This window comes from Actinomadura monticuli, from assembly GCF_041463655.1.
GTDB lineage: Bacteria > Actinomycetota > Actinomycetes > Streptosporangiales > Streptosporangiaceae > Spirillospora > Spirillospora monticuli.
The window spans coordinates 674,964-788,639 of sequence record NZ_JAXCEI010000001.1; the positions used below are offsets into that span (position 1 = coordinate 674,964).

General features: G+C 70.4%; 104 protein-coding genes, 3 tRNA genes and 2 pseudogenes (2 of these 109 running past the window's edge). 55 read left to right on the plus strand and 54 right to left on the minus strand.

All coding sequences use genetic code 11. The annotated features are described in order from the left end of the window. Both SM611_RS03295 and SM611_RS03300 read right to left on the minus strand, forming a co-directional pair. Positions 1-986: the 5' portion of an acyl-CoA dehydrogenase family protein gene (locus tag SM611_RS03295; RefSeq protein WP_371947270.1), read on the minus strand. Its footprint begins 247 nt before the window's first position; 986 of the gene's 1,233 nt are visible here — the first part of the coding sequence; its start codon is at positions 984-986; its stop codon lies beyond the left edge, outside the window. Continuing rightward, entirely contained in the window at positions 983-2,602 is a 1,620-nt protein-coding gene (locus SM611_RS03300) for an AMP-binding protein (RefSeq protein WP_371947271.1), read from the minus strand. Before SM611_RS03300 ends, SM611_RS03295 begins: the two co-directional genes overlap by 4 nt. Before the next feature lie 439 nt (positions 2,603-3,041). Here SM611_RS03300 and SM611_RS03305 point away from each other — a divergent pair, with 439 nt between their 5' ends. Then, positions 3,042-4,868 (plus strand): 5'-nucleotidase C-terminal domain-containing protein, encoded by a 1,827-nt coding sequence (locus SM611_RS03305; protein WP_371947272.1) that lies wholly within the window; start codon positions 3,042-3,044, stop codon positions 4,866-4,868. 41 nt (positions 4,869-4,909) lie between these two features. Here the strand turns inward: SM611_RS03305 and SM611_RS03310 are convergent, their stop codons facing one another. Then, the gene (locus SM611_RS03310) at positions 4,910-5,680 is read right to left on the minus strand and encodes a methyltransferase domain-containing protein (protein WP_371947273.1); all 771 of its coding nucleotides are present in this window, start codon (positions 5,678-5,680) and stop codon (positions 4,910-4,912) included. Between the two features lie 28 nt (positions 5,681-5,708). Here SM611_RS03310 and SM611_RS03315 point away from each other — a divergent pair, with 28 nt between their 5' ends. After that, complete coding sequence (locus SM611_RS03315) at positions 5,709-6,182, plus strand: MerR family transcriptional regulator (protein WP_371947274.1); 474 nt, start codon at positions 5,709-5,711, stop codon at positions 6,180-6,182. Between the two features lie 9 nt (positions 6,183-6,191). On the opposite strand, the gene SM611_RS03320 is transcribed toward SM611_RS03315, so the two are convergent. Next, the gene (locus tag SM611_RS03320) at positions 6,192-7,688 is read right to left on the minus strand and encodes an MFS transporter (protein ID WP_371947275.1); all 1,497 of its coding nucleotides are present in this window, start codon (positions 7,686-7,688) and stop codon (positions 6,192-6,194) included. 188 nt (positions 7,689-7,876) lie between these two features. Between SM611_RS03320 and SM611_RS03325 the strand changes: the two genes are divergently transcribed. Next, on the plus strand, positions 7,877-8,782 hold the full coding sequence (locus SM611_RS03325; protein ID WP_371947276.1) for an RNA polymerase sigma-70 factor: 906 nt from the start codon (positions 7,877-7,879) through the stop codon (positions 8,780-8,782). A gap of 36 nt (positions 8,783-8,818) precedes the next feature. On the opposite strand, the gene SM611_RS03330 is transcribed toward SM611_RS03325, so the two are convergent. Next, positions 8,819-9,052 (minus strand): helix-turn-helix domain-containing protein, encoded by a 234-nt coding sequence (locus SM611_RS03330; protein ID WP_371947277.1) that lies wholly within the window; start codon positions 9,050-9,052, stop codon positions 8,819-8,821. A gap of 173 nt (positions 9,053-9,225) precedes the next feature. On the opposite strand from SM611_RS03330, the gene SM611_RS03335 reads away from it, so the two are divergent. From SM611_RS03335 to SM611_RS03345, 3 genes are all read left to right on the plus strand, one after another. Beyond that, positions 9,226-10,656 (plus strand): pyridoxal phosphate-dependent decarboxylase family protein, encoded by a 1,431-nt coding sequence (locus tag SM611_RS03335; protein ID WP_371947278.1) that lies wholly within the window; start codon positions 9,226-9,228, stop codon positions 10,654-10,656. A gap of 84 nt (positions 10,657-10,740) precedes the next feature. Beyond that, a complete protein-coding gene (locus tag SM611_RS03340; RefSeq protein ID WP_371947279.1) occupies positions 10,741-12,462 on the plus strand; it encodes a BCCT family transporter in 1,722 nt (573 codons plus the stop codon). Positions 12,463-12,702: 240 nt separating this feature from the next. Continuing rightward, positions 12,703-13,626 carry a lipase family protein gene (locus SM611_RS03345; protein ID WP_371947280.1) on the plus strand — a complete coding sequence of 308 codons (924 nt, stop codon included), beginning with the start codon at positions 12,703-12,705 and terminating at the stop codon, positions 13,624-13,626. Here the strand turns inward: SM611_RS03345 and SM611_RS03350 are convergent. Further along, a complete protein-coding gene (locus tag SM611_RS03350) occupies positions 13,623-14,447 on the minus strand; it encodes an oxygenase MpaB family protein (RefSeq protein ID WP_371947281.1) in 825 nt (274 codons plus the stop codon). The two genes, SM611_RS03345 and SM611_RS03350, sit on opposite strands and share 4 nt — an antisense overlap. Before the next feature lie 101 nt (positions 14,448-14,548). Then, entirely contained in the window at positions 14,549-15,280 is a 732-nt protein-coding gene (locus SM611_RS03355; RefSeq protein ID WP_371947282.1) for an isocitrate lyase/PEP mutase family protein, read from the minus strand. Positions 15,281-15,399: 119 nt separating this feature from the next. Here SM611_RS03355 and SM611_RS03360 point away from each other — a divergent pair, with 119 nt between their 5' ends. The 4 genes from SM611_RS03360 (at position 15,400) to SM611_RS03375 (ending at position 21,272) form a co-directional block, all read left to right on the plus strand. Then, a complete protein-coding gene (locus SM611_RS03360; RefSeq protein ID WP_371947283.1) occupies positions 15,400-16,428 on the plus strand; it encodes an alpha/beta hydrolase in 1,029 nt (342 codons plus the stop codon). A gap of 321 nt (positions 16,429-16,749) precedes the next feature. Next, the gene (locus SM611_RS03365) at positions 16,750-19,167 is read left to right on the plus strand and encodes a M4 family metallopeptidase (RefSeq protein ID WP_371947284.1); all 2,418 of its coding nucleotides are present in this window, start codon (positions 16,750-16,752) and stop codon (positions 19,165-19,167) included. A gap of 74 nt (positions 19,168-19,241) precedes the next feature. After that, positions 19,242-20,756, plus strand: coding sequence for a M28 family peptidase (locus SM611_RS03370; protein WP_371947285.1), 1,515 nt, complete (start codon positions 19,242-19,244; stop codon positions 20,754-20,756). A gap of 297 nt (positions 20,757-21,053) precedes the next feature. Continuing rightward, positions 21,054-21,272, plus strand: a complete 219-nt coding sequence (locus SM611_RS03375) for a DUF2277 domain-containing protein (protein WP_371947286.1) — start codon at positions 21,054-21,056, stop codon at positions 21,270-21,272. Between the two features lie 23 nt (positions 21,273-21,295). On the opposite strand, the gene SM611_RS03380 is transcribed toward SM611_RS03375, so the two are convergent. Together SM611_RS03380 and SM611_RS03385 are read right to left on the minus strand one after the other, a co-directional pair. After that, complete coding sequence (locus SM611_RS03380) at positions 21,296-22,315, minus strand: aspartate-semialdehyde dehydrogenase (RefSeq protein WP_371947287.1); 1,020 nt, start codon at positions 22,313-22,315, stop codon at positions 21,296-21,298. 98 nt (positions 22,316-22,413) lie between these two features. After that, the gene (locus SM611_RS03385) at positions 22,414-23,661 is read right to left on the minus strand and encodes an acyl-CoA dehydrogenase family protein (RefSeq protein WP_371947288.1); all 1,248 of its coding nucleotides are present in this window, start codon (positions 23,659-23,661) and stop codon (positions 22,414-22,416) included. A gap of 136 nt (positions 23,662-23,797) precedes the next feature. Between SM611_RS03385 and SM611_RS03390 the strand changes: the two genes are divergently transcribed. After that, complete coding sequence (locus SM611_RS03390; protein ID WP_371947289.1) at positions 23,798-24,124, plus strand: PspC domain-containing protein; 327 nt, start codon at positions 23,798-23,800, stop codon at positions 24,122-24,124. Here SM611_RS03390 and SM611_RS03395 read toward each other — a convergent pair. Continuing rightward, entirely contained in the window at positions 24,121-25,452 is a 1,332-nt protein-coding gene (locus SM611_RS03395) for an MFS transporter (RefSeq protein ID WP_371947290.1), read from the minus strand. The genes SM611_RS03390 and SM611_RS03395 overlap by 4 nt on opposite strands. 95 nt (positions 25,453-25,547) lie before the next feature. Next, on the minus strand, positions 25,548-25,889 hold the full coding sequence (locus SM611_RS03400) for a metallopeptidase family protein (RefSeq protein ID WP_371947291.1): 342 nt from the start codon (positions 25,887-25,889) through the stop codon (positions 25,548-25,550). 32 nt (positions 25,890-25,921) lie between these two features. Here SM611_RS03400 and SM611_RS03405 point away from each other — a divergent pair, with 32 nt between their 5' ends. From SM611_RS03405 to SM611_RS03415, 3 genes are all read left to right on the plus strand, one after another. Beyond that, on the plus strand, positions 25,922-27,583 hold the full coding sequence (locus tag SM611_RS03405) for a metallophosphoesterase family protein (RefSeq protein ID WP_371947292.1): 1,662 nt from the start codon (positions 25,922-25,924) through the stop codon (positions 27,581-27,583). Between the two features lie 72 nt (positions 27,584-27,655). After that, a tRNA-Glu gene (locus tag SM611_RS03410) sits at positions 27,656-27,728 on the plus strand. A gap of 439 nt (positions 27,729-28,167) precedes the next feature. Continuing rightward, positions 28,168-28,590, plus strand: a complete 423-nt coding sequence (locus tag SM611_RS03415; protein WP_371947293.1) for a hypothetical protein — start codon at positions 28,168-28,170, stop codon at positions 28,588-28,590. 306 nt (positions 28,591-28,896) lie between these two features. On the opposite strand, the gene SM611_RS03420 is transcribed toward SM611_RS03415, so the two are convergent. After that, the gene (locus SM611_RS03420) at positions 28,897-29,121 is read right to left on the minus strand and encodes a DUF6411 family protein (protein WP_371947294.1); all 225 of its coding nucleotides are present in this window, start codon (positions 29,119-29,121) and stop codon (positions 28,897-28,899) included. 137 nt (positions 29,122-29,258) lie between these two features. Continuing rightward, positions 29,259-29,622, minus strand: a pseudogene (locus tag SM611_RS03425) (HNH endonuclease); the annotation flags it as partial. An 84-nt stretch (positions 29,623-29,706) separates the two neighbouring features. Between SM611_RS03425 and SM611_RS03430 the strand changes: the two are divergent. From SM611_RS03430 to SM611_RS03450, 5 genes are all read left to right on the plus strand, one after another. Next, entirely contained in the window at positions 29,707-29,838 is a 132-nt protein-coding gene (locus tag SM611_RS03430) for a hypothetical protein (protein WP_371947295.1), read from the plus strand. A gap of 241 nt (positions 29,839-30,079) precedes the next feature. Further along, complete coding sequence (locus SM611_RS03435; RefSeq protein ID WP_371947296.1) at positions 30,080-31,180, plus strand: zinc metalloprotease; 1,101 nt, start codon at positions 30,080-30,082, stop codon at positions 31,178-31,180. Between the two features lie 28 nt (positions 31,181-31,208). After that, positions 31,209-31,526 carry a hypothetical protein gene (locus tag SM611_RS03440; protein ID WP_371947297.1) on the plus strand — a complete coding sequence of 106 codons (318 nt, stop codon included), beginning with the start codon at positions 31,209-31,211 and terminating at the stop codon, positions 31,524-31,526. A 12-nt stretch (positions 31,527-31,538) separates the two neighbouring features. Further along, positions 31,539-32,771, plus strand: coding sequence for a M28 family metallopeptidase (locus tag SM611_RS03445; protein WP_371947298.1), 1,233 nt, complete (start codon positions 31,539-31,541; stop codon positions 32,769-32,771). Between the two features lie 199 nt (positions 32,772-32,970). Continuing rightward, positions 32,971-33,972 (plus strand): DUF2278 family protein, encoded by a 1,002-nt coding sequence (locus SM611_RS03450; RefSeq protein WP_371947299.1) that lies wholly within the window; start codon positions 32,971-32,973, stop codon positions 33,970-33,972. A gap of 15 nt (positions 33,973-33,987) precedes the next feature. Here SM611_RS03450 and SM611_RS03455 read toward each other — a convergent pair whose 3' ends face one another. The 3 genes from SM611_RS03455 to SM611_RS03465 all read right to left on the minus strand — a co-directional run bounded on the left by SM611_RS03455 (position 33,988) and on the right by SM611_RS03465 (position 36,813). Next, on the minus strand, positions 33,988-35,166 hold the full coding sequence (locus SM611_RS03455; RefSeq protein WP_371947300.1) for a hypothetical protein: 1,179 nt from the start codon (positions 35,164-35,166) through the stop codon (positions 33,988-33,990). A gap of 30 nt (positions 35,167-35,196) precedes the next feature. After that, complete coding sequence (locus SM611_RS03460; RefSeq protein WP_371947301.1) at positions 35,197-35,646, minus strand: peptidoglycan-binding domain-containing protein; 450 nt, start codon at positions 35,644-35,646, stop codon at positions 35,197-35,199. Positions 35,647-35,853: 207 nt separating this feature from the next. Then, positions 35,854-36,813, minus strand: a complete 960-nt coding sequence (locus SM611_RS03465; RefSeq protein ID WP_371947302.1) for a WD40/YVTN/BNR-like repeat-containing protein — start codon at positions 36,811-36,813, stop codon at positions 35,854-35,856. 364 nt (positions 36,814-37,177) lie between these two features. On the opposite strand from SM611_RS03465, the gene SM611_RS03470 reads away from it, so the two are divergent. Genes SM611_RS03470 through SM611_RS03480 form a run of 3 tightly spaced genes read left to right on the plus strand, consistent with a single transcriptional unit; the run spans position 37,178 to position 41,858 of the window. Beyond that, positions 37,178-37,852 (plus strand): hypothetical protein, encoded by a 675-nt coding sequence (locus SM611_RS03470; RefSeq protein ID WP_371947303.1) that lies wholly within the window; start codon positions 37,178-37,180, stop codon positions 37,850-37,852. Continuing rightward, positions 37,849-39,969: a bifunctional polysaccharide deacetylase/glycosyltransferase family 2 protein gene (locus SM611_RS03475; RefSeq protein ID WP_371947304.1), complete on the plus strand. Its 2,121-nt coding sequence runs from the start codon at positions 37,849-37,851 to the stop codon at positions 39,967-39,969. Before SM611_RS03470 ends, SM611_RS03475 begins: the two co-directional genes overlap by 4 nt. Then, the gene (locus tag SM611_RS03480) at positions 39,966-41,858 is read left to right on the plus strand and encodes a glycoside hydrolase family 9 protein (protein WP_371947305.1); all 1,893 of its coding nucleotides are present in this window, start codon (positions 39,966-39,968) and stop codon (positions 41,856-41,858) included. The genes SM611_RS03475 and SM611_RS03480 overlap by 4 nt, the downstream gene beginning before the upstream one ends. On the opposite strand, the gene yjfF is transcribed toward SM611_RS03480, so the two are convergent. The 4 genes from yjfF to SM611_RS03500 all read right to left on the minus strand — a co-directional run bounded on the left by yjfF (position 41,855) and on the right by SM611_RS03500 (position 46,595). Next, on the minus strand, positions 41,855-42,871 hold the full coding sequence (yjfF, locus tag SM611_RS03485; RefSeq protein ID WP_371947306.1) for a galactofuranose ABC transporter, permease protein YjfF: 1,017 nt from the start codon (positions 42,869-42,871) through the stop codon (positions 41,855-41,857). The genes SM611_RS03480 and yjfF overlap by 4 nt on opposite strands. A 50-nt stretch (positions 42,872-42,921) precedes the next feature. Continuing rightward, positions 42,922-43,977, minus strand: a complete 1,056-nt coding sequence (locus SM611_RS03490) for an ABC transporter permease (protein WP_371947307.1) — start codon at positions 43,975-43,977, stop codon at positions 42,922-42,924. Continuing rightward, on the minus strand, positions 43,974-45,485 hold the full coding sequence (locus SM611_RS03495) for a sugar ABC transporter ATP-binding protein (protein ID WP_371947308.1): 1,512 nt from the start codon (positions 45,483-45,485) through the stop codon (positions 43,974-43,976). Before SM611_RS03495 ends, SM611_RS03490 begins: the two co-directional genes overlap by 4 nt. Before the next feature lie 129 nt (positions 45,486-45,614). Next, positions 45,615-46,595, minus strand: a complete 981-nt coding sequence (locus SM611_RS03500; protein WP_371947309.1) for an ABC transporter substrate-binding protein — start codon at positions 46,593-46,595, stop codon at positions 45,615-45,617. A gap of 670 nt (positions 46,596-47,265) precedes the next feature. Between SM611_RS03500 and SM611_RS03505 the strand changes: the two genes are divergently transcribed. Both SM611_RS03505 and SM611_RS03510 read left to right on the plus strand, forming a co-directional pair. Then, the gene (locus tag SM611_RS03505) at positions 47,266-51,048 is read left to right on the plus strand and encodes a bifunctional glycosyltransferase/CDP-glycerol:glycerophosphate glycerophosphotransferase (protein WP_371947310.1); all 3,783 of its coding nucleotides are present in this window, start codon (positions 47,266-47,268) and stop codon (positions 51,046-51,048) included. A 52-nt stretch (positions 51,049-51,100) separates the two neighbouring features. Continuing rightward, positions 51,101-52,978 carry an arabinofuranosyltransferase gene (locus SM611_RS03510; RefSeq protein ID WP_371947411.1) on the plus strand — a complete coding sequence of 626 codons (1,878 nt, stop codon included), beginning with the start codon at positions 51,101-51,103 and terminating at the stop codon, positions 52,976-52,978. A 10-nt stretch (positions 52,979-52,988) separates the two neighbouring features. Here SM611_RS03510 and SM611_RS03515 read toward each other — a convergent pair whose 3' ends face one another. The 8 genes from SM611_RS03515 to SM611_RS03550 all read right to left on the minus strand — a co-directional run bounded on the left by SM611_RS03515 (position 52,989) and on the right by SM611_RS03550 (position 60,228). Continuing rightward, positions 52,989-53,774 (minus strand): class I SAM-dependent methyltransferase, encoded by a 786-nt coding sequence (locus SM611_RS03515; RefSeq protein WP_371947311.1) that lies wholly within the window; start codon positions 53,772-53,774, stop codon positions 52,989-52,991. Between the two features lie 158 nt (positions 53,775-53,932). Further along, entirely contained in the window at positions 53,933-54,370 is a 438-nt protein-coding gene (locus SM611_RS03520) for a BBE domain-containing protein (RefSeq protein WP_371947312.1), read from the minus strand. Between the two features lie 170 nt (positions 54,371-54,540). Next, on the minus strand, positions 54,541-55,701 hold the full coding sequence (locus tag SM611_RS03525; protein ID WP_371947313.1) for a sulfotransferase family protein: 1,161 nt from the start codon (positions 55,699-55,701) through the stop codon (positions 54,541-54,543). Between the two features lie 13 nt (positions 55,702-55,714). Continuing rightward, entirely contained in the window at positions 55,715-56,494 is a 780-nt protein-coding gene (locus SM611_RS03530) for an SDR family oxidoreductase (protein ID WP_371947314.1), read from the minus strand. After that, positions 56,494-57,714 carry a hypothetical protein gene (locus SM611_RS03535; protein WP_371947315.1) on the minus strand — a complete coding sequence of 407 codons (1,221 nt, stop codon included), beginning with the start codon at positions 57,712-57,714 and terminating at the stop codon, positions 56,494-56,496. The genes SM611_RS03530 and SM611_RS03535 overlap by 1 nt, the downstream gene beginning before the upstream one ends. A gap of 90 nt (positions 57,715-57,804) precedes the next feature. Next, positions 57,805-58,263 (minus strand): nuclear transport factor 2 family protein, encoded by a 459-nt coding sequence (locus SM611_RS03540; protein ID WP_371947316.1) that lies wholly within the window; start codon positions 58,261-58,263, stop codon positions 57,805-57,807. Positions 58,264-58,325: 62 nt separating this feature from the next. Beyond that, complete coding sequence (locus SM611_RS03545; RefSeq protein ID WP_371947317.1) at positions 58,326-59,147, minus strand: glycoside hydrolase family 26 protein; 822 nt, start codon at positions 59,145-59,147, stop codon at positions 58,326-58,328. Between the two features lie 325 nt (positions 59,148-59,472). Further along, complete coding sequence (locus SM611_RS03550) at positions 59,473-60,228, minus strand: SDR family oxidoreductase (RefSeq protein WP_371947318.1); 756 nt, start codon at positions 60,226-60,228, stop codon at positions 59,473-59,475. A gap of 73 nt (positions 60,229-60,301) precedes the next feature. On the opposite strand from SM611_RS03550, the gene SM611_RS03555 reads away from it, so the two are divergent. Together SM611_RS03555 and SM611_RS03560 are read left to right on the plus strand one after the other, a co-directional pair. Beyond that, positions 60,302-60,913, plus strand: a complete 612-nt coding sequence (locus SM611_RS03555; protein ID WP_371947319.1) for a TetR/AcrR family transcriptional regulator — start codon at positions 60,302-60,304, stop codon at positions 60,911-60,913. A 175-nt stretch (positions 60,914-61,088) separates the two neighbouring features. Beyond that, positions 61,089-62,006 carry an HNH endonuclease gene (locus SM611_RS03560; RefSeq protein ID WP_371947320.1) on the plus strand — a complete coding sequence of 306 codons (918 nt, stop codon included), beginning with the start codon at positions 61,089-61,091 and terminating at the stop codon, positions 62,004-62,006. A 145-nt stretch (positions 62,007-62,151) separates the two neighbouring features. Here the strand turns inward: SM611_RS03560 and SM611_RS03565 are convergent, their stop codons facing one another. Further along, positions 62,152-63,378, minus strand: coding sequence for a helix-turn-helix domain-containing protein (locus tag SM611_RS03565; RefSeq protein WP_371947321.1), 1,227 nt, complete (start codon positions 63,376-63,378; stop codon positions 62,152-62,154). A 794-nt stretch (positions 63,379-64,172) separates the two neighbouring features. Here SM611_RS03565 and SM611_RS03570 point away from each other — a divergent pair. Next, a complete protein-coding gene (locus SM611_RS03570) occupies positions 64,173-64,589 on the plus strand; it encodes an ATP-binding protein (protein ID WP_371947322.1) in 417 nt (138 codons plus the stop codon). A 265-nt stretch (positions 64,590-64,854) separates the two neighbouring features. Here SM611_RS03570 and SM611_RS03575 read toward each other — a convergent pair whose 3' ends face one another. Then, positions 64,855-65,118, minus strand: a complete 264-nt coding sequence (locus SM611_RS03575) for a hypothetical protein (RefSeq protein ID WP_371947323.1) — start codon at positions 65,116-65,118, stop codon at positions 64,855-64,857. Between the two features lie 5 nt (positions 65,119-65,123). Between SM611_RS03575 and SM611_RS03580 the strand changes: the two genes are divergently transcribed. From SM611_RS03580 to SM611_RS03610, 7 genes are all read left to right on the plus strand, one after another. Further along, positions 65,124-65,912, plus strand: a complete 789-nt coding sequence (locus tag SM611_RS03580) for a glutamate ABC transporter substrate-binding protein (RefSeq protein WP_371947324.1) — start codon at positions 65,124-65,126, stop codon at positions 65,910-65,912. A gap of 29 nt (positions 65,913-65,941) precedes the next feature. Continuing rightward, positions 65,942-66,592: a hypothetical protein gene (locus tag SM611_RS03585; protein WP_371947325.1), complete on the plus strand. Its 651-nt coding sequence runs from the start codon at positions 65,942-65,944 to the stop codon at positions 66,590-66,592. A 16-nt stretch (positions 66,593-66,608) separates the two neighbouring features. Continuing rightward, positions 66,609-67,646: a helix-turn-helix domain-containing protein gene (locus SM611_RS03590; protein ID WP_371947326.1), complete on the plus strand. Its 1,038-nt coding sequence runs from the start codon at positions 66,609-66,611 to the stop codon at positions 67,644-67,646. Between the two features lie 144 nt (positions 67,647-67,790). Beyond that, a complete protein-coding gene (locus SM611_RS03595; protein WP_371947327.1) occupies positions 67,791-68,663 on the plus strand; it encodes a Sco1979 family transcriptional regulator in 873 nt (290 codons plus the stop codon). A gap of 158 nt (positions 68,664-68,821) precedes the next feature. After that, positions 68,822-69,454: an alpha-ketoglutarate-dependent dioxygenase AlkB gene (locus tag SM611_RS03600; RefSeq protein ID WP_371947328.1), complete on the plus strand. Its 633-nt coding sequence runs from the start codon at positions 68,822-68,824 to the stop codon at positions 69,452-69,454. A 261-nt stretch (positions 69,455-69,715) separates the two neighbouring features. After that, the gene (locus tag SM611_RS03605) at positions 69,716-69,886 is read left to right on the plus strand and encodes a hypothetical protein (RefSeq protein ID WP_371947329.1); all 171 of its coding nucleotides are present in this window, start codon (positions 69,716-69,718) and stop codon (positions 69,884-69,886) included. Beyond that, the gene (locus SM611_RS03610; protein WP_371947330.1) at positions 69,883-70,566 is read left to right on the plus strand and encodes a maleylpyruvate isomerase family mycothiol-dependent enzyme; all 684 of its coding nucleotides are present in this window, start codon (positions 69,883-69,885) and stop codon (positions 70,564-70,566) included. The genes SM611_RS03605 and SM611_RS03610 overlap by 4 nt, the downstream gene beginning before the upstream one ends. A gap of 226 nt (positions 70,567-70,792) precedes the next feature. On the opposite strand, the gene SM611_RS03615 is transcribed toward SM611_RS03610, so the two are convergent. Both SM611_RS03615 and SM611_RS03620 read right to left on the minus strand, forming a co-directional pair. Next, positions 70,793-71,005: a DUF397 domain-containing protein gene (locus tag SM611_RS03615; RefSeq protein ID WP_371947331.1), complete on the minus strand. Its 213-nt coding sequence runs from the start codon at positions 71,003-71,005 to the stop codon at positions 70,793-70,795. Positions 71,006-71,260: 255 nt separating this feature from the next. After that, a complete protein-coding gene (locus tag SM611_RS03620) occupies positions 71,261-72,133 on the minus strand; it encodes a helix-turn-helix domain-containing protein (protein WP_371947332.1) in 873 nt (290 codons plus the stop codon). A gap of 869 nt (positions 72,134-73,002) precedes the next feature. Here SM611_RS03620 and SM611_RS03625 point away from each other — a divergent pair. After that, on the plus strand, positions 73,003-74,592 hold the full coding sequence (locus SM611_RS03625; protein WP_371947333.1) for a cyclic nucleotide-binding domain-containing protein: 1,590 nt from the start codon (positions 73,003-73,005) through the stop codon (positions 74,590-74,592). 110 nt (positions 74,593-74,702) lie between these two features. On the opposite strand, the gene SM611_RS03630 is transcribed toward SM611_RS03625, so the two are convergent. Continuing rightward, positions 74,703-76,034 carry a sensor histidine kinase gene (locus SM611_RS03630; protein WP_371947334.1) on the minus strand — a complete coding sequence of 444 codons (1,332 nt, stop codon included), beginning with the start codon at positions 76,032-76,034 and terminating at the stop codon, positions 74,703-74,705. 223 nt (positions 76,035-76,257) lie between these two features. Between SM611_RS03630 and SM611_RS03635 the strand changes: the two genes are divergently transcribed. Then, the gene (locus SM611_RS03635; RefSeq protein ID WP_371947335.1) at positions 76,258-77,139 is read left to right on the plus strand and encodes a LysR family transcriptional regulator; all 882 of its coding nucleotides are present in this window, start codon (positions 76,258-76,260) and stop codon (positions 77,137-77,139) included. On the opposite strand, the gene SM611_RS03640 is transcribed toward SM611_RS03635, so the two are convergent. The 3 genes from SM611_RS03640 to SM611_RS03650 all read right to left on the minus strand — a co-directional run bounded on the left by SM611_RS03640 (position 77,140) and on the right by SM611_RS03650 (position 81,383). After that, positions 77,140-78,096: a glycerophosphodiester phosphodiesterase gene (locus tag SM611_RS03640; protein ID WP_371947336.1), complete on the minus strand. Its 957-nt coding sequence runs from the start codon at positions 78,094-78,096 to the stop codon at positions 77,140-77,142. It lies immediately after the preceding gene. Positions 78,097-78,259: 163 nt separating this feature from the next. Then, entirely contained in the window at positions 78,260-79,918 is a 1,659-nt protein-coding gene (locus tag SM611_RS03645; protein ID WP_371947337.1) for an adenylate/guanylate cyclase domain-containing protein, read from the minus strand. A gap of 49 nt (positions 79,919-79,967) precedes the next feature. Then, on the minus strand, positions 79,968-81,383 hold the full coding sequence (locus tag SM611_RS03650; protein ID WP_371947338.1) for an amino acid permease: 1,416 nt from the start codon (positions 81,381-81,383) through the stop codon (positions 79,968-79,970). 262 nt (positions 81,384-81,645) lie between these two features. Here SM611_RS03650 and SM611_RS03655 point away from each other — a divergent pair. From SM611_RS03655 to SM611_RS03665, 3 genes are all read left to right on the plus strand, one after another. Continuing rightward, positions 81,646-81,723 (plus strand) — tRNA-Asp (locus tag SM611_RS03655). Positions 81,724-81,743: 20 nt separating this feature from the next. Then, positions 81,744-81,817: transfer RNA gene (locus tag SM611_RS03660), tRNA-Phe, on the plus strand. An 85-nt stretch (positions 81,818-81,902) separates the two neighbouring features. Then, positions 81,903-82,847: a tyrosine-type recombinase/integrase gene (locus tag SM611_RS03665; RefSeq protein WP_371947339.1), complete on the plus strand. Its 945-nt coding sequence runs from the start codon at positions 81,903-81,905 to the stop codon at positions 82,845-82,847. A 53-nt stretch (positions 82,848-82,900) separates the two neighbouring features. On the opposite strand, the gene SM611_RS03670 is transcribed toward SM611_RS03665, so the two are convergent. The 3 genes from SM611_RS03670 to SM611_RS03680 form a co-directional block, all read right to left on the minus strand. Continuing rightward, the gene (locus SM611_RS03670; RefSeq protein ID WP_371947340.1) at positions 82,901-83,149 is read right to left on the minus strand and encodes a hypothetical protein; all 249 of its coding nucleotides are present in this window, start codon (positions 83,147-83,149) and stop codon (positions 82,901-82,903) included. A gap of 456 nt (positions 83,150-83,605) precedes the next feature. Further along, a complete protein-coding gene (locus tag SM611_RS03675) occupies positions 83,606-84,583 on the minus strand; it encodes a C40 family peptidase (RefSeq protein ID WP_371947341.1) in 978 nt (325 codons plus the stop codon). Positions 84,584-84,613: 30 nt separating this feature from the next. Next, positions 84,614-84,898 carry a helix-turn-helix domain-containing protein gene (locus tag SM611_RS03680; protein WP_371947342.1) on the minus strand — a complete coding sequence of 95 codons (285 nt, stop codon included), beginning with the start codon at positions 84,896-84,898 and terminating at the stop codon, positions 84,614-84,616. A gap of 245 nt (positions 84,899-85,143) precedes the next feature. Here SM611_RS03680 and SM611_RS03685 point away from each other — a divergent pair, with 245 nt between their 5' ends. From SM611_RS03685 to SM611_RS03755, 15 genes are all read left to right on the plus strand, one after another. After that, the gene (locus SM611_RS03685; RefSeq protein ID WP_371947343.1) at positions 85,144-85,593 is read left to right on the plus strand and encodes a hypothetical protein; all 450 of its coding nucleotides are present in this window, start codon (positions 85,144-85,146) and stop codon (positions 85,591-85,593) included. Beyond that, positions 85,593-85,928 carry a hypothetical protein gene (locus tag SM611_RS03690; RefSeq protein WP_371947344.1) on the plus strand — a complete coding sequence of 112 codons (336 nt, stop codon included), beginning with the start codon at positions 85,593-85,595 and terminating at the stop codon, positions 85,926-85,928. Before SM611_RS03685 ends, SM611_RS03690 begins: the two co-directional genes overlap by 1 nt. Further along, on the plus strand, positions 85,925-86,665 hold the full coding sequence (locus tag SM611_RS03695) for a DUF8175 domain-containg protein (RefSeq protein ID WP_371947345.1): 741 nt from the start codon (positions 85,925-85,927) through the stop codon (positions 86,663-86,665). The genes SM611_RS03690 and SM611_RS03695 overlap by 4 nt, the downstream gene beginning before the upstream one ends. Then, on the plus strand, positions 86,665-88,065 hold the full coding sequence (locus tag SM611_RS03700; RefSeq protein WP_371947346.1) for a hypothetical protein: 1,401 nt from the start codon (positions 86,665-86,667) through the stop codon (positions 88,063-88,065). The genes SM611_RS03695 and SM611_RS03700 overlap by 1 nt, the downstream gene beginning before the upstream one ends. Further along, complete coding sequence (locus SM611_RS03705; protein WP_371947347.1) at positions 88,055-89,530, plus strand: SCO6880 family protein; 1,476 nt, start codon at positions 88,055-88,057, stop codon at positions 89,528-89,530. The genes SM611_RS03700 and SM611_RS03705 overlap by 11 nt, the downstream gene beginning before the upstream one ends. Positions 89,531-89,552: 22 nt before the next feature. Continuing rightward, on the plus strand, positions 89,553-90,998 hold the full coding sequence (locus SM611_RS03710) for a putative type IV secretion/conjugal transfer ATPase (protein ID WP_371947348.1): 1,446 nt from the start codon (positions 89,553-89,555) through the stop codon (positions 90,996-90,998). Continuing rightward, a complete protein-coding gene (locus tag SM611_RS03715; protein ID WP_371947349.1) occupies positions 90,995-92,800 on the plus strand; it encodes a type IV secretory system conjugative DNA transfer family protein in 1,806 nt (601 codons plus the stop codon). Before SM611_RS03710 ends, SM611_RS03715 begins: the two co-directional genes overlap by 4 nt. Positions 92,801-92,871: 71 nt before the next feature. Continuing rightward, positions 92,872-93,288, plus strand: a complete 417-nt coding sequence (locus tag SM611_RS03720; protein WP_371947350.1) for a DUF4913 domain-containing protein — start codon at positions 92,872-92,874, stop codon at positions 93,286-93,288. Beyond that, on the plus strand, positions 93,285-94,079 hold the full coding sequence (locus SM611_RS03725) for a hypothetical protein (protein WP_371947351.1): 795 nt from the start codon (positions 93,285-93,287) through the stop codon (positions 94,077-94,079). Before SM611_RS03720 ends, SM611_RS03725 begins: the two co-directional genes overlap by 4 nt. A gap of 47 nt (positions 94,080-94,126) precedes the next feature. After that, entirely contained in the window at positions 94,127-94,948 is an 822-nt protein-coding gene (locus SM611_RS03730) for a hypothetical protein (protein ID WP_371947352.1), read from the plus strand. Between the two features lie 50 nt (positions 94,949-94,998). Then, a complete protein-coding gene (locus SM611_RS03735; RefSeq protein ID WP_371947353.1) occupies positions 94,999-95,838 on the plus strand; it encodes a hypothetical protein in 840 nt (279 codons plus the stop codon). A gap of 77 nt (positions 95,839-95,915) precedes the next feature. Beyond that, complete coding sequence (locus SM611_RS03740; RefSeq protein ID WP_371947354.1) at positions 95,916-96,344, plus strand: hypothetical protein; 429 nt, start codon at positions 95,916-95,918, stop codon at positions 96,342-96,344. Positions 96,345-96,350: 6 nt separating this feature from the next. Beyond that, positions 96,351-97,112: a hypothetical protein gene (locus tag SM611_RS03745; protein WP_371947355.1), complete on the plus strand. Its 762-nt coding sequence runs from the start codon at positions 96,351-96,353 to the stop codon at positions 97,110-97,112. Positions 97,113-97,231: 119 nt separating this feature from the next. Beyond that, positions 97,232-97,615, plus strand: coding sequence for a hypothetical protein (locus tag SM611_RS03750; protein ID WP_371947356.1), 384 nt, complete (start codon positions 97,232-97,234; stop codon positions 97,613-97,615). A gap of 24 nt (positions 97,616-97,639) precedes the next feature. Then, complete coding sequence (locus tag SM611_RS03755) at positions 97,640-99,130, plus strand: hypothetical protein (protein WP_371947357.1); 1,491 nt, start codon at positions 97,640-97,642, stop codon at positions 99,128-99,130. Between the two features lie 128 nt (positions 99,131-99,258). Here the strand turns inward: SM611_RS03755 and SM611_RS03760 are convergent, their stop codons facing one another. Beyond that, positions 99,259-99,774: a hypothetical protein gene (locus SM611_RS03760; protein ID WP_371947358.1), complete on the minus strand. Its 516-nt coding sequence runs from the start codon at positions 99,772-99,774 to the stop codon at positions 99,259-99,261. 486 nt (positions 99,775-100,260) lie between these two features. Here SM611_RS03760 and SM611_RS03765 point away from each other — a divergent pair, with 486 nt between their 5' ends. Then, positions 100,261-101,055: an NUDIX domain-containing protein gene (locus SM611_RS03765; RefSeq protein ID WP_371947359.1), complete on the plus strand. Its 795-nt coding sequence runs from the start codon at positions 100,261-100,263 to the stop codon at positions 101,053-101,055. A gap of 223 nt (positions 101,056-101,278) precedes the next feature. Here the strand turns inward: SM611_RS03765 and SM611_RS03770 are convergent, their stop codons facing one another. From SM611_RS03770 to SM611_RS03835, 14 genes and pseudogenes are all read right to left on the minus strand, one after another. Continuing rightward, the gene (locus tag SM611_RS03770; RefSeq protein ID WP_371947360.1) at positions 101,279-102,157 is read right to left on the minus strand and encodes a carbon-nitrogen hydrolase family protein; all 879 of its coding nucleotides are present in this window, start codon (positions 102,155-102,157) and stop codon (positions 101,279-101,281) included. Continuing rightward, on the minus strand, positions 102,085-104,499 hold the full coding sequence (locus SM611_RS03775) for a hypothetical protein (protein ID WP_371947361.1): 2,415 nt from the start codon (positions 104,497-104,499) through the stop codon (positions 102,085-102,087). Before SM611_RS03775 ends, SM611_RS03770 begins: the two co-directional genes overlap by 73 nt. Then, positions 104,496-104,825 carry a helix-turn-helix domain-containing protein gene (locus SM611_RS03780; RefSeq protein WP_371947362.1) on the minus strand — a complete coding sequence of 110 codons (330 nt, stop codon included), beginning with the start codon at positions 104,823-104,825 and terminating at the stop codon, positions 104,496-104,498. Before SM611_RS03780 ends, SM611_RS03775 begins: the two co-directional genes overlap by 4 nt. Further along, positions 104,822-105,820: a tyrosine-type recombinase/integrase gene (locus SM611_RS03785; RefSeq protein ID WP_371947363.1), complete on the minus strand. Its 999-nt coding sequence runs from the start codon at positions 105,818-105,820 to the stop codon at positions 104,822-104,824. Before SM611_RS03785 ends, SM611_RS03780 begins: the two co-directional genes overlap by 4 nt. A gap of 302 nt (positions 105,821-106,122) precedes the next feature. Further along, positions 106,123-107,058 (minus strand): hypothetical protein, encoded by a 936-nt coding sequence (locus tag SM611_RS03790; protein ID WP_371947364.1) that lies wholly within the window; start codon positions 107,056-107,058, stop codon positions 106,123-106,125. Positions 107,059-107,158: 100 nt separating this feature from the next. Next, positions 107,159-108,286, minus strand: coding sequence for an SAM-dependent methyltransferase (locus SM611_RS03795; protein ID WP_371947412.1), 1,128 nt, complete (start codon positions 108,284-108,286; stop codon positions 107,159-107,161). A gap of 90 nt (positions 108,287-108,376) precedes the next feature. Further along, positions 108,377-108,535: pseudogene (locus tag SM611_RS03800) on the minus strand (BldC family transcriptional regulator); the annotation flags it as partial. Positions 108,536-108,626: 91 nt separating this feature from the next. Next, positions 108,627-109,865: an acyl-CoA dehydrogenase family protein gene (locus SM611_RS03805; protein ID WP_371947365.1), complete on the minus strand. Its 1,239-nt coding sequence runs from the start codon at positions 109,863-109,865 to the stop codon at positions 108,627-108,629. Between the two features lie 69 nt (positions 109,866-109,934). Further along, entirely contained in the window at positions 109,935-110,519 is a 585-nt protein-coding gene (locus SM611_RS03810) for a GAF domain-containing protein (protein WP_371947366.1), read from the minus strand. Continuing rightward, positions 110,516-111,118: a GTP-binding protein gene (locus SM611_RS03815; RefSeq protein ID WP_371947367.1), complete on the minus strand. Its 603-nt coding sequence runs from the start codon at positions 111,116-111,118 to the stop codon at positions 110,516-110,518. Before SM611_RS03815 ends, SM611_RS03810 begins: the two co-directional genes overlap by 4 nt. Continuing rightward, entirely contained in the window at positions 111,108-111,500 is a 393-nt protein-coding gene (locus SM611_RS03820) for a DUF742 domain-containing protein (RefSeq protein WP_371947368.1), read from the minus strand. The genes SM611_RS03815 and SM611_RS03820 overlap by 11 nt, the downstream gene beginning before the upstream one ends. A 1-nt stretch (position 111,501) precedes the next feature. Beyond that, a complete protein-coding gene (locus SM611_RS03825) occupies positions 111,502-111,987 on the minus strand; it encodes a roadblock/LC7 domain-containing protein (RefSeq protein WP_371947369.1) in 486 nt (161 codons plus the stop codon). 28 nt (positions 111,988-112,015) lie between these two features. Continuing rightward, complete coding sequence (locus SM611_RS03830; protein WP_371947370.1) at positions 112,016-113,578, minus strand: ATP-binding protein; 1,563 nt, start codon at positions 113,576-113,578, stop codon at positions 112,016-112,018. Beyond that, positions 113,575-113,676, minus strand: the 3' portion of a protein-coding gene (locus SM611_RS03835) for an SAM-dependent methyltransferase (RefSeq protein WP_371947371.1). It continues 729 nt past the right edge of the window; the window shows 102 of its 831 coding nt (coding positions 730-831); its start codon lies off the right edge, out of view; it ends in the stop codon at positions 113,575-113,577. The genes SM611_RS03830 and SM611_RS03835 overlap by 4 nt, the downstream gene beginning before the upstream one ends.

Consider the following 113,676-nt stretch of genomic DNA (forward strand, 5'->3'; position numbering starts at 1 on the left):
CCCGCCGCCTGCCGCGACACGGTGTAGCGGGCCAGGTTGTACAGGACGCGGACCTCCGTCCGCCGCCGCGCGATCTCCTGGCGGAGCGCGGGAGTGGTGCGCGCGAACCGCCGTCCGCCCGGGGAGCGCAGGTAGGCCGTCAGCTCGGCGAGCGCCTGCTCGTACTTGATCGTGGCGCCGATCCCGGCGCGCTCGAAGCCGAGCGCGGACATCGCGACGTACCAGCCGCGGTTCTCCTCGCCCACCCGGTCCGCCACCGGCACCCGGACGCCCTCGAAGAAGATCTCGCAGAACGGCGCCGCACCCCGGATGTCGGTGATGGGACGGATCGTCACACCGGGCGCGTCGGCCGGGACGAGCAGGAACGTGATGCCGCGGTGGGGCTTGTCCGCGTCGGGGTCGGTGCGGACCAGGACGAACAGCCAGTCGGCGTACTGACCGAGGGACGTCCACACCTTCTGGCCGTCCACCACGTAGTCGTCGCCGTCGCGGACCGCGCGGGTGCGCAGCGACGCCAGGTCCGAGCCCGAGCCGGGTTCGGAGAAGCCCTGCGCCCAGGCCGCCCGGCCGGCCGCGATCGGCGGCAGATGCCGCGCCTTCTGCTCCTCGGTGCCGTGCACCAGCAGCGTCGGGCCGAGGAGGAACGCGCCGATGCCGTTCACGACCGGCACCCGCGCCCGCATCATCTCCTCGTGCAGGACGAACTCCTCCAGCGGCGACAGCCCCGCGCCGCCGTACTCCGCCGGCCAGTGCGGCGCGATCCAGCCGCGCTCGGCCAGCGCCGCCGCCCACTCCCGCGCGCCCTCGCGCCGTCCCGGGTCGTCGGCGACCCGGTCGACGGGCCAGTTGTAGCCCGCGACGTCCTCCGGTTCGAGGCTCTGCTCCTCGTCCACCGCCGGACGGTACGACGCCGGGAACCGCTCCGCGACGAAGGCGCGCACCTCCTCGCGGAACGCGGCCTGCTCGGGCGTGTCGTCCCAGTTCACCGGCCGCCCGCCTTCCCGTCCCGCGGCTGCTCGCCGTCCGCCTCCCGGTCCCAGGTGGTGTCGGTGATCCCGGCCTCGCCCTGCGCGCGCAGCTTGTACTTGGCGACCTTGTCGGTGGGGGTGCGCGGCAGGGCGTCCACGAACTCGACGTAGCGCGGGACCATGGAGCGCGGCAGCCGCTCCTCGCAGTAGGCGACGAGCTCCTCCGGGTCGAGCCCGGTGTCGGGCTGCACCACGATCGACACCTTGATGTCCTCGTCCTCCAGTTCCGAGGGCACGCCGATCGCGGCGCACTCCAGCACCGCCGGATGCTGGTTGATCTCCGTCTCCAGGTCGAAGGCCGAGATGTTCTCCCCGCGCCGGCGGATGGCGTCCTTCATCCGGTCGAGGAAGAAGAAGTACCCGTCGTCATCGCGCCATACCCGGTCTCCGGTGTGGAACCACATGTTCCGGAAGCAGCGGGTCGTCGCCTCCCAGTCGCCGTAGTAGCCGGTCGTCAGGACGAACGGCTGCTTCGGCCGCAGCACCAGCTCGCCGGGCTCCCCCGGACCGAGCTCGCGGTCGTGCTCGTCCACGACCGCGACGTGGAACCGCTCGTCGTGGGCCTGGCCGCACGAGCCGACCCGCCATTCCCCGTACGGGCTGCCGGTCGCGATGCCCGCCTCGGTGCTGGTGTAGGTCTCCACGGACCGGACGCCGAACCGCTCCCGCAAGGGCTCGTCCAGGTTCGACTTGCCCATGTAGAACGTCTCCAGCCGGTGGTCGCGGTCCCGCGACGTCGGCGGCCGGTTCAGCAGGATCGGGATCATGGAGAACACGCTCATGCAGACCTGCGCGTCGAAGCGCCGCACGTCGTCCCAGAACCTGGACGCGCTGAACCGCTCGACGATCGCGATCGAGCCGCCGCCGAGGAGGGCCGAGAGCATGCCGTCCCAGAGCGCGGCGGCGTGGAAGAGCGGCAGCGGGCAGTAGATCGTCTTGCCCCACCGGTCGAGGAAGTCGAGCGAGTCGTAGGCGCAGGTCAGCGCGAGCGCGTGCGGGACCATGGCGCCCTTGGACGGCCCGGTCGTCCCGGACGTGTACATGATCGCCTGCATGTCCCCGAAGCCGACCTTCACCTCGACGGCGCCGCCCTCGTCCGGCAGGGAGTTCAGCTCCCTCGCGGGCTTGCCGAGCCGGTCGAGCGGTACCCCGGCCCCGGCGGCGTCCCGCACGAGGACGCCGCCGAGCTTCGGCAGCCGCCCGGCGACGTCCGCGACCCGCTCCGCGTAGGGGCCGTCGATGATCAGCCAGCCGGAGTCGGAGCTGTCCAGGACGTGCCGCAGCAGCTCGCCCCGGTACGCGATGTTGATCGGCACGGCGACCGCGCCCAGCCGGGCCAGCGCGAACACCAGATGGACGAAGTCGGCGCAGTTGGGCAGCATCAGGCCCACGTGGTCGCCGCGCCCGATGCCGGCGCCGGACAGCGCGCGCGCCAGCCGGTCGGCGGCGGCGTCCACCTCGCCGTAGGTGACCTCGCCGTCGCGGAACTTGAGAAACGTCTGCCTTCGATGAACCTGCGCCTGCGACCGGAGGACGTCCCCGAGGACGAAGCTCTCCAGCGTCTCCTTGCGCATCCGGACCCTCCGCTTTCGCTGCGTTGGCGTGCGTCGTCGGTGGCTTGGCCGACCGGCTTGGCGGCTAGATGGCGGGTGCTCGACGGGTGGTGCTCGATGCCTGGTGCTCGATGCGTGATGGGCGGAATCGGCCAGGAGCGATCCGCAATCGGACACTGTCGTAAATAGAGGAACACGAAATGCCAGACCCGGCAACAGTGCCAAAAGAGGAATAAAGGGGTTTTAAGGGGGATCTACTGGGACAGTACGCATCCACTGTGACCCAGGCCACATCCGTCCTGGCCGGTGATTCGGACGCGCGGCCCGCCGTCTTCCGGCCGGGCGGCATTGGCGTGGAGTGCCAACGTTCGGCCCCTAGGATCGGCGGATCTCGCCGGCATCGATCCCGGGCGACGGGCCTATCGTTCTGCCGTCCCCCTGCGGAAGGAACGGGTGCGTCATGCAGAATCCACAGCCCCGCTGGTGCTCGTGCCGGGTCCCGGACGGGATCGGCCGCAGGCAGGTCCTCGGCGGCCTGACCGCCGCGGGCGCCCTCGCCCTGGCGGGCTGGCCCGGCACCGCCTCCGCCTCCGCCACCGCGCCCGGCCGCGACAGGTCGGTGACCATCTCCGTGATGGGCACGTCCGACATCCACAGCCACGCGGTCAACTGGGACTACTACAAGGACGCCGAGTACGGCGACTCAGCCGGCAACGTGGTCGGGCTGGCACGCGTGTCGAGCGTGGTCAACGAGGTGCGCGCCTCCCGGGGACGCGACCGCACCCTGCTCTTCGACGCCGGCGACACCATCCAAGGCACTCCGCTGGGCTTCTACTACGCCACCGTCGAACCGATCACCGAGACCGGCGCGACGCACCCGATCGCCCTCCAGATGAACGCCATCGGATACGACGCCGTGGCGCTCGGCAACCACGAGTTCAACTACGGCATCCCGTTCCTGGACACGTGGATCGGGCAGATGGACGCGCCGGTGCTGGCCGCCAACGCCGTCCACGCGGGCACCCGCCGTCCCGCCTACCGGCCGTACATCATCAAGACGATGCACGTCCGGGGGTACCCGCCGATCCGGGTCGGGCTCCTGGGGCTGACGAACCCGGGCATCGCCATCTGGGACAAGGCCAACGTCTCCGGCAAGCTCGACTTCCTGGACCTGGTGGAGACCGCGCGGCGCTGGGTCCCCGTCATCCGCGCCCGGGGCGCCGACGTGGTGGTAGTCAGCGCGCACTCGGGCGACAGCGGCCTGTCGTCCTACGGCGACGGCCTGCCCGTCGAGAACGCGTCCGCGCTGGTGGCCGAGCAGGTTCCGGGCATCGACGCCATCCTCTTCGGGCACGCCCACCTGGAGATCCCGGAGCGGTTCGTCACCAACAAGGCCACCGGCCGGTCCGTGGTGATGAGCGAGCCGAAGTGCTGGGGCGAGCGCCTCTCGATCTTCGACCTGACGCTGCGCCACGAGCGCGGCCGCTGGACGGTCGCGGACAAGTCGGCGACGACGGTGAACACGAACACCGTCCAGGACGACCCGCACCTGGTCACGCTGGTCAAGAAGCAGCACGACGCGGTGATCACCTACGTGAACAAGGAGGTGGCCACCTCGACCGAGGAGATGTCGGCCGCGGAGTCCTGCTGGAAGGACACCGCGATCCTCGACTACATCCACCTCGTCCAGATCGAGACGGTGAAGGACGCGATCGCGGGCACCGGGCAGGCGTCCCTTCCGGTGGTGTCGATCGCGGCGCCCTTCAGCCGGGCCGCCACCTTCCCCGCCGGCAAGGTGACCATCAGGGACATCGCGGGCCTCTACATCTACGACAACACCCTCCTCGCGAGCGTCCTCACCGGTTCCCAGATCAAGGACTACCTGGAGTACTCCGCCCGGTACTTCAAGCAGACCGCCGCGGACGCCCCCGTCGACCCGGCGTCCTGGACGAACGCCAACAACCGGCCGGACTACAACTACGACCAGCTCTCCGGCGTCACCTACGACGTGGACATCGCCGAACCGGAGGGCTCCCGGATCGCCGGTCTCGCCTATGACGGAACGCCGGTCGCGCCCGACCAGCAGTTCGTCGTGGCGGTGAACAACTACCGCCAGTCGGGCGGCGGCGGATTCCCGCACATCGCCACCGCCGAGGTCGTCTACAACGCCCAGGTGGCGATTCGCGAGGCGATCGTCGGATTCGCGTCGGCCGCCGGGACCATCGACCCCGCCGCGTTCCACGTGGAGAACTGGCGGCTCGTCCGCGACGGCGCCCCGGTCTTCTGACGTCGGGTCTTCTGACGTCGGGTCTTCTGACGTCCCGTCGCCTAGCGCGGCGCGGTCGCGGACGCCACGAACATCGGGAACGCCAGGAAGAGCCGGTCGTCCTCGGCGCGCGTGCGCTGATCGGCGACCCAGGCGTCCGCCTGCTCGCGGGTGACGGCGCCGCTGGAGCACGTGGCCTCGGCCATCCCGATGAGCATGGGCAGCATCGCCGGCCCGGTGAACACGCCGGTGTGCACCTCGACCTCCACGTCCTGGAAGCCGGCGTCCAGCAGCAGGTTGCGCTGCCGGCGGACGGAGCGCGGATCGGTGACGAGATCGGCGCGGGCGTGCACGATCGTGCGGGTGAGGTCCGGATCGTCCGAGTCGACGACGACGGTGTCCCAGTCCTGGCCGACGAGGACGATCCGCCCTCCGAGCGCCAGGACCCTGCGGGCCTCCACCAGCGCCCGCTCCGGCTCGGCCAGGACGTGGAACACCTTGTCGGCCCGGTATCCGTCCATGGACGCGTCCGGGAACGGCAGGTCGTGGGCTTCCGCGAGCCGGAGGTCCGCGTCCGGCCACCGGCCGCGGGCGACGGCGACCATCTGCTCGTTCGGGTCGGCGCCGACGGCGCGCACGCCCCGCCCGGCCAACTCCGCGACGGCCCGCCCGGCGCCGCAGCCGACGTCCACCACGGAGGTTCCGGGTGCGGCGCCGAGCAGGTCGTAGGAGCGGCGCCGCAGCGCCACGGCGCCCGGCAGGTCCTCCGCCGCGTCGAGCATCGAGATGAGGGTGTCCGTCGAGTCGCGGGCCTTGTCCGTTTCCCTGGTCATGGACGCCAGGATGCGAGTTAATGCCGACATGAAGTCAAGCGGGCACGAGCCGATGAGCATCGGCGCCCTCGCCGGGCACTTCGGACTCGCCACCCACGTCCTGCGCCACTGGGAGTCGCTGGGCCTCCTCAGCCCCGCCCGCGACGCCGCCGGACGGCGCCGCTACGACGCCGGCGACCTCACCCGCGTCGCGATGATCCTGCGCGCCAAGGACGCGGGGCTCTCCCTGCGCACCATCGCCCACCTTGCGCCCGGCTGCGACCCCGCACGGCGGCGGGACGTCCTCCGCGAGGAGGCCGGCGCGCTCCGCCGCCGCATCGCGGCGGCCGAGGCGTCCCTCGACCTCATCGAGGGCGCTCTCGGCTGCGACCACGAGGACATCACCGAGTGCCCGAACTTCAGGCGCCTGGTGGCCGAGCGGGTGGCCGAGGGCGCGGCCCCGCCCGCGCGGCCGGCCGGTGAAGCACGCGATCAAGGAGTCCCGCGGCCCGGGACCCCCTGACCGCGCCGATCAGGAGCGGGCGAGCAGCGGCTCGGCGGCGTCCCCGGCGTCCCCGGCGTCCCCGGCGACGGCCTGGTCCTCGGGGCGCGGGGCGTTCATCAGGACGGCGACGATCAGCGCGCCCGCCACGAGGATGCCGGCGGCCCACGTGCTGCCCGCCCCGAAGCCGTCCACCAGCGCCTCCTTCGCGACGGCGGGGCTCCGGCCGTGCGCGGCGAGGTAGTCCACGGTCGCGCTGGTCGCGATGGTGTTGAGGAGCGCGATGCCGATCGAGCTGCCGACCTGCTGCGAGGCGTTGACGCTCGCCGAGGCCACCCCCGCGTCGCCCGGGTCGACGCCGTGGGTTGCGTAGTTCATCGCCACCGGCAGGATCATGCCCGCACCCAGCCCGAACAGCGTCCCCATGACCAGCACGCCCTCCGCGTAGCCGGTGCCGGGGTCCAGGGTGAGCATCCACAGCATGCCGCCCGCGCTGATCAGCATGCCGGGGACGATCAGCGCCCGCGGCGGAACCCTGGGCAGCAGCCGGGCGCTGATCCCGCCCGCCGACACCAGGACCGTCATGATCATCGGGAGGAAGGCCACGCCCGTCCGGATCGGCGAGTAGCCCTTGACGACCTGCAGGTAGTAGGTCATGAACAGGAACGCCCCGAACATCCCGGACCCCGCCAGCCCGACCGCCAGGTAGGCGGCGCCGCGGGTGCGGTCGGCGATGACGCGCGGCGGCAGCAGCGGCTCCGGCACCCGGCGCTCGACGAGGACGAACGCGGCGAGCAGCACCGCACCCGCGGCCAGCAGGCCGGCGACGGTCCCCGAGCCCCAGCCGTCCGACTCGGCCCGGCCGGTGCCGTACACGATCGCGACCAGCCCGCCCGTCACGAGCAGCACGCCGGGGATGTCGAACCTGGCCCTGCCCTCGCGCTTCGACTCGGCCAGCAGCATGAACCCGCCGATCCCCGCGGCCAGCGCGATCGGGATGTTGATGTACAGGCACCAGCGCCAGTCCAGGTAGTCGGTCAGCGCCCCGCCGGCCAGCAGCCCGACCGCGCCGCCCGCGGCGGAGACGGCGCCCCACGCACCGAACGCCTTGGCGCGGTCCTTGGCCTCGGTGAACATGACCGTCAGCAGCGACAGCGCGGACGGCCCCAGCAGCGCCCCGAACGCGCCCTGCAGGGCCCGCGCGACCAGCAGCGTCTCGAACCCGGACGCCGCGCCGCCCAGCGCCGACGCCGTGGTGAAGCCGAGCAGCGCGACCAGGAAGGTCCGCTTGCGGCCCGCGTAGTCCGCGATGCGGCCGCCGAGCAGCAGCAGCCCGCCGAACGCCAGCGTGTACGCGGTGATGACCCACTGCCGGTCGCCGTCGGAGATGCCCAGGTCCCGCTGGATGGACGGCAGCGCGATGTTCACGACCGTGCCGTCCAGAACGATCATGAGCTGGGCCAGCCCGATGAAGAACAGCGCGGCCCAGCGGCGCGAAGCGGCCACCGGAGCCTTCGTTATTGCCATGACCTCGTCCTCACTCGTGGTGCCGACGCGCCGCGCGAACCGTCCGCACGGCGCCCTGACGAACACGAGATGCCGGACGCCCGGCCCCTGTGACAGTGACGTATGCCACCCGACCCGGATGTCACACATGAGACGGCACCGGCGTCTTCTGCACGAGCGCCACCCCATCGACCGAACTGGCAGGCCCCATGAGCGCGCACACCGAGCCGTCCGACATGGACGCCGCGACCGAGGCGTTCGTCGCCCATCGCAACCTGCTCTTCACCGTCGCCTACGAGATGCTCGGCTCGGCCGCCGACGCCGAGGACGTCCTGCAGGAGACCTGGCTGCGCTGGGCGGGCGTCGACCTCGGCACCGTCCGGGACCAGCGCGCCTACCTCGTCCGGATCACCACCCGCCAGGCGCTGACCCGGCTGCGCACGCTCGGCCGCCGCAAGGAGTCCTACGTCGGCCCCTGGCTGCCCGAACCGCTGCTGACCACGCCGGACGTCGCCGAGGACGTCGAACTGGCCGACAGCGTCTCGATGGCGATGCTGCTGGTCATGGAGACGCTCACCCCGACCGAACGCGCCGTCTTCGTACTGCGCGAGGTGTTCGACCTCCCCTACGACGAGATCGCCGAAGCCATCGGCAAGGCCACCGCCACCGTCCGCCAGATCGCCCACCGGGCACGCTCCCACGTCGCCGCGCGCCGCCCCCGCGACGTCGTCTCCCAGGCCGAGACCCGAGCCGCGCTCCAGGCGTTCCAGCAGGCGATCGATACCGGCGACCTGCGGAACCTCCTCGGGATCCTCGCCCCGGACGTCGTCGCCCTCGCCGACGGCGGCGGACTCAAGCGCGCCGTCCCGCGCCCCGTCGTGGGCGCGTACAAGGTGGCCCGCCTGCTGACCCTCGGCCTCCGCAAGTTCGGCGCGGGCCTCTCGGTCGAGCCCGTCCAGATCAACGGCGGCCCGGCCCTCGTGCTGCGGCGCGACGGAGCGACGGAGGGCATCCTCGCCCTGCGCGTCGAGAACGCCCTGATCACCGGCCTCTACTTCGTCCGCAACCCCGAGAAACTCTCCCGCATCACCCACGAGACCCCCCTGAGCCGCTGACCGCTCGATCGGACGGGGCCCGTCGTAGACCCGCTTTCAGCGGGCGAAGGTGCGGCGGTAGGCGCTCGGGGAGACGCCTACCGTGCGGGTGAAGTGGTGGCGGAGGTTGGCGGGGGTGCCGAGGCCGGAGCGGTCGGCTATCTGGTCGATCGGGAGGGTCGTCGTCTCCAGCAGCTCGCGGGCGTGGTCGATGCGGATGCCGCGCAGCCAGGCCATCGGGGTCGTGCCGGTCGTGGCGTGGAAGCGGCGCAGAGGCGGAAGTCGTACCACCAGCCGGCCAGGCCGGGACGCTCGTAGCCGAAGACCTCGCACGGGATGGCCAGTTCGAAGATCGGCACCCCTTCGGTGACGGCGACGGCGAGCGTGTGCATGTCACTAATTTAGCGATGATGGTCATTACTGCCACTTGGCCCGGGGCGGGTCCCGGCGCGAGGGTCGGTGGCATGGATCGATTCCCTCTTGGACGAGCGTCCTTCGACCCGGCGCCGGCGGTGGCCGAGCGGCTGTGGCGGCACGTCGTCGAGCTGCTCGAGGACGAGCGCGGACGGGTCGCCGGCCGGGACGTGAGCGCGCCGGTCGACGTCCGGGATCTGCGGAACGCGGTCGGCGCGTACGGCTTCGACCGTCCGGCGCCCGCCCGGGACGTGATCGACGACGTCGCCGGACTGCTGCGCGCGACCACCGTCCACACGACCCATCCGCGCTATTTCGGCCTCTTCAACCCGGCGCCGACGCTGCTGGGCGTCGTCGGTGAGACGCTCGCCGCCGCGTTCAACCCGCAGCTCGCCGCGTGGTCGCACGCCCCCGCGGCCGTCGAGATGGAGGCGCATCTGCTGCGCTTCCTCGGCGGACGGCTCGGCTATCCGGAAGAGGACGTCGCCGGGTCGTTCACCAGCGGCGGCGCCGAGGCGAACATGACCGCCGTGCTGCTGGCGCTGACGAAGACCTGGCCGGACTACGGCGAGAAGGGGCTGCGGGCGATCGCCGGACGTCCGGTCATGTACGCGTCGGCGGAGAGCCACCTGGCCTGGCTCAAGATCGCGCACGCCACCGGCATCGGGCGGGACGCCGTCCGCCTCGTCCCCGTCGGGCCCGATCTGCGGCTGGAGACCGGAAGGCTGGCGGAGCAGGTCGCCGCCGACCGGGAGCGGGGCGACCTCCCGTTCCTCGTCGTCGCGACCGCCGGGACCACGGCCGGCGGGGTCATCGACCCGCTGCGCGAACTCGCCGACCTGTGCCGCGACCAGGATCTGCGGCTCCACGTCGACGCCGCCTACGGAGGCGCGGCGGCGCTGTCCGATCGGTTGCGGCCCGCGCTGTCCGGCATCGAGCGCGCCGACTCGGTCACGGTGGACGCGCACAAGTGGCTGAGCGTCCCGATGGGTGCGGGCGCCTTCCTGTGCACCGACCAAGAGGGCCTTACGGAGACGTTCCGGGTCACCACGTCCTACATGCCGGCCGAGACCCCCGACACCGTCGACCCGTACACGTCCGGGCAGCAGTGGTCGCGCCGGTTCATGGGGCTCAAGCTGTTCCTCGGCCTCGCCGTCGCGGGCCGGGAGGGCTACGCCGAGCAGCTCGAACGCGACGCCGCCCTCGCGGACGCGCTGCGCGGCGAGCTCGCCGCGGCCGGGTGGGAGATCGTCAACGACACCCCGCTCCCCGTCGTCTGCTTCGCCGACCCCGGGACGGCGACGTGGGAGCACCATGACGCGCTCGCCGGCAGGGTCGTCCAGAGCGGACGCGCCTGGATCAGCCCCGTCAACCTGAACGGGCGCCCCGCGCTCCGCGCCTGCGTCATCAGCCACCGCACCACGTCCGCCGACATCGCAGAACTCGTGCGGGCCGTCGGCGACGCGCGCAAAGCGCGTTAGCGTACGGCGGCCGGAGGCGCGAGCCGCGAACGAATTACTTCCCCGTGTCGCTGAGCATTGATAATCCGGGCAAGACTCCTGATCATGAGCAGCCCGAAGCGAGAGGCCCACGACTCCTATCCCGGCACCGAGCCGGTCTCGCTCGAACAGCCCGGACGCGCCCGCACCGACTGGATCGTCTACGGCGTCACCGCCGTGCTGTCCGTGGCGTTCGTCATCTGGGGCGGGGCGTCCACCGGCAGCCTCAGCTCCGCCGCGCAGACCACGCTGGACTGGCTGCTGCAGAACGTCGGCTGGCTGTTCGTCCTCGCCGCGACCGGCTTCGTGGTCTTCTCGCTGTGGCTGGCGATCAGCAGGTACGGGCGGATCCCGCTCGGCCGGGAGGGCGACGAGCCGGAGTTCCGCACCGTCTCGTGGATCGCGATGATGTTCAGCGCGGGGATGGGCATCGGGCTGATGTTCTTCGGCGCCGCCGAACCCCTCACCCACTACGTGCTGCCGCCCCCGGAGACCGACGCGCCGCAGAGCGAGGCGGCGATCGAGACGGCGATGGCCACCACGATCTTCCACTGGACGCTGCACCCGTGGTCGATCTACGCCGTCCTCGGGCTCGCGATCGGGTACGGGCACTACCGGCGGGGCCGCGGCCAGCTGATCAGCTCGGCGTTCGCGCCGCTGCTCGGCCACCGCCGCAGCACCGGCCCGCTGAGCAAGCTCATCGACATCCTCGCGCTGTTCGCGACGCTGTTCGGCTCCGCCGCCTCGCTCGGCATCGGCGCGCTGCAGATCCGCACCGGCATGCAGGAGGCCGGCTGGATCGAGTCGCTCGGCACCACCGTCCTCGTCCTGATCATCGTGGTGCTGACGGTCTGCTTCGTGCTGTCGGCCGTGTCCGGCATCGCGCGCGGCATCCAGTGGCTGTCCAACATCAACATGGTGCTGGCCGCCGTCCTCGCCGTCTTCGTGTTCGCCGTCGGGCCGACGGTCTTCATCCTGGAGCTGCTGCCCACCTCGATCGGCGTCTACATCCAGGACTTCGGCCAGATGGCGTCCCGCTCCGGCGCGACGGGCGGAAAGGCGATGCAGGAGTTCCTCGCCAGCTGGACGATCTTCTACTGGGCGTGGTGGATCTCCTGGGCCCCGTTCGTCGGCATGTTCCTGGCCCGGATCAGCCGCGGCCGCACCATCCGCCAGTTCGTCGCCGGCGTGATCATCGTGCCGAGCGCGGTCAGCCTGGTCTGGTTCGCCATCTTCGGCGGGACGGCGATCAACGAGCAGCGCGACGGCCTGAACCCGTACGGGAACGGCTCGGAGGAGCAGATCACCTTCAACGTCCTCGGCCACCTGCCGTGGGAGGCCGTCACCGGCGTCATCGTGATGCTGCTGGTCGCGATCTTCTTCGTGTCCGGCGCGGACGCGGCGTCGATCGTCATGGGCACCCTGTCCCAGCGCGGCTCCAGCAGCCCCGCCCGCTGGATCGTGATCTTCTGGGGCGCGCTGACCGGCGGCGTCGCCGCGATCATGCTGGTGATCGGCGGCGACAAGGCGCTCAACGGCATCCAGAACGTCACCTTCATCGGCGCGCTGCCGTTCACGGTCGTCCTGATCCTGCTGTGCTTCTCCCTCGCGAAGGACGTCCGCGACGACCCGATGATGCGCCGCCAGAGCAAGGGCGCCGAGGTCCTTGAGGAGGCCGTCGTCACCGGCCACCGGCGCCACAAGGGCGAGTTCGAACTGCAGATCCGACCGTCCACCCCCGGCTCGGACGTCAACGACGACCCTGGACGATCTCGTCCAGCCGACTGATCACCGCCGCCAGCAGCACGGCGAGCTGAGCGGTCCCCGCCGCGTGCTCGACGGACCTCTTGCCTCCTTAACGTCGACAGATGGACGCCGGAGCATGGAACCCGCACCCTGGTCAATGCGAGCCAGCCCACGGCAAGGAGGTCACCGTCCGGTTCCGGACGCTCCGAAGACCTTCGCCAGCCGGGCGCCCGACGGGTTCGGCACGCAGCACCGGGGTGACATCAGCGCCGAGGAGAGCCGATGATCTTCGCCAACCAGGCCGGCGTCCAGCACTCGACCATCGAAGAGCTGGGCGACCGCACCGTGATTACGGACGGCCGTAATCTACCCGTCTTCGCGTCTGCGTCGCTGGAGGAGCCGCAGCGCGGGCTGACGGAGGCGGTCGTCGTCGTGCACGGTGCGCTGCGCAACGCCGGCGACTACTACCGTGCGATCGAGAAGGCGCCCGGACGGCTGGTCGTCGCGCCGCAGTTCCTCACCGTGGACGATGTGCGCGGCCGTCCCGAGCGCGCGCACTACCTGCACTGGGGCACCGAGGACTGGAAGGGCGGGCTCGGAGAGGTCAGCTCGTTCACGGTCATGGACGAACTGCTGCGCGGCCTGGGCGCGTTCCCCGGGCTTCGCCGGGTGACCCTCGTCGGCAACTCGGCCGGCGGCCAGTTCGTCAACCGGTACGCGGCCGTCGGGCGCGGGCCCGACGACCTCGACGTACCGGTCCGGTTCGTGGTCGCGAATCCGTCGACCTACCTGTATTTCGATGTTCACCGGCCGAAGGACGGCTCGTTCGCGCCGCACGGCGGTATCGAGGTCGACCAGTGGCGGTACGGCTTCGGTGATCCCGTCCCGCCCTACATTGACGTCCCGCCCGGCCGCCTCCGAGGCAAAGCGGTCGAAGGGTACTTCGCGCGCTACATCGAGAGGGACGTGGTGTATCTGCTCGGCGAGGAGGACGCCGATCCCGGGGCCCTTCTCCTGGAGGTCCATCCCGCCGCCGAGGCGCAGGGAAGGACCCGGAAGGAACGGGGCGAGAATTACCACCGATATCTGGCCTTCAAGGCGGGAAGGCCGGTTCATCGGCTGGTCCATGTGCCGGGAGTGGGGCATGACGCCGCGGCCATGTTCGGCTCGCCGGAAGGGCGGCGGCACCTCTTCGGCGACGGTTAGACGACGGGGCGGCCGGATTTTATGCGGCGGCGGAAGTCGTGGAGGTAGACGTTGAAGGGGAACTCGCGGGCCGGGCGGGGCATGAGGCGGTTGGCGCGGGCCAGGGCGCGGGTGAGGCGGTCGAAGCGGCGCTGGTCGCGGGGGGTCCATTCGTAGCCGAGCTCGTCGCGGAAGGGCTGCGGCAGGAAGCCGAGGGTCATGAAGGTGTGGAAGCGGCCCAGCCCGATGCGGACCGGGGCGTGCAGGAAGCGCAGCTCGGTCAGGTCGCGGAGGTAGGCGCGGGTCACGTCGTCCATCTCGATCTTGCGGACGCCGTCCTGCCAGTACTCCTCGAAGGCGGCGCGGTCCGGCGGCCACAGCTCCGGCTTCATCTGCAGGGTGGTGCCGAAGCGGGCGCCGTACCGGTAGAGCTCGGCGGCCTCCTCGGGGGTCGGCTTCCCGTAGAGGATCTCGTAGATCATCTCGACGCCGAAGTAGAGGCACGCGGCGACCCAGAGCTGGAGCTCCGGGTCGAACGCGTTGTAGGGGACGGGCTCCTTGGCGCGGACCTGGCGGTGGGCGCGGTTGACCTCCTGGCGCATCGCCTTGCGCTCGTCCTCGCTGCCGAGCATCGCGACGGCGATGTAGGTGAGCGTGGTCCGGGCGCGCTTGACCGGATGCTTGTCGACGCGGCCGCTCTCGACCTTGCTCTCGGCGACGCCGTGCCCGATGGGGAGGCGGGCGAGCTGCATGACGACGTTCGCGGCGGCTGCGGCGAGCGCGATGCCGCTGAAAGTGTCGAGGACGACTTGCGGGGTCGTCTCCTCCGCGGTCGCTGTCATACCGGCCTCACTTCCTGAGACATAGAGGCGAATTTCGTCTCACTGTGCCAGCGTAAGTGAGTACTTGCAAGAGTGCCCGGGCGTGGGCGCGCTCACAAGTGTCAGACGTAAGGATCCTCCTTCGCTCGGACGCGGGTCGCGAACTCCTTCACCGTGTCCAGGGCGCGCAGGTAGGCCATGGGGCCGTAGGAGACGCGGGCCACCCCGGCGGCGGCCAGGTCCGTGAGGGACGTGCCCGGGAAGTTGTTCGCGTTGACCGGCCCCGGCAGCCCCTTGACCAGCGCGGGGACGGCGTCCATCGGCGCGGTGATCGGGTAGACGCAGTCGGCCCCCGCCGCGAGGTACAGCCTGCCGCGCTCGATCGCGGCCTCCACCGGGTCGGGCACCCGGGCGACGAACGTGTCGACCCGCGCGTTGATCACCAGGGCGTCGCCGGCGGCGTCCCGGACCGCGGCCAGGTACTCGGCCTGCGCCGCCGGCTCGGCCAGCTCGCCGGCGTAGGTGTCCTCCAGGTTGCAGCCGGCCGCGCCGACGGCGAGCAGGCGCTCGACCAGCTCGGCGGGCTGGAGCCCGTACCCGGCCTCGGCGTCCACGGTGACGGGGACGGTCGCGGCGCGGATCACCCGTCCCGCGGCGGCCATCATCTCCTCGACGGGCGCGCCCTCGTGGTCGGGGTAGCCGAGCATGGCGGACACCGCGGCGCTGGCGGTGGCGAGCGCGGGGAACCCCGCCTCCTCGACGACCTTGGCGCTGCCGGCGTCCCAGACGTTCGGCAGCAGCAGCGGATCACCCGGCCGGTGCAGCTCACGGAGGCGTGCGGCTTTTTCGGTCATGTCCGTCTCCTTCCCTTCGGGGGGTAGACCCAGACGACCCGCCGGTTCGTGACATCACCGGCCGGCGGGCGGGTGGGTTAGCGTCAAGGTGATCATCCACCCTCGATGGGGGAGCGCCCATGCTGCCTTGGTCCGCCGAGTTCGCCGGACGCCTGGAAGAGCACGTCGTCAGCAGCCGGCTGCTGCGCGGCAACCCGCTGCAAGACCCGCACGAGCGGCCCCTGCTCGTGTACGTCCCGCCGGGCTACGACGACGAGCCCGACCGCCGCTACCCGAGCGTGTACGTGATCACCGGCTTCACCGGGCACGTCGGGATCTGGCGCAACCGGATGCCGTACCGGCAGCCGTTCCCCGAGACGGCCGACGCGGTGTTCGCGTCCGGCGACGCCCCGCCCGCGATCGTCGTGTTCGTGGACGCCTGGACGGCCCACGGGGGCAGCCAGTTCGTCGACTCGCCCGGCACCGGCCGCTACCACTCCTACCTCTGCGACGAGATCGTCCCCTGGGTGGACGCCCGGTACCGGACGCTGGACGCGCCGGGGCACCGGGCGATCAGCGGCAAGTCCAGCGGCGGCTACGGCGCGATGATCACGCCGATGCTGCGTCCCGACCTGTTCGGCGCGCTCGCGACGCACGCCGGCGACGCGCTGTTCGAGTACTCCTACCTGCCCGAGTTCCCGAAATGCGTCCGGCACCTGCGCAAGTACGACGGCGACATCTGGCGCTGGTGGGCCGACTTCACCTCGCGCGCGTCCTTCACCAAGCCCGAGGACATGGAGCTGCTCAACATCCTCGGCATGGCGCTCTGCTACTCGGCGCGCGAGGACGGCACGCCGGAGCTGCCGTTCGACCCGTTCACCGGGGTGATCCGGCAGGACGTGTGGGAGCGCTGGCTGGCCTTCGACCCGGTGCGGATGGTGCCGGGGCACGCCGAGGCGATGCGGTCGCAGCGGGCGATCTGGATCGACGGCGGGACGCGCGACGAGTGGTTCCTGGACGTCGGCGCGCAGGCGTTCCACCAGGCGCTCCTCGACGTGGGCGTCAAGGACGACGTGATCCGCTTCGAGCTGTTCGACGCCGGGCACGGCGGCATCGACTACCGCTACCCGCTGGCGCTCGCCTGGCTCTGCCGGCGCATCGCCCCCTGATCGCGGCGGGCGCCGGAACGCGCACCCCACCGCGAACGGTTCCCGACCGAACGGGCCGGGCCGGACGACCGGCCCGGCCCGTTCGCGCTGCCCACGGCCGCATTCAGCGCCCTTTCATTCACAGTCGCAGAGAACTTGAAAATCCAGTACTAAATGGATTCATTGACACTTTTCACAATTCGGGATGCACTTCGGGGCAGCTCATCCGGATGAGTCCCCCATCCATACCCCCCGCCGGTCGGGCGACGGCACCGCGGAACGCTCCCACAAGGACCTCCGCGTGTCCCCGCGCACCGCCCGGCACGTGGAAGGAGCACCCCCGTGAGACACCAGACCGCGATCGGGGCGACGGTGCTGTCCGTCGGCCTCGCCGTGGCGATGTCCTCCCCCGCCACCGGTGCGACCCCCCGCACCGCCCCCGCGGCCCCGGCGAAGCCGGACCCCCGCACCGTCGCCGCCGCCTCGGCCGACCGCCTGGTCGCGGCGAAGCCCGCCGAGTTCAGGACGGCGCCCAAGGACCGGATCGTCCGGCGCGGCGTCACCTCCGGGCTGCGCGGCCTGCAGTACGTGCAGTACGAGCGCACCTATGACGGCCTCCCCGTCTACGGGGGCGACTTCGTCGTCACCACGAACGCGAGCGGCGGCGTCCTCAGCACGTCCGTCGGCCAGACCGCGAAGCTGAACGTGTCGACCAAGGCGACGGTCGGCGCGGCGGCGGCGGCGAAGACGTCCCGCGCAAAGGTCTCCAAGGTCGAGAGCGCGTCCACGCCCCGCCTGATGGTGCTGGCCGAGGGCGCGGGACGGCTCGTCTACGAGACCGTCGTCAGCGGCACCCGGCGGAAGGCGCCGACGAAGTTGCACGTCCTCGTCGACGCGAAGACCGGCAAGGTCGTCAGGACCTGGGACGACGTCCGGGACGCCGCCGACGACCGCAGCAACTACCACGGCACCGTCGACCTCAGCACCGCCGCGACGTCCATGACGGACCCGCAGCGCTCCGGCATCCGATGCGGCGGCCAGAACGGCTCCACCTACACCGGCTCCGACAGCGCGTGGGGCAACGGCAGCGGCACCGACCTGGAGACCGCCTGCGTCGACGCCATGTACGCCGTCCAGAAGGAATGGGACATGCTGCGCGACTGGCTCGGGCGCAGCGGCATCAACGGCAGCGGCGGCGGCTTCCCGCTGCGCGTCGGCCTGAACCAGGCGAACGCCTACTGGAACGGCAGCTACACCAACTTCGGCCACAACCAGGCCGGCACCAAGCAGGCCACCTCGGTGGACGTCGTCGGGCACGAGAACGGCCACGCCGTGTTCACCACCACACCCGGCGGCGACAGCGGCGGCAGCGGCAACGAGAAGGGCGGCATGAACGAGTCGGCCGGCGACATCTTCGGCGCGCTGACCGAGCACTACATGAACGAGCCGTCCAGCCTCGACCCGCCGGACTACCTGGTCGGCGAGGAGGTCGACCTCGTCGGCTCCGGCCCGATCCGCAACATGTACGACCCGTCCGCGCTGGGCGACCCGAACTGCTACTCGTCCTCGATCCCGAGCACCGAGGTGCACGCGGCGGCCGGCCCGCAGAACCACTGGTTCTACCTGCTGGCCGAGGGGTCGAACCCGTCCAACGGCAACCCGGCCAGCCCGACCTGCAACGGCTCGACGGTGACCGGCATCGGCGTCCAGAAGGCCGGCCAGATCTTCATGGGCGGGCTGAACCGCAAGGTCACGAGCTGGAGCCACGCCCGCGCCCGCGTCGCGACGGTCGCCGCGGCGGTGGAGCTGTTCCCCGGCTCGCCCACCGAGTGCAACGCGGTGAAGGCGGCGTGGAGCGCGATCAACGTGCCGGCGCAGAGCGGTGAGGCGGCCTGCGGCACCCAGCAGCAGAACGACTTCTCGCTGTCGCTGAACCCCGGCTCGGGCGGCGTCCAGGCCGGCGGGACGGCGACGGCCACGGTGACCACGGCCGTGACCGGCGGCAGCGCCCAGCAGGTGTCGCTGTCGGGGACGAGCAGCCCGGCCGGCCCGTCGGTCTCGTTCTCGCCGAGCACGATCACCGCGGGCCAGTCGTCCACGATGACCGTCGGCGTCCCCGCCGGCACCGCCGACGGGACGTACCGGATCACCGTCCTCGGTGACGGCGCGGCCGTCGACCGCACCGCCTCCTACACGCTCACGGTCGGGAACGGCTCGCCCGGCGGGACCGTCTACTCCGACGACTTCGAGAGCGGCCAGGGATGGACCGCCGACCCGAGCGGCTCCGACACCGCGACCGCGGGCGCCTGGGAGCGCGGCACCCCGCAGCCGACCAGCTGGTCCGGCACGAACCTGCAGCTCGCGGCGGCGGGCGGCGGCGCCGACCTGGTCACCGGGGCCGCCGCCGGGACGGACGCGGGCACCTACGACGTCGACGGCGGCGTCACCAGCGTCCAGTCCCCGGCGATCAGCCTGCCGAGCGGCACCCTGTCGCTGAGCTTCAACTGGTACCTCGCCCACCTCGACAACAGTTCGACGGAGGACTACCTCCGCGTCCGCGTCGTCGGGTCGAGCGGGACGGCCACCGTGCTGAACCAGAGCGGCGCCATGGCGACCAAGGCCGGGGCGTGGCAGACGGCGACGTACGACCTGTCCGCGTACGCCGGCCAGTCCGTCCGCATCGTGGTCGACGCGGCCGACAACGGCACCGGCAGCCTCGTCGAGGCCGGCCTCGACAACGTCAAGATCACCCAGTCGTAACCGCCCCCCGCACGCGGCCCGTGACGGGGCCCGCTCCCCCGTCACGGGCTGCTCCTTCCCCCGCTGGAGGAACCATGAGATCCCGCACCATGGCGGTGCTCGGGGCGGCGGCCCTGACGATGTCCGCCCTCCTGCCGGTCGCCCCCGCCTCGGCGGCGCCCCTCGCCGCGCCCGACATCCCGCTCGCCAACGTCAAGGCGCACCTGTCGCAGTTGCAGAGCATCGCGACCGCGAACGGCGGCAACCGCGCGCACGGCCGTCCCGGCTACCGCGCCTCGCTCGACTACGTGCAGGGCAAGCTGGACGCCGCCGGCTACCAGACCACCGTCCAGTCGTTCACGCGCGGCGGCGCGACCGGCTACAACCTGATCGCCGACTGGCCGGGCGGCGACACCGCCGACACGCTGATGACCGGCGCGCACCTGGACAGCGTCACCGCCGGGCCCGGCATCAACGACAACGGCTCCGGGACGGCCGCGGTCCTGGAGACCGCGCTCGCCGTCGCCCGCGAAGGGCACCGGCCCGACCGGCACCTCCGGTTCGCCTGGTGGGGCGCCGAGGAGCTCGGCCTCGTCGGGTCGACGTACTACGTCGGCAACCTGCCGTCGTCCGAGCGGTCGAAGATCACCGGATATCTGAACTTCGACATGGTCGGCTCCCCCAACCCCGGCTACTTCGCCTACGACGGGGACGGGTCGTCCGGCGGCGGTGGACCGGCCGGGTCGGCCGGGATCGAGCAGGTGCTCCGGTCCCACTTCACGTCGCTCGGCGTGACCGTGCAGGACACCGCGTTCGACGGACGCTCCGACTACGGCCCCTTCATCAACGCCGGCATCCCCGCCGGCGGGCTGTTCACCGGCGCGGAAGGACGCAAGACGTCCCAGCAGGCGCAGCTATGGGGCGGCCAGGCGGGCGTCGCGTTCGACCGCTGCTACCACTCGTCCTGCGACACGACGTCCAACATCGACGACACCGCGCTGGACCGCAACACCGACGCCATCGCGCACGCGGTCTGGACGCTCGGCGGGGACGGCGGGACGCAGGAGCCGCCCGGCGACACCGTCTACGCCGACGACCTCGAATCCGACACCGGCTGGACGCCCGACCCGGACGGCGCCGACACGGCCACCGCGGGCGCGTGGCAGCGCGGCACCCCGCAGCCGACCAGCTGGTCGGGCACCAGCCTGCAGCTCGCCGCCGCGGGCGGCAGCGGCGCCCTGGTGACCGGGGCCGCGGCCGGGACCGACGCCGGGACGTACGACCTCGACGGCGGCGCCGGCAGCATCCGGTCACCGGCGATCGCGCTGCCGGCCGGGGCGCGGACGCTGTCGTTCTCGTGGTTCTTCGCGCACCTGGACAACAGCTCGTCCGACGACTACCTCCGGGTGCGGATCGTGGGGCCGAACGGGTCCACCACGGTGCTGGACCAGCCGGGCGCGGCGGCGAACCGGGCCGGGGCCTGGCGGACGCAGACCGCGGACGTCTCCGGGTACGCGGGGCAGACCGTCCGCGTCCTCGTGGAGGCCGCCGACGCGGGTTCCGGCAGCCTCGTCGAGGCCGGTCTGGACGACCTGAAGATCACCACATGAGCGCAGGCCGGCGGCCGGTTTCAGTGTTTTCCACGAGGCCGTTCACACAATTGAAAATCCAGTGCCGGATGGATTCGTTGACACCCGACCGGCCGCCGCGATGCACTGCTGATCAGCCCGCCCCCCACTCCCAGGGCTGACAGTAGGCGGACGCACGGGACGGATCTCGGCCCGGACCGTGCGACCGTGACCGGGGTCCCCGCCCCCCGCCCGGCCCCCGGGCGGTCCTGCCGCAAGTTCCCAGGCAGGACCGTCCGGGGGCCCACCGCTGTCGGACCCAGGGGTCACAATGGACGTATGTGCCGCAGTATCAAGACGCTCCGACCGCCGTACGCCGACGACGTGACCGACGAGGACGTCCGGGCGGCGGCGCTCCAGTACGTCCGGAAGATCTCCGGGTTCCGCGCGCCGGCGTCCCACAACGCGGAGGCGTTCGAGCGGGCCGTGGAGGAGATCGCCCAGAGCACGGCGGCCCTCCTCGAAACCCTGGAGGTCCGAGGAGGGCGCGCCCGCTAGCCGCTCGTTGCCCGAGCGGGTCGCTACTCGGCGGCGACGAGCTCCGCGATCTGGACGGTGTTCAGGGCCGCGCCCTTGCGCAGGTTGTCGCCCGAGCAGAACAGCGCGAGGCCGTTCTCGACGGTCTCGTCGCGGCGGATGCGGCCCACGTAGGTCGGGTCCTGGCCGGCGGCCTGCAGCGGGGTCGGGACGTCCACGAGCACCACGCCGGGCGCACCGGAGAGCAGCTCGCTTGCGCGCTCCGGGCTGATCGGCCGCTCGAACCGCGCGTTGACCTGCAGCGAGTGCCCGGTGAACACCGGGACGCGGACGCAGGTGCCCGACACCTTCAGGTCCGGGATCTCCAGGATCTTGCGGCTCTCGTTGCGGAGCTTCTGCTCCTCGTCGGTCTCGGCGAGGCCGTCGTCCACGATCGAGCCCGCCATCGGCAGGACGTTGAACGCGATCGGCCGCACGTACACCGACGGCTCGGGGAAGTCGACGGCGGAGCCGGAGTGGGTGAGCCGGTCGGCCCCCTGGACGACCTTGGACGCCTGGTCGTGGAGCTCGGCGACGCCCGCGAGGCCGCTGCCCGACACGGCCTGGTAGGTGGAGACGACGAGCGCGGCCAGCCCGGCCTCGGCGTGCAGCGGCCGCAGCACCGGCATCGCGGCCATCGTGGTGCAGTTCGGGTTCGCGATGATGCCCTTGGGACGGTTCGCCGCGGCGTGCGGGTTGACCTCGGCGACGACGAGCGGGACGTCCGGGTCCATCCGCCAGCCGGAGGAGTTGTCGATCACGACGGCGCCCGCGGCGGCGACCTTCGGCGCCAGCGCCTTCGAGGTGGTCTTGCCCGCGGAGAACAGCACGATGTCGAGGCCGCTGTAGTCGGCGGTCTCCGCGTCCTCGACGGTGATCTCGGCGCCGTCCCACGGGAGCCTGCGCCCGGCGGAGCGCGCCGAGGCGAACAGCCGCAGCTCGTCGACGGGGAATCCGCGCTCGGCCAGGATTTCGAGCATCTTGGCCCCGACCTGTCCGGTGGCCCCGACGATGCCGACTCTCATGCCGCTCCCTCTGGTAGATCGCTTGACCTCGGCGAGTCTGCCCAGGTCATTTGCAGGACGTCCAGTCAGTAACCCTACGCGGAGGGTTCAAGCGTTCCTTAACGGAACGCGTCCAGCCCGGTGACGGCCTTCCCCAGGGTGAGCAGGTGCACCTCCTGCGTCCCCTCGTAGGTGAGGACGCTCTCCAGGTTGTTCATATGCCTGATCACCGGGTATTCGAGCGTGATCCCGTTCGCGCCCAGGATCGTGCGGGCCTGCCGGGCGACGTCCAGCGCCGCGCGGACGTTGGCCAGCTTCCCGAACGACACCTGCTGCGGGGTGACCTCGCCCTCGTCCTTCAGCCGGCCGATGTGCAGGGCGACGAGGCCGGCCTGGCCGAGGGCCACCTCCATCCAGGCGAGCTTCTCCTGCGTGAGCTGGAACGCCCCGATGGGCTTGCCGAACTGCTCGCGGGTCCTGGCGTAGTCGACGGCCGCCTCGTAGCAGGACCGCCCGGCGCCGACCGCGCCCCACAGGATCCCGTAGCGGGCCTCCGACAGGCAGCCGAGCGGCCCCTTCAAGCCCTTCACGCCGGGCAGCATCGCGTCGGCGGGGAGGCGCACGTCGTCCAGGACCAGCTCGGAGGTCACGGACGCGCGCAGCGACAGCTTCCGGTGGATGTCGCTCGCCGTGAATCCCGGGGTGCCCGCCGGGACGAGGAAACCGCGGATGCCGTCGTCCGTCCGCGCCCACACGACCGCGACGTCGGCGACCGACCCGTTCGTGATCCACATCTTGGTGCCGTTCAGCACCCAGTCGCCGCCGTCGCGTGTTGCTGTGGGGGGACGACCCCCCACACCCCCCGGAAGAGCCCGCCGGTCCGGCTCCCTCCGCTCCGCCGGAGCTCCGCCCCGGGAACCGGACCGGCGAGCGCGGGTGAGCATGTCGCCGGGGTCGGAGCCGCGGTCCGGCTCGGTCAGGCCGAAGCAGCCGATCGCCTCGCCCGCCGCCATCCGCGGCAGCCACTCGTTCTTCTGCTCCTCCGACCCGTACTTGTGGATCGCCGCCATGGCGAGGGACCCCTGGACGGACACGAAGCTGCGCAGCCCCGAGTCGGCCGCCTCCAGCTCCCGGCACGCCACCCCGTACGCGACGGCGCTCATCCCGGCGCAGCCGTAGCCCCGCAGGTGCATGCCGAGGAGGCCGAGCCTGCCCAGCTCGGGGGCCAGCTCGCGGGCGGGGAACGTCCCGTCCTCGAACCAGCCCGCCATGCGCGGGGCGATCTTCTCCGCCGTGAACGCGCGGACGGTGTCGCGGACCATCCGCTCCTCGTCCGTGAGCCGGTCGTCCACACGCAGCACGTCCATGCGGGTCTCCTCCCTCGGGGCCGTCCGCCCACGAGGGTACGTCGGGGACGGCCCCTGACCCGCCCCGGGTGCGCTCAGGGGCGAATCAGGGCGAATCCCGATGTCCGAACGGCGCCCGGCTGGGCATCATCGAGACATGGACATGGAGAAGAACACGAACGGCCAGGACACGGGCAAGCAGCTCCGCCGCCTCCGGCAGGGCCGGATGGTCTCGGGCGTCAGCGCCGGCGCCGCGCGCTACCTCGACATCGACGTCAACATCGTGCGGCTCGGCTTCGCCGTCCTCACGGTGTTCGGCCCCGGCATCCCGATCTACATCCTCGCCTGGCTCCTCATCCCCGAGGAGGGCGCGAAGACGTCGATCGCCGAGGACCTGTTCCAGAAGGCGAGCGACTCCCCGAAGGTCCAGGACGCCGTCCAGAAGACGAAGGACGCGGTCGGCAAGAACCGCACCGGCTCCTAGGACGCCGTCCGGCCCACGCCGGACAGCTCGTCGCCGCCCGTGCCGGGCGGCGCGGCGACGGCCACCGGACCGGGGCGGGTCCCGGCGATGACGCCGCCGCGGACCCGGTTCCAGCCCAGCGTCAGCATCGCGGCGACCGACAGGCCGAGGACGCCCGCGAACGCCACCACCGTCTCCGGCCCGAGGACCTGCGCGGCGGCGCCGCCGACGAGGATGCCGACGCCCTGCCCCGCCAGGATGCCGGACTGCGCGAGCCCGAACGCCTGCCCCCGCCCGGACGCCGGCACCGCCGCCACGAACGCCGTGTTCGCCACCAGCTGGTAGGCGCTGCCGACGCCCGACAGCGCCCACAGCGCGACCACCGACCACAGCGGCGGATGGACGCCCGCGCCCACCAGCGGGAGGCAGGCGAGCATCGACATCCAGCCCATGGCGTGCAGCCGGTTCGCCGGACGGACGAACCGGCTGAACAGCAGCGAACCCACCACCATCCCGGTCGGCATCGCCGCCAGCAGCAGCCCCGCGGTCACCGCGCCGCCGCCGAACGTCGCCGCGTACGGGACGGCCAGGCCCTCCGGGATCACGTAGAACGCGCACAGCCAGGCGAACAGCACCAGCGACCGCAGCACCGGGTCGCCGAACACGAGCCGCGCGCCGTCCCGGGTGCCGCGCAGCAGGCCCAGCGACTCCCGCTCCCGGCGGCGCGGCGCGGCCCGCCGCCGGAGCCCGCCGACCAGGATGACGGCCGAGGCGCCGAACGTCAGCGCGTCCAGCGCGAGGGCCTCGTACGTCCCGACGATCGCGACCACCGCGCCGCCCACCAGGAAGCCGAGCACCTGCGTGATCTGGTGGGTGATGTTGGCGATCGCGGAGCCCGCCACATATCTGTCACCCTCCAGGACGTCCGGCATGACGGCCGCGCGCGCGGCGGAGAACGGCGTCCCCAGCAGGACGACGAGGAACACCAGCACGGACAGCGCCCCCACCGGCATCGCCACCACCGCCATGACCGCCACCAGCACCGCCCGCAGCACGTCGCAGACGATCATCACGGTGCGGCGCGGGAACAGGTCGGCCAGCCCGGACAGCACCGGGCCGCCCAGGATCGGCGGAAGGTAGGTCAGCGCGTACACCAGCGCCGTCAGCAGCGTCGACCGCGTGTGGTCGTACACGAGGACGGCCAGCGCGACCTGCGCCAGCTGGTCCCCGACGTACGACAGCGCCTGCGCCGACCAGAGGGCACGGAACTCCCCGATCGCGAACACCTCGCGATAGGTCGCCTGCTGCTCCGGCGGACGACGATGCCGACCGGTCTGCCTTTCCGCCACGCACGCTCCAGTTCAGCCCGCCCGGTTCGGGCGCCCTTCCCTATTAACTCACGCTGCGTGGCAGTCGCGTGACCTACAGTGCGCAATTCCTTGCGTCAGTATCCGAGTTCGTGCAACTTCCCGTCATCGATCCCGAAGTGGTGCGCGATCTCGTGCACCACCGTTATCCGGACTTCTTCCACCACGTCCTCCCTGGTGTCACAGATCCGGAGAATCTCGGTGCGGTAGATCGAAATGTGATCGGGCAGGACGGCCCCGTACCAGTCGCCGCGCTCGGTGAGGGGTACGCCCTGATACAGGCCGAGAAGACCGCGCTCGGGCGCGTCGTCCTCCACGACGATGACGACATTGCGCATGTGGGCGGTCAGATCGGGTGGGATGGTGTCGAGGGCCTCGGCCACGAGGTCCTCGAACTCATCGCGCGACAACTCCATCACGACATCGATTCTGCTCGATAGAAGGGGAACACGTGCCCCAGGTCCGCGCCCCGTTGACCAAGGCCCTCGCGACACTCCGCGCCCTCGGCGCCCGCACCGCCGACCGCGCCCGCCCGGTGACGAGCCGCGTCTCCCCGATCCTCACCCACCGCTGGACGCGGCTCGCCCTCGTCGTCGTCATCGGCCTCGCCGGCGGCTACCTCGGACTCCTCGGCGGCGGACGCTACGTCACCCCGGTCGGCCCCACCGACGTCCAGCTCACCCTCCAGCCGTCCCTGCACGGCGGGACGACGCTGCGGCTGCCCCCGCTCGGCTCCCTCCAGCTCGACACCCACGAAGGCCCCGTCTCCCTTGAGGCCCGCATCACCGACCTGCGCCCCGAGCAGGCCAAGAAGCTGATCGAGGACGACGCCGAGCTCGACCGCCTCACCGACCGGATCGCCGGGCAGATCCGGCACGGCCTCGTCGAACTGCTCGTCCGCGCCGTCCTCATCGCCCTCGCCGCGAGCTTCGTCGCGTCCCTCGTCCTCTTCCGGTCCTGGCGCCGCGCCCTGCTCGGTCTTTCGTCCGCCGCCGCCGGGCTCGTCGCCGTCACCCTGCTCACCTGGGCGACGTTCAACCCCCAGTCGATCGCCGAGCCCCGCTACACCGGCCTGCTCGCCAACGCCCCCCAGATCGTCGGCGACGCCCGCAGCATCGTCGAACGCTTCTCCGCCTACCGCGCCCAGCTCGCCCGCCTCGTCGGCAACGTCTCCGAGCTGTACACCACGACCTCGACGCTCCCCACCTACGAGCCGGACCCGTCCACCATCCGCGTCCTGGACGTCTCCGACATCCACCTCAACCCCGCCGCCTGGAACGTCATCACGTCCGTCTCCACCCAGTTCAAGGTCGACCTCGTCATCGACAGCGGCGACCTCATGGACCACGGCAGCAAGGCGGAGGACAAGTTCGCCGACTCCATCTCCGAGCTGAAGATCCCCTACGTGTACGTCCGCGGCAACCACGACTCCGCGGAGACGCAGAAGGCCGTCGACCGGCAGAAGAACGCCATCGTCCTGGACGACGAGACCCGCGAGGTCGAGGGCCTGCGCATCTACGGCGTCGGCGACCCCCGCTTCACCCCCGACAAGAGCACCCGCGACGACTACGTCGGCGCCGACCAGCTCCGCGCCGAGGGCCTCCGCTACGCCGACAGGCTCCGCGCCTCCGGCACCACGCCCGACCTCGTCGTCACCCACGACCCGGCCGAGGGCGAGGCGTTCTCCGGCGTCACCCCCCTCGTCCTCGCCGGCCACACCCACACCCGCTCCACCAAGCTCCTCCCCACCGGCACCCGCCTCTTCGTCCAGGGCTCCACCGGCGGCGCCGGACTCCGCGGCCTCGAACACGAGCAGCCCACCCCGATCGAACTGTCCGTCCTCTACTTCAGCCGCGCCACCCACCGCCTCCAGGGCTGGGACGACCTGCGCCTCGGCGGCCTCGGCCTCACCTCCGCCCAGATCGAGCGGCACCTGGAACCCGAGCCCGACCGCACCGTCAACCCGCGGCCCCCGGCCTCCTCACCCCCCGCGTCCCCGACCTCGCCGTTCCCGTCCGAGTTCCCGTCCGACTGGCCGTCCCGCAGCCCGTCCCCGACCGAGAGCGCCCCCGGCGCCCGCACCTCCCCCACCCGCACCACCGAACCCGGGTAACCGTTTGCACGCCGCCGGTCCCCGTCCTCTACACTGACGAGGTCGAGTGGCGACCATCTCCGCCACCACCGGGCCCCCTTCGTCTAGCGGCCTAGGACGCCGCCCTTTCAAGGCGGTAGCGCCGGTTCGAATCCGGTAGGGGGTACACATGGAACCGGCTTCACCGGAACCGATCACCACGTGCGCGAGATCGCGCCGTGTATCGGCGATTTCGGACGTGATCGTCGCCTCGCATGCGTGAGGTCCTTCTCCCAATCATGACGCATCTTCAGCTCGTAGGCATTGCGTGGTTCTCCGGCGCCTGGGTGGCGGCGCCCCCGATCGCCTGGCCCTCACCATCGAACCGGCCGCTGCCGGGGGGCGGTCGTGCGGCTGCGCAACGAGTCGGGGGCTGTGTTCCGGCTTGGCGCGGCAGGTGATCCGGTCTGGCCGCGGTCCCTCGCCGTTCGGGACTGTCCCGAACGGCCGGAGGGGGCCTCGAACGGCCTCCGACGTGCTGGGATTGGCCCCGTCTCAAGTGACTGGAGGTCTCGATGGGCTCAGCAGGACGCAGGGTGCCGGCGGCGGCACTGGCGGGAACGTTCATGATCGCGGGTGTTATCGGGATGGCCGCTCCGGCGCAGGCGGCCCCGTCGGCTGCCGGGGCGCCGGCGGGCGAGGTGGTGACGGCTGCGGCGTTTCCGGCGAAGCCGTGCAAGTACGTGGTCGGCAAGCCGTACCGGAAGGGGCGCACGATCATGGCGAAGGTGTGGGCGGGCAAGTGCGCCCAGTTCCCGCCTGACGCGATCGGGAGGCTGTGGCGGAGCCGCTGGTACGGCTACCAGACCCTCAATCCGTACGCCACCTGCAAGCGCAAGGCCGGTAATTGCGTGGTGACGGTGAAGTACCACTGCCCCGCCGGCACCACCTACACCTACAAGGCGACCGCCACGCTCACGACCGGAAACAAGGCCCGCCAGTGGGGGCCGGGGCGGCGCATCCACTGCCCCGCTTTCATCAGCACCTGACGTCCTCGAGGCGCACGCCCGGTCCCGGAGCGTCCCCCAGGGCCGGGCGGCCGCCCCCCGGCACCCGAGCCGCCCGGGCGACGGCTTGGTTCAGACCCCGCCTGGACGAACCGGCCACCGCACCGTCCCCGGCCACGACCCCGGCGCTGCCGGTAGATCCCCCACCGTCCGGGGACACGGCCCACGGGTCAGCCGACCTGGGACGAATTGAATGACGCCGGAAATGTTCGCAGCGGCCGGACGCGCCGCCGCCCGCCTCGTGACGTGAGGCGGGCGGCGAAGGGGGTCATGGCGGAGGGACGGGGATCAGAACGGCGAGCGGCTGCGGGCGCGCCGTCCGGCCTCCCCGCTGCGGCCGACGGCACGCGAGGAACTGCGGAACGGCTTGCTCAGCAGCCGCCCGAGCCCGCCGGGGGCCGACGAACCCGCACGTGAGCCCGCCCCCAGCACGCGCTGCGTGCCGCGCTGAGGATGCCGCGACAATCTCGGCAGCAGGAACGCCAGAACCAGAAGAACTGCACAGACGCCCACAATCGCGACGATAACTATGAGACTCACCCTTTCGGTTGATTGCAGTCGATTACGGTCGAGGGCGCTTTACCCGTACTTGGCCGACACATGCAGCCCCGCCTCTCCGGAGTCCCGGCGGTCAGGCCGGCCAGGCGGGGGCGGAAGAACTCGCGGGCATGCCAGGCGATGTTCCCGCCGTCCACGTCGCGGAAGGCCGCCCGCGGCGCACTTTCGGGACGTCCGGCCAGGGCGTACGCCTGGTCGCGTACGGCCGCGCCACGCCCGATGTGTGCGCCAACACGGTGACCCGCCGGTCGCCGGTGATGCCGAGCGCGCCCTTGTCGAAGAGCCTGTGGTGCAGCGCGCACAAGCAGAGGCCGTTGTTGACGTCGTCGGGCTCACCGAAGGCCCACCACCGCACCGGCGGCAGCGCAGACGTCGTCGTGCAGGAACGGCTCGAAGCTGACGTCCCCATGTGCGCGGCATAGCTGCGGTCAGCGGGCGCGGATCGCGGCGCAGCGCGGGCCGTGCGCATCGGAATCGCCGGGCCCCTGCCGGGCGACATCCAGTCGCCCGTGATCAGCACGTACAAGGCCGCCTTCCCGGATGTGGGGACGACGTGGCGGGCCCTGGAAACCCAACGAGCCGGACGGGCCACTCCTGGACGGAGACGTGGACGTCGCGCTGGTCCGCCTCCCCGTCGACTCCGACCGGCTCGACTGCAGGCCCGCACGCTGACGCCTACTGGTATTCGCGGGCCGGCGCTCGCACCGTCGGGTCGGCTTTTCGGCATTCCGTATGCGGATCCCGAGCCCCGCGATCACGGCGTGGCACCTCAACAAAAGGTTGAAACTGCAATAATTATCTGATTTTGGATGATTTGGGATGTTTGTGATTTAAGTGTCATACGGGGATAGGTAGGTCTAGGGCGACGCAGGGCCGTGTCCCAGGGCGCGGCACGACGTGAGAGGACTTCGCCATGACCGAGGCCAGCCCGTTCCCCGCACCGAGGCGCGACCTGTGCGGCGCCATGCACGTGCACCGCCGGCTGCTGAACCAGAGCATGACCTACCGCGCGCAGCGGGCGCGGATCGAGAACCGGGCGCTCCTGTACGAGACGGGGCGGCGCAGCTCGGCGCGCCGGGGAGTGGTCACGCTGCCCGTCGTCGTCCACGTCGTCTACGGCAGCCCGGAGCAGAACATCGACGATGCGCAGATCCACTCGCAGATCGACGTCCTCAACCGCGATTTCAGGGCGGCCAACCCGGACGTGGCGCGGGTGCCGGAAGTGTGGCGGACTCTGGTCGCCGACGCCGAAGTGGAGTTCGCCCTAGCCACGGTGGACCCGCTGGGCAACCCGACCGACGGGATAGTCCGCGTCCCGACCGACCAGACGTCCTTCGGCACCGACGACGCCGTGAAGGCGACCGCGACCGGCGGCTCCGACGCCTGGCCGACCGACCAGTACCTCAACATGTGGGTGTGCCAGCTGGGCGGCGGCCTGCTCGGCTACGCCCAGTTCCCGGGCGGTCCGCCGCCGACGGACGGCGTGGTCATCCTGCACACGGCCTTCGGGACGACCGGCACCGCCGCCGCTCCGTACGCCGGGGGCCGTACCGCCACCCACGAGATCGGCCACTGGCTCGACCTCTTCCACATCTGGGGCGACGACGACGGCGCGTGCAGCAACGACGACCGGGTGGCCGACACGCCCAACCAGGCGGACAGCAACATCGGCAAGCCGGCCTTCCCGCACATCACCTGCGACAACGGGCCGAACGGCGACATGTTCATGAACTACATGGACTACGTCGACGACGACAGCATGTTCATGTTCACGCAGGGGCAGCGCGAGCGGATCAACGCGTGCCTGGAGGGGGCGAGGGCCTCGTTCCTGGTGGCGCGGCAGGCGGCGCCCGCGAAGCAGCCCGCGGCGGCCGCGGCGGCCGGGGCGCCCGTCCAGGCGGGGCACAACGGCGACGTGGAGCGGCTCCTGCACGACTCCGAGCGGCTGACCAAGGAGGTCCTCACCGACATCCAGAACATGCTGGGCCTCGTCGGGCGCGGGTCCGGCGGGTGACCCGCCGGGGTCGCCGGGAGGAGAGCGCATGAACGGTCCGCCTCCGGAGGTCACCGGCGCCTGGATCCACGCCTTCGAGGAGGACACCGAGGAGACGGCGGTGTACCGGCCCGCCGACCATCCGTTCCGTCCCGCGCGGCGGCCGCGTCACCGGATCGAGTTCCGCGCGGACGGAACGTTCACCGAGGGCCGTCCCGGACCCGACGACCGTCCGCGCGAGGTGCGGGGCCGCTGGGAGCGGCAGGGGCCGGACCGCATCGCCGTCACGTTCCCGGAGGGGCGCCGCGCGCCGTTCGGCATCACCGTCCTCTCCCGGACCGACGACCGGCTCGTGATCGCGAAGTGAGAGGACGGCCAGATGATGAGAACGGGAGTCGCGCACCCGCCCGCCGGTCTGGACGCGGCGCGGAGCGCTCCGCCGGAGGTCGACTGGGCCCGCCTCGGCGACGCGGTGCTCTACTGGGCGGACGACGGCGCGCCCTGGACCGCGCTCCGTGGCGGCGACCTCGTCCTGGACGAGGGCGACGCGCTCGCCCCGGACGCGGACGTGATGCTGGTGACCCAGGTCGGCCGGGTGTTCCAGCGCGAGCATCCCGACGTGCCGGTGCTCCTCGACAAGGGCCGCTACCTCGTGATCGCGCTCGACGCGGAGCATCCCGCGCGGCTGCGGCCCCACGCGGAGGTCTGCTACCGGGTGGAGCCGCTGCGTCCGGGAACGGTCGTCTTCCGCGACGCGGCCCCCGCCGCGCGAGAGCCCGACCCGGAGGTCCGGGACCTGGCGGACGAGGTGTCCGCCGGCGCCTACAGGGAGGTGCTCGCCGAGCTGGTGGGGTTCGGCACCCGCCATTCCCTGAGCGCCGGGTTCCGCGCGGCGGCGGCGGCGATGGCGGAGCGGCTCCGCGGCCTCGGCTACCTCGTGCGGGAGGCGCCGATCACCGTCGGGGACGGGCGCAGCGTCAACATCGTCGCCGAGCGGCTCGCGCCGACCCGGCTGCCGCGCGAGGTGGTCGTGGTCACCGCGCACCTGGACTCGATCAACCTGGCGGGCGGCCCCGGCGCGCCCGCGCCGGGCGCCGACGACAACGGCAGCGGGGCGGCCGGGCTGCTGGAGGTCGCCCGCGTGCTGGCCGGCCTGGACGCGCGGAACGACCTGCGCCTGATCCTGTTCGGCGGCGAGGAGGAGGGGCTGTTCGGCAGCGTCCAGTACGTGGCGGGCCTGGACGCCGGCGCGCGGCTCGACATCGGCGCGGTCGTGAACATGGACATGATCGCAGCGCTCAACACGCCGGAGCCGACCGTCCTGCTGGAGGGCGCCGAGGTGTCCCAGGGGCTGATCGACGAGCTGGCCGCGGCGGCGGCGACCTACACCTCGCTGAACGTGCAGACGTCGCTGCACCCCTTCAACAGCGACCACGTGCCGTTCATCGACGCGGCGGTCCCGGCGGTCCTCACCATCGAGGGCGCGGACGGCGCGAACGAGCACGTCCACACCGCCGGGGACACGCTGGACAACGTCGACGACCGGCTGGCGAGCGAGATCGTCCGGATGAACGTCGCGACCGCCGCGACCGCGCTGCTGGCAGAGCCCTAGGCCGGGCACGTGATCGGCCGCTCGGCGGGCATCCCGTCGGTCCATCGCCCAGAGCGAACACCGATCTTCGTACCGTTAACCGGTCATGGCCAAGTGCGGAGAACGCCTGTACCTGGCGTGGAAATACTGAAACCGTCGGGACGAGGTGCACCGGCGGCGTGCGCGGGCGGGCCGCCCGGACGGACACGGGGTGGCCACCATGCCGATCGCCGATTACGGGGTCCTCAAGGGAACGGTCGTCGACCGCCGGACGGAGACGACCGATACGCCGCATTACCAGATCCGGGTGCGCGCCGCGGACGTGGACTTCCGGTGCGCGGTGAACATCCGCTCGCAGACCTCGCCGCCCGATCTGCTGTACCTCGCCGTCGACGACTTCGAGCACCCCGTCACCGATCTCCTCGCCGCGCTGCCCGACGGGTTCACGCCGCTCGAAAGCGCGGCCGGCGGGGCGGCGCTCGACTACGTCCGCGCCAATCTCTTCGACCGGCTCGCGATGCGGCCCGCGCCGACGACCCTGCCCGGGCCCGACAACGACCTCGGAGAGTTCCTCGACCACCACGTCGTGCAGGCGCTGGGCCGTCCGGACGCCCGGGTGTACGTGTTCGGGCAGCGGTGGGGCCCCGAGGACAAGCGCGACAAGATCTTCGGGTTCACGCCCGGCAACGGCGTCCACGACGTCCACATGAACCAGGGCAACAGCGGCCGGTTCGTCGCCGACGACGGCGTCTGGCAGGACGGCGGCCTCATCGTCCGGGCACCGTCCGGCCGCTGGATCGGGGTGTTCCTGGCGTTCGGGTCGCAGTCCTGGCACACCGACGACGCCACCGGGCACACGATCCCCGGCGCCGGCGGGCCCCTGCCCGGCCCGGGCGAGCCCGGCGCGGCCGTGCGGATCGCCGGCGCGCTGGTGAACCCGGCGGGCCCGGCACCCGAGCGGGAGACCGTGACGCTGCTGAACGCCTCGCCCGCACGGGTCGTCCTGGACGGCTGGGCGATCGCCGACCGGCTGAAGAACCGGCTGCCCCTGTCCGGAGCGATCGAGCCGGGCGCGGCGCTCGCCGTCCCGCTGGCGCCGCCCGTCCAACTGGGCAACGGCGGCGGCGCGATCACGCTGCTGGACGCGGACGGCCTCAAGGTCGACGGCGTCGCCTACACCAGGGAGCAGGCGTCGCGCGAAGGCTGGACCCTGGTGTTCTGATCACCGGTGTTCTGATCACTGCGGTGGTGGGGCCGGCCCGTCCGTGGACGTCGCCGTCGGAGCGGCCGTGCCGCGCCGCGCGGCGGGCTCGGGCGGCGGCAGCGACGTGTGCACCGGGTCCCGCACGCTGTCCAGGACGACCTGCCCCTGCCGGTCGACGAACTTGGTGAACAGCTCCTGCGAGTACCCGAGGACGACGGCCCAGGCGATGATCTGCGCCGTGGAGTCGAGCGCGCTGAGCCCGGGGATGAACGCGCCGCGCATCAGCAGCAGCCCGAGCACGGCGGTGAGCGCCCCGGTCGGGAGCTTGAGCGCCGCCAGCGCGACCGGGATGCCGAACGCGGTGGACGTGCCGCGGATCTTCCGCAGCGCCGACGCCGCCGCGATCCCGGCCGCGACGAGCCCGACGAACTCGACGACGATGTAGTCGCCCCATCCGGCGACCTCGCGGGTACGGGCCGTGAGCTCCCCGGCCGGCACGGACGCCGCCGCGTTCGTCGGGCAGACGACGCCGAAGTCGCCCCGCGCGCCGGGACTCGGCGACGGGGTGAAGCACAGCGGGACGGCCGACGGCCAGAACGCCGTCAGCGCCCCGATGAGGACGACGAGGCCGCACAGGGACACGGTGATCCACTGGACGATCCGCACGAAGCTCTCGGCGCGCAGCTTCTCCCGCAGCGCGGCCTGCCGGGCCGCGTCCACGGCCGCGACCAGGGTGACGCGCTGCCCGTCGGTGAGGCGCAGGGGCCGTCCGGCCTCCTGCGCCTCACGCGTGTCCCGGGCGACGTGCTCCACGAACACCCGGTTCTCGTCGGACGGCGGCAGGTGCTGCTTGACCGTCGCGAACATCGCGGGAAGGTAGGACTGCAACTCCGCCGGCGACAGCGTCCGCATCCACAGGGAGCGTCCCGAGTTCAGGTGGAGCTGGGCGGTCGTCACGTGGGACCCGGACAGGCACCGGCGGTGCGCGACCTCGTCGACGGCGTTCTCCGCCCGGTCCAGGGCCTCCTCCGCGCCGTGCAGCAGCTGCGCGTCCCGGGCGGACATCTCGCCGTGGTCGCGCCGGGCGGCCAGGAGCGCGCCCAGCTCGTGGACGTCCGCGCGGACCTCTTCGCAGAGCACCCAGGAGCCCCGCTCGCGCCGCCATTCGCGAAGGCGCCCGGCGCCCGGGGCCCGGTCGATGCCCTGACTCATCCGTCGCCGCCCCCTCCGAACCGGCCGTCGTCAGACGGCGATCGCCACCCGCTCCAGCCAGGCGGCGTCCCAGGTCTGGTGGTCGACCTGCCCCGTCACCGGGAGGTTGAGGGCGGTCTGCATCGCCCGGCACGCGACGGCGGTCTCCTCGTCGAAGGAGCCGTCCACGTTCTTGATCCGCCAGCCGCGGCTGTCCGCCTGCTTCTCCCAGGCGGCGACGGCGTCGCCGTAGGAGCCCACGCGCAGGACGTCGGCGGGCGCGGGCGGTGGCTGCGTGCTCGGGGCCTCCCAGGTCGCCCGCCAGGTGATGGGCCCGACGATCCCGTCGGCCTGCAGCCGGTGCTCCTGCTGGAAGTTCCGGCAGATCCGCCGGCTGGCCGGACCGTACTGGCCGTCCGGGACGATGTTCCAGCCGCGGTTCTTCATCTGCTGCTGCCACTGCCGAACCGTCGTGCCGCTCGTGATCGGCGGATATGTCATCAGGGGAGGTTGGAACGCTGGGGCCGACATGACATCTCCTCTCATTGCACCTTTCTCTCAGTGAAACAGTGCAAAGAGGACAAAACCACCAAGGGACCGTAGGTCGTCGACAGCGTTCCGTGCACTCGCCCGCTCGATTTCCGATTTCGGCAAACCGGCGATTTCTGTGATTCGTCAACGACCGGAGGCCGGTGGGGGTCGGCCGCTTCAGCGGGTCCTGAACGCCAGGGCGTCGCGGCCGTCGGCGCCCACGGCCCATACGGTGTTCGTTCCGGGGACCGCGGTGGCGGCCCGGAGCATCGTGCCGTAGGGGCCGGGCTTCACCGGTGCCCATGCGCCGTTCCGGTACCGGTGGAGGATGTCACCGCCGTCCGTCACCCAGACCGTGCCGGACGCGTCGACGGCGATGCCTTCGAGGAAGCCGCGGGGGTAGTCGTCCGGGAACGGGACGGCCGTCCAGGCGGCGCCGTCCCAGTGGACGGCGACCGTTCCGGTCGCGGCCCACACGTCGTCATCCGCCACCGGGACGACGCGGCTGAAGCCGCCGAGGCCCGGGGGCGTCGGCAGGGTCGTCCAGGACGTGCCGTCGAAGCGGGCCGCGGCCAGGACGCCGGAGGTCCCGTTCCCGATCGCCCACAGGCCGGTCCCGTCCTGCGAGGCCCGCAGGTCGTCGATCCTCCGCATCCCGTCCGGGAGGGCGACGGCGGTCCAGGCGCCGCCCGCGCGCCGGAACAGCCGCTGAACCCGCTGCGGCTCGTCGGTGTACCCGGCGAGCCAGGCTCCGGCCGGCCCCGTGCCGACCGCTTCGAGCTGCAGGCCGGCCGGCAGGTCGACCTTCCGGAAGGCGGTCCCGTCGAACCGCGCGAGGAAGTCGGGCGCCGGCCCGATCGCGATGCCGGCGGCCCAGGTCTCGCCCGCGGCCACGGCGATCCGGTTGATCGGGCCCTCCCCCGTCCAGCCGCTGATCGGGTACTCGGCCCAGGACGTCCCCGTCCAGCGCCGCACGACCGGGTTTCCCCGGCTCTGGGCGACGCAGTTGCCGATGAAGTCCGGGACGCAGTACGCCCCCTGGTGACCGCCGATCCAGACCCACCGGGAGGGAAGGCCGCGGGCGGCTCGGCGGGACGGCCGCCGGCGGGCCCTGCCCGGAGGAATGCGGCGCGCCATTGGAACCATTTTCTAAATACCCGTGATCGGCTGACCCATTCCGGCCATCGCACGGACGGCGAAAACGGGGCGAAAATGGCCGCCAGCACTCCGTCTGCAAAGAAGTTCATCGCCGCAAGGGGAAAAATGTCGTCAACTTGCCTTATGTCCGTTGCGATGAACGGAAGGGCCTCTGACCTGGTCAAACACATTGATCAAGGCGGAAGCAGCGGCCGGCGGCCATGCGGCCCGCATCGAAGATCGAATTTATCCACCTCACTCGAAACCCGTGTTTTCCACGTGCGGACGCAGCCGTCAATGATGAGTCGAATGGGATTCTGCTGCTACGTTTCGACGCAGGGGAACTGTTACCGGGGAGCACTGAATGTCCGACCAGCGTGAAGTGATCGATTCGAGGGACCGCCACTCCGCGCCGATCTTCGTGGACGTGACCGGACGCCGCCGCAGGCGGATGCGCCGCCTCGGCTACGCGGCGGCGGCCCTGTGCGGGAGCTACGCGATCACGATCGCCCTCAGCCTGGCGGGCGGACCGGTCAGCCCGCGGACGCTGCTGCCGAAGGTCATCGGCGGGGACGGCGAGACCAAGGTCGTCCCGAGTGAGAAGCACCGACCGCCCACCATCGACGACGGGCCCGTGGGGCTCCCGCTGCCCCGTCCGCTGCCCCGGCCCACCGCGCCGTTCCGGCTGCCGGCGGCTCCCGCGCCGTCCGGTCCCGCCGCGTCCGGGAGCGCGCCGTCCGGGGCCGTGCCGTCCTCGCCCGCCCCCGGCGAGCGGCGCTCGCGCCCGCGCAACCCGGCCGAGGCGCCGCCCGCCACGCCGGGCGGGCCCGGCGCGGCGCCGCCGGAGGCGCCTCCGACCACCCCGGAGACGACCCCCGCGAGCCCCCCGGCGGCCGAGGAGCCCGCCGCGAACGACGGCGAGCGCAGCACCGGAGGCGGGAGCGACGCGGCGATCGGAGCCGAGCCGCAGGGCACGGCCGCCGCGCCCCTCACCACCGAGAGCGGCCCGTCCGCGGCCGGTGCCGGAGATCGCGAGTGAGGGCTGCGCTCCGCGCCGTCCTGCGTCCGCGCTGGCTGCTGACGCTCATGGCGTCGCTGGCCTTCGCCTGCGTGCTGTTCGCCCACGGGCTCGTGAACGCGGAGTTCGGCGCGGACGGCAAGGCGGCCCTGTCCGGAAGGGCGGCGACGGTCCCGCAGGACGTCCGGACGGGCGGCCCCGTCATCGGCGCCGGCCACGGGAAGCGCTGGCAGTTCCACGTCCCGGACAGGACGGTCGTCCTCACCTTCGACGACGGCCCGAACCCCGAGTGGACGCCCCGCATCCTCGACGTCCTCGACCGGCACAAGGTGCGCGCCACGTTCTTCGTCGTCGGTTCCGCCGTGACCAAGCACCCCGGGATCGTCGAGCGCATGCACCGGTCGGGCCAGGAGATCGGGCTGCACACGTTCACGCACGCCGACCTGTCGGCCGTCCCCCGCTGGCGGTTCGGCATGGAGATGTCGCAGAGCCAGCTCGCCGTCGCGGGGGCGACGGGCGTGACCAGCTCGCTCGTGCGGCCCCCCTACTCGTCCACCACGGGGGCGGTGGACGACGGCCAGTGGCGGGCGCTGCGGAGCCTCGGCGACGACGGCTACACCACGGTCCTGAGCACGCTCGACTCCAGGGACTGGGAGCGTCCCCCGGTGAGCAGGATCGTCGACAACGCCACGCCGCGCGACCACCGCGGCGAGATCATCCTGATGCACGACGCGGGCGGCGACCGGTCCCGGACCGTCGCCGCGCTGGACCGGCTGATCCCGCGGCTGCGCGCGCGGGGGTACCGCTTCGCGACCGCCGGGGAGATCATCGGCGAGACGGACGCCAACCCGGCCGCCGGGCGCGGCGAGCGCCTGCGCGGCGTCCTCCTGGTGGACATCGTCCGGGTCGCGGGCGGCGTCGTCTCCGGACTGGCCCTGGTCCTGCTGGCCGTGGGCGTGCTGATGGTCGCGCGGATCCTGCTCATGGTGGCGACGGCCCGCCGGCACGCGCGCACCCGGCGCCCCGGACGCTGGTCCTGGGGGCCGCCCGTGACCGAACCCGTGTCGGTGATCGTGCCCGCCTACAACGAGCGGGAGTGCATCGCCGACACGGTCCGTTCCCTGGTCGCCGGCTCCCATCCGGTCGAGGTGATCGTCGTGGACGACGGCTCGACGGACGGCACCGCCGGCGTCGCCGCGTCGCTCGCCCTGCCGGGCGTCCGGGTGATCCGGCAGCCGAACGGCGGCAAGCCGTCCGCGCTCAACACCGGGATCGCGGCGGCGCGGCACGACCTGATCGTGATGATGGACGGCGACACCGTGTTCAGGCGCGACACCGTGCGCAGGCTCGTCCAGCCGTTCGCCGACCGGCGGGTCGGCGCGGTCGCCGGCAACGCCAAGATCGCCGACCGGGGCGGCATGATCGGCCGGTGGCAGCACATCGAGTACGTCATCGGCTCCAACATCGACCGCCGCGTGTACGACCTGCTGCACTGCATGCCGACCGTCCCGGGCGCCGTCGGGGCGTTCCGCCGGTCGGCCCTGCACGAGGTGGGCGGCGTCAGCGACGACACCCTCGCCGAGGACACCGACCTCACCATCGACCTCATCCGCGCCGGATGGCGGGTGGTGTTCGAGCCGTCCGCCGTCGCCTACACCGAGGCCCCGTCCACGATCGGGCAGCTGTGGCGGCAGCGGTACCGCTGGTCGTACGGGACGATGCAGGCGATGTGGAAGCACCGCCGCGCGGTGGTCGAGCGCGGGCCGTCCGGCCGGTTCGGGCGCCGGGGCCTGGCGCACCTGGCCCTGTTCCAGGTCACGCTGCCGCTGCTCGCGCCGCTCGTGGACGTCCTCCTCGTCTACGGGGTGCTGTTCCTCGACCCGGTCGCGACGGCCGGCATCTGGGCGGCCGTCCTCGGCGTCCAGTTCGCGGGCGCGTTCTACGCCTTCCGGCTGGACCGCGAGTCCCCGCGCGCCCTCTGGGCCCTGCCGATCCAGCAGGTCGTCTACCGCCAGCTCATGTACGCGGTCCTGATCCAGTCGATGATCACCGCGGCGGGCGGGATCCGGCTCGGCTGGCACAAGCTCCAGCGCACCGGCGGCCTGGACGCCCTCGTCAACCAGAACACCCGTCCGTGAGGCCCCTCCGGGGGCCGCTCGTCCTGGGCGCCATCGCCCTGCTCGCCGCGATCGGCTGCGACGCCTCGGGCGCGTCGGCGCGCTCGGGCCCCGACCAGGGCGCCCGGGTGCGCCTTGACCAGGTCGGCTACCTCCCGGACGAGGCCAAACGGGCGTACCTGATGACGGCGGCGGCGCCCGCCGGCCGGGTCCGTTTCGAGGTCGAGAACGCCCAAGGGGAGACCGTTCTCGCCGGGCTCTCCGGACGGCGCACCGGTTCGTGGAACGCGGCCTTCCCGTCCGTGTACGTCCTGGATCTGACCGGGTTGCGGGGCCGGGGCACCTACCGGGTGGCGGTCAGCGGCCCCGGCCTGCGGGCGCGCTCACCGGACTTCCGGGTCGGCCCGGCCTCGGAGGTGCTCGCACCGCTGATGCCGAAGCTGCTGAGGTTCTTCCAGGCGCAGCGCGACGGCGCCGACGTCGTCCCATCGGTGCTCGGCCGCCGCCCCTCGCACCTGGCGGACCGGCAGGCCACCGTGTACCGGCCGCCGCGGGAGAAGGACGGCGAACCGGTGCGCGGGTTCGTGCCCGTGCCGGGCGCCGCGCCCGTCGACGTGTCCGGCGGCTGGGCGGACGCCGGTGACTTCCTGAAGTTCACCGCCACCGCGTCCTACTCGGTCTCCGTCCTCTACTACGCCGACAGGTACTCCACGAACCGGTACCACGCGAACCGTGCCGCACCGGGGCCGGCGGACGAGGCCGACCACGGCCTGACATGGCTGGACAAGATGTGGGACGAACGGACCCGCACCCTGTACGCACAGGTCGGGACAGGTGTCGGCGGTGACGGGTACCTGTCCGACCACGATGTCTGGCGGCTGCCGGAGAGCGACGACGCACGCCAGGTGAGGCGGGGCGACCCCGGTTACCTGCTGCGGTACCGTCCCGTCTTCCGCGCGGCCGATCCGGGCGCGCCGATCAGCCCGAACCTCGCCGGACGCGTCGCCGCCGCGTTCGCGCTCGCCGCACAGACCCGCGCCAGAGACGCTCCCGAGGCCGCCCGCCAAGCGCTGGACCAGGCGGCGCGGATCTTTGCCCAGGCCGACACCAGTCCCGGCGACCGCCTGGTGACCACCTACCCGCACGAGTTCTATCCCGAGGCGTCCTGGGAGGACGACCTGGAGTTCGGCGCCGTGGAACTGGCGCGAGCGGCGCGGGCCCTGGGCGATGGTCGCGCCGACGGCTGGCTCCGCCAGGCCGCGCGCTGGGCCGCCGCCCACCTCGAGTCGGACCGGCAGGGGCCGCTGGGCATCGGCGACGTCGGCGTCCTGGCCCACACCGACCTGATCGAAGCCCTCGACCAGGGCGCCGCCGGGCTCGGCATCGACCGGGCCGCCCTGGTCGCGGATCTGAAGCGCCGGCTCGACGGCGCCGCCGGACGGGCCGCCCGCAACCCGTTCGGGGCGGGCGCCGATCCGGCCGTGTCCGACTCGGCCGCGACGAGCTTCGGCCTGGCCGCCACCGCCCGCCTCTACCGCCGGGTGAGCGGCGATCCGTCCTACGACGCGTTCGGCACGGGGCAGCGCGGCTGGGCCCTCGGCGCGAACGCGTGGGGATCATCGTTCGTCATCGGCGCCGGGACCACGTTTCCGCGCTGCCCCCAGCACCAGGCCGCCAACCTGACCGAGGGCGCCGTCCTCGAAGGCGCGGTCGTCAACGGCCCCAACGCCGCCGCGGCCTTCGGAGACACGGCCGTGCTCGACGGCATGCGCCCCTGCCGGATCGCCGGTCTCGCCGAGTACGACGGCCGCGGCTCCCGGTACAGCGACGACGTCGGAGCCTGGCAGAGCAGCGAACCGGCGGACGACTACACGGCCTCCGCGGTCCTCATGACCGCCCTGACGAGCTAGGTCGACGCCGCGGCGGGCCGGTGACGGGCGTTGATCAGGCGCTGGAGGGCGATGAAGCCGAAGAGCAGGACGCCGATGGCGATGCGCGTCCACCAGGAACTCAGGGTGCCCTCGAAGCTGAGGATGGTCTTGATCACGCCGAGGACGAGAACGCCGAGGAGGCTGCCGACGAGGTAGCCGGAACCGCCGGTGAGGACGGTCCCGCCGATGACGACGGCGGCGATCACGTCGAGTTCCATGCCGATGGCGTGCGTGGGGTCGCCGGAGAGCGTGTACAGGGCGAACAGGACGCCGCCGAGGGCGGAGCAGAAGCCGCTGATCGCGTACACCTGGATCTTGGTCCGGCCGACGGGGAGGCCCATGAGCAGCGCCGACTGCTCGTTGCCGCCGACGGCGTAGACGTTGCGACCGGTGCGCGTCCACTGCAGGACGAAGGCGGCGACCGCGAACACCACCAGCGCGGTGACGGCCCCGTAGGACAGGTGGGTGCCGCCCGGCAGGTGCAGCGAGTTCAGCGCGAGGGCGTCGAAGAACGAGTCGTCGATCGAGATCTGGTTCTCGCTGAGCGTCAGGCACAGGCCGCGGGCGAGGAACATACCGGCGAGGGTCGCGATGAACGGCTGCACCTGGAACACGTGGATCATGTAGCCCATGGCGGCGCCGAACAGCGTCCCGAACAGCAGCACCAGCGGGATGACGGCCGGCGCGGGCAGGTGCAGCTTCATCGTGCCGATCGCGCACAGCATGCCGGACAGGGCGACGACGGAGCCGACCGACAGGTCGATGCCGCCGGTCAGGATGACGAACGTCATGCCGACCGCGACGACGATGAGGAACCCGTTGTCGATGAACAGGTCGAGGAAGACCTGCGCGGTGCCGAAGTTGGGGTACCGGACGGCCCCGATCAGGAAGGCGCCGAGGAACAGCCCGAGCGTCACCAGGACGGGAACATGCCGCCGCCGCGGCGCCAGCGGACGCCCACGCGCCACAACACTGGAAAGGACGTCGCTCATGCGGGTCTCTTGCGGGGGGACGACCCCCCGCTCCCCCCGGTTCGCTCCGCTCATGCTGTGACCTCCTGTTTCTTCGTCGTGTGCGCCGGTTCCTTCGCGCGTCTGCGATCGCGCCGCATGACCTTGGCGCGGAAGGCGGGCGACTGGAGCAGGCAGACGATCGTGACGACGACCGCCTCGAAGACGAGCGTCGTGCGCGGCGGGATGCCCGCGGTGTAGATGGTGGTGTCCAGGGTCTGGATGATGAGGGCGCCCACGACCGTCCCGGCCAGCGAGAACCGCCCGCCGGTGAGGGCCGTCCCGCCGAGGACGACGGCGAGGATCGCGTCCAGCTCGATCCAGAGCCCGGCGTGGTTGCCGTCCGCCGACAGGGTGTTGGAGCTGATCATCAGGCCGGCGATCCCGGCGCACAGCCCGCAGAACGCGTACGCGAGGACGATCAGCCCGGCGGCGCGGATGCCGACGAGCCGGGACGCCTCGGCGTTCCCGCCGACCGACTCCAGCAGCATGCCGAGCGCGGTCCGGCGGGTGAGCACGACCGTGACCGCGAGGGCGATCGCCACCAGGATGATCGCGAAGGGCAGGCCGAGCCAGTAGCCGCCGCCGATCAGCTTGTAGTCCTGGTCGTTGATGGTGATGATCTGCCCGCCGGTGATGAGCTGCGCGACCCCGCGCCCGGCCACCATGAGGATGAGCGTCGCGATGATCGGCTGGATGCCGAGGCGGGTGACCAGCAGCCCGTTCCACGCCCCCAGCAGCAGGGCCGCGACGACGGCGACGCCGATCGCGGCGAACAGCCCGTGCCCCTTGCTGATCAGGTAGCAGGCCAGCGCGCCGGAGATCGCGACGGTCGCGCCGACGGACAGGTCGATGCCGCCGGTCGCGATGACGATCGTCATGCCCAGCGCGACCAGGATGAGCGGCGCGCCGAACAGCAGGATGTCGATGAGGCTGCCGTACAGGTGCCCCTGCCGGACGTGAATCGCCAGGAAGCCGTGCGTGAAGATCACATTGCCGAGCAGCATGGCGACCAGCACGGTCACCGGCCAGAACAGCGAGCTCCGGGTGAAGGCGGCGAGCCGGGAGGTGATTGCGGCGCGGTTCATGTGTCCGCGTCTCCGTTCGCGATGGTCTGCAGGATGCGTTCGGGGGTCAGCGACCCGTCGTTGCGGAGCTCGGCGACGAGCCGGCGGTCGCGCAGCACCTCGACCTTGTGCGAGATGCGCAGGACCTCCTCCAGCTCGGCGGAGATGAACACCACGCCGATGCCGTCCGAGGCGAGCGAGACGACGAGCTTCTGGATCTCGGTCTTCGCGCCGATGTCGATGCCGCGCGTCGGCTCGTCCAAGATGAGCAGCCGCGGCCGGGTGATGAGCCAGCGGGCGAGCAGCACCTTCTGCTGGTTGCCGCCCGACAGGTTCCGGACCGGCATGTCCGGGTTCGGCGGCTGGATGCGCAGCGCCTTGACGTACTCGTCCACCAGTTCGTCGCGCCTGCGCTGGCTCAGCGGGCGGAGCCAGCCGCGGGCGGCCTGCAGGGCGAGGACGATGTTCTCGGCGACGGTGAGGTCCATGATCAGGCCGTCGCCCTTGCGGTCCTCGGGGCAGAACGCGACGCCCCGGTCGATCGCGGCGCGCGGCGTCCTGATCGAGACGGGGCCCTCGTCGGTCCGGATGCGGCCGGAGTCGGCGTGGTCCGCGCCGAAGATCAGCCGGGCGAGCTCCGAGCGGCCCGAGCCGAGCAGCCCGGCGAACCCGACGACCTCGCCGGCGCGCAGGTCGAGGTCGACGGGGTCGATCGCCCCGGCCCGTCCGACGCCTTCGAGCGTGAACAGCCGCTCCCCCTGGACGGCCTCCGGCGTCGCCCCCTCGAGTTCCTCCAGGGTGGCCAGCTCCTGCCCGGTCATCTTCGCGACGAGGTCGAACCGGGCCAGCTCGCCGATCGGGTACTCCCCCACCAGGCGGCCGTTGCGCAGCACCGTCACCCGGTCGCAGACCTCGTAGATCTGCTCCAGGAAGTGGGAGACGAACAGGATCGCGACGCCGTCGTCCTTCAGCCGCCGCATGACGGCGAACAGCCGGCCGACCTCGCCGCGGTCGAGGCTGGACGTCGGCTCGTCCAGGATCAGCACCTTGGCGTTCAGGTCGACCGCCCGGACGATCGCGACGAGCTGCTGGACGGCCAGCGAGTACGTGCCGAGCTGCGCGGTGACGTCGAGGTCGAGGTCGAGCCGGGCCAGCAGCTCGGCGGCGCGGCGGTTGATCTCGGCCCAGTCGATGCGGCCGAGGCGGCGCGGCTGGCGGCCGATGAAGACGTTCTCGGCGACGGACAGGTTCGGGCAGAGGTTGACCTCCTGGTACACGGTGCTGATGCCGAGCCGCTGGGCGTGCAGCGGGCCGTGGATCACCGTGCCGCGGCCGTCGATCGCGACGGTTCCGGCGTCGGCCTCGTACACGCCGGTCAGCACCTTGATCAGGGTGGACTTTCCGGCGCCGTTCTCGCCCATCAGCGCGTGCACCTCGCCGGGGAACAGCCGGAACGCCACGTCGTCGAGGGCCTGGACTCCGGGGAACCCCTTGGAGATGCCGTCCATCTCCAGGACGGGAGCGGTCATCGCCGCCTCCTCCTCCGCTTCGTGCTCGGCCGGCCCGCCGGGGCCGCGCGGACGGGCGCGGCCCCGGCGGAGATCCGGTTCGGTACCCGCGGGCCGGTGCCCGCGGTCGGTCCGTACGTGCGGGTCGGGTCAGTACTTGCGGGTCGGCAGGGCCTCCTTGGCCTTGGCCTGGTCGAAGACGGTTTCGACGGTGACGATGCGCTTCTCGACCTTCTCGCCCGCCTTGACCTTCTTCGCGGTGTCCATCAGCTGGCCGCCCAGCAGCGGGTTGCACTCGACGATGAAGTTGAACTTGCCGTCGGCGAGCGCCTGCATGCCGTCGTGGACCGCGTCCACGGTGACGATCTTGATGTCCTTGCCGGGGGTGAGGCCGGCCTCCTGGATCGCCTGCATCGCGCCCAGCCCCATGTCGTCGTTGTGGGCGAACAGGACGTCGACGTCCTTGTGCGCCTTGAGCAGCGCCTGCATGACCTCCTTGCCCTTGGCGCGGGTGAAGTCGCCGGACTGCGAGGCGATCACCTTGAGGTTGGGGTTGGCGGCGATGGCCTGCTCGAAGCCCTTCTTGCGGTCGATCGCGGGCGCGGCGCCGACGGTGCCCTCCAGCTGGATGATGTTGACGGGGTCCTTGGCGTCCTTGTACTCGTTGACCAGCCAGTCGCCGGCCTTCTTGCCCTCCTCGACGAAGTCGGAGCCGAGGAACGTCACGTAGAGCGACGCGTCGGAGTCGACGGCCCGGTCGGTGAGGACGACCGGGATGTCCGCGGCCTTGGCCTCCTTGAGGACGGCGTCCCAGCCGGTCACGACCACGGGCGAGAAGGCGATGACGTCGACCTTCTGCTTGATGAACGACCGGATCGCGGCGATCTGGTTCTCCTGCTTCTGCTGGGCGTCGGAGAACTTGAGCTCGACGCCGGCGGTCTTGGCGGCCTCCTGGATGTCCTTGGTGTTGGCGGTCCGCCAGCCGGACTCGGCGCCGACCTGCGAGAAGCCGAGGACGAGCTTGCCGGAGCCGGAGCCGCTGCCGCCGCCGGAATCGCCGGAGCCGCAGGCGCTGAGGGCCGTCAGCGCCAGCGAGGCGCTCGCGACGGCGACGATGAGCCGCTTGAACATGGGGGTTCTTCCTTCTTCCTCGGGGGTGCTCGGCGAAGGGCGTCTGGGGTGTCTCGGTACGGGCCGGCGGACTTGTGTTAGCGCTAACATTCAGCGCTAACATTTAGCTGCTCGGGAGTCTCCTGCGGCAGGGCGCTCGGACTCGGGCGGTGACGACGGCGACGGGCTCGGTGACGTGATGCCTCTGGACGCAAGCGGTACCGGGGACTCGTCCACCTCCGTCCATGTGGCGCGTGTCACGAATGTTTGCGCTAACTCACTGCGGTGTCAATCCCCCCGGCGGTATGACAGGACCCCGGCCGGGCCTTGACGCGGCGTCCTGATATCGCTAACAGCGCGTACGGTCCCGCGGGCCGGCGCCGTCCACCGGCGACGTCCGCGGGTGCGCCCGCCTCGGGCGACCGGAGTGGCCCGCGCGCCGGCAGTGCCGCGGCGGGTCGGCGGGGACCAATCCGGAGCCTAGTCGGGCACAAAAATCGAGCAAGCACGAAGTCAGCGTGGACGGGGAGGTTAGGCGCCGATCAATGCGGTAACCCCAAATTCCACGGGCGTTGCGGACGGGAGGAGCGGATCGGCCCAGTGATCTTCGGCTCGTGTGATCGACATGGCCTGAGCAGGCGTCTAACAACGGGGTAGGGAAATCGCCGACGGGGGACGGGAGGCACCGTTCATGACAACTGAGCCGGAGCCGCGTGTAGGCGTTGTAGTGCCCATTTACAACGTCGAGCCGTATCTTGAGGAATGCCTGGCCTCGATCGCCCGGCAGTCGATCCGCGAATTGGACGTCGTCCTCGTCGACGACGGATCGACGGACGAGAGCGCGAAGATCGCCCGCGCCTTCGCCGGCCGGGATCCGCGGTTCCGGTTGGTCCAGCAGCCCAACGGCGGGCTCGGGCACGCGCGCAACGTGGGCGCGGCGCTCGTGCGCGGCCGCTTCCTCGCCTTCGTCGACAGCGACGACGTGCTGCCCGCCTACGCGCTGGAACTCCTGGTCGGGACCCTGGAGCGGACCGGGTCGGACATCGCCTCCGGCAACGTCCAGCTGCTGTCCGACGACGGGCTCGTGCAGTCGCCGATGCACCGCCGCCCGATGGGGACGACGCGGCTGCGCACGCACGTCACCCGCGACCAGCTGCTGATGTACGACCGGCTGGTGCCGAACAAGGTCTTCCGCCGCCGGTTCTGGGACGAGCACGCGTTCCGGTTCCCCGAGGGCGTCCTGTACGAGGACATCCCGGTGACGCTGCCGGCGCATTTCCTCGCCTCCTCCGTCGACGTCGTGAGCGAGCCGGTCTACTACTGGCGGCAGCGGGTCGGCGGCGACCTGTCCATCACCCAGCGCCGCACCGAGATCGCCGCGGTCACCGACCGCTTCGCGGCGGTGGAGACCGTGAGCCGGTTCCTGGGCTCGCGTCCGGAACCGAAAGTGCGCGCGTGCAAGCGCGAATACGACGCGGTGGCGCTGCGCAGCGACCTGCGGATCTTCCTCAATGTGCTGGGCGACGCCGACGACGAGTTCCGCGCCCGTTTCGTCGAACTGGCGCAGGGCTTTCTGGAGCAGGCCGACCGTACGGCTTTGAACGATCTACCCGCCATCCTGCGCCTGAAGTGGCACCTCGTCGGCCGCGGATTGGTACCGGAGACGCTGCGGGTGCTGGAGTACGAGCGCCGCGGACTGCGAATTCCGGTGACCCGCCGGTGGTGGCGCCATTACGCACGGTACCCGTTCTGGGGGGACCGCAGGCTGCGCATTCCCCGCCGCGTGTTCCGGCTCGGCGAGGAGCTGACGGCCCGCGCCCAGCTGCACGAGGCGACATGGCGGGACGGCAAGCTGCACATCACCGGGCACGCCTTCATCGCCAACGTCGGGACGCGTTTCCCCTGGTCGTCCGTCAAGGTCGTGGGCGTCCGGGAGACGGGCAGCGGCGCGACCAGGGTGATCCCCGCGTGGACCCGGCGCTGCCCGGACGCCGACGACGTCGCGCGCGACCCGGACCACAGCCACGTGTGGTCGGGCTTCTCCGCCACGATCGACCCCAAGCGGCTGCGGCGCGGCGGCCGGTACGTCGACGGGACCTGGCTGGTCGCGGCGGGCGTCTACGAGCGCGGCCTGCTGCGGCGCGGCGCGCTTGCGGCGGCGCCCTCCGGCAGCGGCGCGCACCCGGACTGGCACTACGTCACCGAGGACGTGCGTGTCATCCCGTTGGTGACGCGCGGCGGCACGCTGCGGCTCCGGGTGGAGACGGTGCGGGCCCGCCTGACCGGCCACGACGTCGTCGACGGCTCGGTGGAGATCCGTGGAACGATCCTCGGCGGGGTGCCGGACGGCGCCGCCGTCGTCGTGCGCAGGCGGCCCGGGACGCTGCTGAACCGCTACCCGGTCGCGCCCGACGGCACCGCCGGCGGCTTCCGGGTCCGGGTCCCGCTCGGCGAGCTGATCGACGACATGCCCCACGGCGGCCGGCCCGGCGGCGCCGAGCCCGACGAGGGGGTCGGCTGGCGGCTCGACCTGAGCCTCCCGAGCGACCCCGCGACGGTGAAGGCCGCGGCGAAACGGGCGGCGGCGAACGCCTCCGCCGTTGAGGACGGCCCCGCGCCGCCGGACGGCTTCGCCTCCGCCGACGACCCCGAGGCGGCCGGCGGCCCCGGAGCACCGGACGATTTCGGCGCCGCCGAAGGCCCGGACGCGGCCGACGACCCCGCGCCCCACGATGACCCGGCCCCGGCGGACGACCACGCGCCCCACGATCCGGCCGCGACGGACGAGCTGGTCAGGATCGTCCTGGACGACGGCGTCCCCGAGGGTCTGTACGCCCATGCCGGCAAGGAGTTCGTCGTCTACCGCTCCAGGCACGGCTACGCGGGCCTGAAGGCCCGCACGCCCCGCCCGCTGCTCACCGGCGCGTCCCCAGGGCAGGACGGGACGCTGGTGCTGGCCGGCGACTGGCCGGACGGCGCCCCCGACGCGGCCGAGCTGGTGCTGCGCAGCCGCGACCGCAAGGAGGAGCACGCGTTCCCGCTGTCCCGCGCGGACGGCCGGTTCAGCGCCGAACTCCCGCTGAGCCGGCTGCCGTCCCTCGGCGGAGTCCTGCCGCTGGCGGCCGGCAAATGGGACATCAGGGTCCGCCCGTCCGCGGACGGGACGCACCCGGCCGGGCCGAGCCTCGCCGTCCCGCTGGACCACGCGGCCCTGGAACGGCTGCCGGTGGAGACGACGCTGGACGGCCGGCGCTACATCTTCCGTGAGCAGGGGTACGACGTCCCGGTGGTGGAGGTCCATTCCGATCTGCGGCCGGACGAGCGCGGCGCCTACCGCCAGGCGCGGACCCGCGCCCGGCACTACCACGCGCCCCGTCGCGCCGCGTCCCTGCGCCCGGCGGTGCTCTACGTCAGCTACTCCGGCAAGCAGTACTCCGACAGCCCCCGCGCCATCCACGAGGAGCTCGTGCGGAGGGACACCGACGTCGAGCACCTGTGGGTCGTCCGCGACGCGCAGGTGGAGCTGCCCGAGACGGCCCGTCCCGTGCGGCTGTGGGGGGCCGAGTGGTACGAGGCCATGGCGCGCAGCCGCTACATCGTCACCAACGCGCACCTTCCCGAGTGGTTCGTCCGCCGTCCCGGCCAGGTCGTCGTCCAGACGTGGCACGGCACGCCGCTGAAGCACATCGGGTTCGACATCGAGGACGTGCAGTTCGCGAACACCCGCTACCTGGAGAAGGTGGCCAAGGAGACGCCGAGCTGGAGCTACCTGGTCTCCCCGAACGCCTTCAGCACGCCGATCCTGCGGCGGGCCTTCCGCTATGAGGGCGAACTCATCGAAACCGGATATCCGCGCAACGACGTGCTCGCGTCACCGGACCGGCACGTCCTGGCCGAGCTGGTCCGCGAGCGGCTCGGCCTGCCGCCGGGCAAGCGCGCCGTCCTGTACGCGCCGACCTGGCGGGACGACAGCTTCTACGGCCCCGGGAAGTACCGCCTCGACATGCGCCTCGACCTCGGCCGGGCGGCGGCCGAGCTGGGCGACGACCATGTGCTGCTGGTCCGGCGGCACCCGAACGTGGTCGACACCGTCCCGGAGGTCGCGGGGGGCTTCGTCCGGGACGTCTCGGCGTACCCCGACATCGCCGAGCTGTTCCTGGTCGCCGACGTCCTGATGACCGACTACTCGTCCCTCATGTTCGACTACGCGAACACCGGCCGCCCGATGCTGTTCTTCACCTACGACCTGGAGCACTACCGCGACGAGCTGCGCGGCTTCTACTTCGACTTCGAGAACGAGGCGCCGGGACCGCTGCTCGGATCGTCCGACGAGGTGATCGAGGCCCTCCGCTCGATCGACGAGGTCGGACGCTCCTACGCCGCCCCCTACGAGCGGTTCGCGCGGCGCTTCTGCGAGCTCGACGACGGGAAGGCGGCCAGCCGGGTCGTCGACCGCATACTCAAGTCCGGCTGACGGCACGGGCCGCCGGGACGCGATTCGGCTGAAGGGGGAGGTCGGGGTGCGGATGGTCGATGTGGAGGCCGCCGGAGGGCGGACGATGCGCAATCCCGCCGCGCTCGCGGTGACGGTGCGGAGTCCCGCCGCGCTCGCCGTGGCGGCGTGGGCCGTGGCGACACCGATCGCGATGCTGCTGCCGGACGTCGCCGGCCGGAACCCGTTCACGCCCCGGGGGGCGGTCCTGCCGATCGCGGTCGGCGGCCTCCTCCTCGCCGCCGGACTGGCGTTCGCGGCGGTCCGGCGGGACGCGTCCCGCACCGAGGCGGCATCCGGGATCGCGGCGGGGCTGCTGGCCGCGTGGGTGGCGCTCGCCCTGCGCACCAGCCTGCACGGCACCCCGTTCGGCTTCGCCGGCCTGGTCGGGGACGAGGGCCGGATGAGCGCGATGGCCACCCGCTACACCGCCACCGCGGTCCCGACGGACGGCATCGTCGCCGGGACGGCCACCGAGTACCCGCCGCTGTTCCCGTGGCTCGTCGGCCGGGGGGCGGCGCTGCTGGACGTGGACGCCTGGCGGGTCCTCGGCGACGCGCAGACCCTCACCATCTCGGGCGCCGTGCTCGTGACGTTCCTGCTCTGGGCGCGCCTGGTGCCCGCCCCCGCCGCGCTCGCCGTCTCCGCCGCCGCGCTGGCGACCTTCGCCGATCCGCGCAAGGCGCACGAGGTCGTCGCGCTGGCCGTGTTCGTCCCGTGGGTCGCGGCGACGTTCGGCCGCCCGCCGCGCGGCCGGCTGCACTGGCTGCCGGCCGGCGTCCTCGGCGGCCTCGTCGTGGCGACCTACCTGGGGTTCGTGCTGTGGGGCGCGGCCGGCATCCTCGTCCTGGCCTGGCTCGCCTGGCGGGCCGCCGACGACCGCCGCCGCTACCTGGCGTACCTGGGCAAGGTGGTCGCGGTGGCCGCCGTCACCGCGGGCTGGTACGTGGTGCCCTACGGCCTGGCGCTGCTCCGCGACGGCGGGCAGATGGTGTCCGACCAGTTCCCCGCGCCCGCGATCACCGGCGAGCCGTTCCCGTTCCTGGCCGTGACCCCGCTGGGCGTGCTGCAGACCGTCGGCCTGCTGGGCGTCATCTGGTACCGCCGCGCCGCCTGGTGGGCCACCCCGCTGCTCTGCCTGGTCGCCAGCGCCTACCTGTACCGCGCCGTCGCCGCGTCCCGCTACATCGTCACCGGGCACACCGGGCTCTACTACCACACCGCCCGGATGATCACGGTGGTGCTCGCCATCGCCGGCGTCCTCACCATCGTCCGGGCCGCGCCCGGACTGGTCCGCCGCCTCGCGACCCGCGACACCATCCCGCACGGCGTCACCGCCACCGCCCTCGCCGGCCTGATCGGCTGGTCGGCGTTCACGTACTGGCACTCCTGGACGCCCCCGACCAGCGACGTCGCCGCGGCCGGCGGAACCCGCCGCTACGCCACGCTCGCCCACACCGAACCCCGTCCGGACGGCGGCCTCCCCCGCTACGCGCCCGCCCGGCCCACCACGCGCTGGTTCCCGGTCACGCCGATCCGCAACGCGGTGGCCGGGGTCCTGGGCGCCGACGCCGCGCCCCGCACCCTCTCCTACGACGAGCGGCTGTTCGCCTACCTGCCATGGCCCGGCTACATCGCCGTCGACCGGACGGCCGCGTCCAGCACGACCCTCTGGGACGACCGCCACGCCGCCCTGGCCGCCCTGGCCGCGATCCCCGACCCGGACGCCTTCGCCGCGGCATCCGCCAACACCCGCTTCGGCCGCATCGACGTGTTCGTCCTGCGCGCCGCCTCGGCGTCGTCGTGGGTGTGGGGCGACGTCCGCTTCCGTCCCGCCCAGTTCGCCCCGACCCACTTCACGGTGCGGACGCTGCCGAACGACACCGTCGTCGCCATCCGCCGGGCGGGCTGACGCGGCGCCGTCAGGCGTCGGGGCGGGTGACGCGGATCTTGGACTGGCCGTGCGGGAGTTCTTCCCAGTCGTCCATGAAACGGGCGGTGAAGCCGTGGCGTTCGGCGAGCCCGGTCAGCGTCTCGGTGCGGTAGTAGAAGTCCTCGCGCAGGACGTGGTGCTCGCTTCCCTCGGTGCGGTCGAAGGTGAAGTCGAAAAAGCCGTCGGGGGCGAGGACGCGGCCGACGTGCGCGAGGCATTCGTCGATGACCTCGATCGGCGAATGGCTGAAGACGCTGTGCGCGTGCACGACCGTGAAGTGCCGCTCCGGCAGGAAGCTCAGCTTCAGGTCGTCGACGAGGGACAGATGCGGAAGCTTGTCCTGGAGGCCCTGCCGGACGAGCGTGTTCTGCGCGGCGAGCAGGATGTCGGGCGAGATGTCGACGCCGTAGTAATTGCCGGCGTCCAGGTAGTCGATGAACCGCCACCCGGCCCGCAGATTGCCGCAGCCGATCTCCAGCATCCGGTCGCCGGGCTTGAGCCCGTGCTGGAGCAGGTAGTCGAACTGCATCTGACCCAGTTTCAGCCAGCGGTCGCGCGTGGAGCTGCCCACGGCGGCCTCGGGGCTCTTGGCCGCGTCCGATCTCATGACGGCCCGGTAGTAGGCCACATGGCCGCGATTGGCGAGGCGCAGTTTCACGTCGCGGCTCACCCTGGACAGATATGTCCTGATCTTGTCCGGGTTCCGCGTCGCGTAGCGGAGTTTGTAGGCCAGGCTCGCGCGGTTCCGTTGCGTGCGCGGCGGCGGTTTCGTCATCAGGCTCATCCCCCAATGGCCGGTCGACAGGTCCCGTGGGTGCCCTACCCCGGTCGGCGCGCGTGCTACCGCGCGGTGCCGAGCGCCCCGTCCCCGACCGTCCGGGCACCCGGCGAGCCGCCGGGTACCTGGGATGACGTCGGACGATGACCGTCCCGCTACGGCTTGATGGACTGGCTGTAGCGGAAGACGTTCAGCGGGTCCCAGCGGCGCTTCACCTTCTGGAGCCTGGGGTAGGCGTCCTTGTAGTAGAGCGTGAGCCACGGCATGTCCCTCGGAATCTTCAGATGCCCGAGGGTCGGGCGTTCCCCCATGAACGTCCGCATCGCCGTCGGCTCGGCCTTCATGCCGCTGTTCATCTTGGCGAGGAATGCGTCCATCGTCGCGACCCCGTCCTTGTCGTCGATGTCCACCTGGGCCGTGAGCCCGATCTGGCCGTTGCAGTGGTGGTTGAGCGCGAGCAGGGCGAACAGTTTCCCGGCCGACTTGGCCGGGTCCTGGTTGTCGCGGAAGTACGTCCCGAAGGAAGTGAGCAGCGAGGTGAAGTCCTTCTTCTGTGTCGGCCCCCTCAGCGAGAACGCCCCCTTCGCCGCCACGGGGACAAGCCCAGGCCGATCCGGCCGTCCGGGGACTCCGCAACGGCCCGCCAGGGCGGCCGGCCGTTCACTGAGTTACACGGGACTCCTGCGCCGCACGCCGCGCCCGCTCGGCAAGCCGTGCCCGCTCCGCACGCCGTGCCCGCTCGGCACGAGCATGGGTGTTCCGCTCAGGCGCGCAGATCGGCCATGTAGTCGGCGAAACGGTCGTCCACCTGCCCGACGGTGAGACCGAAGTCTTCCAGCGAATAGCGGTGAGCCGGCTTGGCGGCACCGGTGCGGCTCTCATCGTGCAACCGCGTCATCGCGGTCCGTGCCTCGTCGGTGAACGGCAGGTCGAAGCGCGTGTAGACGGCCTCGACTGTGCCGATCGGGTCGCGGACGAAGTCGTCGTAGTGGACGTCCGCGAACTGCCCGGGATCGCGCCGCGCCCTTTCCTCACGGAATCGTTCGAGCCCCCGGCTCCACAGGTCGAGCTGGTCGCGGCCGAGCGTCGCGCCGGTGAACACGTCCGACCATCCGTCGGTGGCGTGCGCTGCGAGGCTGCACATGGACGCCATCGCGGTGCGCGGCGTCCGGTGGGTCTGGATGATGAGCGCGTCGGGGTAGACGTCGAGCAGCGCGTCCAGGGCGAAGAGGTGACTGGGGTTCTTCAGCACCCACCGCCGCCCGACATCGTTCAGGCCGATGAGCTGAAGGTTGCGGCGATGCCGGGCGTAGGCGGGCGTCCAGTTCTGCTCGGCGAGCCAGGCCGAGTAGGTCGGCAGGTGCGCCAAGCTTTCGAAGGAGATCGAGAGCATGCTCTGCCGGAGAAGCTGCCAGCACTCTTCGACGGAGTCCGCCGAAATGTAGTGGACGCCCATGAACTCGGGGTTCTCGATGTGGTGGCGGCGGTATGCGGCGTCGATGCCTTGGAAAATGGGGTCGTCCGCCCATTTCTCCCGGGGCGGGCGCGGCTGCGGCACTTCGGCGAGCCAGAGGTCGAGCCCCTGGTGGGCGGGGTCGGCGGTGAGGAGCCGGTGGAGCGCGGTGGTGCCGGTCCGCGGCAGGCCGGTAACGAAAACGGGCCGTTCGACGGGAACCTCTGCGTGCTCCGGATGCCGTTTCCAGGCCGCCTCGGAGAACTGCCGGGCGGCCAGCGCGCCGCGCAGCATCGCCCGCTGAGCCTTGTTCCCGAGCGGTGTGAGTCCGGCGTCTATCCTCAGGGACTCCAGCAGAACCTTCAGCCCGTCCAGGTAGTCGTCACCGCCGAAGTCGTCCATCCCGGTGACCTTGCGGGCGGACGCGTGGAGATCCTCGATCGTTCCGACACTGTCGCGACCTGCGCTCATCGGTGCGCCCTTCCTAGTGGTGCCACTCGCCGGAATTGACGTCCAGGCATTGCCCGGTGACCGCCCGCGCCAGCGGCGACAGCATGAACACCACCGCGTCGGCGACCTCGTCGGGCTCGGGCAGTTTGCGCAGGTCGGTGGTCGCGGCGTTCTCGTCGTAGACGTCCTGCATCGTGACGCCGCGCTTCTTGGCGAGGTGGTTGAAATACCATTGGAGGTTGTCGGCCCAGATGTATCCGGGGGCGATGGTATTGACCCGGATGCCGCGCGGCCCCAGCTCGGTCGAGAGGTTCTGCGTCATCGCGAGCAACGACGCCTTGGCCATCTTGTAGGCGCCGAACGTCCGCCGCGAATGCCGCAGCACCGCCGAGTTGATCATCACGACCGACCCGCCGCGCTCTTCGAGCGCGGGCACGAACAACCTGGTCAGGTGCAGCGCCGCCAGCACGTTCGTCTCGAACCCGGCCCGCACCGCATCGAGGTCGACCTTCATCAGGTCGGTCAGCGGCGGCGTCGCGAAAGCGTTGTTGATCAGGCCGTCCACGCGTCCGAACGCCTCTTGAGCCGTCGCCGCGAGCCGCTCGCAGGCCGCCGCGTCGTTGATGTCGGTGGGAACGGCGACCGCACGCCGCCCGAGATCCTCGACCTCCTTGGCGACCTCGGTGAGCCGTTCCTCGTTGCGCGCGGCGAGCACCACATCGGCGCCGGCCTTGGCGCATTGGACGGCGAGCCCGCGCCCCAGGCCCGGCCCGACCCCGGAAACGACGATGACCTTGTCTTCGAGCAGCGCCATCAGCCCAGCATCCTCTTCGCGACGGCGACCTGACGGCCGGCGATCTTCTCCGCCCACTCCCCTGCCGAGATGCGCTGCTTCTCATAGAACGGGAGAACGCGCGGCAGTTCGTCGAACGTGACGACTTCCGCAGTGGGACCGTCCTCAGGCGTGAGGTCGCGCGTAACCCGCTGCCAGCGGAATTGCAGATAGCCCCGCCGATGCCCGGTCCGCTCGATCCAGTTGGCCAGCCCCGGATCGCGCTCGCTGACGATGTACCGGATCTTCCCGTCCTCGTCGACCCGGGCCTGGTCGGCCGTGAGGCTCGTTTGATGGTTGATGTAGTCGAGCGAGATGTACCACATGCTGCCGAGCTGGAACCCCTGGTAGGGCGCCACTTCCCGGTCGGCGGCCGGCGCGGTGATGACCATGACCTCGTCATCGTCCAGGTCGTAATGCCCGACCGAAGAGAATTGCGTGGCCAGCCCGCCGGGCGTCAGCCGCGGCTCGGTCAGGGTGTTGACGGGCAGCCGCAGGTAATGCCATTCGGGGAATGCCAGGAACGTGCGAATCCTGGAGACCAGCATCTTCCCGGCCACCTGATACCGCCGGGCCATCCGCTCCGAGGGGACGGACAGCGGCGACGTCCCGAGCGTGTCCGCCCGATGAATGCTGATCTCACCGGGCCGCTCGTTCTGCCAGTCGCTGAACACCTCCCGCACGATGAGCATCGCGGCCCCGGCCGGAAGAGCGACGTACCCGGGCCCGGCATCGTCCCTCGGCGGGCCGAACCGCAACTGGAACGACCCGTCCTCGGCGATGTCGAGTTCACGGTCATCGAACGCGGTGAGACTGTCGGGCGACTGCGTCGGCGAGTAGTCACCGTTCATGACCTGGAAGCTGAGATCAGCGGTCGTCCCCCGGCGCCCGGTCACCACGTACTCGGCGTCGTCCCTGATGTACGCGTGGAAGTACAACGTGTCGGGGTTGTCTAGCCCCAACTTCGTGTACGGCCCGGTGGACGACGCGAAGAACGGATAGTCCTGCTGGTAGGCCCCGACCATGTGCAGCGACGCCTTGATGCTCCCCGCGAGGTAGTCGAGCCCCTCCGCGAGGTCCTGGTCGGTCTTCACATGCGGCGCGCCGCGAATGATGCGCTCCGCCTCGACGACCGCATCGGCGAACGCGCGCGTCGCGGCTTCGAAGCTGTCGGTCTTGCCTTCGTCTGAGTCAGTGGCCACCGGGCTCTCCTCAAGGACGCCGTCGAGATCGCGACACCGAGCCCCAGAACCTAGAACCAGTTCTAAGTTGGGTCAACGCCGGAGTCCCGATCAATGGGAGGTCGTGAACTTCAGGCTCGGCGCGTCGTCCAGCGACATCATGTACTCGTACGTCCGCCGGTGCCCGGTCTTCTCCACGACCCAGCGCCCGCCCTCACGCCGGTAGACGTCGTGGTAGAACGCGGCGCCCCGGATCAGCAGCCTGTGCTCCGGAATGATGATCGTGTCGTCCAGCGACCAGATCCCGGTCGCCCGGTCCCCGTCGATGTCGATCTCCGGGCACCCGGCCGTATGCGCGCTGATCTTCCCGCCGTCCAGGTTCTCCCGCATGTACTGGACGATCGCGTCCCGGCCCTCAAGCCTGAGCGTCTTCTTGAGCACGGGCGTGTCGTACTCGGCCACGGCGTCCTCGGCGAACACCTCGGCGAACTCGTCCCACAGCTTGAGGTCCACGCACCGCAGGTACCGGTGCTTGAGCCGCCGAATCTCTTCCAGGGCAACCAGATCCATGCGCCCAAGACTGACCGGTGCGACCCGAGAAGACAAGAACAGGTTCTATTTTCGCCCGGCTGTCAGAGCGCGTACTCGTCGGGATGGGTGTAGTACTTCTTCGAGATCCTCTTCGCGGTGGCCTGCGCCGCCCTGTTCGCCCCCGGCGTGGGAACGACACCGCCCGTCGGGTTGGAGAACCAGCACAGGAAGGCGCACTGCTCCCGCCGTCCGCCCGCGGACGTCCTGGCAGCGTAGGCGGCTTGCACCACCATCCACGAGGTGTCGATCTTCCGGGCGCACCCCACCTCGGCGATCCCCCACGGAATCCCCTTGGAACCGGCGAACTTCACCGCCGGCCCCCAGAGTTCCCCGGCACTCCCCGTGTTGGAGTAGCCGTCGACCCCGTACACGTCCACGTAACCGTCCCCAGGCCACAGGTCCGCGTACGTAGACCCCTTCTTGGGACGCTGCCCGGACCACGCCTCCACGATCTGCGCCGTGTACACCCGGGGCTTCCCCACCGACTTGACGACCTTGCAGAACCGCCGGAACGCCGGAAGGTACTCCTCAAGCGTGAACTGCCCTTTGCGGATCTTGCCGTCCGGCTCGTGCCAGCAGGTCAGGAACGCGGCATGCGAGTCGGGAATGGACTCCACGAACTCCCGCAGCCTCCGATCGAGCGCCTTGCCCGCGAGCTGCCCCAAATCGGGTTTGCACGACCACACCGACACCCGCTTCCCGACGTCGATGCCCGCCACCGACTCGGCCCAACTCTCAGGAAGCCCCTTGTCATACGACCGCCGGACGGCGAACGGCCCGGCCGCCGCGTCCAGATCCCCGAAGTCATCGCCCGCCAGCGACAGACTGCTAGCCCCGACGAGCATCCCGTCCCGCTCCGCCACCCCGGCCCTCCCCGTGCCATGGACGCCTACAGGACCCCGCCCAGGCCACCCGGAACCACCCAGCTCCAGCAAGACCAGAAGCTCTAACCCAGCCTCCCGACCCACACCCTCGCGTTCCATACACCCCCAGGTGAGGATGCCGACCACCCCAGCCAGCAACTCCTCCCCTCCGCGTCCGGCGACGTCAGGACGCCGACGGGCAGTCGCAGGCCAACTGCACCGACGACAAACCGCCGCCCCTGGCCCGCCCGTCCTCGCCACCACCGGCCACCCTCAACGCGACGTCCGCCCTCACGGAGACCACGAGGGCGGACGTCACCAGCCCTCACAACCCGGCGCCACCGGTCACGTCGACGACCCGCCCTGTCATCCAACCGGCGTCATCGGACGCGAGAAAGGCGACGACACCGGCGATGTCCTCGGGCTGCCCGATCCGTCCCAGCGCGGACATAGAGGCGGCGTGCGCCTGCGCCTCCTGATCTCCCCGCAACCATCCGGCATTGGTGTCGGTGTCCACGATGCCGGGCGCGACCGAGTTCACGGTGATCCCCCGCGTCCCGAGCTGCTGGGCGAGGTTGAGCGTGAGGGTGTCGAGCGCCCCCTTGGTCGCTCCGTAGGCCATGATGTCCGGCAACGCGATCGAGGCCGCGCCGCTGGATATGTTGATGATCCGCCCACCGTCCCGCAGCCGCGAAAGGCCCTGCTGGACGACGAAGAGAGGCGCCCGGACGTTCACGGCGAAGAGCCGGTCGAACTCGTCCTCGGTCAGCGACTCCAGATCCGAACTGCGACCGATGGCCGCGTTGTTCACGATGATGTCGACGCCAGGCCGCCCGACCGCCGCATCGAAGGCGTCCCACAACGCACGGGCATCACCATGCCGCCCGAACTCGGCCTGGATCGCGAAGGCTTGCCCGCCGTCCTTGCGGATTCGCTCAACGACCTCCTCGGCCGCCGCCCGCTCCCGCGCATAAGCGACGGCGACGACGCCCCCGTCCCTCCCGAGGCGCTCGGCGATCCCCCGCCCGATCCCCCGGCTGCCACCGGTGACCAGCGCGACCTTGCCGTCCAACGTACCCATTACGCTCCTTCTTGAGTGATCGCTCAAGAAACCGTAACACGACTTCTTGAGCGGGCGCTCTACAATGAGGCCCATGGCACGAGGACGCCCCCGCACGTTCGACCGGGACACAGCACTGAACGCAGCCGTCCACCTGTTCTGGGAGCGCGGCTACGAGGCGACGTCCATCGGGGATCTGACGGGTGCGATGGGCATCAGGCCGGCCAGCCTCTACGCGGCCTTCGGCGACAAGAAGGCCCTGTTCAGAGAGGCAGTGGAGGCGTACGGCCGCTCACCAGAGGGCGCATTCATCTCCAACGCCCTCACCGAAGAACCCACCGCTCGCGGGGCCTTCGCCCGCATCCTCCGCGAGGCCGCAGCGATCTACTCCGACCGATCCCACCCGGCTGGCTGCCTGACGATCAGCGCCGCCACCAACGTCACCCCGCAGGACGCAGAGGTGGAGAAGTACCTACGCGACCTACGCAACACCAACCTGAAGCGCTTCGAGGCCCGCCTACAGAGGGCCAAGAGTGACGGCGAGCTCCCCTCCACAGCCAACCCCAAAGCCCTCGCCCACTACTTCGCCGCAGTCATCCAAGGCATGTCCCAACAAGCCCGAGACGGCGCCACCCAAGAGACCCTGACCCAAATAGCAGCCCAAGCCCTGAACACCTGGCCACTCCCCGACCAAGCCCCAACCTGACCGTAATCCCCCCCCGCAGAGCCGTGCACGTGTGCTACTGACGACGCCGCAACTGCCACAACACAGGCTCTTCCGAACGACAGATGTTCAGTCACACGTCCGTTGACCACGATCGGTCTTGCTGGTGCGGGCGTTGCACTGGTGCGCCAGAAGGCGGAGTAGTACAAATTTGGGCGTGAGCGCAGTGCTGGGCGAGGACCTCGACGCACGCCTACGTGGAGCCGCGATGGCGTGGCTCGACCGGCGATGCACCCCCGACAACCCCGTGGTTGACCGCGAAGAACTTCTCAATTTTATTTTTGAGGGTCAACGGTGTCCACTAATCGACAACCAGTTGGGAATCCGCAAGCCCAGAAATCTAACGGCAGCGCTGTCAATCCTGACAACATATACTTCCGATGGGCAGCGAGCACCGTATGAGGACGCCCTGGGAGACGACGGATTTCTGCGCTACAAGTACCAGGGAAACCCACAGCATTACACGAATAAGGGCCTGCGGGCGGCCTACGAACTCAGACTTCCGCTCATCTGGTTCTTCGGAGTTCGCCAAGGTGTCTACCTCCCCTTCTACCCCGTCTGGATCATCGCGGACGAGCCTGAGTTGTCCCAAGTCGCAGTCGGCGTTGAGCGAGGTCAACTCGCCCTCGCCGAGAACGCGTCGTCCCTCAGCCCAGTAGAACGCAGGTACTCCCAACGGGTAAGCAAGCAGCGATTGCACCAGCCCGTCTTCCGTCAGCGCGTCATTCACGCCTATGACGAAAGTTGCGCCATATGCCACTTGCGACACACCTCTTTGTTGGATGCCGCGCACATCATTCCAGACAGCGATGACCGTGGAGTTCCATCCGTGTCAAACGGATTGGCGCTCTGCAAGATCCACCATGCTGCCTACGATGCCAACATCATCGGCATACATCCGAGCCTCACCATCGAAGTGCGCACAGACATCCTGCAAGAGACAGACGGCCCCATGCTCAAGCACGGCATCCAGGAGATGGATGGCACGCCGCTCAATCTGCCAAGGCGACGAATTGATCGCCCGAACAAGGACGCAATTGAGCAACGATACGCAGAGTTTCGTGCAGCTGGCTAGATGCGCCTGGGCATCAACAATTCAACGAGTTGTGCGCTCACGCCGTGGCGGTCGGTGATGTTGGTGAGTTTGCCGGACGATCGCAGTCAAGCAAGTGGTGAGCACGGCTCGACGGTGTGCTGCCTAGGTCTTCCGCCTGCTGGCGTTACGGCTGCACGCCCATGAAGTCGGCGAGGTCGAGCATTGCCCGTGAGGGCATTCTCGGCCGTGTGTCCAGGAGTTCGCGGGTGATGTCGCGGCCGTACTGCTGGTAGCGCAGCCATTCCGGGTGTTCGGCGCGGATGGCCTGAACGATCTCCGCGGCCTTCTCCGGGTCCCCGGTCTGGGCCTTCGCCCGTGCGATGTCGAGACGGTGTCGGTCCCAGCCTGATTTGTTTCCGGTGCCGACGTCACGCGGCACCTCCCGCGCCGCTTCGATGGCTCGGTCAGGGCGCCCGTCCAGCAACTCGATCTCTGTTCTCATCAAGGCCGGGTTGAGCGGACCGAATGATTTGTGGCCCGCTAGGTCTTGGTGCTGCCGGCCGAGACGCGCACCCGCAGCGCCCGCCGTACGAACGTACTCGCGCGCCTCGTCGGGACGGTTGTTGCGGGATGCGGCGGCCGCGGCCCTCAGCAGCAGGTACCCCCATCCCGACAGTTCATCGGGCGACGCCTTGCTCATGGTCGGCTCGATCTCCCCCGAGGTGTCGACACACAGTTGCTCGACTTCGGCGAAGCGTCCTTGACGCAGCATCGCCCACGCCTGCCCGCTGACGGCCGCGGCGGCGAGTGGGGTGTCGCCGATCTCCACGGCGTCCCGCAGCGAGCGTTGCAGCGCGATCAGGGCCAGATCATGGGCACGAATCTGAATCAGATACCGCCCGGCTTGGCCGAGAATGTCTGCGCGAAGCTGCAATGCATCCCGCCGTTCGTCTCCGGTGTCATGCACCTCGACATGGTGGTGAGCCGATCTCACCAGGGCGGGCATGATGCGCGCGAGATCGTCGTAGGCGTCGGCCTGATACTTGGCGGCGATCGCGGAGGCAGCGCCGCGGAGGCGTGAAAGGTTCGGGTGATCCCCGTCGGCGGTGCCGTAGAGGGGACGGCCGGCCAATCCGATAGGCGGATTGATCGCCGAACGCATGTCGGCGAGCACGACCTCGTCCACGACGGCTTCGGTCGGTTCGGGAGGCCCAGCGGAGACGAACCAGACGGTGGTGACACCGAGCGCGCGGGCGAGTTGGTGGTAGGTCTCCATGCGGCAGGTGCCGCCCTGCTCCAGCTTTTTGATCACCGCGAGCGACAATGCAGCCCGTTCGGCAAGCTCTTCCTGGGTCATTCCACGTCGGCGCCGCAGCTCACGGACGCGGTCGCTGATGCTGGCGTCCTGCATTTGCCCTGCCCTTCTCCGAGCGTCTCGACAATCTCAGCGTAAGTCGCGGACGCGGCCGTGTAAGCGTCAGTGGTCAAACGACTACGCCTCATAGCCCTTTCGGTGCCGCTCCACCAAACGACAGCGGAGCGTAACTGTACCGGCACAGTTGCCCTACGTAGCGTCTTCGGCGTCCCAACAGCCAGGCAGCCGAGATGAGCGAAACGAGGGGGTACCTGTGGAAGCGCCTCGTCCCTCACCAGCTGAGGTGTTGCGCGCTGAGCACGGGCACGCGTGGGAGATCTGGCGCGAAGTCCTGCCGGATGGGCGACATGGCGACTGGCTCGCCCAAAGTCTGCCGGGGGTGTCACCACACCGGCTACTTCGGGCGCGAACGGTCGTGGAGCTGGACGCGCTGCTGTCTGAGACGGAGGCGTGATCATGCTTTCCGACGTAACCGTCCCGATGGACACCAGACCGATCGTCCGCGCCGAGATCCAGAACCTGGCGGTCCGTTTCGGCGTGGTGGCGTGGTTCGGATTTCATACCCGACGGTGGTGGGCGCTCGTGGAAGGCCGTCTTGTCGAGGCCCCCAGCCCAGCAGCTCTCGCCCACGCGGTCGCGTCAGTTCTCGACGCTGCCGTCCTCCCATCCCAGACCACTCGTCCGAGCGGCGAGCCTAGACGGCCACGATCGCTGAACGCCGCCCGTCATCGACGAGCTCACCGTCGAGCGGGGCCGGTGTCCCGACGCCGCCGACGGTCCCTGGGGCCGAACTCACCCAGACTGACAAAGGATAAGAAAGGTGGAACGCGTTGAGCAGCCGTGTGGAGGGCGAGGAAATGATCGTCCAAGTTGGTGCTCTCGAGTTGCTGGTTCGGAGGGCGGACGAACGCGCACCTGCGGCGGCGCGGCGGTTCGTCGGTGAGTGGTTCTGGGATCGGGGCTTCGAGGACGTTCACACCGCGCAGCTCATCGTGTCCGAGCTGGTCACGAACGCGCTTCTGCACGGTGAGCCGCCGATCGTCGTCCGCGTGGTGCGGGACGAGGCGGACGGGCTGCCGGTCATCCAGGTCGAGGACTGCGGCGACGGGGAGCCCTGCGTCCAGGAGGAAAGCGACACCGCGATCGGCGGACGCGGCCTGCTCCTGGTCGCCGCGCTCGCGGAGGAGTGGGGCACCGATCCGCTGACCGGAGGAGGAAAGGTCACGTGGGCCAAGTGCGTTCTCTGAGCGTCCAGGTTGAACGACAGGTACTCCGTCTGCGCACCCGGCTGGGCAAGCGGACGGCCATCCAACATTTGGATGCGTTGGCCGAGGCACTCCAACCCCAGGGATGGCGCTTCACCAAGTTCTACCGCCCCGAGGAGTTCCCGACGCCGCTCCCCCTGCTGTGGGTGCACGCCGGACTCGCGAAGGAGATAGGCATCGTGGTCTCCGTCCGGGCCACCCCGGGTGGGACGTGGGGCTATTGCGAGACTCTGCGCGGGAGGGAGGGCTACTTGTGGCCGTGCGGAGACGCGAAAGCGGCGGCCGGGCAAATCGACGTCCTCCTCAAGCACCAGATGTTCCCGAGCACCTGGTAGCGGGTTAGTTGAAGATCCAGGTTGGCCAGGCGGGTGGGGTCGGCGTAGATGTCGGGTTCGGGGACTGCGGCGCCTCGCCATCGAGCGGCGGCCCCCGCAAAGGCGATAGGGCCATCGGGCGTCAGCACTTCGGCCGCCTCGCGTTCATTCGCCCGTTGATTCGGGTCGATAGCCATGGGCTGTGCGGCACATTCTGATGAGCTTGGCCCTGGTCTTCGGACTCGCCGGATGCGCGACCGCCAGCGCGTCCATTCCCGGTGAGGACGCCATCACGATCGGAGTAAAGATCGACCAGCCGGGCCTCGGACGCAAGGAGAACGGCGTCTTCCGCGGTTTCGAGGTCGACGTCGGCTCCTACATCGCCCGCAGGCTCGGCGCCTCGAAGGTGACGTTCAAGGAGGTCAGGTCGGACAACCGCGAGCAGAAACTCGAGGCGCATTCGGTCGACCTCGTCCTCGCGCCCTACTCCATCACGCCGGATCGGGCCAATCTCGTCACGTTCGCCGGTCCCTACTACGTCGCTCACCAGGACGTCATGGTCAAGCGCGGTGACACGAGGATCCGGACCATCCGTGACCTGAACGGGCGGAAAATGTGCCAGGCGAGCGGGTCCGTGTCCACCGAACGGGTGGTCAATGGTCTCGGCATCGCGACCAACCTCGTTCCGGCGTCCTCCTATAGCGACTGTGTGGCGAAGCTGCGCGCGGGGGCCGTGGACGCGGTTTCGACCGGGGATCTGGTGCTGGCCGGGTTCGCGGCGCCGGACGTCCAGATCCTGAACGTTCCGTTCACCGATGAGCGCTACGGCGTCGGGATGCGGAAGGGCGACATCGACGCCTGCGAGAAGGTGAACCGGGCCATCACCACCATGTACCAGGACGGGACGGCGAGCCGGCTGCTGCGCAAGTGGTTCGGGTCCAGCGGGCTCAAGCTGGTCGAAGAGGTGCCGCAGTTCGAGGGCTGCTCGTAATGTCAGTGCCCCTGCCTACAGTGGGGGGCGTGACTGAGGAGCAGGTTGCTTGGGACGAGCTCATGGCGGCGGGCTTCCTGCACGGGGTGCGGGAGGCTCACCGCGACGCCACGCGTGCCCTGTTCAATCACTTGAGCCGGGACGCGGGGTTCAAGGAGCGGACGTACGGCGTCGCCGCGTTCGAGTCGCTGACGTCCCACCTGGATCGCGTTTTCGGCCGCGGCGAGCTGGCGAAGCAGGTCGTCCGGGACGATCTGAACGGCTCGCCCGGATGGCGGTACGGCCCCTACCGCGTCCTCCTCAAGCGCCACGAGTTCGGCAACGTCAAAGGGATCCGCTGGGACCGGGACAGTCCCACCAAGCAGGCCGTCGCACGTCAGGGATACATCGAAGACCCGCAACTGGCCCTCCCCTTGGGCTTGGAGGCGCACGACACGCCCGGTGTGGTGACCTTGGTACTCGCGCACAGCGCCAGCGAGGAACCCATCGAAATGGAGCTCTTCCTGGGCCGTCCCAGGTGGAACGCGGACGGCGGGACGGCCTGGCACTGGGTGAAGCAACTGGACGACGCCATCGGGCCCGATCCACGTCGTAAGCTCGTCGAGCGGACGATGCCGCTCTGGGACGACAAGGAAGACGACGTCCCCATGCGGCTCCGCGAGGAGACGAAGACGGCCTAGCAAAGGGTGGCGCAGGGTGCTGTTCGACTGCGAGCGGCTGACGCTGGCCCGGCGGCTCAGGGGGTTGCGCAAGAACCAGCTCGCGGACGCCGTGGGGACGACACCGAAAGCGATCGGGCGGTACGAGGCCGGTGTGCAGCGGCCCGACGAGATGACGCTGAAACGGCTCGCCATCGCGCTCGGCGTGCCGGTCGGGTTCTTTCAGGACGGGCGCAGCCCCGTTTCCATGGACGGCGCCCATTTCCGGTCGCTCAGGTCGACCAGCCAGATCGAGCGCGACCAGGCGCTCGCCTACGGACGCATCGCCACCGACATCGTCGCCGCGCTTGAGGACCTCGTCGACTTTCCCGAGGTCGACCTGCCCGAATACCCCGTGTCGCCGGACGAGATAGCGGGCCCCGGGCCCATTGAGGCGGCAAGGCTGACGAGGAAGGCCCTTCTGGCGGAGGCCGGCCCGGTGCCGCACGTCGTCCGGCTCCTCGAAGCGCACGGCGTGATCGTGCTCGTCCTGCCGCGGGCGGCGGAACGGGTCGACGCGTTCAGCGTCGGCGTCCACCCGAGGCCCATGGTGTTCTTCAATCCGGCCAAGGGCGACTACTGGCGTAACCGATTCGACGCCGCGCACGAGCTGGGCCATCTGGTCATGCATGCCGACGCCGAACCCGGTGAAAAGGTCGTCGAAGACCAGGCGCACAGATTCGCCGCCGAATTCCTCATGCCCGAGGCGGATATCGCGGGCGAGCTTCCCGGCACCGCCGACTGGGAATGCCTGACCCGCCTCAAGGCGGCCTGGGGTGTCAGCATGGCGGCGCTCCTCTACCGGGCCCGCACGCTCGGGATCATGCAGGAGACCGTGTACCGGAACGCGATGAGCGCGATGAGCTCGCGCGGCTGGCGGCGGCACGAGCCGGGGCCGGGGAAGCCGCTGGAGCAGCCCACGATGCTGACCCGGGCGGTCGAGATCGTCGGCCAGGCCGGCACCGACCGTGATCGCGTCGCCGAGCGGGCGCGGGTGCCGCGGGCCGATCTGGATCTGCTCGTCCCGCGCCGGTGAGGCCGGAATTTGGAACGATCCCAAATCCCCCGTCGCGGCCGGTCGAGTTACATACCTCTGGCCAAGGGTTCCCTGCGCGTTCACCATTGCTTGTGAGACCCTCCGATCGATCGTTGTCGGGACGTCCGAGACGCTGGAGATCTTGTGCTGGACAATCGGCAGGCGGGCCCGGGGCCGACCGCGTTGCGCATGCAGATCGGGGCGCGGCTCCGGCGCATGCGGGAGGACAAAGGGATCGGACGGGTCGAGGCCGGGAATGCGATCCGCTCGTCCGCGTCCAAAATGAGCCGACTTGAGCTGGGACGGCACGGATTCAAGGTCCGGGACGTCCTCGACCTGCTCGACCTGTACGGCGTCCACGACGAGGACGAGCGCGCGAGCTTCCTGGAACTCGTCCAGGAGGCGAAGAAGCCCGGCTGGTGGCAGGGCTACGGCGACGTGGTGCCGAGCTGGTTCGAGCAGTACCTCGGGCTGGAGCAGTCGGCGACGACGATCCGCAACTTCGAGGTGCAGTACGTCCCGCACCTGTTACAGACACGCGACTACGCGCGGGCCGTCATCGGGCTCGAACACCATGACGCGCCCTACGAGGGACTCGAACGGCGGCTCACCGTCCGGATGGCCAGGCAGGAGATCCTGCACCGGCCGATCGGCGCGGCGACGCTGTGGTCCATCATCGACGAGGCGGCCCTGCGTCGGCCGATCGGCGGGCCGGACACCATGCGCGCCCAGATCGAGCACCTCATCACGGTGTCGGAGACCATGACCAACGTGCGGCTGCAGGTGCTGCCCTTCTCCGCGGGCGGCCACCCGGCACTGGGCGGCCCGATCACGATCGTCCGTTTCGCCGAGAACGACCTGGACGACGTGATCTACCTGGAACAGCTCACCGGCGCCCGCTACCCCGAGGGCGACGAGGCCGCCCGCTACCAGAAGATCATGGACCTCCTCGCCATCCGCGCGGCCCGCCCCGCCCGCACCACCGCCTTCCTCAAAGACCTGCTGCACGACTTCTGACGTTCCGAACGGCGAGGCTCAGCCCGCGTCGCACGCAAGGCTCAGCCGATCGCCGGTGGACCGCGCATCACGGGCGAAGACTACGATCCGCCACCGACAGACCACGCTCCCACGGCCGGATCGAACACATGTTTGACCGAAACGGGTACAGTGGCGGCATGTTCCAAGGCTCGCTGCTGGACTGCACGGACGAGGGCGGGCCGCGTCCGCTGGCGTCGGCGCGGCGGACGCGGCTCGCCGGCGGCGCCTGGGTGGACGTCCTCCCCGGCTGGATCCCCGGCGCGGACGCGCTGTTCGAGCGGCTGCGCACGTCCGTCCCATGGCGTGCGGAGAGGCGGCGCATGTACGAGCGGGTCGTGGACGTTCCCCGCCTGCTCGCGTTCTACGACGAGGGCGCGGCACTCCCCGATCCCGTCCTGGACGAGGCGAAAGCGGCGCTCGACGACCACTACGCCGACGAACTCGGTGAGCCGTTCCGTACCGCTGGGCTCTGCCTCTACCGGGACGGCCGCGACAGTGTGGCATGGCACGGCGACACCATTGGGCGTGGCTCCACGCACGACACGATGGTGGCGATCCTGTCGGTCGGCACGCCGCGAAGCCTGCTGCTGCGTCCGCGCGGTGGCGGTCAGCCTCGCGGCGGCGGGACGATCCGCCATGAGCTGGGGCACGGCGACCTCATCGTGATGGGCGGGAGCTGCCAGCGCACGTGGGAGCACGCCATCCCGAAGAGCGCCCGCGTGACCGGCCCCCGCATCAGCATCCAGTTCCGTCCCCGCGGCGTCCGCTAAGCGGGACCGATCAGGATTCGAGAAGCGCGCCGCGTCGGCGCCGCATAACGTGAACGGCATGGCAACCGTAGAATTCGTCACCCTTGAGGTGGCCGACCCCACGGCCGCCGAACGCTTTTACACCGCCGCCTTCGATCTGGGCCCGCGGGTCCGCGTGCAGGCGTCGGACGCGGCGACACGCTCCGCCTACCGTTCGCCGCTGTCCGCACCGCGACCGTCGACCCGCACGACATCGCCGCCGTCGCCGACGAGGAGGCACGCGTGGAGATGAGCAAGCAGATGCCGGTCGCCTACGTCGACGCGTTCTTCGACTTCTACGTGAACGGCTCGCTGGACGAATCAGCCGTTCGCGCCACCGTCCAGGACATCACCGGCACGCCTCCGCGAACCTTCCGCCAGTGGGCCGAAGCCCACGCATCCGCCTTCGCATGATCACTCTCGCGGAGATCACCGCCGCGACGCGGGCCCTCCTCGCGACCGCCGCACGAATCGCCGACGCCGACGTCCGCGCGCCCTCCCTGCTCCCCGGCTGGACGCGCGGACACGTCCTCACCCACGTCGCCCGCAACGCCGACGGCGGCACCCGCCTGCTCACCTGGGCCCGCACGGGCGTCGCGTCCTACGAGTACCCGAGCCTGGAGGCCCGCGCCGCCGAGATCGAGGAGGGCGCGGACCGCCCCGCCCGCGCCCTCCTGGAGGACGTCCGCCGCAGCGCCGGCAGATTCGCGGAAGCCTTCGCACTCATGCCGGACGAGGCATGGCGGCGAACCGTCCAATGGACCACGGGCGCCCGCCACCCGGCCGCCCGCGCCGCCGACGCGCGCCTCACCGAGGTCCTGATCCACCACGTCGACCTGGACGCCGGTTTCACCCCGGACGACTGGCCGGCCGACTTCACCGCCCGCCTGCTCACCAGCGTGACGGCCTCCTTCGCACGCCGTGACGACGGCCCCGACCTGCGCCTGCACGCCACCGACACCGGCCAAGACCATGGCGATGGCGAGCACCTCGTCACCGGACCGGCCCCGTCACTCCTGGCCTGGCTCCTCGGCCGCTCTCCCGGCACGGCTCTGATCGGCGCCGACCAGATCAAGGTCCCGTTTCTCTACTGAGCCAGTGCGCGTCCTCACTGGCGCCAAGGTCCAGGCGAATCAGCGCTCCGCCGTGCCGGTGCGGGCCCACCGACGGCACGATGCGCCAAGGCCCCGAGGAACGTCAACCGAGCCGTTCCTTTCCGGGCGAGAGCGGGGCAGGTTGTCAAGGATCGCCGGTAAAGGCGTCAGGGAGCTGCAATGGTCGACAATTTTTACGGGAGGCGGGGGAAATGAGTCACGTGACTCAACGCCGATCCAGGTCGCCCTCCCGGATGGCGCTCAAAAAAGCGTTCCACTGCGCGCGGCCGAAGGTGACGACGCCAGCGGAGTGGTCGCGCGAGTCGCGGACGAGTACCGACGGGCCGAGCGCCGCCACCTCGACGCAGGTGCTGTCGTCGGTGCTCGCGCTGCTCTTCCGCCAGTTCAGCGCGGCTCCACGATTCGACCGGTAGACCATCCAGCAACCTCCGTCCATTGCCGGCGGGTCCCGTCTCGCCAAGCGATCGGCCGAGAACACCCACCGGACGAGTACCGAGCAGGGCACAACAAACCACGACCTTGTGGATAATTTCCCGATCACGAGTGTAAACGGTTCTAGTTACCCCGCCTACAAGGGAACACAAGATCACGCTGCGTGTTATGACGGCCACTCGCCTTGTCGGATGTTCGCCGCGGCCTTCACCTCCGGTCCGGTCGAGTTGCGAGGCCCGAGTCAGGCCATCAGGTCTTCGGCGGCGGTCCGGAGCAGCGCGATCGACTGTTCGGCCGGCAGCGCCTGCTCCAGCAGGAGTTCGAAGGTGTCGCGGTATTCGGCGATCCGCTCGTCCTCACCGGTGAGCATCAAGCTGGCGCCCGGCCGTCCCTCCAGGTAGAGGACGTCGGCGAGATCGCCGTCGAACTCCAGGATCGTGAACGGCCCTTCGAGGCCGAGGTGCGCCCCGGCGCTGAAGGGGATGATCCGCACCGTCACCACGTCGTCCCGCTCGGCGAGGTCCGCGATGTGGTTGAGCTGCGCCGGCATGATCGCGGGGTCGATCTTGATGCCGACATGCCGGCGGATGACGCCCTCGTCGATGATGTAGTGCTGGCGGGGCGGGTTCTGCCGCTTGGCGAGTTCCTGCTGCCGCTGGATCCGCAGCTTGGCCGCGAGGACCCGGGCCCGCTCGGACGCCTTGCCGGTCGACAGCACCTCGGCGTACTCGGGCGTCTGGATGAGCCCCGGGATCACCGTCCCGTGGAACTGGCGGACGAAGGCCGCACCGGCGGAGTACCCGACGTAGTTGAGGAAACCGGGGTCGAGCTCACCACGGTACTCGTTCCACCAGGCGGGCTCACGGGCACCGCGCGCGAGTGTCTGCAACCGCTCCTGGCGCCCCTCGGAGGTGACGTCGTACACCCTGAGCAGGGCCTGCAGGTCGGTTCGGGTGATGGCGTTCTTTCCGCCCTCCACCCGGATGAGCTTGGACGGGGACCACTCGAGCTGCCGCGCCACCTGTTCCTGCGTCAGCCTCTTCTCCTTGCGCAGCCGGACGAGCTCCGCCCGCAGCAGCGCGCTCTGGACTATCGGCCCCTGGTCACTGGACATCGCATTCGCTCACTCTAAGTAGTTAGTGCCACCGGCCTGGATGCTACATGGCATTTCGGGACCTGACATCCCACTTGCCACCACTGCGCTACATGTCTTGGTCATGCGATCTTCGCTCCACGCGCCAGACCCCGTCATATCGCCCAAAACCTGCGTCGGAAGTTCCAGACTGCTGCATCACACTGGACTATGTTGTAATGTGCTACATAGCAGACTAGCAGACGCCGACTTGCAACGAGACTCGGTGCCACATCAGAGCAACCGACGATCTCTACGCAGGGTAAGGAGCCTGGCCGGGACGCGTGTCCCCCGTCCGAGCACCTCGCCACCGGCGGACACGGGGCCGGGCCACGGGGCACCGCCGGCCGCATGAAGGACGAGGCGGACACGCATCGGACGGGGAGGTCAGCCACGACGCGACACTTCGGCATCGGCAGCGAGAACGACCAGAACCGGCCACAACAACAGAGTCGCCCGCCACTTCCGCCGACCACCGGTTGGCAGCCAAGACGATCGGCGGAGAGTGGAGAGCGACTCCCGGAGCCGCGCGAGAACGCGCCGGCGGGTCTGCGCAGAACACCTGCGAAAACGCAGAAAGATCTAGGCTGACCTGCCAAAACGTTTTCTGCGGACTCACCCAGTCTAACCGCGATCACGCGGCACGGGCTATAGGTGATGTGACTTCGGCCACCACGGCCCGGTGCCGGGTGATCCGGGCACCGCGCACGGAACCGAAGTCGCGATTCGAGGCATGGGGTCCCTGACATGTCAAGACAGCAGATTCATCCCCCGACCTTTGACGTCCACCCCGCGAACGCCGGAACCCGCGCGAATACCGCCCCCGCGGCTTCCGAAAGGCGGGTGTGCTGATGGACGAACACGCCCGCCGGCACGACCCGGACCAGATCGTCCGCCCGGTGACGCACAGCGTCCCGGCCGGGCAGGCGCACCGCGAACCCTCCACCGACGACTGGGCCCCGCAGAGCCGGCACGCGACGCCCCCCGCGTCCGTCCCGGCCTCGGTGACACCCGTGTCCGTCCCGGCCTCGGCGACACCGGCGTACGTCCCGCCGCCGACGCCCGCGGCGTACGCCCCGCAGGACGGAACGTCCCAGCAGGGCGGATTCTGGCGTTCCCTCACCACCATCGAGAGGGCCGAGATCCTCGCGACCGCGCAGGAGGTCGCGTATCCGGCCGGCGCGGTGCTGTGGGAGGAGGGCCAGGCCGCCGACCACACCGTCGTGATCAAGTCCGGCTCGGTGCGGGTCAGCGTCCAGCGGGACGGACGCGAGCGGATCATCGCCTTCCGCGGCCCCGGCGACATCGTCGGCGAGCGCGCCGCGCTGCTGCTGCGCCGGCGCTCGGCGACGATCGTCGCGATGGCGCCGCTGCACGCGCTGCGCCTGACCACGCGGGAGTTCGTCACGTACCTGAGCAACCATCCGCGCGTGGTCGCCGTCCTGGAACGCGAGATGTACGACCGGCTCACCGAGCAGTCCGGGGGCGCGCACGATCCTCGCCTCGCCGGACTGGACACGGAGCGGCACAGGGCCGCGCACGCGTACGGCGCCGCCGTCCACTACGGCTCACCCCAGCCGTACGCGACGGTGTACGTACCCATGTCTCCCCAATGGGCTCAGGACCCGTACGGGAAGTCCGGGCCGTACGGCGGGTTCAGCTGGCAGGCGGCGTCCGGCCCCTACGTGGAGGACGACGCATGTCCCGCTGCGGAGTCGCACGCCCGCGGGTGGCCCGGCATGGCGGAGGCGTCGGACGGGTCATGGGAGCCGCATGGCGCGGCGGCCGATGGCGGCTCGTCGCCGGCGCACACGAAGACCGTCGCCTCCCCGAGCGGCGGCGCGCCGTCCTGGGCGGGGCAGAACTGCACCGTCGTGTTCACCGACATCGCCGGTTTCAGTTCGCACGTCCGCAACGAGGACGACCGGATCGCGGTGCGGCGCGCCATGTACGCGGCCCTGCGGGAGTCGTTCGAGGAGTCGAAGGTGCCGTGGGACGCCTGCTACCGCGAGGACCGCGGCGACGGCGCGCTGATCGTCATCCCGCCCGAGATGCCGACCGCCGCCGTCGTCGACCCCATGCTCGCCCTGCTCGGCACGCGGCTGCGGCGCCACAACCACCGGTCGAGCGAGGCGGTCCGCATCCAGCTCAGGGTCGCCGTGGACGTCGGGCCCGTGGAGCCCGACCCGCCCGGGATCGCCGGCTGGACGGTCATCACCGCGGCCCGGCTGCTCGACGCCGCGCCGCTGAAGGAGAGGCTCGCCGCGACGGGCGCCGACCTCGGCGTCATCGCCTCGCGCTTCGTCTACGACTCGGTCATCGCCCACGGGCCCGGCTACGTGAACGCCGACGAGTACGAGCCCATCGGCTGCAAGGTGAAGGAAACGGACATCGAGGGCTGGATCCATCTGCGCGGCCTGCCCGCCGCATCGGCTCTCTGACCCCGCCGCCGCCCGCCGGCCCGCCCCCGCCGGGCCCGCGACCCCCACCCACGACCCCGCGCGCACCGAGGCCGCGGGGTTTTCCGCATCCTCCGGGACGCCCGCGCCGGTCAGGCGCGCCGATCGGGCTGTTCTGGAACGTTCCTTGGGATGTTCAGGACAAAGCGGGCACCGCGCGGGCTGTCCTCGATCGTGAGGCTGCCGCCGTGCAGCCGCGCGATCTCGCGCGCGATGGGCAGGCCGAGGCCGGTGCCGCCCGGGTCGCGCGCCTTGCTGGCCTCCAGCCGGGCGAACCGCTGGAAGACCAGGTCGCGGTGCTCCTCGGCGACGCCCGCGCCGTCGTCCAGCACCTCCAGGACGGCGCGGCCCTCGTCGCGCCGCACCGTGACGTCGACCCGCGATTCGGCGTGCCGCTCGGCGTTGTCCAACAGGTTCGTGAAGAGGCGGACGAGCCGGAGCCGGTCCCCGCGCACCGTGACGCCCTCCTGGAGGTGCGGGACGATCCGCTTCGTCCGCTCCGACCTCGCCATCTCGATGGTGACCATGGCGCCGAGGTCGACCGTCTCCTCCTCCTTCCAGGCCGCGGCGTCCAGGCGGGCCAGTTGCAGCAGGTCCGTCACGATCGCCTGGAGCCGCTCCAGGCTCGCCAGGACGGCGCGTCCCGTCTGCGGCCAGTCGACCTCGTCCGGGAAGAGGAGCGCCTCCTCGATCTGGGTGCGGGCCGCGGCGATCGGGCTGCGCAGGTCGTGGGACGCGTCGGAGGTGAAGCTGCGCTGCCGTTCGAGCGCGCCGTCCAGGCGGTCGAGCGTGGCGTTCGCGGCCTCGGCGAGCCGCCTGATCTCGTCCCGGTTCTCCGGCACCGTCACCCGCCGGCCCGACCGCAGCGCGGTGATCTCCGCGAGTTCGGCGCGGATCGCGTCCACCGGGGCGAGGGTCTGGTCCACCGTGCCCCAGGCGCGCAGGCACGCCAGCAGGGTCGCCAGCAGCGAGACGCTGACCAGCAGCATGATGAGCCCCGGGCTGACGAACCAGGGGACGGCCGGGGCGGCGGCGTAGACGACCCAGTCCCCGTCCGGCTGGAAGACGCGGAAACCGACCACCCACGCGCAGCCGCGGATGGCCGCCGACGAGCAGACGTCCCGGGTGGAGTACACCTGGGCCTGCGAGGGGAGGAACCGGGCGACCGCCGTCCCGGTCAGCGACGGACCGGGGGTGCCCGCGATCACCTTCCGGTTCCTGTCCATGACCTGGATGACCACGCCCTCCGGTGCGTGGAGGCCGCCCCGCACCGGGCCGCGCCGCATCTCGTAGACGATCCGCAGCGCCGTGGCCGTCGCCTGGGTGCGCTTGGACTCGGTCCTGGAGTCGCGCACCTCCACGAGGACCAGCGTCGCCACGATCACGCAGATCACCGCGGTGACCATTCCGGCAATCACGGTCATCCGCACCCGTATTGACCATGTGTGCCGTCCGTACACCCGACCTCCCGCAGGTGATGTATTCACCGCCCAGACCGGAATCAGTCCTCTGAACAGCAGCGACGCACCCAAGAAGATCCAAAGAAATGGTCGGCCCCGCCGCCGGCCGCGGGTGCGCCCGGAGTCGTCCCGCCGCCTTCGGCAGAAGCCATGGCGCTGGACGCGCGCGCGGCTAGCATGGCTGGTTATGGAGCTGCGCCAGCTGGAGTACTTCGTCGCGGTCATCGAAGAGGCGAGCTTCACCAAGGCCGCCGCCCGGCTGCACGTCGCCCAGCCGGGCGTCAGCGCGCAGATCCGGCAACTGGAGCGGGAGCTCGGCCAGCCGCTGCTCGACCGGTCCGGACGGACCGTCCGGCTGACCGAGGTCGGCGCCGCCGTCCTCCCCTACGCGCGGGCGGCGCTCGCGGCCGTCGAGGGCGCGCGGCTGTCGGTCGACGAGCTGACCGGGTTGCTGCGCGGGCACGTCACGGTCGGCACGGTCGACTGGATCAGGTCGCTGAACCTTCCCGGCATGATCGCCGAATTCCACCGCGACCACCCGGACGTGGAGATCACGGTCATCCAAGAGGACACCGACACCCTGACCGAGGGGCTCCGCACCGGACGCGTCGACCTCGCGTTCCTCAGCCTCGGCGCCGAACCGCCCGAGGGCATCGCGACCAGGGTCGTCATCGAGCAGGACCTCTACGCCGCCGTCGGCCGCGAGCACCCGCTGGCGCGGCGGTCCACGATCACGCTGCGGGCGCTCGGCGGGGAGGCGCTGATCAGCCTGCCGAAGGGGACCGGGGTGCGGGCCGTCCTGGACGCGGCGTTCGCGGACGCCGGGCTGCGCCCCCGCATCGCGTTCGAGGCCGGCGAACCGCCCGTACTGGCGCAGATCGCCGCGCACGGCCTCGGCGTCGCCGTCCTGCCCGAGTCCGCCGCCCGCGGCCTGCCGGACGCGCTGCACGCGATGCCGATCGTCCGGCCCCGGCTGAGCGGGCGGATCGCGCTGGCCTGGCGGGCGGAGGGGCCGCGCAGTCCGGCGGCGCGGGCGCTCACCGCCCGCGCGCGCCGGCTGCTGCCCTGATCAGGCGGCCCGCGCCCGCTGCGCGGCCCGGGCGGCCCGGGACTCCTCCAGTACCTGCCGCAGGACGTCCGGCCTGTTCGTGATGATCCCGTCCACCCCGAGGCCGGCGGCCTTCTCCATGTCGCCGCGGTCGTTGATCGTCCAGGTGAGGACGTCCATCCGGGCCGCGTGCACCTGCCCCACGTAGGACTCGGTCAGATCACCGAACGTCGGGTTGATCTGGTCGGCGTAGGAGGCCAGTTCCGGCAGCTGCTCGGCCTTCGGCGTGCCGAGCAGCCCGGTCGGCACCCTGGGCAGGACGGCGTGGAAGCGCCGCACGGACTCCCAGTCGAACGACTGGACGGCGAGGCGCCGCTCGCGCGGGTCGTACCGGAGCCAGGACGGCGAGCGCTTCAGCGCCGCGGCGATCCGCCCCTCGATGCCCGGGTAGAGGGCCGGGCTCTTGATCTCCAGCAGCAGGCCGAGCCCCTTCCCGCGCATCGCGGTCAGCACCTGGGGCAGCGTCGGGACCCGCTCGCCCGCGTACTTCGCCGCGAACCACGAGCCCGCGTCCAGCTTCTGGATCTCCGCGAGGGTGAAGTCGGCGACCTTCCAGGGCGCGCGGTCCGGGTAGACGTCCTCCGCGTTCGTCGTCCGGCCGAGCGTGGTGTCGTGCATGATCACGAGCTGGTGGTCCCTGGTCTCCTGGACGTCCAGCTCGAACATGTCCGCCCGCTGCGTTCGGGCCAGCCTGAACGCGGCGAGCGTGTTCTCCGGCGCGTACGCCGACGCGCCGCGGTGCGCGACGTTCACGATCCCGGCGTCCAGCGCGGTCTCGGCGCGCGGCCGGGGCGCGGGCGTGCCGCTGTGCGTGGCGCCGGGCGGGGGCGGGGGCGGGGCGGCGTTGGCCGCCGCCGGGACGACGATCGCCGTGGTGGCCGTGACGGCGATGAGCGCGAGACGAATCCGTCGGTGCATCTGTCACCTCTCCGGGAGCCGGGGCTGTCCGCCCCAACCCTCGGGCCGTCCGGTGACACGGGAGTTACGGGCCGGTAGCAGACCGTGTACTGCCGGCGACGATACGCATCCGGACCGTCCGGGAGGGGGACGACACGGCGCCTCCGGCGGAACCGCGGCGAAGCTACTCGGGCTCTTCGGACTTGTCCGGCGGAATCGCGCCCTTGGTCGCCTTCGAGAGGATCAGCGCGCCGAGCAGCAGCCGCCGGCTCCGCCGCAGCGGGCGCGGGATCCGGGCGCCGCGGGCCGTCCGCCCCACGCCGGAAGCCGGATCAGAGCCGGTCCCCGGCGCCCGGCGCGGGCTCCCGAGCCGGGTCGGACGGCTCCGGCCGCGCAGCGTCACCGACCGGCCGACGTCCCATTCGTCCGACTCGGCCAGATGGGCCAGGTCCAGGACGGTCGCCGAGGCCAGCACGCGCCCCGCCTCATCCTTCGCCAGATCGCTGAGCCGCGCCGCCTCGTTCACCGGATCGCCGATCACCGTGTACTCGAACCGCTCCTCCGCGCCGATGTAGCCGGCCACGACCGGGCCCGCGGACACGCCGACCCCCGCGTCCAGCATCGGCACCTCGGCGCGCAGCCGCACCGCCAGCTCGCGGGCGGCGCCGAGCGCCCCGCCCGCCGAGTCCTCCAGCTGGGTCGGCGCGCCGAAGATCGCCAGCGCCGCGTCCCCCTCGAACTTGTTGATCCAGCCGCCGTGCTTCGCGACCACCGACACCACGACGCCGAAGAACCGGTTGAGCAGCCCGACGACCTCGTCCGGGCTCCGCGTGTCCGCGAGCCTCGTCGAACCGGTCAGGTCGACGAACAGGACGGCCACCTCGCGCGTCTCGCCGCCGAGCGTGATGTCGCCGCGCTCCAGCGCCAGGTCGGCGACCTCCTCGCCGACATGCCGTCCGAACAGGTCGCGCAGCCGCTCGTTCTCGCGGAGCCCCGCGACCATGTGGTTGAAGCCGGCCTGCAGCTGGCCGACCTCGCTCGCGTCGTACACCGCGACCTCGGCGCCGAGGTCGCCGCGCTCGACCTGCGCCATCCCCGTCCGGACGGCCCGGATCGGGTCCGCGATCGCCCGTGTCGCCATATAGATGACATAAACCCCGGCCAGCAGCGCCACGCCGCCGAGCCCGAGGATCGTGACCGCGAGCTGCCCCACATTGATGTCCGGCGCGGCGAGCGCGGCGATCGCGACGCAGATCAGCCCGAACACCGGGATCGCCGTCCCGAGCGCCCACGCGAGCATCACCCGCGTCGTCACCCCGGGCAGCCGGAACCGTTTCGGACGTTCCGCGCCCAGCACCAGCGCCGCCGCCGGCCGCAGCAGCCGCTCCGACAGCAGGTACACGATCGTGCACGTCGTCGCCGCGCCGAGCAGGCACGTCAGGCCCGTCTTCACCGCCAGCCGCCCGGTGAACAGGATGATGTCGAGCACCGCCCAGCCGAGTGCGCCGACCGTCCACAGGGCCCCGACGAGCATGGTCAGCCGGAGCGGCCCGAGCAGGACGGCCCGCCGCTGCTGCCGGTCGGGGTCCCCCCCGTCCCGGACGAACGTCACGACGGGCCGCCACAGCCACAACCCCAGGAGCAGCGCCACCGGCGCGGCCACCACCGGATACCCGAAGAACGCCGCCGCGTTCACCATGCGGGCGTAGTCGCGGTCCTCCAGCGGCGGATCGGGCAGCACGAACGTCGCGAACAGCAGCACGACCACCGAACCGATGGCGTTCGCCACACCCACCACGACCAGCAGGACCCAGCGCACACGGATCTCTAGCCTGCTGGTCACGTGCGCCTCCGGAGGGATGGAACCGCCTGGAGGAATCATCCCATGACGGTCAGGCGCTGGTGCTCTCCACCGCGACCTTCATCTCCGCCTCCTGCGAACTGCGCCGGACGAACGGCCAGCCGATGACGATGAGCGCCACCCAGGCCGCCATCACGTACAGCGCGACCCTGGTGTCGGCCTCCCAGGCGATCGTGAGGGTGACGAACGCGAAGAACGCCAGCACGGCCCAGGTGGCATAGGGCGCCCAAGGCATCCTGTAGGACGACTTGGGCAGCACCCCAGCCGTCGCCTTCCGCCGGTACACCATGTGCGCGACGAGGATGACCGTCCACACCAACAGCGCGCCCCCCGTCGACACCGACGTGATGTATTCGAACGCCTTCTCCGGCACGACCGCGTTGACGACGACCCCGATGCCCATGACGAGCGCCGAGATCACGACTGTCAGCACGGGAACCCCGCGCCCGTTCAACCGCGAGAGGACCTTCGGCCCGTCACCGTTGACGCCTGCCGTCCTGAGCATCCTGGACGTCGAGTACAGCCCGCCCGCGTTGCAGGACGACAGGGCCGCCGTCAGCACCACGAAGTTGACGATGTCCCCGCCGCCCGGAATGCCGATCTTGTCGAACGCCAGCACGAACGGGCTCGCGCCGCCCTTGAACGCCGTCCAGGGCACCACGGCCAGGATCACCAGCAGCGACCCCAGGTAGAACAGCGCGAACCGCAGCGGCAGCGCGTTGATCGCCCGCGGGATGTTCTTCTCCGGATCCTTGGCCTCGCCGGCCGTGACCCCCACCAGCTCGACGCCCAGGTAGGCGAACATCACCATCTGCAGCGTCATGATCGTGGCGGAGTACCCCTCAGGGAACACGCCTCCGTGGTCCCACAGATTGCTCGCGGCCGCCGTGTCCCCGGCATCGCTGAACCCGAAGACCAGCACCCCGATCCCCACCAGGATCATCATCACGATCGCCGCGATCTTGATCATCGCGAACCAGAACTCCAGCTCACCGAAGAGCTTCACCGAGATCAGGTTCACCGCGAACAGCACCAGCAGCGCGGCCAGCGCCGTCTGCCACTGCTCGACCCCCGGCCACCACTTCTGGATGTACGTGCCGGCCGCGGTCAGCTCCGCCATGCCGGTCGTCACCCAGATGATCCAGTACGTCCAGGTCGTGGCGTATCCCCAGAACGGACCGAGGAACTCCCGCGCATACCCGGCGAACCCGCCCTCCGTCCGCCGGTACGTCAGCAGCTCGCCGAGCGCCCGCATGACGAAGAACAACGCCAGCCCCGCCACGGCGTACGTCAGGATCAGGCTCGGCCCCGCCTTGGCGATGTTCTCCCCGGCCCCGAGGAACAGCCCCGTGCCGATCGTCCCCCCGATCGCCATCATCTGGATCTGCCGCGTCCCGAGCCCTCGCTGGTAGTGCTCGGCGCCCTGGTCTGGGAGCTTTGCGACCACGCCGACCTCCCTTCTGTGCCACCCTCCGGTCACGCACAGTTGCGCAACCCGGACAGATTAAGACCCCCGGCCGCAAACGCGTAGCACCCGCCCAACAACCCGTACCGGCCCGGTACCTCTCCGTTACGCACTATCCCCCGCCGCCCCCCGCGTTAACGAGTTGGCGCGTCCCTCGGGCATCGCGTATGCTCTCGGACGTGCCAAACGCCGGGTCGCCACCGGCCGAGACACCCCTCCGGAGCCGCTAAGCTCGGAGCAGCAAGGTCCTGTGGAGCAGTTAGGAGTGCTCGCCACCCTGTCAAGGTGGAGGCCGCGGGTTCAAATCCCGTCAGGACCGCCAGACGCACCAACACGCGTCCTGGGCAGGTAGCTCAGTCGGTACGAGCGTCCGCCTGAAAAGCGGAAGGTCGGCGGTTCGACCCCGCCCCTGCCCACCTGGTCCTCTGACCAGCGGAAACGTCGATAACGGGTTGATCACCGTCGGTGTACACCGCTTGAACAGAGGAAAACTATCTCCCGATGGGTACCGCCCGTACGCGGCGCCCGAAGGACCTCCGAGCAGGTACCTTCCAGCCCGCGATCAACTCGTTCACCCTCCACCTCAACGCTGAGGGGAAGTCCCCGAAGACCGTCCGCACCTACGCCGAAGCGGCGCAGTGGTTCGCGGCCGAGCACCTTCGACGCAACACCGACCACACCGACTGGGACGACGTCACCGCAGACGACGTCCGCGCCTGGACGGTCTGGCTCCTCAACACCTACTCCGACAGCTACGCCAACAACCAGTACCGCGCACTGCAGCAGTTCTTCAAGTGGTGGTCCACCGACGAAGAGCTGCCCAACCCCATGGCGAAGCTTCGCCCGCCGGCCGTCGGCGAGAAGGTCGTCCCCGTCTTCACCGACGAGGAACTCAACAAGCTCCTCAAGCACTGCGAGGGCAAGACCTTCACCCAGCGCCGCGATTACGCGATCCTCACCCTCTTCAAGGCCACCGGCCTGCGGCTCTCGGAGCTGGCCGGCATCATCTACGACCCCGAGGACAGCGACCGCAGCGACCTGGACCTGATGCGCCGCGAACTCCTCGTCACCGGCAAAGGCAACAAGCAGCGCATCGTCCGCTTCGGGCACCCGGCCGCCCGGGCCATCGACCGCTACATCCGCGTCCGCAACAAGCACACCTACTCCTCCAACCGGCACCTGTGGCTGGGCACCAACAACCGCCCGCCCATGACCGCCAACGGCATCTACCAGATGGTCGTCCGCCGCGGCGAGGAATGCGGTGTGACCGTCCATCCCCATAAGTTCCGCCACCACTTCTCCCACACCTGGCTCGACAAGGGTGGGGCCGAAGGCGACCTCATGGAACTCAACGGCTGGTCATCACCCCAGATGCTCCGCCGCTACGGCCGTAGTGCCGCCAGCACGCGTGCCCGCCGCACCTACGACCGCATCATGGAGGACTGAAGGTCAGCAAACCAAAAGCCCCGGCGCGGCCAGCGCCGGGGCTTCGATCTAGCTCAACCCTTCTTCCTCGCCTGGGCCGACCGTTTAGCCAGCCGGAGCATGTAGGCGCGCTTGGCCAACTCGGCTCGCTCTCGGCGCTCCTCGGCCGGAAGCACACCCTCCGGATCGACCTCCCGTTCAAACCGGGCCAGGAACGCATCCCTAGCCGGCCTGGTGCGCTTCTTCCTGTCGCCCGTCCTGCTCCAAGACACAAGAACGGCGATCCGCTTGTCGATCCCCGCCATCGTGATCCCCCACTCCACGCAGAATCGGTTAGCCCCTCTCACCCGTTCCGGGCCCACCTGAGGCCCCTCAGCATGTTTGGTTATCTCTGACGATAGATGCGCTCGCTGCATGCCCTGCCCATCTCCCTGGCAAACTTGGCGCGCCTACTCCGGCTTTGGGAGAGGGTTGTTCGTTAGGTGTTGGTCCCTTTTGTAGTGAAGAGCCTGTGCTTCCCCTCGTAGCGTGGAGACCTGAACCAGAGAGATGGTGGGTCGTGTACAGGTTCCCCCGCGGATTCTTCTCGAACTGCCCGATCGAGACCAGGTCTACTCTCGGTGCCCCGTAATCCCTCAATCTTGATCGGGGCGTCCCACACCTCCTGCTTGGAAACGTCGAGCGGCTTACCATACGATTTCAGCTGGCCCATGAGATTCTTCCCAGAATGAACTTTGGTTGACCGAACGAACTCATAGATGGAAAGGATGGACCTCTGGTCAGGCCTCACTGGAGCGCGGTGGTATAGGGCGGGTGGCGCCGGTGTATTGGCGTTCGCGGTAGGGGTTGCCAGCGAATTGGGCGATGCGGACGACGTCGCCGGTGTGGGGGGCGTGGATCATGCGGCCTGAGCCGTAGTAGATGGCGACGTGGTGAATGGTGGCCGGGTTGGCGGGGTTGGTGGCGAAGAAGAGCAGGTCGCCGGGCTGGAGTTGGGGCCGGGGGATGTGGGTGCCGGTGTTGTATTGGTCGGCGGCGATGCGGGGTAGGCGGATGCCGGCTTGGGCCCAGGCGTGTTGGGTGAGGCCGGAGCAGTCGAAGCCTTTGGTGCCGGCGCCTTGGGCGATGCCGTAGGTGGGGCCGGTGGGTCCGCCGCCGCCCCAGGAGTAGGGGGTGCCGAGCCAGCGGAGGGCGGCTTTGACGGCGGTGGCGCCGCGTCCGGTTGCGGTGGGGGCGGCGTAGCGGGTGGCTTGGGCGAGGACTTTGCGGACGTACCAGTCGGCGTGGTTGTAGCGCCAGATCGCGCGGCGCAGAGCCCTGCCGCCTTGGCCTGCGTGGTTGGCGCATAGGTAGCGGGCTGCGCCGGGGATGGCGTCGGCGGGGTTGTAGCGGTCTTTGGTGCCGTCGTGGTCGCCGTCGACGCCGTAGGCGGTCCAGGTGGCGGGCAGGAATTGCATGGGGCCGCCGGCTCCGGCGGCGTTCTGGCCGGTGTGGACGCCGGGGGCGGTGGAGCGGCCGTGGTCGGATTCGATCTTGCCGATGGCGGCCAGGACGTTCCAGGGCAGGCCGGGGCAGGTGTGGGCGGCGTCGAGGTACCAGGGCAGGTAGGCGGGTGGGATGTCGTGTTTGGCCTCGGCGGTGGGTGCGCCCGCGAGGTCTGATCCTGCGCTGGCGGCGGAGTCGTGGCCGGCCGCCGAGACGAGGAGGCCCAGCAGGAGGGTGAGGGCGGCGGCGCAGGCTGTGGCGGCGGCCTTCAACGGGCAGGCCGCCGGAGCAGGGCTGGGCGCTTACTCGGTGTCGTGGGCGCCTGTGCGGGCTCGGCGTTGGGCGCGGTGGCCGGCGCCCTTCTTGGGCTGGGTTGGGTCATGGGCGGCTTCCCCGGGTTGGTGGTGGGGCTGCCGCAGCACTTCGCGGACTGCTTGCCAGGAGTAGCGGAAGTCCTTGCCGGTTTTGAGGGCGGGGATCTGGCCGGCGTTGGCCATCCGGCGGACGGTCTGGGGGGAGAGACCGAGTTTGGTCGCGAGTTCGGCGGTGGTGAGGACGTCGGGGTCGCGGCCGGTGTTCTCGGTCATCGGTGGGGCTCCTGGGTGGGCGGTCACGGTCGTTCCTTTCAGTGTGGTGGATGGGTGCTGCGGAAGCACGTTGTTCGACGTGTTGGCATTGTCAGAAGTTGTTTGACGATGCTTGCGCTCTGTCATGTTGCCACGTACGGTGATCGTCCATCAACCCAGTGCATTGATTCGGGGGTATGTGGGTGAGTCTTCGACAAACCAGACCAATCCCGGCCGACCAGGCCGATGACCAGGCGGGTGAGGTCTTGGACGTGGTGGTGGCCGGCGCGCACGGCGGCGCGGGGGCCTCCACGCTGGCGGCGCTGCTGCCTGCGGTGTGGGACATGGGCTCGATCGGGTCGCTGCTGGAGCTGGGCCGTTCGCCATTGCAGGCCAAGGGTCGTCCGGTGGTGCTGGTGGTCCGCAACACCGCGGTCGCGGCCAAGGCGGCGACGGCGGCGATCGGGGCGCTGGCCGCGTGGGAGGAGCGGGTGGCGGCGCTGGCGATCGTCAGTGACGGCGGCCCCGAATCGCGGGAGGCCACGGCCCGGTTCGCGCTGCTGGAGGGCCGGGTCGGGGGCGTGGTGCGGGTTCCGCATGTGCGGGCGCTGCGGCTGGTGGAAGACCCGGCCGAGGTCGTCCTTCCCGGTAGGGCGCGGCAGGCGCTGTGCGATCTGCGTCGCATGGTCGACGCGCCGGGCGGTGAGGGGTCGTGATGTCACCGATCTGGTGCGCGTTCGCCGTCGCCGAGCGCGGGTGGCTGCTGTCGGCTCCCCAAGACGGCGAGAGTCCGTCGGTGAAGATCCCGGACCCACCTCCAGACGCGCCGCCGGGGCTGGATCAGAAGATGGAGACGCTGCTGGCGTGGGGCAAGTGGGGCGTGCTGATCTGCGGCGTCGCCGGCTTGTTCATCTGCGCGGGCCAGATGGCAATCGGGCGCAAGAACCGCTCCACGTTCGCCGCCGACGGCGCCACCGGTATCCCGTGGGTGCTGGGCGGGTTGAGCCTGGCCGCGACAGCGGCTCCGATCGTCGGGGTGTTCTTCAGATGAGCCGAACCCGGAACGAGCAGCAACAGGGTGGCGTCGCGTGGGGGCGGCGTGGCCGGGTCATCGCGGTGGCGGTGGTCGGTGGCGGAGTGCTGGTCGGCATGGTCGTCCCTCCGCTGTTCCGGACGTCCTCGAAGGGCACCCCGGTGATCCTGAGGACGACACGCGCCGAGCAGCTGGTGACCGCGCCGCAGGTGTCGTTCGCCGGCGTGGTGTGGCGGGACTACCACGGCATCCTGCTCCCCTACTCGCCGCAGGACGGGCCCCGCGACACCGGCGGAGATCTGGCGGCCGGGTTCGCGCGGACGCCGCGCGGGGCGCTGCTGGCCGGGGTACATATCGCGGTGCGGGCGGGCATGCAGTGGGGCTCGAAGGTGTTCGACCCGACCATCGAGCGGCAGATCATCGGTCCCGATACCGACGTGCTGCGCGACTCCACCCGCAACGCCTACGACCAGCACCGGGGCGACCGGCCCGACGGCGAACCGCTCGGGCGCGGTTATGCCGTCCTGGAAGGGTTCCGGTGGCTGGGCTACACGCCCGAGGCGGCGAGCTTGGATCTGCTGTCGGCCGGTCCTGGCGACAGCGATGTGACCGTCCGGGCGGTGACCCGCCTTCAGCTGCGCTGGCAAGACGGTGACTGGCGTGTGGTCGCCCCACCCGGCGGGATGTGGGCGGGCGCCGCGGCTCCGATCACGTCGCTGGACGGCTACGTCCGCTTCCCGAACGGGAGCGGCTGATGTCGGTTCTTCTTCCGCTCGATCCGTGTTCGCCGGTGCTGGATCCGGCGTGCGTGCAGCCGGTGGACAACGACGGCGGCGCGGCCGGGAATCCGCTGCTTCCCGGGCTTCCGACCATGCCGCGCCTGCCGAACATTCCGGGAGCGGTCGGCGGTCATGTGCTGGACGAGATGGCCGAGTCGTTCCAGTCGGCGACCGGGTGGCTGATCTCCAACACCGCATCCTGGTGGGTGAACACCCCCTCCCCCGATCTGCAGCAGGCACCGGCGGTCGGGTATCTGGAGCTGCTGGTGCGACCGTTGACGGTCGCTGTGGCGGTACTGGCGCTGCTGGCGGTGGCCGCGCGGATGGCGCTGTCGCGCAAGGCGCTGCCGCTGGTGGACGCCGGCCGCGGGCTGGTGGTGCTGGCGGTGGTCACCGTGATCGGGACGGTGGTGCCGAACCTGCTGCTGCAGTGGGGCGATGTGTGGTGCGGATGGGTCCTGAACGCCTCCTCCGAGGGGGACTTCGCCCACCGCATGACCCAGATCGTGTCCTTCCCCGGTGCGGCGCCGCGCGCGCTGGTACTCATCCTGTGCCTGTTCGCGCTGGTGATCGGGCTCCTTCAGGCGATCCTGCTGCTGTTTCGCACGGGGGCGCTGGTGATTTTGGCCGGGTTGCTGCCGCTGGCGGCCGCAGGGATGATCACCACGACGACCAAGGCGTGGTTCCCGCGCGTGGCGGGCTGGATGCTGGCGCTGGTCTTCTACAAGCCGGCCGCGGCGGCGGTGTATGCGACCACGTTCACTCTGGTCGGCAAGGGCAGGGACCTGCACACGGTGCTGATGGGGTTGACGATGATGCTGATCAGCCTGGTCGCGTTCCCGGTGCTGTTGAAGTTCTTCACCTGGACGACCGGCGGCGCCGAATCCAGCCCCGGCGGCGGCATGCTCGGCACGCTGATGAGCAGCGCCGCCGCGCTCGGCGCACTGCGCGGCTACGGCGGCGGTGGTGGTTCGGGGGGCGGGCAGTCCAGCTCGGCCAGCGAGCACACCACCTACCTCAAGCAGCAGCTCGGCGACCAGGACACCACCCCACCGGGCGACGATGCTCCAGACCAGCCGCCTGCCCCACCTGCCCCGCCATCCGACCGGCATGCCCCAGCCGCACCGGGTGGCCAGCCTCCTGCACCAAGCGCCCCGCCGGGGAGCGGCCAGCCCGACGCTGCATCGTCCGGGACGGACGGGCACGGGTGGGCGCTACCGGACGGCGGTCACGGGGAGCCGGTCGGGCCCGCCACCATCCGGACGGCCGAGCGGGAACGTCAGCGCGGTGAGGACGCGGTCCGCTGGGCTGCGACCGGCAGCTTCGGCGGCCCGACGGGCGCGGCGGGTGAAGGGGGCGGTGGGCATGGGGCATGAGGTCCGCACCTACGGCGGGTGGCGTCGCCGGCACGGCATCGGCCTGCTCGGTCTGGACACCGCCGCCACCTTTCTTGCGCTCGGGGCGGCGATGCTGCTGGTCCTGGTCGCCGCGACCGCGCCTCACCTCCTGGCCTACCTGCTTCCACCGGCGCTGGTCGGCGGCGGGCTGGGGCTGGTGCGGGTGGGCGGTGTGCCGGTGGCGCGGCTGGTGCTGGCGCGGTGCCGGTGGCGCTGGGGTGTGTGGCGCGGACACCACCGCTACCGGGCAGGGGTCGTCATCGACCATCCGCGCGCGTTCCAGTTGCCGGGGGTGCTGGCGCCGTTGACGCTGCTGAGTGCCGAGGACGGGTACGGCGGCCGGTACGGGGTCGTGTGGGACCGCCGCACCGGCCTGCTCACCGCCACCCTCCGGGTCGTGCCGACCTCGACCTGGCTGGCCGACCAAGGCGACGCCGACGCCTGGGTGGCCGGGTGGGGCGGGTGGCTGGCCGCGCTCGGGCATATGCCCGCCGTGCGGTGGGTGACGGTCACGGTGGAGACCGCGCCCGAGCCCGGCTCCACCCTCGCCGATGCCGTGCACCGGACGGTCGTCCCCACCGCGCCGACCCCGGCGCGGAGCATCATGAACGACCTGGTCCGCACCGCCCCGGCCGCTGCCGCCGACGTCGACACCCGCGTGTCCGTCACCTTCGACCCGCGTGCGTCCTCGGCGAGCCCGAAGGACCTGTATGAGGCGGTCGCCGAGCTGGGCCGCACCTTGGACGGGCTGGCGTCGCGGCTGAGTGGCTGCGGCGTCTCGGTCCTCGGCCGCGCTACTGCTGCTGAGATCGCCGGGGCTGTGCGGACCGCGTTCGATCCCGATGCGCGCGGCGAGGTCAACCGACTGTTGGCTGGTCCGGACTCGCACGAGGTTTTGGGCTGGGGGGATGCGGGTCCGGTCGCCGCGACCGAGCACACCGGCCACTACGAGCACGACGGCGGGTGCTCGGTCAGCTGGGGATGGCATGAGCCGCCCCGCCAGAACGTCCGCTCCGACGTCCTGGCCCGCCTGGTCGCACCCGGACCGTTCCCCAAACGCATCACCCTGCAGTACCGGGCGCTTCCGGCCGCCGCCGCGAGCCGGGTCTTGCAGCAGGAGGTGAACGCGGCGGCGTTCCGGACCCAGTTTCGGCGCCGCACCGGACGCGACGAGACCGCCCGTGACAGCTGGGATTCGGCGCGCGCCCGGCAGGCCGCGGCCGAGGAGGCCATGGGCGCCGGGGTGTGCCTGGTCTCGCTGTACGCCACCGTCACCGCGACCGATCCCGAGCAGCTGCGGCGCGCCGCCGCGCATGTGGAGGCGGCGGCCGATTCGGCCAAGATCCGGCTGCGGCGGTTGTGGGGCAGCCAGGCCGCCGGGTTCGCTACCACCTTGCCGTGTGGGATCTGCCCGCCTGAACTGTCGCGCCGCCTCTTCCACTGAACCCGTTCTGGAGGAACCTAGCTTGCCGAACGCCGAGACCCTGGCCATGTCCGAGCCGCTCGCCCCGCCCTGGGGGTGGCGCGGGCGCGGTGCCGGACGCGCCGCTCACGTTGAGGCCGCACCCGAATACCAGGCCACCACCAGCCAGGTCTGCGGCCTCTACCCCTTCACCGCCGGATCCGGCACACCCACCGCCGGCACCCCGGTCGGACGCCACCAACTTTGGGGCGAGGTGGTGTGCCTGGATCCGCTGGCCTGGCTGCGGGCGGGGCTGGTCACCAATCCCGGCATGTTCGTCCTCGGCCAGCCCGGCACCGGCAAGTCCACTCTCGTCAAACGCCTGGTCACCGGTGCGGTGGCCACCGGCACCACACCGATCATCCTCGGCGACACCAAACCCGACTACACCCGGCTGGTCGACTACCTGGGCGGGCAGGTCATCCGCGTCGGACGCGGCGCCGACCGCATCAACCCTCTCGACGCCGGCCCCTTCGACCAAGCCCGCCGACGCCTGACGGGAGCCGACGCCGAAACCCTGCGCTGGGAAGTACGCTCCCGGCGCCTATCGCTCCTCCTCGCCCTGGCCACCCTGGTGCGCGAGGCCCGCATCACCAACGCCGAAGAGGTCGTCCTGGGCCGCGCCATCGACCTGCTGGATGATCGCCTCCCCCGCGAACCCACGATCGTGGATGTTCTGCACGTCCTCGAAGAGGGACCTGACGAGCTGCGGGGAGCGGCCCGTACCGACACCGCCGGCACCTACCGGGTCCAGACCCGCGACCTGGTCTTCACCCTCGACCTGCTCATCTCCGGCTCCCTGGCCGGCGTCTTCGACGCCGCCACCACACGGCCCCTGGACCTGGACGCGCCCGCGATCAGCGTCGACATCTCCCACGTCCGCGCCGCCGGCGACAAACTCCTCACCGCGGCGATGCTGTGCACCTGGGCCTACGCCTTCGGCATGGTCGACGCCGCCACCGCCCTCGCCGACCTCGGCGCCGCGCCTCGCCGCTCCTACCTCGGCGTCATGGACGAACTGTGGCGCGCGCTGCGCGGCGCACCCGGCCTGGTCGAGCACGCCGACGCCCTCGCCCGCCTCAACCGCGCCAAGGGCATGGCCTCGGTCATGATCACCCACTCCCTCGCCGACCTCGACGCCCTGGCCACCGAGGAAGACCGCGCCAAGGCGAAAGGGTTCGCCGACCGCTCCGCCATCACCGTCCTGGCCGGGCTCCCGCCCCGCGAACTGGCCCGCGTCCACCAGATCACCCCGCTCACCGGCCCCGAGCAGCACCTGGTCGCCTCCTGGTCGGCGCCCGACTCCTGGCAGCCCGGCGCCCGTCATCCCGGGCGCGGCAAGTACCTCATCAAGACCGGCGAACGCCTGGGCATCCCCGTCGAGCTCTCCCTCGTCGGCCCCGAAGTCGACCTATACGACACCGACCAGGCCATCCGGGTGGGCGGGTGACGCGGGCACTGGGGCCGCGGGCCTCGCTGTGGCACTCCAACGCCGGCGCCGGATGGCTCGTGCTCGCCGCCTGCTGGACGCCCATCGCCGGGCTGTGGCTCGTGTGGCTGGCGGCGAAGCTGGGCGCGGTCGCGGCGGGCGGGACGGTCATGGCTTTCGGCACCGACTTCGCCGCCGCCCTCGCCCGGGGACGAACCGATCTGGCCTGGCCAGGCACACCGACCTGGCTCGTCCTGCTCATCCTCATCGTTCTGGGCAGCGCGCTCGTACGCGGCGGCTGGGAGATCTGGTCGCGGATCGCGCGACGTCTTCCCCAGCCTGGAGATCCCGTTGCCGCGCTGGCCGACAACCCCGGCCTGGCCGCACTCCAGCCGGAAGCGACGGCCAGCAAGGCGATCGCGCTGCGACGCTCTCTCGCCAAGTCCCGCCCTGAAGGCTTGGAGCCGGACGACATCGGGCTTGTCCTGGGCGATGTCCTGCTGCCCGGTGACCGCAGCGGCCCGACGCTGTTCGCCTCCTTCGAGGACACGGTCGTTGCGTTCATGGCGCCCCGGTCGGGCAAGACGACCACCCAGTCGATCCCGCACGCGCTGTCGGCGCCCGGGCCGGTCATCGCGACCAGCAACAAAGCCGATCTGTGGTCGGCGATCGCGACCGTCCGCGCCGCACGCACCGGCGCCAAGAGCTGGCTGTTCGACCCGCAGCACATCACCTACCAGCCGCAAGCCTGGTGGTGGAATCCGCTCGCCGGACTGTCCACCGTCGAGGACGCGCACCGGCTGGCCGGGCACTTCGTCCTCACCGTCGACGACGGCCAGAAGAAGGACCTGTGGGGCCCGGCCGCACAAGACCTGCTGTGCGCCCTGTTCCTGGCCGCCGCGACCTCCGGGCGGTCTTTGCACCATGTCGCGCGGTGGCTGGACGAACCGGCCGTCCCCACCCCGATCGAACTGCTCCAAGAGGCCGGGTTCCAGCTGATGGCCTCATCGCTGAAAGGCACCCAGAACGGCGCCGTGGAGACCCGGGACGGGATCTACCAGACCGCCCGCACCGCCGCCAAAGCCCTACGCGACCAGGAGATCCTCGCCTGGGTCACCCCCGTTCGCGGCCTGCCCGTCTTCGACCCGCACACCTTCGCCGGCTCCCGCGACACCCTGTACCTGCTGTCGAAGTCGCTGTCGGCCGCCGCGCCGCTGATCGCCGCGCTCACCGACACCACCATGCGCGCCGCCGAACGCCGCGCCGAACAAGCCGGCGGACGCCTCGACCCGCCCCTGGTCGTCGCCTTGGACGAGGCGGCCAACATTTGCCGCATCGCCGACCTGCCCCAGCTGTACTCCCACCTCGGCTCGCGCGGCATCATCCCCGTGACCATCCTGCAAAGCTACGAGCAGGGCGTCACCGTCTGGGGCGAACCCGGCATGGCCGCGCTGTGGGGCGCCGCCACCCGCAAACTCATCGGCGCCGGCATCGACTCGCCCCGCCTGGTGCGCGACCTGGCCACCCTCATCGGGCAGCACGACGTGCCCGTCCGCTCCATCACCTACAGCGACGGACGCGCCAGCGAACAGATCTCGCTCCGCCGCCAGGAAATCCTCGAAGGCGCCGACATCCGCGCCCTGCCCACCGGCACCGCGCTGCTGCTGGCCACCGGCACCAAACCCGCCCTGGTCCGGCTGCGGCCCTGGTACAGCGGCCCGCACGCCGCCCCGATCAGCGCGGCCATTAAAGCCGCCGACGCCGCGATCGCCGCAGCCGCCCGCCGCCACTACCAACGCCCGGACCACCCGACCACGCCGTAACCGCGCAGCAACACGTCTGCACCGACAGGAAGGGGCCTTCACATGCACGCATCCACCGCTTTGGAGGCTTCATGCCCGACCCTGCTCCGCCGACGACCGGCGGCAAGCGTCCCGAGTCGCTGTACCCGGACGTCACCGCCTGGGTGAACGAGCACTTCGTCCTGATGTACCGGCGCACCCTCGGCGGCGAGTTCCGCTGGTGCGCCGAGTGGTGGCGGCACGGCGAGGCCATCTCCCGTCTCACCGCGCTGTGGTTCGCCTGGGAGGCCATGCGGCTGCAAGGCGCCACCGGCATGGCCCTGTGGTACCGCGACCACCTCGACCACCAGCTCCCCGTCCTGCTCGGCCCACGCGGCCCCTTCTACCAGTGCACCGAGAACGAACACCTGGCCCCGCACGAGGCCCGCACCGTCCCCGTCCCCAACGGCTGGCTCACCACCGGCACCCGCGTTGGTACGGCCTCGACCCGGACGGCGGTGCGCGCATGAGCGAACGCTTCGAAGCCGCCGCGCTGGCGCTGGACGCCTACGAACGGCACCTGCTAGGTGACCTGGCCAACGGTCACCGCACCGACCACGCCGAAGCCGAAGGACTCCTGCACTCCCTCGTGGTCGACCTCATCAACTACGGCAAAGGCAACCACCTGGACGTGGTCGATCTGCTCGACGCCATCATCCAGGCCCGCCAGGACCGCGGCGGCGCCCTGACCAACCCGCGCTACAGCTTTCGCCTCAACACCGAGGTCCAGTTCCGCGACCACGGCACCGAACCGCATCGCGGGTTCATCACAGAGCTGAAGGCCTCCGGCCTGGGGCAGGACGCCGAATGCGTGCTGCGCATCCCCGGGATCATCGACCCCCAGCACACCAGCACCGCCTCACTGGAACCGGCGACACGCATGGCGCCGCTGCTGACACGCACCTGCAGGACCGTCTTCTCCGCGCTGGACGCCGAGGACGCCATCACCGACCTCCTCACCAAACTTCCCCGGGGACGCGGTGACGCCGACACCGACACCGAACTGCTGGCGGACCTGGCGGAGCTGTCGGCCGGGCTGGCCACCTGGTCGGGCACCAAGCCCGAACACGTGCTGAACCATCTCCGCCACCGCGCCGGCGAAGCCCACCACGTCCCCGACGGCCTGTCCCCCGCCGCGCGACGCGCCGCCGCCGGATTCCCCAACGACATCGCCGCGCTGCTGGCCGGCGAACAGCCCGCACCATCATCCTCCAGCCGTCCAGATCCCCCGGGCCCGAACCAGCGTCCTCACCTGATGTGAACCAAGCCCGCCCCTTTTCCCGCTCGACCCCTTTCGGAGGTACCTGCGTGCCCGACCACGACGAAGCCGTCGCCGCCGCACTCGACGCCTACCAGCAGCACCTGCTGCCCCACGTCGTCCCCGACCACCGCTCCGAACCCACCCTCGCCGAACCGCTCATCGCCTCACTCGTCGAGCAACTCGCCCGCTACGCCGACCGCCACGACCACGACGTCCACGACACCTTCACCGAGCTTCACCAGCAGCACCTCGACCGCAGCGGGCACGACCCCGACCCGATCTACAGTTACCGGCTCGGCGCCCAGGTCCAGTGCCGCCAGCCACCCGCCGCCACCGGAGCCGAACCGGGCTCACCGCCGTGGCGCGGCTTCATCACCGCACTCGCAACCTCCCCCTACGGGGAGGCCCAGTGCACGGTGCGCGTCCCAGGAGTCAGCGAAAGCCTGCACGTCGCAGCGTCCGAACTGGAACCGGCCGACTCGCTGCTGCCCCTACCCACCCGGACCGCCGGAATCGTCACCAACGCCCGCGACGCCGAATCCACGATCGTCGACATCGGAGCCCGACTCAAACGCGCCGCAAGCGCCGGCCTGGCCACCGACGAGCAGTCCCTCGCCGACCTCGCGCAGCTGACCATGCGGCTGAGCCGCTGGTCCGGCGGCCAACCCGACGTCATCATGCGCCACCTCTACAACCGCATCATGCGCATCGCGCAGGAACCGGCCAAGCAACATCCCGGGCCGGATCCGGCAGCCCGGCTCTCCGCCACCGAGTTCCCCCAGGGACCCAACCTCGTCCCCTCCGACGACCCACCGACCACCAGGCCCAAGCCCGACGACCCGCCACGCCCGCGCAGACCCCGCCCCTGACCTTTCAGTCTCGCCCGTCCCGCCACCGAACCGATCTGCATGGAGGTTGTATGGCCGAAGCCGGTGCCGAAGAGTTCGCCGAGTTCGGAGCCGCCGCCCTGGACTCCTTCCAAGCCCTGTTCGAGGAGACCGAACACCTCGACCACCGCAGCAACACCACCCACGCCCGCGAACTCCTCGGCGATCTGCTGATCGACCTGATGCACTACGCCCACCACCGCGGCCTGGAGTTCAACGACATCCTCGCCCAAGCCAACGGCCACTACCTCAGCGAACACAACAGCCCCGACGTCCTGGCCATCGGCTCCACCGTCCAACTCGACGGGCCCGCCGCCGACGAGGCCGTCCTACTGGGCCACCCGACCCGGGGCTGCGTCACCGGGCTCCTCGTCCCGTTCGACGGACCGACCGAGTACCACGTCCGCCTCCTCGGCGAGAACATCAGCCGCAGCATCATCGCCGCCGACCTCCAGCCGGCCCCGCCCTTCCCCAACACCCACACCAGCCAAGGCGTCGTCACCAACCCGCTCCAGGCCGAGGAAATCCTCCTCGACGCCATGACCCGGATCGGCCACGCCGACATCAACGGCATCCAGCCCCAGCAGACCGACCTCGACGACCACCAGGTCCTCCTCGACGCGCTGGTGAGCTGGAACGGCATCGACGAGCGCAACGTCACCGACCTGCTGCTGGCCCGAGTCGAGCCACGGCTCAGCACCTCAAGCCCTGATGCCGCATCCTCTGGTGCGGCTCCCAGCCCCGCCCAACTCGCCGCCCGCGACTTCCCCATCCCGCTGGACCAAGGCCTCACCGAACACCAGCCCGCCTTGAACGCGCCGCCCGCTCGGTCGACTGCTCACCCAGACAGGCGACCCGGCCGTCCCAGATGAGCCCGGCTCACCTGCAGAAACCCCTCGCGACACACCGCCACCACGGTCGATCAACACACTTCGAGCTACCAAACTTCATGACGATAACTTTAATAGACGACCTCACGGAGGCCCCGCTGAAGCACTTCTTCGACTACGCCACCCGCCAGATCAAGACCGCCGACTCGCTCCCCGCGCTCCTGGCTGCCGCGTTCATGGGGCTGGAGCTGATCGAACGCGCCAGCACCGTCCTGGCCCAGGCCGCACCCGAGGACGACTACCAGGTCGCGCTCGCCGAGGCGACCGACGCCTGGTGGGCACTGGCCGAAGCACCCACCCTCAACTGGCCCGAACGGTCCATGCCCGACACCGACGTCCAGCAGCTCGCCGACTCCATCGCCGCGCTGGTGATGGTCGTCGCCGAGGCCATCCTCAACGTCGCCTCCAAGACCACCCAGCCCGCCGACCGGGTGGCGTGCCTGCGCGCCGCCCACCACGCCGGCAACGTCCACGCCGCCATGAGGTAGGCGCCCATGCCCAACCACAGCAAACGCATCGACCGCGCCACCCACGCCCTGACCGCCTACGAACACCACGCCTTCCCCCGCACGCCGTCCCTCCTGCACCGCGACGCGTTCTACGCCCAAGCCCTCCTGGCCGCACTGGTCTGCGACCTGGAGCACTACGCCGCCCACCACGGCATCAACTTCGGCGACGCACTCGGCACCGGTCGTGCCACCAACGCCTCAGAAGTCGCCGAGGAGGCTCCCTACAAGGTCGGCGACCAGGTCCGCCTCACCCGCCAGAACGACCGGTGCGGCACCGTCATCGGTTGGCAGACCACCAGCGCCGACACCGAGACCTGCTTTCTGGTCGCCGTCCCCGGCCTCCCCTACGCCTACGCCGAACCCGCCGCCCACCTGACACCCTCACCCGAGTTCCCGCCCGCCGAAACGATCCTGGGCACCGCCCGGCACGTCGACCAGGCCGAACAGCTCTACACCACCATCACCGCCCGGCTCGCGCAGGCGCCAGAACCAACCCGGCACGCCCTCGAACAGGACCGCCGGCGACTCCTGACCGCGCTCAGCACCTGGAGCGGCATCACCGAAACCCGCCTCCACGACGAACTCGCCCCGCGCTCCAGAACGAGGAGACACCAACCGAGCGACGCCAGGGCCGCCGCCGCGGACTTCCCGGACGACATCAATCACAACCTCCAGGTAGCAGGCCACCCCGACCGACCACCGCCGCCGCCCCACCACAGGCCCGCACCTCACCGCCTGACGCGCTGACCAGAGCCGTACTTATCCACAGCCCGCTCAGCCGGCCACGGCCACCGCCGGGCCCACGCCAGGCTTGGCCCGTCACCAATCCGCACGATCACTACGCCCAACCATCCGGAGGAACCGCGATGACCCACGAAGACCAGCATCAGGACGTCCGACACAACTGGTTCACCGAAATCCTCACCACCGCCCTCAACGACCTCGCCCACGCCGAACGCGTCATCACCTCCTACGCCGCCCAGCAACCCGACGGATTCATCGCCTGGGGCATGGCCGAAGGCGAAGCCGTCCAAGCCCACCAAGCCCTCCGCCAAGCCCCCGCCCTCCACGCCGCGCCCCCCACCGACCACACCGAGGCCAACGCCACCGCCGACACCCTGTTCAACCTCGCGACCAAAGCCGCTCAAAGCCTGGTCCGCGCCGCCGAACTGGCCGCAGACCCCGACGACAAGATGGCCTGCCTCCAAGCCGCCCTGCACGCCGGACGCCTCCGCGACGCACTCCGGTAACCGCCCGTGGCCACCTTCGGAGAAATGACCGCACTCGCCACCCAACAGCTCACCGAGCTGCACAGTCAACTCCACACCAAGCGCCTCGGAGACGACCTACGCCGCCGCGCCGCCGCCCCCGAACTCGCCCGCCTCACCCACGTCCTGGCCCGCTACCACGACCAGATCGCTCACGGCTTCGGCGCCCCGCACCCCGACACCGCCCGCGTGCGGGACGGCGCCCACCGCGCCGCCGCCCTCATCAAGCAAGCCGAACACCTCCTCGGCCCACCTGTCGACACCGAAATCCCACAATCCGCCCTGGCCCAGAAACTCCGCGCCGCATCCATCGCCCTGGGCTGCGGCCTTGATCTGCTGTCCACCCACTTCGCCGTCACCCCCGACCAGGCGACCAGCGCAAACGCCAGGGTCATCGCCGCACCCGACACCGCCCGCTCCCTGCTGCGACAGCTCAGCACCCACACCGCCACCCTCGGCCATCTCACCCGCCGCACCGCCCCGCCCACCGACCAGGCCAGCCCACTACTACTGACGGCCGCCGTCATCGCCCACATCTACAGCGAGAATCAAACGCCACCACCCATCAGTTCCGTCCCCGTGCACCACATACCCGACCGCATCCCGCCCCAGCTCGGCGAGAGCACCGACCAAGCCTTAAACGGCATCAACACCAGCATTCAGCGCCTCAGCAACCCCACCTCGCCGACCTCGATCACCACATGGCGCTACCTCGCCCGAGCCGCCGCCATCATCTGCGACCTCAACCGCAAAACCATCCGGCAACTCACCCACCGGATCAACGACCTCAACGAGCCCGACCACCTACCGGCGATCAAACAGGCAGCCACCAGCCTTTATCACCTGAGCCTCGCCTGGAAAAGCATCGTCCGACGCTGGGACGAGCAGATCGGCCACTACGGCCACCCCGCCAACGGCCCCGCCACCGACGCAAGCGACCTCATCATCCGCCTCGGCCGCTCCCTCCACGCCGACCCCGCCTGGACACCCGGCCCCCGTGCCTCCTCCCGCCTCAAACCGCCCCACGAAATCGCCCCTGACCTCGCCCACGTAGCCGAAGTCGCCGGCATCACCCTCAAGGCCACCGAAGCCTGCAATCACCTCGCCGCCCACCACCACGCAGCCATCAACGACGCCGCCACCATCGGCGCCCTCAACCAGCAAAAGAAATACCCCACCCACATGCCACGCGTACCAGCATCAGCCCGCGAACTCTCAACCCGTTACACCACAGCCCAAAGCGAAGGACGCCAAGCCATCACCACCCTCGCCCAGACCATTCACTCCTTGGCCGTCCCGCCCACCCCCGCCGCCAAGGACGTCGACCTGATAGTCCGCCGAGCAACCGCCAACGACGAACAAGCCCAACAATCCCTGGCAGCCGCCGGGTTCCCCACCGATATCAACACTCATCTCCAGGCGGAACAGACGCCTCCTCGCCATTCCCGGGCCACCCCTCCGCCAATTCCGCCCAGCAAGAACCACCCAACCCGTTGAGCAGGATGAGCCGGCAGAGGTTCGACGATGCGCACACGACTTCGCTACCGCTGCCAGGATCTGCGAACCATCATCTGGATGAGGCGCGCGCCATCCCGGCCTCACAGGATCCCTCGAACGGAGGCTGCCTACCCACAGGGACGATTGTCAGCGTTCCGGGTCACCACTACCTTGGGACTGGCGGCCTGGTGCGGCGGAATCTCCGATGTCGAGAGCCCGTTGGAAGTAACGATGGCGGGAAGCCATCGGCCCCAATCATCGTCGATCAGGATCGCCTGGAATGCGTACTGCAGGCCACCCCCCTTGTCATCGCCCACCTGACCGTAGACGCTCCAGCGCCCTTCACCTCCCATCTCCTCCCGAGCAGGCTTGAGGTAGTAACTGCCGTGCCCCATCGTCTGCTGCACCAGCCAGATACTCTCACCTTTCGGCGCATGCCCGGTGCCACGGATAGTGGCGCAGCGCCCGATCTGACCCGACTCCGGCATCGACACAGCGATGCGAGTTTTCGGGTCTGAACGCCACGGAGCCGGGAGCTGGATGTCAAAGAACTGCTGCGTGACCCCGAGCACGACGACACCGGCAAGATAGATCTCCAAATAGGTCCGCCAATGCTTGCCGATGTGATCCTTGATCGTCGCCATGTCGCCGCCCCCTTGATTCAGCCATCCATTCGATGGTGAATGTACGGACATCTCACACGTTGAACACGCGCCGTTACCCAGCTATCACACAAATGGCCGGTTGAGGACGGGCTACATGGGAGAGACCTGAACGTCAGCCACCCGGCGGCACCGGCCGCGCCGAGGCCCGGACACCAGCACAAGCATCCGGGGGCACCACTCCGACCATCACCCGCCGGTCGGCGTCAAGCTCACACGGAGCCGGCCGGAATCCCGCGACAGGCCTCGGACCGACCTCGCCCGAGCACCGGGTGGTCGCGTCCACCTGCCCTCATCTCGGAGCGGCGGCGACCAGGACGCGCCCGGCCGTCCTCTGATGTTGCGGACCTGGTCCCGCAGCCAGGTGATGGCGCAGACATCCGTCGCCACCGACCATCCAGACTCGTAGTTCGATCAAATGTTCTAAAATCGGGGCTCGTTCGCTGCTGCAGGCCCTAGGGTCGCGTCGTGGCGAACACCGAGACTGACGAGCCCTGCAACGGGTTCTGGGCCGATACCGCCCGGATCCGGACCGGGTACCTGGCCGACGTGCCGAGGCATCTGCTGGTGATGAAGCTGTCCGAGGAGGTCGGCGAGGTCGCCGAGGCCTACATCGGGATGACCGGCGGCAATCCCCGCAAAGGCATCCACGCCACCGCGACCGACGTTCTGGACGAACTCGCCGACGTGATCCTGGCCGCCGCCGTCCCCATGGTCGACCTGGCCGGCGGCCCTGACGAGGCCAGACGGCATCTGGCCGATCGGCTCGGTATCGTCGCCGCCCGCGGCACCACCGCCACGAACAGCTGGCACGGATCGTTCATCGCACCACACGTTCTGCTGCGCCATGACGACGGCAAGGTCCTGATGCTGCGCCGCCACAACACCGGCTACCGCGACGGTTGGCTGTGCCCGCCCGCCGGACGAATCGAGCCCGGCGAGGACGTCCTAACGGCGGCGATCCGCGAGGCCCACGAAGAGACCAGCGTGATACTGGCCCACGACGACGCTGTGTTCTGCCACGTTATGCACCGCACCGAGGCGTCCCTGCCCGGCCCCTGCCACGCGATCAGCGACTACTGGTTCACCTTCGACCGCTGGCAGGGCGAACCCCGCGCGGCCGAGCCAGACAAGGCCTCCGAGGCCCTGTGGATCGACCCGGAGACCCCACCGGCCGACCTGATCCCCCACTGCGCACAGGCCCTCGCGGCGATCGCCCGCGGTGAGGCGTTCAGCGTCCACGGATGGACAGCAGACTCCTGAACGGCCCCCATGACCGGACGGCAGGCGCCGGGGCGACGAGCCCTACGCCGCAGGGGATCGGTACTGGACGACCGTGCCCGCAAGGGACGACATCGAGACCCGGCGGAATGAGCCACAGGTCCTCTGCGTTCGTTGGCGTCCCGAGTTACAAGCTCGACGCCGGAGAGATACCTCCGGCGTCCCGTACCGGCCAGATTCAGACGGGTAACGGCACCGTTGGGTATCAGAACTCTCCGAATGCATGCCGCGTGGTGCGGCCCTGGTAGCGAAGGTGGATGATGTCGCGTCGTCGCTGACCGAGATACCAGGTGCTGGCATCGTCGGGATCGATGGTCGTTTTGAGCAGGCCGGTCTGGTTGGGGGGTAGTTCAGCGAGGGTCTGTCCTCGTGGGGAGATGATTGTGGTGGGGCAGTGCTGGTCGGGGTCGGCGATGTTGGCGGCGAGGACGAACCGCTGGTTCTCGGCTGCGCGGCTGATGAGGTGGCTTTGCCAGACTCCGGGGGGTTCGGTGGGGTTGGCGGCGTTGGTGAGGTAGATGAAGGCTTGTGCTCCTGCGTCGGCCAGGTGCTGCCACTGCTCGGGGAAGCGGATCTCTCGGCAGATCTGGACACCGACGATGAGAGGGCCGTCGGCCAGCTCGAGGCGGAGCGGGGTCAGTTCGCCGCCGGCTGCCAGGCGGCTCCGCTCATTGATCGCCAGGTTGATCTTCCGGTAGGTCCATCTGGTGCCGTGCGGTGAGAAGTAGAGGGCGGTGTTCCACCAGGCGCCGTGTTCAAAGAGCAGGGAGCCGCAGAACAGGTGGATGGCTCGTTGGCGTGCCAGATCGGTGAGATGGTCGAGGGCCTGTCCGAGAGCAGCGAGATCGAGATGGTCGAGGGCGGAGAGATCGGAGCCATAGCCGGATAGGGCACCTTCGGGAATAACGACGATCTCGTCGGGCATGGTCTCAGTGAGGATTGTGGCGATGGCCGATAGGTTCCGTTCGATGTCCCAGGTGATAGGGAATTGTGCGACTGCTATCGACGCTTTCACGGGTGCTGCTTTCGGAGGCTGACGTCGGCGGCGTAGGTCATCCAGTCGCCGGCGGAAGCGCGCTGCCATCGGACGGCGACTTGGATGTGGATGCCGAGCATGCGGGCGAGTATCGCGGCGGGTAGTTGGGTGGCCAGGGTGAACAGGGCGGTGGAACGGGCGCGGGTGGGTTGGATGCCGATGGTGATCAGGCGTTGGCGCAGTTGTCCCGCGCTGATGGGGTGACCGTGTCGTCGGCCGGGGAATAGCCAGCGCGGCGCGTTGGGCGCATCGATGAGGGTGCCCGGTCGGCGGTCGTTGACCAGGTCCAGGACGAGATCGCCGACTGGTTCAGGCAGCACGATCGGGACGGCGCCCAGGCGAAGAGCAACGCTGTCGCCTTGGGTGTCGACGTCCTCGGTGGTGAGTCGGCTGATGGTGCTCAGGTGCTGGGCATAGAGCAGGAGCAGCAGACCAGCGACCCGGTCGCGGGTGGTCAGGTTGTCGTCGCGCAGGAGCCGACGCGCGTCGTCCCAGCGTTTGTCGATGTCGTGGGGGCCTCGTGGTCCTGCCCACCCGGTGGTGGGGAGCGCCAGACTGGCGGCGTGCCGGTGAGTGACGGCCCAACGGATAAAGTGGGCGGTCTGGTCTCGATAGGTGACCTGACCGGATGCCCATCGGTCAAGGTCGAGCTGGGTGCATCCGGCGAGGCTGAGGTTGTGTTCGGTCAGCCAGTCCAGGAAGTTGATGGCGGCGATGAGATGGCCGCGGATGCTGAGTTCCTGGTTGCGGGTGGTGTGGGCCGCCGTTCCCAGCCGTTGCCTTAGCCGCCTGAGATGGTGCCAGATCGCGTATCCGTGCAGGATGCGTCGTTGGTCGCGGTCTTGGCGGGAGGCCAGCGCCGTTGCGATCCAGTGCTCCAGCTTCATGAGCCTTTCGTCACGGCCGGGCAGCGTGCCGGTGGCGACCAGGGCGCTGCGGATGTGGGCGAGGGTCTTGCTGGCCGGTAGTTCGTCCAGGACCTCGTGGGTGAGTCGGCGAGAGTCGAGACCCAGTTCGGTGAGGATCGCGCTGACCTGGGGACGGCTGATCCATAGCATGACGATGTCGGGGCGTTGGACGTCTTGGAGTGCCTTGTGCAGTGGGGCCAGGGCGGCCCGGACCTGGCCGGTGCCGCCACCAAGGAGTTCGCGTGCTCGCTGGTCAAGAGTGCAGCGTTGGCAAGGGCGCGTGTTCAACTGCCAGGTCTGCTGGCAGCTCGGGCAGCGAACCCAGAAATCGGGGTCGGGGTTGACGCATCTGGCGCACAATGGCGCCTTGAGTGTGCCGCCGCGCAGAGGGCCGACGACCCGGCAGGCGCTGCACCGGATCCATCGCTGCTTGCACCGCGTGCACCACGGCTGACCGGTGGCCCGGGATGTCTCGCATTGTGCCCGCCGTCCGCAGATTCCGCAGGCCGTGACGTGCCGGATCCGGCATGTCGAGCACCGTGGGCCTTCCGGTGTGCGAATCGCGACCGGCCGGCGGCGGCCGCAGGCAGAGCATTCCTCGGCGTTGATCGGGTCGCTGGTCAGGCACTTGGCGCACAGCGGTGCGCCGTTGGCATCGCGGGTGGCGGGTTCCCGGACATCGCCGCAACGTGAGCAGGCGACGGCCACGGCCTGTGCGTAGCAGGCCCGGCAGACCCGTCGTTCTGCCAGCTGTGCCGGCAGCGCCTTCACGTGGCCGCATCGTGGACAGGCCGGCCTCACGATGTTGGTAGCGCCGGCGGCGAGGAGTTCGGTGATGAACCGCAGCACCGCCGGGGTGGGGGCGTCGGCGCCGGCTCCGGTGAGAAGAGCGGGGTTGGCCTCGATGGCCCAGGCCAGACGGCGCTGGCCGCCAGGGTGGACCAGGGTCCGCTGGAGAGCGGAGGCGATCGTGTCCGCGCTCAGCTCGGGATCGATCGTGCTGACGATGCGCGTCAGCGTCTCTATCGGGTCGCCATCGGTGTCGGGACAGCTGTCGCATCGTGGCCGGCCGTGCCGGTCGCGTGTGACCGCGGGTCGGCTCTTGCCGCAGCCGCCACAGACCTGCGGTCTGACCGAACAGGGCGAACAGCCCCAAAGCCCGCCGCCCAGACTGCGCAGCGACCGTAGCTGCCGACCGCACCCTCCACACGCTGGCGCGGCAACATCACGGGCGCCGGCTGCCCGCAACGCCAGCAGCAGCTCGCCCGCCGACCGTGGTGCTGGAGATGCGCCGCTGGTCAGGACGTGCGGGTTCTCGACGAGGAAACGTGCGAGGCGTCGGCGTTTGGCGCGCCCTCCCGCAACCGCGGTGACCACCTGGCGGATCCGGTCGGCGTCCAGACCACGCTCGATGGTGGAGACCAGATCGACGATGACCTCGATCGGGTTATCGACGACTTCGTCGTCCAGGGCGGTGCTCATTCCTTGACCGGGGTGATTCGGGCGCGTCTGGGCCGAAGGCTTCCGACCCCGGTTTCGCCACCGGCCGCTCTGCTCATCTTGGTCGTGCCGGCGGCAGCGGTGGGTTCGATGAGGTCCTCCATCGTGCAGTCCAGAATGTCCAGCAGAGCCATCAGGATCTTCAGGCTGAGCCGCTCGGGGCGGTCCACGACCAGCCGGTAGACCTGGCTGGACGACAATGTGATGCCCCGCTCCGCGAGCGGTTCGAGCAGATCGGTGGTCGAGAACATGTCACGGGTCGCCATGACCTGCCGTAGGTGCCACCGGTAGTCGAGTTTGCCTGTCATCGACGTCCTTCCTGTCCGGCCCTGCTTTCCTTGCGGGTGTCGAATGCGGGAGCCAGGGCACGTTTGAGTGCGGTGTTCATGAAGTCGTCGCTGACGTGGGTGTAGATGGCGGTGGAACTGTCGCACTCATGGCCGACTTGCTGCTGGATGAAGCGTCGATCGACTCCGTCCTCAGTCAGATGCGTGACGTATGAATGCCTTAAGGAATGGGGAACGAGCTCCTTCGGGAGTTTCAGTGCGTCCCGGTAGGCGATGAAGCGGGCGTTGATCTCGGTAGGTTTGACCCGGCCGCCCCGCTCGGTCAGCCACAACGCCGGATGGCCTTCATGGCCGAACCGCGGCCGAACGTTCTCAATGTAGTCGGCGACTGCTTCCACCGCCCATTCCATCACCGACAAGACGTTCCGGCGTCGCGGAGCCTGCCCCTTCTTGGCCTTCCCGTAGCGAACGTTGAGCGTGCCGTACGGGCCGAACTGTGCTGCTTTAGGGTTCCGCCCGAAGTCGACCACATCCAGCTTGGAGGTCTCGGTTCGACGAAGGCCCCACCCATAAACGACCTTGAACAAGGTGGCGTCACGATAGGCGGCAAGCGCTCCCTTGCGCTTTGATCGGACCGCACGTTCAACCTGGTCATCGGCATAGTCCAGGAAACGCTGCAACTCCTGCCGGGTGAAGGGTCTTGCTTCGGGGTTACCCTCGTAGTCGTTGAGGTGGGCGATGGTGTTCCACTCGTGACAGATCGCCACCGGATGAGCGCCAAAGGCTTTCTCGCAGGCGGGGCCCCAACCGTAACGGCCATCGACCAGAAACTCGGTGAACAGACGCACATCGCCCTGGTAACTGCGGATGGTGGAGGGCGCCAGATGCCGCTCGCTTGTGAGGTAGACCGACCACTCGTCCATGTGCACCGGGGACCACTGCCATGGGTACTCGTTCACCCATGCGTGGAAGCGACGAATCAGCTTTTCGCGATCGGCGACCGTCTCGTCCTTCAAGCCTCGTGCTTTCTGCTGAGACCGCCACCCTCTCAGCATCGCGTCGAACATAGTGTCCTCGGGTCGTAGCTGCGTCACCCCGGAGACGAGCTCCAAATGAGCCGCTCCGGCAAGGGTCATCTTCCGCTGTTGCGCCACTCCAGGCCATCCCTTCTGGAGGGCTGATCATGCATCAGACGGGATGGGCCTGGCAAACCTCCTGCTCAATCAGGTAGACGTAGACGTCTCCCGACCAGTCCCGTGCCGGCTGTGAACTGCCGACCTGCGACTTCTCGCCCATCTGATGCAATTCCCGAGCTTCCCTACAGATCGAGGGTGGCGCTGATCCGCTTGTGGTCTGAGTCCGGGTCGGCTGGGTCGCGCCACTCGTGGACGCGGTAGCTGCCGGCCACGTAGGCGTCGGCGAGCGGCTTGTTGAGGAGGATGGCGTCGATGGGGAGGGGTTGGCGGCCGTTGTACTTCTCGCCCTGGGTGGGGGTGTAGTCCTCGGCGAGTTCGGCGACGTGGTGGAAGCCGAGGCCGCCTTCCCTCTGCCGGGTGGCGGGGTTCCACCATCCGACCAGGGCGTCCATCGCGCGGGTGTCGTAGAGGTGCGGGCCCGCCAGCCGATCGCCGCCCTGGAACTTGACCCGCCGGTTGACCTGGCACGCGCTGTGGACGCCGGGGGTGTTCAGGTCGGTCGGCTCGAAGTGGGGGCCGCTGGGGACGGAGTTCCAGTCGCCGAGGAGCATGCAGGGGATTGCCGGTTCGCCGAGCCGGTCGAAGCGGCGGGCGTCGGTGAGCCGGGTGTCGCTGGAGAAGATGTCGCCGTGCCAGGCCACGAGCCGGATCGGGTCGTCGTGGCCGGGCAGGGTGAAGACGAGCAGGTTGCGGTTGCGGGCCGCGAAGCCGGGGAGCCGGTGGTAGTAGAAGCGCCGCACCACGATCTTGGTCGTGTCGACGAAGATCATCGGGGCGAACGGGCCGCCGTCGCGGGGCAGCGAGCACGGGAGCGGCGTGTAGGCGGGGCCGCCTGCGTCGCGGATGGCGGCGGCCGCCTCCCACGCGCCTTCCATCCCGTGCAGCTCGTAGTCGTCGGCCTCGCCCATGACGAAGATGTCCGGGAAGTCGGCGTCGTGGAACATCCCGGTGACCTTGCTGTAGTCGTACGGGCCGCCGTCGCCGGAGTAGGCGGAGTATCCCGCCGGGGTCTTCCCGCCGTGCTCGATATTGGCGTAGCTGAGCCGAAGGTGGGTCATCGTGTGGACTCCTCCGAGCGGGGCAGAGCAGGGATGGTCGGTTCTGGACGTTCGGCTCTGGCGTCCGGGACGCTCGTGCGCCGGGTGTTCGGGCTGGGTGTCACGTTCTGGCGACGGCGCATCGTGCGTCGGTGTTGACGCCTCCAACCGGGGGCCGGCTGGGCTGCCAGAGGGCAGGCGGTACCAGGCCGGGCTGGACAGGGGTGAGGCCGGTGAAGAATTCGGCGATTCGGGTGGGGGTGCGGAGCCGGTAGAAGGCGGCGCCGGTGCCGTTGTAGGTCTCTTGCGCCCAGGTGAGCGCGGTCCGGGTGGTGGTCGCGTCCGACAGCGCCAGGTAGCTGCCCGGTGCCAGGGCACCCATGAGCCGACGCACGATCGCATATGCGTCGTCGGAGTTGTCGATGTGGCCCATGACTCCGATGAGCAGGACGGCGACCGGCTGGTCGAGGTCGAGGTGGCGGGCGGCGCCGTCCAGGACGGTTTCGGTCTCGGCGACGTCGGCGTGGACGAGGCCGGCGCCGCAGCCGGGGTCACCGTTCAGCAGCTCCTGGATGCGGATGGTCACCAATGGGTCATTGTCGACGTAGACGGTCCGAGCTCCGCGGCCGGCCGATTCTGCGATGGTGTGGATGTCGGTGAGGTCTTTCGGCGAAGGGAGGCCGGGGCCGATGTCGATGAACTGCCGCACATTCTGTTGGGTGAGATATTCGATCGCCTGTCGCTTGAAGCTGCGCTGACTCACCACCAGGTGGGGCAGGTCGGGGTAGACCTCTTGGAAGGTGTCGGCAGCTTGTCGGTCGGCCTCGTAGTGGTCGTTGCCGCCCAGGATGTAGTCCCAGACCCGCGCCGAATGCGGCACCAGTTGATCGACGTCGTCCAACGTGAAAGCGGGAACGGCGGTGTCTGGCAAAGTCGGCTCCGGCTGCGACGACAAGCCAGGCGTGACGTTGAACGTGTCGACGCCGCCGTCTGGGCCTTCTCGCTCGGGGGTGGGAGGTGGCGGGAGGTGGGAGGCGGTCATATTCGGGACGGGGATGCCCGTGGTGCTCAGCACCGTGGACGTGTAGGCGAGTAGCTGGTCGGCGCACGTCTGATGGAGCGCGTTGCTGAAGCTGCCGAGCTGTGCGGCGATGCGTTTCCATTCCAGGTCGGTGAGATCGCGCCGGGTGAATCGGGTGAACCAGGCTCGGTCCAGGACGGTGACGGCGAGGCCGTACCGGTCGGACATGTCCAGGACCACGCGGGTGGGGTCGCCGTCGTAGTGGTCGTCGACCAACGTCTCCAGTTGGGCATGGCGGCTGGAGCGGCGCTCGGCGTTCAGCAGCTCGTAGATCTCGGTGGCGCGGTAGCGGCGGTGGCCGCCCGCCGTCCGGATCGAGGACAGAATGCCTCGCTGCGCCCAGCGGGTCACGGTCTTGGGGTCCACCCGGAACAGGGCGGCGACCTCGGCGGGCGTCAACAGGTCAGGTGAAGTCATGGGTGCTGGGGATTTCGACGAAGGGAAAGTGGGGAAGCGGTGCGGCCCGCGGTTCGGCGGCCTTTATCGGCTACCGGGGCCGCACCGCAGGTCAGGCTGCGGGCTCACGTGCAGTTCCAGGCGGGGAGGACGGTGGGTGCAGGACCGTCAGGTGGGCCAGGCGATGCGACCACTGGCCTTTGCCATCGCCCAGTGCGGATTCGGCCAGTCGGCGCAGCTGGATGTCGCCGGTCCCGGCGGGCGCGTCGATGTGGAAGGCGTCCCGCACGAGGCGTTCGATGGGGCGGTCGCGGCGGAGTCCGGCCGCAGCGTGGATCTTCATCGTGGCCAGGACGGATTCCATCAGCGATTCCACGCCCCGATACTTGGCGCTGATCAGCTCGTCGTCACAGGCTTGGCCGTGGTCGAGCATGTGGGCGGCCTGGTAGGCCAGTGTGCGGGCGGTCATCACCCGTTCGTTGATCTGCCCGATCCGCTGCTCGATGGTGGGCAGCTTGGCCAGGGGTTCGTCCCGGCGGTGGCGCTGCGTGGCGAACCGGACGGTCTCCTTCAGCAGGGCCCGATGAATGCCCAGCGCAACGGCCGTCAGGTTGGGGCGGCCGTACAAGATCGAGGAGCTGTAGGCGACGTCGAGCCCGTCGCCCTCGCCGCCGATCATGTTGCCGGCCGGGACCCGGACGTCGTCCATGACCAGGTCTCCGAAGCTGAAGCCGTGCAGGCCCAGGCACGGCTTGTACGGGGCGAGCCGCAGTCCGGGCCGGTCGTGCTCGACCAGGAATGCCGTCAGGCTGCGGGAGCGCGCGGCTTTGGGCGCGGTGCGGACGACGACGCCGTGGACGTGGCCCACGTGGGAGTTGCCGACGTAGAGCTTGCGTCCGTTCAACACCCATTCGTCGCCGTCGCGGCGAGCGCTGGCCTGCATGTCCAGGACGTTCCCGCCCGAGCCGTCCTCGGTGACCGCGATCGTCGGCAGGCACGCGCCGGCGGCGATCGGCGGAAGCCATCGCTGTTTCTGCTGCTCGGTGCCGAAGTGCAGGATCTTGGCGACGCCGAGCTGGGATGCCTGCGCGATGGCGCCCGCCGCTCCGCTCACCTGCGACAGCTCCTCGATGATGATCGTCTTGGCGACATGGCCCGCTCCCATGCCGCCGTGTTCGCTGGGGATGGTCACCCCGATCCAGCCCTGCTCGGCGATCAAAGCGGGCAGGACGTGGTCGACGGCGGCGGAGGATTCCATCTGGGCGACCCGGGGCGCGACTTCGCCTTCGGCGAAGGCGCGGACGGCCCTGCGCAGGTCCCGGTGGTCGTCGGTCTCGAACACGGACACCATCCCCTCTTGGTTTCGTGGGGCCACTGCCGGGTGGTCGGACCCGGCAGACGTCGTCGTCGCGGCCGGAGGTCAGCCGCTGCGGTAGCCGGCGCTGTGGCGGCCACCGCCGCCGGTGGCGAGCAGATCCGCCAGCGCGTCGCGGTGCCTTTTGATCAGGTCCAGCGAGGTCTGGCGGGTGTCATTGGGGAGCGCCCGGGTGCCGACCACGCACACGCTGCCCAGCACGGTCCCGGTCGGCCGGTGGATCAGTGGCGCCCCGGCGTAGGTGCGGACGCCGAGCCGGTCGACGACCGGGTTGGACGCGAACTGCGGCTTGGCGCACACGTCGGCCAGGACGAGGGCCTTGGTGCGGTCGATCATCTCGGGGCAGAACCCGTGATCGGGTGCCATGGTCCGGTCCACCGCGCGCATGCCCGGCGGGTTGTGCAGCCCGACGAAGGTCTGCTCCTCGCGCAGGAACAGGTTCACCATCGCGTACAGGTTCTGAGCGTGGTCGCCGAGTTCGGCGGCGAAGGCACCGGAGATCTGGGCGGCGAACCGGTCGAACTCGCCGTCCGGTTCTCCCAGGCCGAACTCGGCCAGCAGTTTCACCCTCTGCTCGGCCTGGTCGTGCCAGGTGGGGACGTCCAAGCCGGCGTCGGCGTCGTATCTCATGCGGGTACTCCAGTAGACGGGTGGTGGCGGGTGAGGGCGTGACCGACCAGCGCAAGCAGAACGGTGATGGTCGAGCGCTGGTCGCGGGCGTCGCAGCGCACGATCGGCACATGGTCGGGGACTTCGAGGGCCTCGCGGACCTCGGTGCGCGTGTAGCGGTGCGGGGCGTCGTCGAACTCGTTCATCGCGACGATGAACGGCATCTGGGTCTGCTCGAAGTAGCCGACTGCGGTGAAGGCGTCGGCCAGGCGACGGGTGTCGACCAGCACCACGGCACCGACGGCACCGATGACCAGGTCGTCCCAGGTGAACCAGAACCGGTCCTGGCCGGGCGTCCCGAAGAGGTAGAGCACCATCTGCTGCTGGGGGAAGGTGAGGCGCCCGAAGTCGAGGGCGACGGTGGTGGTCGACTTGCGCTCGACCCCGGCCAGGGAGTCGATCCCGTCGCTGATCTCGGTCAGGCATTCCTCGGTGGTCAGCGGCTCGATCTCGCTGGCGGCACCGATCAGCGTCGTCTTCCCGACACCGAACCCACCACTGACGATGATCTTCGCCGAGATTCGCGTGGCCGCGCCGGGCGGCAGGGGGTCAGGCGACATCGGACAGCTTGGTTTGCAGGCCGGAGCGCAGCGCCTCCAGCAACTGCAGGTGGTCGGCCGCCCCGGGGCCCGGCAGCGCCATGAACAGCACCCCGCGGTCCACCAGATCCGACAGGATGATCTTGGTGACGCCGACCGGGTGGCCGATCAGCGCGGCGATCTCGACGACCGAGCACGGTTGGACGCGGCACGCCTCGACGGCCCGGACGGCCTCGGGCGCCATCCCCGCCGCGCGGGCCAGGTCCCCGACCTCCAGCAGCGTCACCAGCCGCATCGCATGCCGGGGACGGGTCCGGCCACCGGTGATCGCATAGGAACGGACGTCCTCGGTGTCGTAGGTGTCCCAGGGTTCGCGTCCTGTTGCGGCTGGAGTGCCCGCCATGTCACCGGGCCCCGCCGCCGGCACCGAGGTGGGCGCCGCCGCGGGTGCGGGTGGCCAGGTGATCGGCCACGCTTCCCACCAGCAGGCCCATCTCGTGGCCGATGACACCAGGGTCGGCGTCCGGGCTCGCCAAGATCCCCAACACGCTGCCGACCAGGCCGGCGCCGCCGTGCCGTTCGTAGCCGGCGCTCACCACGAACACCAGGACGCCGTCGTCCTCGATGACGGCCTGCCGGAAACCACTGGCCGTGACGCCGCTGATGGCGCCGGCCGATCGCGCCAGGGAGTGCAAGCTGGCCACCCATGCCGCGGCCTTGTCGGCCTGGTCGTCGGCCAGACGGGCGGCCGCCATCTTCAAACCGTCCCGCGAGACCAGCAGCGCGGCGGTGACACCGATCACCCGGCCCACGAACTCGTCCAGCAGCCAGCTCAGTCCATCATCGGCCGGTGTCGAGGTGACCGATATCGGGGGCATACGCGTCGTCATGCTCGTCTCTCTCCGTACATGGGAGGGGTCAGTCGGTCTGCGGCTGGGTGGTGTCGTCCTGCGGAGCGGTGGCCTGCCCCTTGCGGATGCCGGCGGTGAAGGCCGCCATCAGCCCAGGGCTCGGCGGCCGGACCGGTGCCTGGGCCGACACCTCCTCCGCAGGCCGGGGGGGCTGGGCCGACGGCCCCGCTTGGCTACGCCGGGGCAGCGCCGGTTTGCCGTCGTGGCTCAACTCGGACGTCTCCGTGCACCGGTCCTCGGAGGGCGGGTGCGGTGAGGCTTCACCTCCGGCCTCAGTCGGTGCGACCTCTTTCGACGGGCTTTCAGCCACCGCTGATGCCGGGACAGCGTCAGCGGTGGACAGCGGGGCTGGCAGGGGGCCGTCCGAGGGAAACTCAGCCGAAACGGCCGCGCGGGTCGGACGCGGCAGCTCCCGTGCATGCCAGGCGAGGCTCTGCACCGGGCCCTGGACAGAGCCTGCGGCCGGAGTCGAGACCGGAGCCGCGTCCGCCAGCAGCGCTGGCGGAAGAACGACAAGAGCGCGTGTCCCTGACTCCTCCGGATGCAGCTCGACCCGCAGGCCGAGCCGGGCGGCGAGCCGCGCGACCACCAGCATGCCGATCTGGCCCTGCCTGACCTGCTCGCGGGAGCTGATCTCGTGCGGCTCGGCCAGGATCCGCCGCAGGTCCTCCAGCTTCTCGGCCGACAGCGGCAGGCCCCGGTCGCGGATCTCGACGCCCAGGCCGTCGGCGATCTCGACCGGCGCCATGAGCACGGGACTGTCATGGCGGGAGAACCGGGTCGCGTTCTCCACCAGCTCGGCCAGCACATGGATGATCGACGGGCCCGCATGCCCCACGACCGGGACATCACGCTCGGGGAGGACCAGCCCGACCCGCCTGAACTGCTCGACCTCGGCGATCGCCTGCCGCAGGACCGTGGACAGCAGCATCGGCGATTTGGCTCGCCGCGCGGTGACGCCGCCGAGCACCGCCAACCGCTCGGCGGCGCGGCGCAGCTGCGTCGCCATGTGGTCCAGCGCGTACAACTCGTCCAGGAGATCGGGGTCCTCGTACTCCTTCTCGATCGCCTTGAGCCTGGCCAGCATCCGGCTCACCAGCGAATGCACGCGGTACCCGACGTAGACCAAAACCTCCCGGTCGGGTTCCTCCGCCGCATCCGGCCCAATGACCGCAGCGTGCGCCAGGCGGGCGCGGGCACGCACGTCAGCATCGATCGCCGCGACGACGGCATCGACGGCCGTGACGATGTCACCGGCTCGGCAGAACGGCTGGAACCAGCAAGCTTTAGTCCGCAGGTGGTCAGGGAAACGCCGCCGCCAATGCCAGTACAGACCGCCCAACTCCTCGGCCGGCAGCAAGAACACCGTCCGCCCGGCGTAGGGGCGGACGTCTACTCGCTGGGCCGTCACCGCGATCGCACCCGCCGGGTCAGCGCGATTCACCACCACCGATGCGCGTAGCCCACGTGCTTCAAGGCGCTCGACCAGCTCGCGTGCGTGGTCACGAACCTGTCCGGACGGTTCCTCGCCGCCCGGCCGGATCGGTGCCTGAACGGGACGAGTCGTCATGGCAACACCCCGACGGCGCACCACAGATCCACCGAGGTCGGAGCCTGCCATGCACCAGGATCCGGGCGCCACGCCGGCGCCGACACCAGCCCCGGCGG

Coding starts and splice junctions, on each gene's coding strand:
- SM611_RS03300 (WP_371947271.1), bottom strand. CDS start 2,602: ATGCGCAAGGAGACGCTGGAGAGCTTCGTCCTCGGGGACGTCCTCCGG.
- SM611_RS03305 (WP_371947272.1), top strand. CDS start 3,042: ATGCAGAATCCACAGCCCCGCTGGTGCTCGTGCCGGGTCCCGGACGGG.
- SM611_RS03310 (WP_371947273.1), bottom strand. CDS start 5,680: ATGACCAGGGAAACGGACAAGGCCCGCGACTCGACGGACACCCTCATC.
- SM611_RS03315 (WP_371947274.1), top strand. CDS start 5,709: ATGAAGTCAAGCGGGCACGAGCCGATGAGCATCGGCGCCCTCGCCGGG.
- SM611_RS03320 (WP_371947275.1), bottom strand. CDS start 7,688: ATGGCAATAACGAAGGCTCCGGTGGCCGCTTCGCGCCGCTGGGCCGCG.
- SM611_RS03325 (WP_371947276.1), top strand. CDS start 7,877: ATGAGCGCGCACACCGAGCCGTCCGACATGGACGCCGCGACCGAGGCG.
- SM611_RS03335 (WP_371947278.1), top strand. CDS start 9,226: ATGGATCGATTCCCTCTTGGACGAGCGTCCTTCGACCCGGCGCCGGCG.
- SM611_RS03340 (WP_371947279.1), top strand. CDS start 10,741: ATGAGCAGCCCGAAGCGAGAGGCCCACGACTCCTATCCCGGCACCGAG.
- SM611_RS03345 (WP_371947280.1), top strand. CDS start 12,703: ATGATCTTCGCCAACCAGGCCGGCGTCCAGCACTCGACCATCGAAGAG.
- SM611_RS03350 (WP_371947281.1), bottom strand. CDS start 14,447: ATGACAGCGACCGCGGAGGAGACGACCCCGCAAGTCGTCCTCGACACT.
- SM611_RS03355 (WP_371947282.1), bottom strand. CDS start 15,280: ATGACCGAAAAAGCCGCACGCCTCCGTGAGCTGCACCGGCCGGGTGAT.
- SM611_RS03360 (WP_371947283.1), top strand. CDS start 15,400: ATGCTGCCTTGGTCCGCCGAGTTCGCCGGACGCCTGGAAGAGCACGTC.
- SM611_RS03370 (WP_371947285.1), top strand. CDS start 19,242: ATGAGATCCCGCACCATGGCGGTGCTCGGGGCGGCGGCCCTGACGATG.
- SM611_RS03375 (WP_371947286.1), top strand. CDS start 21,054: ATGTGCCGCAGTATCAAGACGCTCCGACCGCCGTACGCCGACGACGTG.
- SM611_RS03380 (WP_371947287.1), bottom strand. CDS start 22,315: ATGAGAGTCGGCATCGTCGGGGCCACCGGACAGGTCGGGGCCAAGATG.
- SM611_RS03385 (WP_371947288.1), bottom strand. CDS start 23,661: ATGGACGTGCTGCGTGTGGACGACCGGCTCACGGACGAGGAGCGGATG.
- SM611_RS03390 (WP_371947289.1), top strand. CDS start 23,798: ATGGACATGGAGAAGAACACGAACGGCCAGGACACGGGCAAGCAGCTC.
- SM611_RS03415 (WP_371947293.1), top strand. CDS start 28,168: ATGATCGCGGGTGTTATCGGGATGGCCGCTCCGGCGCAGGCGGCCCCG.
- SM611_RS03430 (WP_371947295.1), top strand. CDS start 29,707: ATGTGGGGACGACGTGGCGGGCCCTGGAAACCCAACGAGCCGGACGGG.
- SM611_RS03435 (WP_371947296.1), top strand. CDS start 30,080: ATGACCGAGGCCAGCCCGTTCCCCGCACCGAGGCGCGACCTGTGCGGC.
- SM611_RS03440 (WP_371947297.1), top strand. CDS start 31,209: ATGAACGGTCCGCCTCCGGAGGTCACCGGCGCCTGGATCCACGCCTTC.
- SM611_RS03445 (WP_371947298.1), top strand. CDS start 31,539: ATGATGAGAACGGGAGTCGCGCACCCGCCCGCCGGTCTGGACGCGGCG.
- SM611_RS03450 (WP_371947299.1), top strand. CDS start 32,971: ATGCCGATCGCCGATTACGGGGTCCTCAAGGGAACGGTCGTCGACCGC.
- SM611_RS03455 (WP_371947300.1), bottom strand. CDS start 35,166: ATGAGTCAGGGCATCGACCGGGCCCCGGGCGCCGGGCGCCTTCGCGAA.
- SM611_RS03460 (WP_371947301.1), bottom strand. CDS start 35,646: ATGACATATCCGCCGATCACGAGCGGCACGACGGTTCGGCAGTGGCAG.
- SM611_RS03465 (WP_371947302.1), bottom strand. CDS start 36,813: ATGGCGCGCCGCATTCCTCCGGGCAGGGCCCGCCGGCGGCCGTCCCGC.
- SM611_RS03470 (WP_371947303.1), top strand. CDS start 37,178: ATGTCCGACCAGCGTGAAGTGATCGATTCGAGGGACCGCCACTCCGCG.
- yjfF (WP_371947306.1), bottom strand. CDS start 42,871: ATGAGCGACGTCCTTTCCAGTGTTGTGGCGCGTGGGCGTCCGCTGGCG.
- SM611_RS03490 (WP_371947307.1), bottom strand. CDS start 43,977: ATGAACCGCGCCGCAATCACCTCCCGGCTCGCCGCCTTCACCCGGAGC.
- SM611_RS03495 (WP_371947308.1), bottom strand. CDS start 45,485: ATGACCGCTCCCGTCCTGGAGATGGACGGCATCTCCAAGGGGTTCCCC.
- SM611_RS03500 (WP_371947309.1), bottom strand. CDS start 46,595: ATGTTCAAGCGGCTCATCGTCGCCGTCGCGAGCGCCTCGCTGGCGCTG.
- SM611_RS03505 (WP_371947310.1), top strand. CDS start 47,266: ATGACAACTGAGCCGGAGCCGCGTGTAGGCGTTGTAGTGCCCATTTAC.
- SM611_RS03510 (WP_371947411.1), top strand. CDS start 51,101: ATGGTCGATGTGGAGGCCGCCGGAGGGCGGACGATGCGCAATCCCGCC.
- SM611_RS03515 (WP_371947311.1), bottom strand. CDS start 53,774: ATGACGAAACCGCCGCCGCGCACGCAACGGAACCGCGCGAGCCTGGCC.
- SM611_RS03525 (WP_371947313.1), bottom strand. CDS start 55,701: ATGAGCGCAGGTCGCGACAGTGTCGGAACGATCGAGGATCTCCACGCG.
- SM611_RS03530 (WP_371947314.1), bottom strand. CDS start 56,494: ATGGCGCTGCTCGAAGACAAGGTCATCGTCGTTTCCGGGGTCGGGCCG.
- SM611_RS03540 (WP_371947316.1), bottom strand. CDS start 58,263: ATGGATCTGGTTGCCCTGGAAGAGATTCGGCGGCTCAAGCACCGGTAC.
- SM611_RS03550 (WP_371947318.1), bottom strand. CDS start 60,228: ATGGGTACGTTGGACGGCAAGGTCGCGCTGGTCACCGGTGGCAGCCGG.
- SM611_RS03555 (WP_371947319.1), top strand. CDS start 60,302: ATGGCACGAGGACGCCCCCGCACGTTCGACCGGGACACAGCACTGAAC.
- SM611_RS03565 (WP_371947321.1), bottom strand. CDS start 63,378: ATGCAGGACGCCAGCATCAGCGACCGCGTCCGTGAGCTGCGGCGCCGA.
- SM611_RS03575 (WP_371947323.1), bottom strand. CDS start 65,118: ATGGCTATCGACCCGAATCAACGGGCGAATGAACGCGAGGCGGCCGAA.
- SM611_RS03600 (WP_371947328.1), top strand. CDS start 68,822: ATGTTCCAAGGCTCGCTGCTGGACTGCACGGACGAGGGCGGGCCGCGT.
- SM611_RS03610 (WP_371947330.1), top strand. CDS start 69,883: ATGATCACTCTCGCGGAGATCACCGCCGCGACGCGGGCCCTCCTCGCG.
- SM611_RS03615 (WP_371947331.1), bottom strand. CDS start 71,005: ATGGTCTACCGGTCGAATCGTGGAGCCGCGCTGAACTGGCGGAAGAGC.
- SM611_RS03620 (WP_371947332.1), bottom strand. CDS start 72,133: ATGTCCAGTGACCAGGGGCCGATAGTCCAGAGCGCGCTGCTGCGGGCG.
- SM611_RS03625 (WP_371947333.1), top strand. CDS start 73,003: ATGGACGAACACGCCCGCCGGCACGACCCGGACCAGATCGTCCGCCCG.
- SM611_RS03630 (WP_371947334.1), bottom strand. CDS start 76,034: ATGACCGTGATTGCCGGAATGGTCACCGCGGTGATCTGCGTGATCGTG.
- SM611_RS03635 (WP_371947335.1), top strand. CDS start 76,258: ATGGAGCTGCGCCAGCTGGAGTACTTCGTCGCGGTCATCGAAGAGGCG.
- SM611_RS03640 (WP_371947336.1), bottom strand. CDS start 78,096: ATGCACCGACGGATTCGTCTCGCGCTCATCGCCGTCACGGCCACCACG.
- SM611_RS03665 (WP_371947339.1), top strand. CDS start 81,903: ATGGGTACCGCCCGTACGCGGCGCCCGAAGGACCTCCGAGCAGGTACC.
- SM611_RS03680 (WP_371947342.1), bottom strand. CDS start 84,898: ATGACCGAGAACACCGGCCGCGACCCCGACGTCCTCACCACCGCCGAA.
- SM611_RS03690 (WP_371947344.1), top strand. CDS start 85,593: ATGTCACCGATCTGGTGCGCGTTCGCCGTCGCCGAGCGCGGGTGGCTG.
- SM611_RS03695 (WP_371947345.1), top strand. CDS start 85,925: ATGAGCCGAACCCGGAACGAGCAGCAACAGGGTGGCGTCGCGTGGGGG.
- SM611_RS03700 (WP_371947346.1), top strand. CDS start 86,665: ATGTCGGTTCTTCTTCCGCTCGATCCGTGTTCGCCGGTGCTGGATCCG.
- SM611_RS03705 (WP_371947347.1), top strand. CDS start 88,055: ATGGGGCATGAGGTCCGCACCTACGGCGGGTGGCGTCGCCGGCACGGC.
- SM611_RS03720 (WP_371947350.1), top strand. CDS start 92,872: ATGCCCGACCCTGCTCCGCCGACGACCGGCGGCAAGCGTCCCGAGTCG.
- SM611_RS03725 (WP_371947351.1), top strand. CDS start 93,285: ATGAGCGAACGCTTCGAAGCCGCCGCGCTGGCGCTGGACGCCTACGAA.
- SM611_RS03735 (WP_371947353.1), top strand. CDS start 94,999: ATGGCCGAAGCCGGTGCCGAAGAGTTCGCCGAGTTCGGAGCCGCCGCC.
- SM611_RS03740 (WP_371947354.1), top strand. CDS start 95,916: ATGACGATAACTTTAATAGACGACCTCACGGAGGCCCCGCTGAAGCAC.
- SM611_RS03745 (WP_371947355.1), top strand. CDS start 96,351: ATGCCCAACCACAGCAAACGCATCGACCGCGCCACCCACGCCCTGACC.
- SM611_RS03750 (WP_371947356.1), top strand. CDS start 97,232: ATGACCCACGAAGACCAGCATCAGGACGTCCGACACAACTGGTTCACC.
- SM611_RS03755 (WP_371947357.1), top strand. CDS start 97,640: ATGACCGCACTCGCCACCCAACAGCTCACCGAGCTGCACAGTCAACTC.
- SM611_RS03760 (WP_371947358.1), bottom strand. CDS start 99,774: ATGGCGACGATCAAGGATCACATCGGCAAGCATTGGCGGACCTATTTG.
- SM611_RS03770 (WP_371947360.1), bottom strand. CDS start 102,157: ATGGCAGCGCGCTTCCGCCGGCGACTGGATGACCTACGCCGCCGACGT.
- SM611_RS03775 (WP_371947361.1), bottom strand. CDS start 104,499: ATGAGCACCGCCCTGGACGACGAAGTCGTCGATAACCCGATCGAGGTC.
- SM611_RS03780 (WP_371947362.1), bottom strand. CDS start 104,825: ATGACAGGCAAACTCGACTACCGGTGGCACCTACGGCAGGTCATGGCG.
- SM611_RS03790 (WP_371947364.1), bottom strand. CDS start 107,058: ATGACCCACCTTCGGCTCAGCTACGCCAATATCGAGCACGGCGGGAAG.
- SM611_RS03795 (WP_371947412.1), bottom strand. CDS start 108,286: ATGTCCGACCGGTACGGCCTCGCCGTCACCGTCCTGGACCGAGCCTGG.
- SM611_RS03805 (WP_371947365.1), bottom strand. CDS start 109,865: ATGGTGTCCGTGTTCGAGACCGACGACCACCGGGACCTGCGCAGGGCC.
- SM611_RS03810 (WP_371947366.1), bottom strand. CDS start 110,519: ATGAGATACGACGCCGACGCCGGCTTGGACGTCCCCACCTGGCACGAC.
- SM611_RS03815 (WP_371947367.1), bottom strand. CDS start 111,118: ATGTCGCCTGACCCCCTGCCGCCCGGCGCGGCCACGCGAATCTCGGCG.
- SM611_RS03820 (WP_371947368.1), bottom strand. CDS start 111,500: ATGGCGGGCACTCCAGCCGCAACAGGACGCGAACCCTGGGACACCTAC.
- SM611_RS03825 (WP_371947369.1), bottom strand. CDS start 111,987: ATGACGACGCGTATGCCCCCGATATCGGTCACCTCGACACCGGCCGAT.
- SM611_RS03830 (WP_371947370.1), bottom strand. CDS start 113,578: ATGACGACTCGTCCCGTTCAGGCACCGATCCGGCCGGGCGGCGAGGAA.